Genomic DNA, 114,270 nt, shown 5'->3' on the forward strand with positions numbered 1-114,270 from the left:
CCAACATCTCCGCTCGACTTGCATGTATTAGGCACGCCGCCAGCGTTCGTCCTGAGCCAGGATCAAACTCTCCATTATAGAGTAGTATTGATTGCTCAATAGTTGCTGGCGTATCGCCGTCCGAAGACGCGCGATTCGCTTTGATCTGCCGAAGCTGATCAGTAAGTTTGCCGCGATCACTCGCGGCTGTATTGTTGACGTTTTGCTGTTCAGTTTTCAAGGTTCATGTTGTGCGCCTTGTTTTGGCGACTTGATTACTATATCCTGTTTAAAACTCGATGTCAATACTATTTCGAAATATTTTTATCCGCTTGTTTCGAGGACATTTATTACTATATACCGGGCGCTTGAAAAAATCAAGCGCTTTTTCGAAAAAAGATTTTTCTAATTCTTTTATAATCAGTAACAAAAAATAACAACCCTGCAATCACAATGCTTCCACCAATAATTTGTGATTTACTAACGAGTTCTCCAAGTATAAAATATGCCAAAATTGCTGCACCAACTGGCTCAAATAGAATAGCAATGGAAATTACATTCGTGCTTACCCACTTCACTGCCCAATTAAATAACGTATGTCCAAGAAGATTAGGAATAAGAGCTAATAGAAGGAACCACATCCATTCTTCTTTAGGATAAGGTCCAAACGACTCTCCTTTTGCAATGATATAGAAAAATAGCGTTATAGTACTGAAACTATACACAATGAATGTATATGTTACTAAAGATAATCGCTTACGCACATCTTGACCGAATAATAAATATGCAGTAATCAGCGCACAAGCAATTAGCGCGAGAATGTCACCGAACAACGCACTTCCGCTTACTTGAAAGTCACCGTAAGCAATAACAACGCTCCCTGTTATCGCGACTACTCCAGATATTAAAGTTTTTGCAGAAAGGCGCTCCTTAAAAAAGAAGTATGTTCCTGCAAATGCAAAAAGAGGCTGTAATGTTACCAATACAGTGGAACTCGCTACAGATGTATAGTTGAGTGATTCAAACCAAAGAATAAAATGGAAAGCTAAAAAAATGCCAGCGATCGCTGAAAATACCCAATCCCTTCTATTTAGTTTCTTTATTTCGGGTAAATAGCTGTAAAGGAATACTGGGGACATTAATAGAATAGAAAATAACATCCGGTAAAAAGCTGTGACGCCAGCATCAGCTGAAGTCATCTTTACGAAGATTGCAGACATCGCTACAGAGATAACTCCGATAAGAATGGGTATATAAGGATGAATCATAGGTTTTTCCATTAAGCACCTCATGCTGCATTAATTTTAACATCACTTTACAGTTTGCCATTTGCAGGCTCTATATTCAACCGCGAAGTGAAATGGAGGTTGTGATCTTGGAATTTTTCAGCGCACTTGAAATCTCCTCATTCGAAACATTCATGAAATTATTGATCGCTGCCGTTTTAAGTTTAGTGATAGGGTTAGAAAGGGAATTAAAAAGGAAGCCTGTGGGGTTGAAGACAAGTATGGTCATTGCCACATTCAGTTGTTTATTGACCATTATTTCAATAGAATCGGCTTATATCGCAGAAGCCAGCAGCAACGATGGTGTAAATATTACAATGGATCCGCTCCGGCTTGCAGCACAAATTGTTTCAGGAATTGGATTTCTAGGCGCGGGAGTTATCTTGAAGCGCGGAAATGACTCCATTTCGGGATTAACGACGGCAGCGATGATTTGGGGATCAGGCGGAATCGGGATCGCAGTCGCCGCTGGCTTTTACATCGAAGCATTGACCGCGGTCTTGCTAGTTCTGATCGGGATTGAAGTGATTCCCCCTCTTCTTTTCCGTTTCGGTCCTAAACGTTTGAGACAAACAGAAGCGAGACTCACCGTATATGTTACCGGGGAGGATGCTATCAGTGAAGTTTTAGAAGAGCTTAAGCACAGTGGCATGACTATTGAAGACTTGTCCATTCTTCACCCTAAGCAGGAAAATGGAAATTTGCACCACAAACTTTCGATTCGCTTGTCTTACGCACAAGAAAAAGAAACCATCGAACTGTATAGCGAGATTTCTTCTATTAATTGCGTGAAGCAAGTGGATATCGAAATGATTAATTGAAGGAGGAATTTATTTGGGCGAATTTTTCGGATTGTTAAAGGGAGGAAATAAACCATCTCTTTATGCTGCATTAATCAATACGTTTATCGCAATTATGAAAGGCGTCGCCTTCACTTTTACCGGAAATGTCGCCATGTTTGCCGAAACGATGCACTCGATCGGGGATGCGGCGAACCAATACTTTGTTTTCATCGGCTCTGCCTTATCAAAAAAAGCTCCTACTAAACGTTTTCCTAATGGTTTTGGCCGTCTGCTGAATTTAGTATTGCTTGCAGCAGTTTTGATAGTTGGAATCATGGCTTACGAAACCATTCGTGAAGGCTGGCATCAGATGACCCATCCGATCGAAGCAGAAGGTTTTATAATCAGTGTTGTCGTACTGTCAATTGCCATTTTACTTGAGTTATTTGTTCTCTATAAAGCCGGTAAAGAAGTTCTACATGAAGCTGGCGTGAAAGGCGGCGCCCTTGCTCCCCTTACTACAAGTTTTACTCATTTAAACCGTGCAAAACCAGCTACAAAACTGGTGTTCTTAGAAGACTTAGTTGCAACTTCTGGCGGTGTCCTTGCATTAGTTGCTGTTTTGATTGCCCATTACACTGGATTCCTTCAAATTGAAGGCGCGGCATCGATCGCTATTGGTTTGATGATGTTCTACGTCGTTACCAAAATCTTTTTAGATAATGCACGTGGGGTCATCGGAGAAACTGATGAACAGATGGTCAACCATATTGCACATCTTCTTTCTGAGCGGCCTTCTGTCAAAGATATCCGTGAACTGGAAGTAGTCAAAGAGGGTGAATTTCTTCATGTTGAAACCTTGGTGGAGGTAGATCCTAACTTAACCGTCAAAGAAGCGGACGAGTTGCAGAACCGTTTGGCTGAACTTATTTTGAGCCAGCCTAGCGTGGACGATGTAATCGTATCACTCGATGCAGATGATGGCGAAAAACATTGGGTACATGTTAGTAAGCGCCCTGATTCATTGAAGAAACCCGAATAAAAAAACCCCGATGCATGATGCATCGGGGTTTTTTTATGTTATAGCGAAGCTTGTAGGATTTTCTCTACATCTTCCCCGTTCAATTTATTGAAGTTGCCGAATTCCCCGTAAACGAGTGTCTTGTCAACGATGTCCGAGAAACGGGAATCGTCGATATCGTAATCTTTCAGGCTGCTTGGAGCTCCAATTGATGTCCAGAATTCAACGAGACGGTCGATTCCTTCGTTTGCGATCTGTTCTTCGGATTTGTTTGATGGGTCGACGCCGAATACGCGAACAGCCATTTGCGCGAATCTTGACGGGTTGACCGGAACGTTATGGCGCATCCACTGAGGGAATAGGATCGCTAGGCCTCCTGCATGTGGAATATCATAAATCGCTGAGACCGCATGCTCAATATTGTGGGATGCCCAGTCTCCGTTGTAACCCATCTGCAAGAAGTTGTTGAGTCCCATAGTGCCGGCGAATAGAATGGTTTCACGGTGCTCGTAGCTTTCAAGGTCTTCCATTAGCTTTGGCGCTGTATCAATGACCGCACGCAATACGCCTTCGATCATTTGATCCTGCACTGGCGTGTTCGTTGCGTTGTGGTAATACTGCTCGAACATGTGCGACATCATGTCGACTACGCCATAAACTGTATGGTCTCGCGGTACCGATTTCGTGTACGTTGGGTCCAAAATGGAGAATTTCGGGAATGTCAACGGGCTGCCCCAGCCGTATTTTTCTTCTGTTTCTTCATTCGTGATGACAGAACCGGCGTTCATTTCAGAGCCCGTTGCCGCTAATGTTAATACTGTTCCGAATGGCAATACTTCTTCAGGCGCGGCTTTGCGTGTGACGAAATCCCATGCGTCGCCATCGTATTTTGCTCCGGCTGCGATGAGTTTTGTGCAATCGATGACAGAACCACCGCCAACTGCTAGCAACATATCGATGTTCTCCTGCTTGCAGATCTCAATCCCGCGTTTTGCTGTCGAAAGGCGCGGGTTTGGCTCTACGCCAGAAAGTTCATGGATTTCGACGCCCATTTCATTTAGCGTGGCCATAACTTCGTCGTAAAGGCCGTTTTTCTTGATGCTTCCTCCGCCGTAAACGACCAATACTTTTTTGCCATAGTTTGGAACCTCATTTTTTAATGCTTCCAATTGCCCTTTGCCAAAAATCAATTTGACTGGGTTATAAAATGAAAATGCGTTCATCTAATCTCCTCCTCCGAAATACGTTCAGTTTTCATTATGAATTTTCACTTCTCAAAAAGCAAAACATTGAGCACAAGAAAACCGCTCGGCCTCAGCCGAGCGGTTGGTTCTTATACCCATCCACGGAAGCGCGAGGCTTCTGCAGTTCTTCTTGCTCCGACCATATATGCAGCAAGGCGCATGTCGATATTCCGGTTCGTTGCTACATTGTATACGTTCTCAAAAGCTTCCACCAATTTCTTCTCGAGCTTCTCGTCGACTTCTTCCTGTGTCCAGTAATAACCTTGGTTATTCTGCACCCATTCGAAGTAAGACACTGTTACGCCACCAGAACTTGCGAGTACGTCAGGCACGAGCAAAATTCCGCGATCCGTCAGAATCTTCGTAGCCTCAGCTGTAGTTGGCCCATTTGCAGCTTCCACTACAATAGAAGCTTTAATATCATAGGCGTTTTCTTCTGTGATTTGGTTGGCGATTGCTGCTGGCACCAGGATATCACAGTCGATTTCGAACAATTCTTTATTGGTAATCGTATTATCGAAAAGTGTTGTGACTGTCCCGAAGCTGTCGCGACGGTCAAGAAGATAATCGATATCCAAGCCTTCTGGATCATGCAGAGCTCCATACGCATCCGAAATACCGACGACTTTTGCTCCTGCATCATGAAGGAATTTCGCCAAGAAACTTCCCGCGTTGCCGAATCCTTGAATTACGACGCGTGCACCTTTCATGTCAAGTCCGCGTTTTTTCGCCGCTTCATTAATCACGATCGTGACGCCTTGTGCAGTTGCTTTGTCGCGGCCTTGCGAGCCGCCAAGCACAATCGGCTTACCTGTAATGAATCCTGGTGAGTTGAATTCGTCAATCTTGCTGTATTCGTCGAACATCCAGGCCATGATTTGCGAGTTAGTAAATACATCCGGCGCAGGGATGTCCTTGTTCGGCCCGACAATCTGGCTGATGGCACGTACATAGCCACGGCTCAGCTTTTCGATTTCGTGCATGGACATTTCGCGCGGGTCGCAAATGATGCCGCCTTTACCGCCGCCATATGGCAAGTCTACGATTCCGCATTTCAATGTCATCCACATGGAAAGCGCGATAACCTCGTCGCGGTTCACATCAGGGTGAAAGCGAACTCCGCCCTTAGTTGGACCGACAGCATCGTTATGCTGCGCACGGAATCCCGTGAACACTTTGGTTTTCCCATCGTCCATTCGGATCGGGATACGCACTTCCAAGATCCGCATCGGTTCTTTCAGAAGTTCATACATCGAATCTTCGTATCCAAGTTTATCCAATGCAATTTTAATGACATCCTGCGTTGACGTCAACAAGTTCAAGTTTTCAGCCATTGTTTAGTTTCGCCTCTTTGTATTTTAGTAATTACTCGCATCTAGTGTAACATGGCATACTTCCATTTGCCACACCGATTGTTATTTTGTGAACACTTGGTGAATGCGCTCTAGTGCCCAATCTAGCTCTTCTTTCGTGATGATCAATGGCGGTGCAAAACGGATGACTGTGTCATGCGTTTCTTTGCACAAAAGCCCGAGTTCCTTCAGCTGTTCGCAGTAAGGACGCGCAGCTTCAGTCAATTCCATTCCGATAAACAAGCCGCGTCCACGGACTTCTTTGATTACAGGATGGTCGAGTTTTTTCAGTTCATCCATGAAGTAAGTGCCGAGTTCTTGCGAGCGTTCCGTGAGGTTTTCATCTTGGATGACTTGCATGGAAGCAATGGATACGGCGCACGCTAGCGGGTTGCCGCCGAAAGTGGAGCCGTGGGAACCTGGATTGAACACGCCGAGTACTTCATTATCTGCAACGACGCAAGAGATCGGGAATACTCCGCCGCCAAGTGCTTTGCCCAGAATGTACATATCCGGGTCTACGCCTTCCCATTCGCAAGCGAACATTTTGCCGGTACGTGCAAGGCCGCATTGGATTTCGTCAGCGATGAACAAAACGTTGTTTTCGCGGCAAAGTTCGCGCGCTGCTTTCAAGAAACCTTCTGGCGGCATGATAATGCCAGCTTCGCCTTGGATCGGTTCGATGAGGAAGGCTGCAGTGTTTGGCGTAATGGCATTTTTCAATGCGTCTAAATCGCCAAACGGTACGATGTTGATGCCAGGAAGCATCGGGCCGAAGCCTCTGCGGTATTCAGGGTCTGATGAAAGCGACACAGCTGTCATCGTCCGGCCATGGAAGTTGCCTTCGCAAGCAATGATTTCCGCTTTGTTCTCTTCGACGCCTTTTACGTCGTATGCCCAGCGGCGAGCGGCTTTGATAGCTGTTTCTACAGCTTCTGCTCCCGTGTTCATCGGCAAGGCCATTTCTTTGCCTGAAATTTTGCAGATCATTTCGTACCACGGCGCCAATTGGTCGTTATGGAAAGCTCGCGACGTGAGAGTCACGCGGTCGGCCTGGTCTTTCAACGCCTGGATGATTTTCGGATGGCGGTGGCCTTGGTTCACTGCGGAATAGGCAGAGAGCATGTCCATGAATTTGTTGCCTTCCGGATCTGTTACCCATACCCCTTCCGCTTTCGAGATGACGATTGGCAGTGGATGGTAGTTCTTTGCCCCGTACTGTTCTGTTTTTTCAATGATTGACTGTGTTTGTGTCATTCCAAATTCCTCCTTAAATTAAGGCGAGACCCGCTGAGCCTTAGAGACTAATGAAGTATCCCATCTAGCTGAATGCGCTTAACGGTACCTTTTTTAAAAAAAGGCAGACACGGAGTCTGCCTTTTGTGCATCATTATACCATTAAATGAATAATTAAAACATCTCAGAAGTTGTTTGTGCTTGCATGTGAAGAACCAAGTAGTCCGGCCCGCCTGCTTTTGAATCTGTACCGGACATGTTGAATCCGCCGAATGACTGATAACCTACGATTGCGCCTGTGCAGCCACGGTTGAAGTACAAGTTTCCGACGTGGAATTCGTCACGTGCATACTCGAGGTGCTCGCGGTTGTTGGTGATGACGCCACCAGTCAAGCCATATTCTGTGTTGTTGGCGATGTCAATCGCCTCTTTGAAGTCTTTTGCTTTCATCAAGCCGACAACCGGGCCGAAGATCTCTTCCTGCATGATGCGGGCTTGTGGATCCAAGTCAGCGAAAACCGTTGGGTTCACGAAGAATCCTGTTGAATCGTCGCCGTCTCCACCTGCAACTAGGCGGCCTTCGCCTTTGCCGATTTCGATGTAATCCATGATTTTCTTGAAGGAGTTTCCATCGATGACAGGGCCCATGAAGTTCGACTGGTCAACCGTGTTGCCGATCGTCAGTTCATTTGTCAATTCCACAACACGCTCAAGTACTTCGTCGTAGACATCTTCGACGATGACCGCACGTGATCCTGCAGAACATTTCTGGCCGCTGAAGCCGAAAGCAGATTTGACGATGGATTGTGCAGCAAGCTCGAGGTCTGCATTGTTGTCGACAACCATCGTGTTCTTCCCGCCCATTTCAGCGATCAAGCGTTTCATCCAGATTTGGCCTTCGTTTACTTTAGAAGAACGTTCTGCGATGCGCAAGCCGACTTCTTTTGAACCTGTAAATGAAATGAAGCGCGTGTTCGGGTGGTCGACCAAGTAGTCGCCGACTTCAGATCCCGGTCCTGGAATATAGTTGACGACGCCTTTAGGCATGCCCGCCTCTTCCAATACTTCGATGAATTTATAAGCGACAACTGGAGTTGTTGAAGCTGGCTTCAAGAGTACCGTGTTGCCTGCTACCATCGCTGCAACTGTCGTGCCCGCCATGATCGCGAATGCAAAGTTCCACGGAGAGATGACAACGCCGACGCCGAGCGGAATATAGTCGTAGCGGTTGTATTCGCCAGGGCGGCTTTCCATTGGCATGCCGTCTTTTAGGCGCAGCATTTGGCGGCCGTAGTATTCTAGGAAATCGATTGCTTCTGCAGTATCTGCATCTGCTTCATTCCATGGCTTGCCAGCTTCTTTTGTGAGTAGTGCCGAGAATTCGTGCTTGCGGCGGCGAATGATCGCTGCTGCTCTGAACAAGACATCAGCACGCACTTCAGGTTTCACTTTTTTCCATGTTTTGAATGCAGCGTCCGCTTCTTGCATGGCTTTTTCTGCGAGCTCTTTATTTGATTTGGAGACGCGCCCAACGATTTCTTCTTTATCCGCCGGATTGAATGAAACGATTTTGTCTTCAGTCGTTACGCGTTCTCCGCCGATGATCAACGGGTAATCCTGGCCGAGGTATCCTTCAACCGTTTTCAGGCCTTCCAAGTATGCATTGCGATTCTCCTCGATCGAGAAATCTGTGAATGGTTCATGTTTGTAGGGAATCATTGGGAATCCTCCTTATAATTGAGCGAGCGCAAAAAAAATTTGCACTCTTAATCTGTTTCCACTTATAATAATGCAAAAGATTATTGCGTTTTTCAAGTATTTTAATCTAAAAAGTCAAAATAATTTTGAGGTGATGGCCATGAACGATGCGCAAATAGACTTGGCCCCTTTTTACAAATTCGCTGGAGATCATGTGGCTGTAGGGATACACGCCATCGACAGCAAAGGGAAAACCATTTTATACAATCGCAAGATGCGGGAAATCGAAGGCTTCGATTTCCAGGAATTAACCGACCGGTCGCTTTTGGAGATGTTCCGTTTTGACCAAACACAGAGCACCTTGCTGCAAGTTCTGACGAGCGGCACGCCGATATTGAACATCAAGCAAACGTACTGGAACCGGAAAGGGCAAGAGATAACTACCATCAATGATAGTTATCCGGTTTTCGAAAAAGGTGTGCTAATCGGGGCAATCGAGCTCGCGCGGGATGTGACGACCTTGGAGCGGGTCATTTACCAACCATTGAAAAAGTACGAGGAACCGATTACGTTCGCGAGCTTGACCGCCGTATCCGCGAGCATGAAAAATATCATTGCCCGTGCAGAAAAAGCCGCAGCCGCGAAACTGCCGGTGTTATTGGTTGGTGAATCCGGTACCGGAAAAGAGCTGCTTGCAGAAGCCATCCATTCCGCCCATGCTTCCGAGCTTCCGATGCATATTTTGTATTGCCACGGCACCGATAGCCGTTTGATTGATGAATTGGATAAGGAAATCGAACGCATGCAGCACGGCACGATTTATTGTGAGCGCATCGACCTGTTGCCGCGCGCCTTGCAGATCCAATTGCTTGAAGTCGTCGAACGGCATGCGGCAGGCGATTGTTATTTTGTGGCAAGCGTCGGGGATGATCCGGTCGAATTGATTTCATCCAATACATTGGTGAAAGACTTGTATTATTTTTTCTCGGCGATGACCATCATAGTCGAGCCGCTGCGCCGCAGGAAAGAAGACATTCTGCCGTTTGTCGACGATTATTTCTCCCGTCACCGGATGAACGTCGGATCGGTCATTCGCTCCTTGTCGGATGAAGTGGAGAAGTTATTCCTCAGCTACGACTGGCCGGGGAACTTGAAAGAACTCGAATTGCTATTGGATGAAATCACATCACTCGTCACGACACAGGAAGTGGTGACGGCTTCTATGCTGCCGCATCATTTCAAGTTGAAAACGCAAAGCGGCTCATTGCAACCTGAAGATTTCCTGGTCCGCTCCGACAAGGATCTACTGCCGCTGGAAGAGTACTTGCAAGAAGCGGAAATGTATTATTTGGAAAAGGCGATGGACCTTTTTGGGGGTAATGTGACAAAAGCCGCCCAGGCACTCGGCATGAGCCGCCAGAACCTTCAATACCGGCTGCGGAAAATCAAAAAAAACGCCCAATCGACGTAATGTCGATTGGGCGTTTTACTGCTGTCTTATTGGCCAGAACGTTTGATCCATTCCTGCATTTTGTCTTTCAATGTGTTAAAGCCTTCAGAGTCGCTCTCGTTTACATGAGACTGAAGAGATTGACGCGGCTTTTCACTTTTTTGAGCTGCCGGCGGCTGTTCTTGCAAGGCACGGATCGACAAGCTGATTTTTTTCGATTTATCATCGACGTCCAATACTTTCACGTCTACTTCCTGTCCAACAGACAAGTATTCGCTGACTTCTTTCACATAACCGTGCGTGATTTCTGAAATGTGGACAAGTCCTTGTGTTTGGTCGTCGAGTGCAACGAATGCACCGTATGGCTGGATTCCTGTTACTTTGCCGGAGACTTTATCCCCTGCTTGATACGTTTTTGTCATAGTTAACCGCTCCTAGTCTTTATCTAAATTACTGTACACCTATTGGCATCTGTATATTATAGCACAGGTTGCGTATAAGAGTAAAATCAGTAACTAGGATACAACTCGAATCGCCAGCCATCGGGTGTTAAAGTCATCTCCAATTGCTCGTACCAGGATTCAGTCCCGTCTGTTTCATAACCGATTTGCAAATTGGCGTCCACTTGGCCGAAGATGTTCAAATCCGTCGCTGCAAACATCATGCTGGTCAAGTTTTCAAATCCAGCCGCTTGGTGGCTACCGGCAAAATTGCGCCAAAAATCCCTGTCCCTCTCTTCAATGCCGGGTTGGAGCAACTCATTGGCGACCGTTGTGTTTTCATTGTCGATTGCGTGCAGCAATGCATGAGCAACGACAAGCGGTGAGGTATCCGCAGGCAGTTTTTCATTGTTCGCGAGTGATTCATAAGCCTCAAAGCCCTCTTGCTGCAGCTCCGGGTTTGGGCCCTGCGAAAATTCCTGCTGCTCATATTGGACCAGCCATGTCTGGTCACGTTCAGTCACCAATGCCGGCTGAAGCGGATTGGACCGGTGGAATCCGATATCCTGCTCTTCATATGCCACTGCCGGCTGGATCATCAATTTTTTGGAGATGCGCTGCGTCATTTCTTGCTGGATTTCAACCCATAGTGCATTCTCCGACAGTTCAGGAATCTGCTCCCAATCAGCCATATACTGTTCCAGGCTTGGCTTGAGTTCGCTGTCCGCTAACAGATGATACATCGTTTCCGGATCTTTTTCGTGATTGGCGTAAAAATAAAGGAAGTAGATGTCCAAGGGCTGCACGCCGGCGAGCAATTTCATGTCATAGGATTGTTTGAAGTGCGCATACAGTTGCTTGACGCGATCGTAATCAAAATCCGCCAAGTCCACCAATTCCGATTCCACTTGAAAATCGCCGTTTGGCAAGGTTTCACTTAACGCTCCTTGCTGTGCCAACTTGAGAATCGCCAGGCTGTCTCCGTATTCCAAATTGTCCAGGGAATCGGATTGCTGCCAGCCGCTATCCTCCATTTCATCAATCACCGGCAGCAGGATCGCCGCTAGTGGATCGAAGGTGGTCAGCATTTTCCAAAGTTTGCGAATTTCAGGTTTGACCACACCGTCTGTATAAATTTCCTGTTCTGCACCTTTGGTGATCTGCCAGACGGTCTGCTCATACATGACTTCGATATCGGCTTTAAGTCCGCTTTCAGTCGGTTCTTCGACCAATAGGTAGATCATTTTGTAGAATTCTTGAGAGAGTTGGACTGGCTCCACCAGCCAGCCCTGCTCATCAAAATAGGGATAAAATGTAAAGAGTTCAATATACATACCCGCAAACGGATGCGTCTGGAATTGAGGAAGCCGCTGCAATGATTCGGTATCCTTGACCAATAAATGCATCCTGTCAGGATCCGCCAGACGGAAGCGCAGCCCGTATTCCCTCCAGGCGGCTAACAATTGTTCCAGTTCAGCTGATGCGCCCGGGATCTCTTCTATTAAAAGCTGCGGCTCGCCGTAATGAGCGGATGCCGCGGGCAATTGATCTTCGTTATTTTTTAAAATGTTTTCTGCAAAGGCCTGCAGTTCGTTTGTTTTCGCGAAATACAACACCATAAACCGGTCCATTTCATCGATTGGCATATGGCCCGATTTTGCCAAGGATTCGGCCATTCCTTTTGGCGTTTCAATCATCCAGATCAACTGTTCCATCTGTTGAGCGAAAAGTTCCGCATCGTCTTTGTGCTGCTGCAGATGGCTGCGGCTGAACAGCTTGTCTTTTGCTTGGTCCGCATCAGCGACGTAGGCAAACTCGGCAAATTCCCCTTCTTCCAACCCGAGGCGTTGTTTCGCATTTTCTCTCACCTCCGCATATTGCTGCTCCGTTTCATCTGCCATTTCCTGTGTCAGCTGACCTTCTGATGCTTCCGATGCAGCAGGCAGACGGAAGCTATCGAAGAAAAAAGAGCTTCCGACTACTCCTGCCAGCAAGGCAATCGATGCCGCGACAAGCCAAATGGCCGGCTTTTTCACTTTCTGGACTGGCTCTTTTTGCCGTTCGTCAGCTGATGCATTTTCTTCAATCGGCGCTTCCCTATCCGGAAGCTTGATCCGCTTAATGGATTTCTCCAGGAATTGCAGTCGCTGCGTTAGTTCTTGAGGGTCCTCTATGGATAATTTTTCTGCTAATTTATGCTTTGCGCTGTCTATTAGTTCCATTAGCTCCCGTTCATCAATGTGAAGCACCTGTGCCGCAAACGATAATTCATAGCCGTTGACCAAATACAGGACGACAGCCATTCGCTCACTAAGCGGTAACGATTGCAGCGCCAAGTGGCTTTCCCGGTCTTCCTGAAAACCAATTGCGCTTCCGTCGTTATGCAGAGCGGGATTCCGCGCCAATTCCGATGCAGCGGCGCGGTAAAGTCTCAACTCTCGATTGCCGCTTTTCCCTTCACTGTCGGCATGATCCTGGACACGCTTGAAAAACGAATTCGTTTTGTCAGCCGCCATGCCGTTCTGGTAGGCAAATCGCCTGAGTTCCTCCGCCAGCTGATTCATTTCCCGGTCTTCGTTTCGAATATTCCCGCTTACTGGATTGCTGTTTTTATCCATCTCCCCATCAGCTCTCTTTCTGGTGAATTTCCTTTTATTTCTATTATACAGAAGAAATTCAATGCATTTTTAAATAATTCTATTTTTTTCTGGAGGGCTCGTGTAAAATAGTGAAATCTAATCGATTTAGGAGGAACCAATTATGAAAGCACGTGAACAATGGACGTCCAAGATCGGTTTCATACTCGCAGCAGCCGGCAGTGCAATCGGCCTCGGGGCGATCTGGAAGTTCCCATACGAAACCGGCGCGAACGGGGGCAGCGTTTTTATTTTGCTGTTCATCTTGAGCACTGTCTTGATCGGTCTGCCGATTCTGCTTGCTGAATTCGTCATTGGGCGCCGCGGACAGGCAGATGCCGTTAGCGGACTCAAAAAACAAGCACCCGGAAAGCCGTGGTATATGATTGGCTGGTCCGGATTTATCTTTTCTTTCTTGATCCTTTCCTTCTACAGCGTAGTCGGCGGCTGGGTGCTATCGTATTTAGTGCGTGCCGTCACTTTGCAGTTGTCGGGACTGGGTGATGCGGATTTCGCCGAGTTGTTCGGCGGCATCATCGGCAATCCATGGGAAGTGCTGATCGCGCAAGCGGCATTCATGGGATTGACCATTTGGATCGTCCAAGGCGGCATTAAGGCCGGTATTGAACGCGCCAGCAAAATCATGATGCCGGCCTTGCTCATCTTCTTCGTCATCTTGATGATTCGTTCATTGACACTCGACGGGGCGATGGAAGGCGTCCGCTTTATGTTCGTGCCTGACTGGTCGTTCTTCAATTTCGAAACGGCACTTGTCGCTCTCGGCCAAGCGTTCTTCTCCTTGAGCGTCGGCGTCGCCGGAATGATCACTTATGCGTCTTATCTGAAGAAATCCGAGAATTTGACGCGTTCTGCAGTCAGTGTTGTGTCGTTGAACATTGTTATTTCCATCATGGCCGGGCTGATCATCTTCCCTGCAGTGTTCGCACTTGATTACTTGCCGGATCAGGGGCCAGGGCTTGTCTTCATCATCTTGCCGGCCATTTTCGACCAATTGTTCATGGGGCAATTCCTGATTATCATTTTCTTCATCCTCTTATTGTTCGCGACCTTGACTTCATCCATCTCGATGCTTGAGATCACCGTCTCGATCGCAGTGAAAAACAAATACGACCGCCGCCCCCGCCTGGCATTCATCATCGGCCTCGCGATCTTTGTTGTCGGCATACCAAGTGCTCTATCGTTCGGCGTCATGAGCAATCCGGTATTCTTCGGTTATACGTTCTTCGACTTTGTCGACATCTTGACGAGCCGCATCGGCTTGCCGCTCGGCGCTTTGTTCATCTCGCTATTTGCTGGATATGTTTTGACCAATAAAAATGCGCACGATGAATTGACGCAGCAACAGGCATGGGTAGAAGTATGGCGCGTGCTTGTGCGCTATGTGGCGCCAATCGCGATTATCGTCGTTTTCATCAACGGCATCATTGACATTTTCTCTTAAGCCCGTTGTTCGAAAAATGCCACAACTCTTTATGCAAGAAAACACTCCCGCGTGGTATGATAGAGCTAGAAGGAAGTCTTTATGAAAAGGAGTGTATGGCTTTGAAAAAAGATTTGCACACCCAATTGAAAATGCTGCGGGAAGAACGCAACCTGTCGCTCGATGACTTGTCTTTAAAGACACGCATCGGCACAGCACGTCTGGAATCCTATGAAAGCGGCGAAGAAGTTCCCTCCGTCCAAACGATCCTTGTGCTTTCGAATGCACTCGAAGTTCCTGCTTCCAACTTGCTTGACGGACTGGAAACAACTAAATAAAAAAGCTTCGGCAATTTGCCGGAGCTTTTTTATTTTCGCTTTTTTCAAATGATGTGTTTCGCTTCATACTTTACGGCGAGCAGCTTATAGGAAACTTCTACGCATTTCTCCAGCGGGATCCATCGCTTGAACGAGGATTCGTATATTCCTTGGATCGCTTTTGCTAAATCTGACGGATGGTCGATATCGTGCAACTTGCCGATGACATCAACCGCTTCTGCTTTGTATTGGCCCATGCCGATCGAGAACGGATCCCAGCCCTCCAGTATCCTTAGCGCTCTTTTATCCATGTCCACCGTATCCATTCGTTTTCACCTATCATTCCTATATCGTTAAAAGCTATAATATCATAGAAACCCAAAAGAAATGAGGAGATTGTTTTGAATTTGTTCGAACAAGTGCATGACCGCAGTAACAGCCGTTCCGTTAAATGGGGGCGGATGGAGTCAGTCTACGGAATCCAGGATGCATCTGGCATTTTGCCGATGTGGGTCGCGGATATGGATTTTCCTGCGCCGCCTCCAGTGACTGACGCTTTGCGCGAACGATTGGAACATCCGATTTTCGGTTACTCCTATATATGCGAGGAATGCAAAACGGCAGCTGCGAACTGGTTGGCTAAGCGCCACAGCTTAATTGTTGAAACGGATTGGATGCTGTTTCATCAAGGCGTCATTCCCGCCATGGCAAGCATCATCGATGTCTTCACCGGCGCCGGGGATCACGTGCTGGTCACGCCGCCTGTTTACCCACCTTTTTTCTCCATCCCTAAAAATTTAGGGCGTGAAGTACTGTATTCCCGACTGATCGAACAAGATGGCGATTATTCGATTGATTGGGCTGATTTCGAAGCCAAGCTCGAAAAAGCCCGTTTGTTCATTTTGTGCAATCCGCATAATCCTGGCGGCAAGTTATGGACTGTGGATGAATTGAAGAAAGTCGTCCAGTTATGCGCACGACATGATGTCTTGGTCCTCTCGGATGAAATCCATAGCGATTTGACCTATACAGGCGAAACCCATACCCCGCTCCTGTCAGTTGCGGGCAGTGAACGAAACCGCATTTTCACGTGTATCGCCCCGACGAAAACTTTCAACTTGGCCGGCATTCAAGCGGCCATGATTGTCGCTGCAGATCCAAAAAAGCGCATGCTTTTGGAACAGCATATGCAAGCACACGGCTCTGGCTCTTTGAATGCTTTTGCGCCTGTTGCATGGAAAGCCGCATATGAACATGGTGAGCCGTGGCTGAACGAATTGCTCGGAGTATTAGCGCACCATATCGATTATGCGGTGGATCGGCTCGAACGGGAAGTCCCCGGCTTGAAGATCCGCAAGCCGCAATCGACTTACTTATTATGGATCGATTACCGGGCGCTCGGCTTCACTGAAGACGAAGTGATGAAACGCTTGCTTGAAAAGGGCAAAGTGGCGCTCGAACCGGGATCGAAATACAGTGAAGCCGGCCGCGGTTTCCTGCGCATGAATATCGCGTGTCCGAGACAGACCTTGGAAGATGGCGTCAGCCGGGTCATCCGCGCACTCCGTTGATGATTTACGATAAACAGACAAAAGCTATCGCTCGAGGCGATAGCTTTTGTCTTATTGCTCAATGATTTCAATCGATTCGATGACGATGTCTTCAAGCGGTTTGTCTTGCGCCCCTTTTTCGACTGAAGCGATTTTGTCGACGACGTCCATCCCTTCATCGACCTGCCCAAAGACGGTATGCATCCCATCCAGCCAAGGCGTCCCGCCCATTTCTTCGTATGCGGAAGTGATTTCCTCTGGATAATCGGAGGCGCTGCCTTCTTTTATTTCTTTTGCCTGTACAATAAAGAATTGGCTGCCGTTCGTTCCCGGCCCGGCATTTGCCATTGACAAAGCGCCCCGGAAATTGAATAGCTGATCGCTGAATTCATCTTCGAACGGCTCGCCGTAAATGCTTTCGCCACCGCTTCCTGTGCCGGTCGGGTCACCGCCCTGCAACATGAAGCCTTCAATGACGCGGTGGAAAATGACGCCGTCGTAATAACCGGATTCCGCATGCCCGAGGAAATTCTCTACCGCTTTTGGTGCGATTTCCGGGAATAGCCGGATGCGGATCGTGCCTTCTGATGTATTCATATCCACAATCGTTTCTTCCGTTATGCCTGGTTCAAGCTGCGGATAGCCTTGCACTTCTTCTGTTGGAGCAGGCTCCGTGCCGCCTGTCTCTTGTTGTTCTCCCGAGCTTCCGCAAGCTGTTAGCGCAATTGCAGAGACCATGAGCATTGCTGACCATAAACTTTTTTTCATTTCGTTTCACCCCGCTTTATTCTAGCATAGAATAATTCAGAATACAGCGGTAATTTATTCTGCTTTTTTCGGGTAACGAACTATAATATAATATAGGAAGAGTTTTGGTTTTCAGAAAGAAGGGGTTCCAACTGGATACTCAAAAAAGAAATTTCTACATCATCATGTTCACCAATTTCCTGGTCGCCGGCAGCACGACGATGATTATGCCGTTTTTGTCGCTGTACATCGAATCACTCGGCAATTTTTCCGATGAATATGTCCAGCGCTGGTCGGGGCTGGTATTTGGCGTGACCTTCGTCGCCGCGTTGTTCATGTCGCCGGTGTGGGGGCGCATTGCAGACAAATACGGCTTCAAGCCGATCTTGATCATCAACGGCTTCGGGATTGCCACCAGCATCTTTTTGATGGGGACGGCTGACTCCGTTCTTGGCTTGTTTATGATCCGCCTATTCATGGGCATCGTCACGGGCTTTATCCCGACCTCGCTCGCATTCGTCAGTTCCCAGACATCCAAGGAGACGGCCGGCAAAACGCTGGGCACGCTTCAAATGGGAAGCGTGTCGGGCACTTTGTTCGGGCCGGTGCTCGGCGGCTTGATGGCCGATGCGTTCGGCTTTACTTACACGTTCCTCATCACCGCTACGATTATCGGCATCGCCGCATTGTTTGTCGTCTTCGGGCTCCAAGAAATCCGCAAGCCGAAACGAAAAGATGCCCATGTCTATGCGCGCAGCACAGTCATCCAGGGCATCCTGCACCACCGCTTGCTGCTGAATGTCATGATCATCACGGCATTGATCCAAATCGGCAATTTCAGCATCCAGCCCTTATTGTCTTTGTATGTGGCGGAATTGACTGAAGGCACCGCGCAAGTGGCCTTTCTCGCAGGGGTCACCTTCAGCGCGACGGGCGTCGGCAATTTGCTGTTCGCTAGGCTCTGGGGGCGGCTCGGGGACTCGGTCGGTTACGAAAAGATTCTCGGCTTGCTGTTGCTGCTCGCGTTCTTGTTCATCATTCCGCAAGCTTTCGTCACCGAACTGTGGCAGCTCATCATCCTGCGCTTGTTCTTCGGGGTAGCGGTCGGCGGCATGATTCCGACAACGACTGCCTTGATGCGCCGCGAAGCACCGATTGACATCCAAGGGGAAGTGATAGGCTATAACACGAGCTTCCGCTTTCTCGGCAATATCGTCGGCCCGATGTTCGGCGGCATTGTCAGCGGGTTTATCGGAATTTCTTCCGTCTTTATCGTTACGGGATCATTATTCGTTTTCGCTTTCGTGTTCCTCTGGTATACGAAAAAACAGCCGGAACAGGATTTCGAAGATGTGCTCTTGGAACAGGAATTGAAACATTCCTAAATGCTGTAAAAAAAGAATCGGCTGAGAGAAGAACGCTTTCCTCAGCCGCTTCTTTTTTATGCCCTTTTTAAATTCGCAATAGTCAGATTACCGAGTTTCTTCCTATTACAAAATGCAAGAAATCTTCATGCTCCTCCTGTTCGCCGCGAGGGTGTGCGGTGCAAAACCGCTCCCAATGCGTTATACTTTTTAATTAGAAACTCATCACGTACCACTTTGGAAGGAGGATTCATTTGTCTCTTGTATTTCTGATTTTCATACCGATCCTTGCAGCGCTGTTTATTCCGCTGCTATTCAAACGACTCGGCCAGATCCATACAGGCTGGTTCGTTTTGCTGGTTCCGGCAGCGCTGTTCTTATACTACGCCACCCGCCTTCCCTCAGTTATGGAAGGTGGCACTTACGTATCTGAACTTTCCTGGATCCCTTCCCTCGATATTGCCTTTGTCGCATACCTCGATGGGTTGAGTTTATTGTTCACCTTGCTGATCACCGGAATCGGCGCGCTTGTCGTGCTTTACTCGATTTTCTATTTGGACAAGCACCGCGAACAACTACATAATTTCTATGTATATCTATTGATCTTCATGAGCGCCATGCTTGGTGTCGTGCAATCGGATCATCTGATTACGCTGTACTTGTTCTGGGAATTGACGTCGATCTCCTCATTCCTGTTGATCGCCTATTGGTATACGCGTGACCGCTCCAGATTCGGCGCATTGAAGTCGATGATGATCACCGTCTTCGGCGGTTTGATGATGCTTGGGGGATTTGTGTTGCTCAGCATCATGGGCGGCACGTATTCGATCCGCGAGTTGATCGCCCAGGCACCGGAACTCGCTCAGCACGACTTCTTCATCTGGGCATTGGTCCTCGTGCTGCTCGGCGCCTTTACGAAATCAGCACAGTTTCCGTTCTACATCTGGCTGCCGGATGCGATGGAAGCGCCGACGCCTGTCAGCGCCTATCTCCACTCCGCAACGATGGTCAAGGCCGGCATTTATTTGGTCGCCCGCTTGACTCCTGTTTTCGCCCTGTCTGAAGTGTGGATGTGGCTAGTCGCCGGGGTCGGATTGTTCACGATGGTGTGGGCGTCGTTCTTCGCCTTGAAGCAAAAAGACCTGAAGGGGATCCTGGCTTTCTCGACCGTCTCCCAGCTTGGGCTGATCATGTCCTTGCTCGGTGTCGCCGCAGCCGCCTATCACGTAGAAGGCGCTGCCGATACTTATCTCAAATACGCAGCGTTCGCGGCGGTTTTCCATTTGATTAACCACGCGACCTTCAAAGGAAGCCTGTTCATGATCGCGGGCATCGTCGACCATGAAACCGGGACGCGCGATATCCGCAAACTCGGCGGTTTGATGAGTTTGATGCCGGTCAGTTTTACCGTCGCGTTGATCGGCTCCTTGTCGATGGCGGGCCTTCCGCCTTTCAACGGATTCCTCAGTAAAGAAATGTTCTTGACGGCGATGCTGTCGCTGCAGGAATTCAATCTGTTCTCAATGGACGTCTGGTGGGTCTTGTTCCCGATTATCGCTTGGGTCGGCTCGGTCTTCACGTTCATTTATAGCTTGTATTTCGTATTCCATACCTTTGCGGGCAAACATCAGCCGGATCAATTGCCGAAACAAGCGCATGAAGCGCCGATCGGCATGCTTATTTCACCGGTCTTCCTTGCCGCATTGGTCGTAATCATTTTCTTCATCCCGAACTTGATCGGGGATTGGCTTGTGAAACCGGCCGTGGCCGCCATCCAGCCGTTCCTTTATGATTCCCCGCAGAATGTGGACATCCACGTTTCGGCTTGGCACGGATTCAATACAGAGTTGTTCATGACGCTCGGTATTTTTGCGATCGGCGGTTTGATGTTCTGGACGCTGCGCAAATGGCAGCATCTCTACGACCTGTATCCTGATGCCATTTCATTGAATCGCCTTTATGATGAAATGATGCTGCTCAGCGACGGAGGGGCCAACCGCTTTTCTAAATTGTATATGACAGGCTTCATCCGCACCTACCTGGTGTATATGTTCAGCTTTATGACGTTTATCGTTTTATTGACTTTGTTCCTGAATGAAGCATTCCAGGTTAATTTCAATAATCTGGCGCCTATCGGCATCTACGAAATTGTCATCCTGTTGGCATTGGTCGGCGCAACTTTGACTATACTTGGCTCCAAATCACGCTTGACCGCCATTATCGCGCTTGGTGCTGTCGGTTATTCTGTAGCTTTGCTGTTCGTCATTTTCCGCGCCCCTGACTTGGCATTGACGCAACTCGTCATCGAAACCATCTCGGTCGCTTTGTTCTTGCTGGCGTTTTACCATTTGCCACAGATCAGCCGCAAGGAAGAGCGCATGAAATTCCGTTTCGGCAATGCACTCGTCGCACTTGGCGTCGGCGTCACGATGACCTTGGTCGCCTTGTCGGCCCATTCACAGAAAGCTATGCCTTCGATTTCCGAGTTTTATAAGGAAACCGTATATAAAGAAGCTGGCGGCGGGAATATCGTCAACGTCATTCTCGTCGATTACCGCGGCTTCGATACTTTGTTCGAGATCGCAGTGCTCGGCATTGCGGGCATCGGAATTATTACGATGATCCGCCTTCGACTCACGAAAAAGGAGGGTCAGCATGAGAACAAATGATGTCATGCTTCAAACCGCCACGAAAGTGGTGACCTTCATCATCCTGATGTTTGCTGTCCATATTTTCTTCGCAGGGCATTATACCCCCGGCGGAGGCTTTGTAGGAGGGCTGCTGACGACAAGCGCAATAGTCTTACTGATGCTGGCATTCGATATCCCTACCGTGAATAAGGTCTTGCCAATCAATTACGTTGTCTTGACTGCTTTCGGGTTATTGATTGCGATTGCGACAGCAGCTGCTTCCATCTTTTTTGATGTACCATTCTTTACCCATGCCTATGATTATTTCGATTTGCCGCTGTTCGGCGAAACGTCCCTGCACTCGGCATTGTTGTTCGATATAGGCGTCTATTTGGTTGTTGTAGGAGTAACGATGACCATTATTCAAACGATTGGAGAGGATGAATAATGGAAATAGTCATGTCGGTTGCCATCGGCTTATTGTTCATGGCGGCTGTATATTTAATGCTATCGAAAAGTTTGATCCGTATTATCATAGGCACAGGCCTCTTGAGCCACGGCGCCCACTTGCTGCTGTTGACCATGGGCGGGCTCGGTGGATCAGCTCCCCCGGTCGTGGCTGACGGCGTCACTGCAGCTGATTATGCCGACCCACTGCCGCAAGCGCTGATTTTGACAGCAATCGTCATTTCCTTCGCTGTCACATCGTTCTTTCTTGTCCTGGCCTACCGCGCCTATCAGGAACTTGGGACAGACAATATGGAGCTATTGAGAGGTACAGAAGATTATGAGTAACTTAGCGCTATTCCCTATTGTTGTCCCTTTGATTTTTGCGACTATTTTAATGCTCTTCCCGAAAAGGTTGCATCTGCAACGCTTGGTCTCAATCATCGGTGTTTTTGCGACACTCGCTGTCACCATCTGGCTCATGGCCAAAGTTTCATCCGATGGGGTCCAAGCAGTTACACTCGGGAGCTGGCCGGCACCGTTTGGCATTTCGATGGTTTCGGACATGCTATCCGTACTGTTGGTGTTGAGCTCTACAATTGTTACATTGTTTGTGCTTTTCTTCAGCATTCCAACTATCGGAGTGAAACGCGAAGTTTCGTTTTACTACCCTGCCGTGCTGTTTTTGATGACTGGAGTCAACGGTGCCTTTACGACAGGCGATATTTTTAATTTATTCGTCTTTATCGAAGTGCTCTTGATGGCCTCGTATGCGTTGATCGTCCACGGCGGAGAAAAACCGCAGCTGCGCGAATCAATCAAATATTTGCTGGTGAATATCATTTCATCCGCCCTGTTCGTCTCAGCAGTAGCTTATTTGTATTCGGTCACAGGAACGCTCAATATGGCTGATTTGGCTGTCAAGATTCCTGAAATCGAAGCTGTCGGCATCTTGACGGTCATTGCCGTCCTGTTCCTGGTCGTCTTTGGTTTTAAAGCGGCGATTTTCCCGCTTTACTTCTGGCTGCCAGGTTCCTATTTCGCACCGCCCATGGCGATTCTCGCCTTGTTCGGCGCCTTGCTGACGAAAGTCGGCGTCTACGCCATCATGAGGACATACACGCTGTTCTTCACGATGAATACCGGATTTACGCACGAATTACTGGCGATTATCGCAATTTTGACGATCCTTGCAGGCTGTGTCGGTGCCCTGGCGTATTTTGATGTGAAAAAGATCATCATCTACAACATCATCATCGCAGTCGGCGTCATCTTGTTCGGTATCTCGCAAATGAACGCAGCGGGTGTCGAAGGTTCCATTTTCTATCTGGTGCACGATATGCTCATCAAAGCGGCGCTGTTCCTTCTGGTCGGCATCTTGACCGTCATTTTCGGAACCAGTGATTTGCGCAAGATGGGCGGTTTGATCAAGAGCTACCCGCTCTTTGGCTGGACCTTCCTCGTTGCGGCATTCGGCCTCGCCGGAATCCCCCCGCTCAGCGGCTTCCCCGGCAAATTGCTGATCGTCCAAGGCGGCTTTGAAGGCACCCATTTCTGGGGCAGCCTCGTAATACTTGCGACCAGTTTGCTCGTGTTGCTCAGCGTCGTGCGGATTTTCATTTACGCATTCTGGGGAGAACCTGCCAAGATTGTTACAATCGATCGAAAACATTATCTGTCGATGTTTGTCCCGACAGCTATACTCGTCGCCTTGACTGTATTCCTTGGCGCCGGTGCGGAACTCTTCATGCCGTTCATTTCGGACGCAGGTGAAGTGCTGCTGAATCCATCGCTCTATATTGATGCGGTATTAAAGGAGTAGGTCACTATGTCTTTACAAGTTCTATTGAATTTCTTTTTGGCGCTCGTCTGGATGTTCATGACCGTGTCGTTCACTCCTTCCGGATTCGTCATCGGCTTCTTGGTCGGCCTCGGTGTCATTATCCTGATGCGCCGTTTTTTCTCAAAACGCTTGTATATTCTTCGCGTATGGGCGTTGATCTCTTTGTTCCTATTGTTCCTTCGTGAACTGTTCATGTCGAGCATCCAGGTTCTTTCCATCGTCATCCGCCCGAACATGAACATCAAACCAGCCATTTTTGAAATGGAAACGGAACTCAGCAACGACTGGCAAGTAACTTTGCTGTCCGCGCTGATTACGTTAACGCCCGGCACCTTGGTCATCGGCATTTCCGAAGACCAGAAACGCCTGTACATCCATGCCTTGGATTTCCAAGACATCGATTCGGCCGTGTCATCCATCAAGAATACATTTGAACGGGCAATACTGGAGGTGAGCCGGTCATGATACTGTTTTATTGGATCGCTTTGATGATCGTCAGTTTTTCTTTCGCTGGCCTTCTATTCCGCCTCGTTAAGGGCCCGACAGTTGCAGACCGCGTCGTCGCACTCGATGCAATCGGCGTGACACTCGTGTCGATCGTCGCTTTGTTATCCTTGATCATTGAGACGGAATTTTTCCTGGAGGTCATTTTGCTGATGAGCATCCTGTCCTTTATCGGAACGGCCGCCTTTGCGAAATTCCTGGAGAGAGGGGAGATTTTCGATCGAGATCCTCGTTGATATCCTAATCATCCTTTTAATCGGCACTGGCGTCCTGTTTAGCGCCGTCACCGCCCTCGGGCTCATCAGGCTCCCGGATGTCTACACACGGACACACGCAGCCTCTAAGAGCTCGACACTCGGTGTATTATCGATCCTGCTCGGCACCTTCGTCCATTTTTGGTTTAATGAAGGCATATTCAATACGCAGATGGTCATTGCCATCGCGTTCTTGTTCATCACGCAGCCCGTCGCTGGTCATTTGATCGGCCGTGCCGCTTATATGACGGGCATCAAAGTCGCGGAAGAAACTGTACGCGACGATATGGGCCCAGCAATTGAAAAACGCAAAAACAACCAGCAGGAAGAATTGGAAAACGAATAAAAAAACTGCAGCCGATTTGGCTGCAGTTTTTTTATTCCTTATTGCCCAACTTCTCCACAAATAACGCAAGTGTTCGCACCATGGCGCCCGTACCTCCTGCAGGGCCCAAATCATGCGCCGCATCCGCGTGTGAAGTTCCGGCGATATCCAGATGGATCCACGGCGTGTCGCCGACAAACTCGCCGACAAAGCCTCCGCCGAAAATCATATGGCCGTCGCGTCCGGGTGAATTGTTCAAGTCGGCGACATCGCTTTTGCGCAGCCGCTTTTTGTCGTTTTCAGTGAGCGGCAATTGCCAGATGAACTCGCTCGTTTTTTTCGAGACGTCCAGCAGTTTTCCGTAAAACGCGTCATCGTTCGTCAACGCGCCCGTTTTGTCTTTGCCGAGTGCGACAATGACACCGCCTGTCAACGTCGCCACATCCACCACTTGGCTTGCACCGAGCTGTTTCGCATATGTCACGGCATCCGCCAATACCAAACGCCCTTCTGCGTCGGTATTGAGGATTTCAATGGTCTTGCCGCTCATCGACGTGATGACATCATCCGGCTTGAAGGCATTGCCTGACACCATGTTGTCTGTGGATGCAATGACAGCGACCACGTCTTTAGCCGGCTTCAACTCTCCGATGATACGCATTGCGCCGAGCACAGTCGCAGCTCCGCCCATATCGCCTTTCATGCCGACGATGCCGTCTTTTGGCTTGAGGGAATAACCACCCGTGTCGAAGGTGATGCCTTTACCGACGAGTGCAAGCGGTGCTTCGAAAGTGTCGGTCGCTTTGTATTTCATGACGATCAAACGTGGTTCTTCAACAGATCCTTGGTTGACCGCAAGCAGCGCGCCCATGCCGAGCTCTTCGATTTCACTGCGCCCAAGGATATCCGTTTCAAACCCGTAAGCTTCGCTAAGCTCTTGTGCGTATTCCGCCATCGCTGTCGCTGTCAGGACATTCGCTGGCATATTGACGAGCGTTCTTGCTTCGTTGACTGCCTCCGCATGGACTGTGCCGACGAATGCGGCATGGCGGATGGCATCTGCCGGCTGGCCGGTCAAAAAGCTCAGCGATTCCAGACGGTGATCCACTTCATTCGAACCGGTTTTGTAATCGGCGAAGCGGTAAGCGCCCATCTGGATGCCTTCTGCCGCCACATGCGCGACTTGCTCGCCACTTACTTCCTCATTTTCGAAAGAGGCTGTGTAGATAGCGGCATGGCGGATTTTTTCCTTGACCAATTGTTTACCGGCTATGCCGAATAGAGCGCGCAAATCTTCTTCCGTCAGTTTTTTGCGGTCGCCGATCCCGACGAATAAAACACGCGGGATATCGCCTTTTAAGGTAGGATAAATGCTCAGCGATTTCGAATCGAATGACAAACCGCTTTTGATCCAGCCGGAAAGGCGCCCATCAAAGCGCTTCTCCAACGCTTCCCATCCTTCCGCGTTCTCAGGGTGGCGGCTCAAGCCGACGATTAGAATTTCTGCTTCGTTCTGTTCTGTAGGTTTCAAGACATTGATTTCCATACGTATCCTCCTTTTAACTGCATATCCAGTGTAACATTACTTCGGCTTCCGTAATAGCAGGATGAAGCGCGTGCTGCCAGAGCCATATGGTATACTTTCTGTACGGAATTTAAGTGGAAGGGGCTGCTTGCCAAATGGAACTCTTATCCAATACGCCATTGATGATTGCGTTGTTTGCGATTTTTTTCGCCCAATTTGTTAAAATTCCCATTCAATACGCGGTTACCCGGGAATTGAGTTGGGGACTTTTCACCTCAACTGGCGGAATGCCGAGTTCTCATTCTGCCGCAGTGACATCACTGACAACCGCGGTCGCTTATGAGGCAGGCATTTCATCCACGGTATTCGCGGTGTCCGCCTTGTTTGCGGTGATCACCATGTATGATGCAACCGGTGTCCGGTTCCAGGCAGGCCAACAAGCATTGACGATCAACCGCTTGCGCCAGGATTTAAATAATTTCATGGAAGAAACCCGTAAATGGCCCACGAAAAAAGAAGAAGAGAAAATCGAGGAACTCAAGACACTGCTCGGCCATAAACCGAGTGAAGTATTCATGGGGGCATTAACAGGAATCGCGCTGTCCGTCGTTTTCTACAGCATGCTCTAGAAAAAAGCCGGTCCGCAATTGCGGACCGGCTTCTTTACAAGCGGAATCAAAACATTTGATACCCCATCTTGCGCAATATTTTCATGACGATTCCAGAAGTGACTGCCCCGAGAAAACCGGCTGTCAGGACCGCAATGTCACTGCCCGTCAACGAACGGACCGTTTCCCCGAGCATCGCAAAAGACTCGCCTGGGGCCGTAAAATAATCGAATACGCCGACATCGTCAATGACGAGCAGGATGACAACCGGATATACGACCGCCATCAGCCACGTCATGCGCAGCAGCATGTTCAGCAAAAAGCCGATGCCGAAAAACATCACATAAAAAAGCAAGATGGAAATGATCAATTGGACAATGGTAAATGAACTGTTCATGGACTCTAACCTCCGTTATTCCTTTCCTCAGTTTACCCGAAAGCCAAAGCCCTTTCAATGTGGAGGAACAGTATTCATGACTTTGTCACAGAAGCCCCGGCCATATAAAAAAGAGCAGCTATCGCAGCTGCTCTTTCGTATTTTTACAGTTTATTTGTTTTTACCGGACCCTGAACAGCAGGAGCACGTTTCGGAGCCGCCCAACCGTAATTGGAAATATCCTTGGCCCGCGCAGTATGGGCAATGGTTGCCAGTTGTTCTTTTCTTGAAGACTGTCATTCGAAACACCTCCTCTGTTGTTTTTAATATTCTGATAATTGGTAATATATCACGTATCGCTGAACGCTGCAAATAAAAAAGGGCGATTGTAAACGGATACAAACGCCTTTATCTTCATTATTCTCTTTTATTCTCAATCATCCTTACTTTTTCGAAATAATCTGTTTATTAATATCGATTTTTTTACTTATGCCGGAAAAACAATTTGTAATCGGTGTAGCCAAAAATATGGCCAGGGTCGACGTCTTCGATTGGCTCGAATCCTTCCTCTACTATGTACGAAGCCATTTCATGGAGCATAACCGAGGCATCTTCATCTTCCGACAAGTCTTCAGGAGAGCGCCAGGCGGCTTCGTAGAGCTCTTCTTGCTGGGCCAGGATAACTTGCTCATCTTCAAGCGGGCGCAGCAAGAATACCGCCATATTGTCGCTAATCCTTCCCTTGATGACCCCGGAGCGGAAACCGATCATGCCAAGCAAGACGCAGTCGATCCCCGTTTCCTCTTTCACTTCCCTCAACGCCGCTTGGTCGATCGTTTCGTCTTTTTCAACAAACCCTGCAGGCAGCGACCATTTTCCGTGCAACCCGCCGTATCGCTTCTTGACGACGAGCCATTCGTTTCGTTGGTTTACGACCAGCCCGGCAGCGCCGAGCCAGACATCTCCCCTTTTGTTTCTTGACATGGCTGCCACTCCCTTCACTATGTGAAAAAAAGCCCCCCGCACTGGGAGGCTTTCATTTTTATAGTACGTTGAATTTACCTTTTTTCAAGACAAGGCCAGGCCCGCCGATCATGTACAAAGCACGGTTGTCGATCATTTTCTTCATGAACGATGCGCGTTTGCCTGTCACTTTCTTGCCGAAGACAACGCCGATCGCATCTTCATCGCCAAGAGAGCAGACGGTTCCTTTCAAGTCAGGAACGAATTCTTCTGTCGAGCCGTCACCTGCAAGCGCTTTGATGTTCTTGGCAATGCGCTCGCCTTGCTGCATCGCAATCTGTGCAGTTGGCGGGTATGGGCGGTTCGTTTCTTCGTTGATCATCAATGCGCAGTCGCCAACGATGAATACATCAGAATAGCCTGGTGCACGCATGTCTTTTTCGACTTTAATACGCGCGCGCATGCTTTCGATCGATGTTTCTTCAATCAAGCGGTTGCCGCGGACACCAGCTGCCCAAACGACTGTGCCGGCATGGATGAATTCGAACTCATCATCGTTCTTCTTGATCTTCACGCCTTCAGGAGTCGCTTCGACGACAGGCGTGCCGATGGAGAATTCAATGCCTTTCGCTTGAAGATGGCCGACTGCATAGTCTACCAATTCAGGATCGAATCCTGGCAAGACCATCGGTGCAGCTTCTACACAGATAACGCGGACTTTTTCACGCGGCACATCGAACTCTTTGCAAAGTTCCGGCACGCGATTTGCAAGTTCCCCTAGGAATTCAATTCCTGTAAAGCCAGCTCCGCCGACAACAATCGTCAAGCGGCTGTCGTTCTTCACTTCTTCCGTGGACCATGTCGCAAATTGGAATTCGATATGCTCGCGGATATAACGCGCAGCTTTTACATTGGCGATCGACAACGCATATGTGTCGAGTCCTTCGATTCCAAAAGTTTCCCCTTCAAAGCCAAGGCCGATGACAAGGTAATCGTATGTGAATTCCCCATTGTCAGTCGAAACTTTCTTGCTGTCTACGTCGATGCCTTCGACAGTGGCTTGAACAAAGTTCACTTTGCCAGTATCGATGACGTCTGTGATGTCGTAGCGCACTTGTTCCGGAAGCAATGTTCCTGCTGCTGCTTCATGAAGCCAAGTGCTTTCGTAATGATATTCGTTTTTGTTGATGAGCGTAATGTCCGCAGCGTCTGTCCCAAATTCTTTTTGCAGATTCACTACAGTGGTCAATCCACCATAGCCTGCACCTAATACTAATATTGACGGTCTTTTCAACACAATCGCAACCACCTTCAAGTCATTTTATGTACCGGAAATAATGAAACAGATTCCAGTAAACACCTATCCTCTATATTAGCCCTTTTGCAAATGCTTTTCAACAGTTGAATGCCCTTACACGAGATGCGTAACAAAAGCGAAAATTAAAAAAACCCGCTTTTGTCACAAAGCGGGTTTTTGCATCAGCAGTTTTCAGGCGTTCCGGCTTTTTTCGCAGTGCGGAAACTCGTACCGCAGCCGCATGAGGCAATAGCGTTCGGGTTATCGATGGTGAATCCGCCGCCCATCAAGGATTGCTTATAATCCACTATGGTGCCTTGTAAGATCGGCGCATCTTCTTTATTGATCAAGATGCGGATGCCGTGCTGTTCGTATTGATCGTCCGTTTCTGCCGCTTCCGGCTCGAAACCCATGCCATATGTCAGGCCGCTGCAACCGCCGCCTTTTACAGCCACGCGCAGGTAAGAACCTTCCTCTTCATTATGGCGCATCATTTCCTTCACTTGGAAAGAAGCGGCTTCTGTAATTTCTACAACTTGTGTCATCTACGTTCACCCTTTCTTTTCCATTTTGCCGCCCGTATGGCGGACATAAAAAGGGACCTGCAAAAGGCCCCTGGATATTAAAAGACTTGTTCTACTTCAACGACTCCAGGAACTTCCTCGACAAGCGCGCGTTCGATGCCCGCTTTCAACGTGATTGTTGAACTTGGGCAGCTGCCGCAAGCACCGAGTAAGCGGAGCTTCACGATACCGTCCTCTACATCCACCAATTCACAGTCTCCCCCGTCGCGCAAAAGGAATGGCCGCAATTTATCTAAGACTTCCATTACTTGATCTTCCATCATAGCTTCAGTCATTTCTATCGACTCCTTTCATTACAATCATTATAATGTGAATAAGCACAAAAAGCCAATAATGAATTTCCAGGAGGCCAATATCCATGACAAAAATTCCGAACATCGAGGTTTACGGTACCGACCAGATCTGCGCCAGCTGTGTAAATGCCCCATCATCCAAGGATACTTACGAATGGCTTGAAGCGGCCATCTCACGAAAATACAAAGACCAGCCATTTTCAATAAGCTATATCGATATTGAGAAACCGCTGCAAGATGCAAAGCAGCAAGAGTACGCGGAGCGTATCTTGGAAGATGAATTTTTCTACCCGCTCGTCCTCGTCGAAGGAGAAGTGGTCGGTGAAGGCTATATTCAATTAAAGCCTGTCTACCAAGAGCTCGAGAAACACGGTTTTATGGCTGCTGAATAAATAAAAAAAGCGCTCCGGGGAGCTTTTTTTTCAGGCTGTTGAGAAACCTCGGCAGCTTTTTTGCGTTTCGCTCCAGCCGGACGCTTTCCGCGGGCACGGCCTCAGCCGCTTCGTCGCTCGCGCTCCTGCAGGGTCTTCGGCTCGCGGTGTCCCCGCAGGAGTCGCCGGCTTCCGCTTCACTGATATCGAGTCATTTTCCTCAAAAAGATTTACGAATAATACTATATGTTTAATTTACAAAAAAATCCTGTGTTTAAAAATGAAACTGATATCTTCGTACTAAAAAAGCGCTCAGGGGAGCGCTTTTTTCTTTACCCATTATGCCATTTGTACATCCACAAGACGCCCGATTTCATCAAACGAGCAATGCGCCCGGTGACGGTGCGGTCTGCGAGGTAGGCAAAACCTTGTTTTTTCCCGAGCGAGCCGAGGAAGCCTTTTAGCTTGATCTCCGGCATCGTCTCAGGCAAGGCCTCGCCTTTCCATTTCATGCGCAACACTTTGACGATCTGTTCGGCTTGTTCTTCCGCCAGCTGTGCAGAAGGCGCCATCGGAAGTGCCGCACAGTCGCCAACAACATAGACATTCTCGTCGTTCGGCAATTGGTGGTATTGATTGATGATGACGCGCCCGCTGCTGTCGCTTTCCAGATTCAAGTCGCGCACCGGCTTGACTGGCTGGATGCCTGCCGTCCAGACGACTGCATCAACCGGAATGGTCTCCTCGTGGTTGTAGAGCAAGTTCGGCTCCACTTTGGTGATATTGGAGTTGGATACAACATCGACATTGTTATTATCGAACCATTTCTTGACGAAGTTGCTGAGGCGCTCCGGGAAGTCACGCAAGATCCGCGGGCTGCGGTCAAACAGCTTGATCTGTAAATCGCTCCGGCTTTCGCGCAATTCGCTGGCGAGTTCGATGCCGCTAAGCCCTGCACCGACAACACCTACAGTAGCGCCTGATTTTAACCCAAGCAAGGCTTCATAAGTTTTCCGCGAATTGCCGATCGTCTGGATGCTGTACGTGAATTCATCCGCGCCTGGAACTCCGTGGTATTTGTCGATGCAGCCGAGCCCGATGACCAATTCATCGTAAGCGATGCGCTGGCCGTCTTCCAGGAAGATGCATTTTTCCTCCAGGCCGATTTCCCGTATTTCGCCATTGACGATTTTCAGGCGTTCGTGCTCAGGGAACGGAACGCGTACCTCGTGGTCGGATTCGGTGCCTGCAGCGAGTGCGTAAAATTCAGTTTTCATGCTGTGAAAAGGCGTACGATCGATGAGAATAATTTCCATATCCTGCGGGAAATTATTCGGCAAGAGCCGAAGCAAAACCCGCATATTGCCATAGCCGCCACCTAGTAAGACTAATTTCTTCATATAATTCTCCTTTAGCCCGTCATTCTGCTCTTGATTCCAAATATGAGTATAGCTGATTGTGATAACTTTCACAATCCTTTCCGGGCAAAATCAATTAATTGACGGTTGCACGGAAACACGGTAGGATTTCCTAGTAGTGAGGTGAGCTGGAATGAACCCGATTATTGAATTTTGCATGAGCAATCTCGCCAATGGTTCGGAAGAGTCTTTTGCAAAACTGGAGCAGGACCCGAACCTGGACGTACTCGAATATGGTTGCTTGAGCTACTGCAGCCAATGTGCTGAATCCCTCTTTGCACTCGTGAACGGCGAAATTGTAGAAGCCGACACCCCTGAAGAGTTGACCAAGAAAATATACGCATTCATAGAAGAAAACCCGTTGTTTTAAGCCGCCTTTTGGACGGCTTTTTTTAATGCTTCCAAAAACTGAGATTTTCCAGCATATGTGTTGCCGGATGGTCTTTTTCCATAACAGCATCCATCGGGGTCACGCCGGTATTAACATGGACCGTGTCGATTCCAAAGCGGATCCCTGCCTGTATATCGGTTTCGTAATTATCCCCGATCATCACCATGTCTTCTTTTTCGAATCCCCATTCATGCTGAATCGTTTCGAGCATATGGATTTCCGGTTTCCCAATGAATACCGGATCGACATCTGCCGCTTTTGACACCACGGCTGTTATGGCCCCATTGCCTGGGAGAAACCCTTCTTCCGAGGGAAATGCCAAGTCCTGGTTAGTCGACAAGAACACCGCCCCTCTTTGCACCTCGAGGCAAGCGCGCGAAAGCTTCGCATAAGTGATCTGTGGATCGAGCCCCATTAGAACAATGTCCGCTTGCTTTTCGACGCATTCGATTCCTTCCATATCGAGTGCTTCCTGGAGGCCTTCCGAACCGATCAGATAAACTGTGCGCCCCGGATACCAGCGCTTGATGTATTTCGCTGCCGCGACCGCTGAGGACATGATGCGGGATTTGTCAGCATCGACACCGACTCTTTTCAGCTTTTCATACAATTGCCCCTGCGTTTTCGAAGCATTGTTCGTAACATAAAAAGCTTCGATGCCTTCGTCTTGCAAGCGGCTGACAAATTCGGCAGCTGCTTGGACCGGCTGCTCTCCCCGGTAGACTGTGCCATCCAAATCCAGGCAATAAGCTTTGTAGCGCTTAATTTTTCCCATTCTCGTGCTCCGGAATGAACGCAGAGACCGGTCCAAGTTCGTGTTCAAGATAATGGGCCACTTTAGGGCCAAATTGTTTCAGGCTATCCAAATGCGCATCCATTACGCGTTTAATTTCTGCATGGTCGACCGCAAAGAATTCACGCACAAGCATCTTGCGCAGGCCAACCAACTCTTTCAAAGGCTCGTCCATTTCATCTGTGATCACTTTCTCATCCACCAGTATATCGATGATATCTTCGTAACTACCCGGATCGCGCATAATAAAACCATCGATCATGGAATTCCCAACGTCGATCACCGCCTCAATCGCCCCGAGTGCAAGACGCTCCAAAGCCAATTGGTCTTTTAATGAATTCCACTCGCCGTTCTCTTCATACAAAGCGATGAGCGCCTCCATATAGGTGATGGCTTCCTTAATTTTTCCGCGGTCGATAAAATACATAATGAGTCCCTCCATTTAGCTGTTGCTCGCTGTTTCGTTTCTTCTCCATCATATCATATGGGCTCAAAAAAACCCCCGGCGGCTCATTCAGCCTCGAGGGGTTCCGGTTGTTCCTGCACTTCTGGTTCCGGCGCTTTCCCGGCCTTTTTCAAGACGAAATAAGAACAGCCGAAATTGCAGTATTCGTATAAATAATCCTGGAGCGTGCTGATTTTCGTATCATAGCTTGCCTTGTTATTGCTATCATCAAAAAAGCCTTTTAGGCGAAGCTGCCCATATCCCCAGTCGCCCAGGATATAATCGTATTTGGCCAAAATATCGCTGTATCTGTTCTGGAACGCTTCTTCTTGAAACCCTTCACGATGATCCTCGATCACCTCGTAGTTCCATTTTTCAATTGTGATCAATATCCTCACCATCCATACCTAGTAATGACAAAAGCCTGGGCTTGCATCATCCTGCTTTACCTGCTCGAATCCTGCTTCAAATGTATCACACCAGGGCTATGTGGACAAGCTGTGCCGTTAGCAGCTGCCCATACAAAAAACCTCCGGCATAATGTTGGCCGGAGGTTTCCTATTTTATCCTAAATCTTCTGCCTTATTTGCTTTACTCGATCTCACAGCGTGGAAAATACTTGCTGCAAGCCCTCCCCAGAGAAGGATCATACCGATGATCATGACGACAATTGCGCTAACTGACATGTCATTCCCTCCTTATTTTTTTTCTCTCGCCGGATGCTCGGAATGCTCATCGTAATAGCGGTAGTTTTTATGCCATTTGCCGAGTGAGAACAAGATGCCAAAGAGCAAGGCTCCTGCTGCGACAGCCACACCGCCCGTCAACGTGAACATATTGGAATATCCTTCATAGTTTCCTGTGTCCGTATCGAATTGCTGGAAAATGTTCAAGCGCAGCAAGCCGAACATCATATAGCCGAGAACGATCGGCGTGATGACGCCCAAGCTGAATTTCCACCAGCCGCCAAGATGGATGTCCGAGATCTCATTTGCGTGGTTCTGAAGATCGCCCGCTTTGCGCAAGATCCAGACCACCATGACAACTTCTACAAGGCCAACTGCCGCAACACCGAATTGGTTGATGTAGTAATCGGCGATATCCAAGAAGAACAATCCGCCTTGAGTTGCAAACAGGATGGAAATCAAGGCAGCCAGTCCGCCACCGAACGCGACCGCTTTGCGGCGTGAGATACCGAATTTTTCGCTAAACCCGGCTACATAGGTTTCAGTGATCGACATGAGTGAAGTGAGTCCCGCAAGCGTCAATGACAGGAAGAATAAGAAGCCGAAGAGGCCGTTCAATCCTGGGAATTCATTGATGATCGCCGGGAATACAACGAATGCCAGCCCAACGCCTGCAGATGCTACATCCGCTACTTCTACGCCTGATTGTGTCGCCATGAATCCAAGTACCGCAAACACCCCGATACCGGCAAGCAGTTCAAAGCTTGAGTTCGCAAATCCGGTAATGAACGCGTTGTTTGTGATATCCGATTTTTTCGGCAGATAACTGGAGTATGTGATCATGATCGCAAAGGCGACCGACAAACTGAAGAAGATATGCCCATAGGCCGCAACCCAGACGGTTGGATCCATTATGGCATCGAAATTCGGCCTGAAGAATGCTTCCAAGCCCAGCGATGCCCCATCAAGCGTTACTGCACGAATAACGATGATGATAAAGATAAGCACCAAAGTCGGAATGAAAATACGGTTCGCCATTTCGATTCCTTTTTTGACGCCGGCAAGCAAGATGCCGAGCGTGATGACCCAGACAATTGCCAAGGGAACGAAAATGCCCCAGACGATTCCCCCCGTCTCGCCCGGATTCACTGTCAATTGAAGGAAATCATTGAATAAGAATCCTTCTGTATCCTCGCCCCATGCTTGATTGAATGAGAATAATGTATAACGCATCGCCCAAGCGATGATGACCGCGTAATACACCGAGATGACAAACGATACGAACATCGCCCACCAACCGAGCCATTCTGCTTTCTTGCCGCTCATCCTAAAGAATGAAAGTGGTGCGGATCCGCGATAACGATGGCCGATGGTGAACTCCAGTATAAGAATTGGAATCCCGGCCGTTAAAAGAGCAAACAAATACGGTATAAAAAATGCGCCCCCACCATTCTCATATGCTACATACGGGAATCGCCAAATATTCCCTAGTCCTATTGCTGAACCGACCGCCGCCATGATAAAACCGGCTCTTGTTCCCCACGTAGAACGTTCCATTTCTCTTCCCCCTTTGTTGTAAACTTCCAATTTTTTAACAGAAAAATAGGAAGTTTGTTTATATTCAGATTATTTTGGAATCTAAATTTAGTATAACTAGGACCTTATTCAAAGTAAAGATAATTTCTGAAAGTTTTTCAAAAAAACTATTACTTCAATAATAAAAAGGCGGAGATAGAATATCTCCGCCTTTCAAATATTAGTTCTGTCCGTGCTTTTCCATTAAGGTTGTACGTTTAGACCAAAAAACGAATAGTATTGCCAAGACAATAGCCACCACTCCGAGAGCCAAAGGCAAGGAGCCGGTGAAGCCTATGACGATATACCCTATCGAGGCAATCGCTGCAGAAGTCAATGCATAAGGAAGTTGCGTGACCACATGGTCCATATGATTGCTTCCTGCGCCTGTCGACGACAGGATTGTCGTATCCGAGATTGGCGAGCAATGATCTCCGAATACAGCCCCCGCCAGTACAGCCGACAACGACGCCAGCAAGAGGTCAGGTTCCGCCTGGATCATGATTGTTCCGGCAATCGGCAGCAGGATCCCGAAAGAGCCCCACGAAGTGCCCGTCGAAAACGCCATAACGCCAGCCAGCAAGAACAATAGGACAGGCAAGACGCTGGTTGGCACATTGCCGCGAGCAACAGCGTCAGCAAGATAGGTACCGGTTTCCAAAGCGCCGATCAAATAGGTCAGGGACCAAGCGAAGATCAAAATGAAGACCGCTCCTGCCATCGACTGGATCCCGGCCCAAATGCCTCTGGCGATCCAATGCGCTTCCGCCGCTTCGTTGCGCTTGATTTGCAGTGCATACAGGATAATCGCTGCAAGTGCGCCGATGATGCCTCCGGTGATCAGTGACAGTGGAACATCGGTGTTTTCAAAAATGAGCCAAATGTCGAACACTTCTCCGGCATTTACATAACCGGTCCACATCATCGCTGCGACCGTTCCGACGATCAATAACAAGATCGGCAATAGCAAGTCGCGGACGCGGCCGTGCGAATGGTTAGGGAAATCTTCTTTCATTTCCCCAGGAATCACTTTGTCGGGATTGAAGAGCTGGCCTTCGGTAATTGCCAAGCGTTCATGCTTTTTCATTTCCCCGAAGTCCACATCGCGTATTGCGACGAAGAACACGATGGCAAGCGCCGCAATGACATAGAAGTTCATCGGTGCCATCCACAGGAACGCTTCAAGTGCCGAATATTCCAGGAAAGTCTGTCCAGCCAGAATCGTTCCGATGATGCCGATGATCGCAGCTCCCCAACTTGAGACGGGTGATACGACACAAATCGGCGCCGCAGTGGAATCGATGAAATAAGCCAATTTAGCACGCGATACTTTATAGCGGTCTGTAATCGGCCGTGCGACTTGCCCGACGGCCAGGGCATTGAAGTAATCGTCGATGAAAATCAAGATGCCAAGAAACACGGTGACCAATTTAGCGCCGCGGCGTGTTTTCACGCGTGCAGATGCCCAATCGGCAAACGCATGGCTGCCTCCTGACAAGCTGACGAATGCCGTAATGACCCCTAGCAGCAATAAGAACAAAATGATGAAGACATTGTAAGCGTTAAAGCCTTCGTCCCAAAAGATCACCGCAAACGAAGTGAACAATTCGTTCAAAGCTTCAACTGGCGCAAATGATGTCAGGATCAGCGCAGCCGCCACGATGCCGACGCCGAGCGACAGCAACACACGACGCGTCAACAGCACCATCGCAATCGCAATAATCGGCGGCAGGATTGAAAAGATTGTGTTTTCCATAATTAGATTTCCTCCTATTCGTTTTGATGGTAAGGCTTAGACCAAAAAAGCCGGCTTATCCCATGGATAAACCGGCTTCCTACAATTCGTCTGTGTGCACAAGCATCAAACAACCCTGTAGCTCTCCATCTGCAACTTGCTGCAAATGACAGTAGCATCCCTGTTCGAAATGCCCCCAATCGCCGCCCCTTGACCCGGAGACGGTAATTTCGGCAAGCTTCCCTTTCGAATGCGGTCTACGCGGTCAAACTCGCACATTCTACTGATGAAGGCTGCAGCCTCTACCCATCGATATCTAATTCATAAAAAGCATAGCCCAAAAAGCACGTGAAATCAACTAACAGTCCATTTCGAATGTTCCTTCTATTTAACGGTTTTCATGCGGAAATAATCACCGAAGACGTCACGCAGGAACTCCGGCATGAAATAGCTCTTCGGTGCACGTTTCAGCGCAGGGAAAAAATAGCCGAATGTGAACAGGTCAAGTGTCGCGAGCCGATAGATACGGTCCGGATCGGCAGGCTTGCCCCCAACCATCAATTGATGGTTGCGCATGTCCATACCGCTATGGATCATGCGGCCGAACACCGCACCCCGAAAGCCCATGCCCTTTAACTCCAGTTGCGGCCAGTCTTCATTCAGAGACTGCAGGTAAATTTCCTTAAGCTCCGCGCCGCTGAGATCAATGACGCACGGATTGATCGGATGCGGCAGCATGCGATGGAAATCGTAGCGTGTCATTTCCCCTTCAGGCATATCCTCCATGAAAATGCCGGCATTGAACAGTCCGCAATCCGCCGAAGCGAACGAAACCAGCGCCTCACCAAACAGCTCAGCCATGGGAGATGGCTTGAACCATTCAGCTTTCAAATGCCGGTCATTGTAGAAAACCGTCTCAGCCATTTGCTGCTTGCCGACGCCGACCAAGTATTCATTGAATCCTCCATCGGCTTCCGGCAAACGGTCGGTCTCGATCACTTCCGCTGACATCTTGCCTGTCTCTATATCGATTTCAATATGGCCGACATAATAGCCGAACTTGCCGGCGGCGCCGAGCAAGGTCCCGCCGATTTCTTTTCCTTGATGGAATAGATGATGGGTATGTGCGCCCAAGATAATGTCGAGTTCCGGGCACTCCGCTGCCAAAAGTTCATCTTCCCTGATGCCAAGATGGGACATGCAAATAAGAAAATCGACCGATTTGTGGATTTCCGCCGCTTCCCGCTTGATCGCTTCCCTGCCGCTTGTCACTTGCCAGCCGAGACGGCGGTAAAACGGGGTGAACTCTGCGGTTGCAGCGATGAGCCCGATTTTTATGCCGTCTTTCGTTTCGATGATCTGGTTCGGAAGCGCCCATTCCGGCTGCTTGCCGTCCATGTCCACCAAATTAGCGACCACCACGGAAAAATCAGCTTGGACATACAATTCATCCAGTTCCGCTTTCGACAATGTGATCCCTTCGTTATTGCCGATGGTCACTGCATCGTATCCTGCTTCATTGAGCAGCTGGACATTGCCTTTTCCGGCCGTCCCTTCCGTAAAAGGATGCGAGCGGTCTGCGTGATCCCCGATGTCGAGCACCAAACACACATCTCCCGCCTCCTCGTGCCACTGCCTGCGCTCCATCAGCAAGGATTTGATACGCGGCCAATGCACAAAATGGCTATGCAAATCGTTTGTATGATAAATATGGATGGTTTCACTCATGTCAAACACCTCATTATGAACTGAAAATTCCTTCGTAAATCGAGCGGAGGCCGAGTAATAATAACGCGAGTCGCAGCACCACGACCAGCGTTTCGGATTTGATGCTGCGGTTCAGCGTCGCCCCTATTTTCGCCCCGATATAAGCAGATGGGATGATGGCTATCGTATAAATCCACGGTACATTGCCGAGGGAGATATGCGTGATGGAATTGACGATGGCAGACAAAAAGACCATCAGCATCGAAGTTCCAACAGCTACGTGAGGCGGGAATAAAAACAACAAGATCATGGCAGGCACGAGAATCGAACCACCGCCGATGCCGAATAGTCCGGAGGCAAAGCCGATGAAGAAGGTCAATAAGAGCGCAAACCATACCGGATAGCCGTAGACATATTCCTGATCGGCTTTGCGGTCATAAAAGCTTTGCTTCTTCCCGTTATCGACAAACCAGCTCACCGCCTTCAAGCGATCCCGCAGTAACAGGAGCAGTGATAAGAACACCAATAGCAAGCCGAAGTATAATTGAAAAGATGGAATATCCAGACTGCGGTTGACGAAGGCGCCCAAAACCGTACCCGGCGCGCTGCCAAGAAAGAAAATAAAGCCGCTGCGGTAATCGACGGTGCCAACCTTCATATAGGCAATTGTCGACGACAAACCGGTGAAAATCATCATGATGACCGAGAGCCCGACAATCTGTTGTGGGGACAAGTCCGGAAATAAACTGACCGAAGAGCTGAGAAACAGCAGCGCCGGCACCAAGATGACGCCTCCCCCGAGCCCAATGAGCGCGCCGACAATCCCTGAAGCAAGCCCGACCAGCAGAAGGATGATGAATACCATCAGAACCCGCCTTCGAACAGGTCGAGCTGCTTCGGGGACAATCCCTCGAAATGCAAACCGTTCAATTCCTGGAACTGTTTCGCATCGCCCGCTGCATGCCCGCCTGAATTATTATTGAAGATTACATATACCTGCTCGGCCTGCTGTTCAAGACGTTTCACTGCCTGGCTGATCTCTTCTAGTTCCTGGCGGTTATAATCATAAAGATAACGCACTTCCCGCCATTTTTCGGCATTGCCAGGGTTTAGCCAGCCGTGAACATTGCGCCCGTGCAAACGCATCAGCACTTTATCTTTGCGGCTTGACTCCGGCACTAGCGGAATCGATCCATCCCCCGCCTGCGGTTCATCGCAGACCGAATGGATCAACCCGTATTCGCGGAGAAATTCCAGCGTCTTTTCTTTCATGCCGTCTGCATACCAGGATTGATGGCGGAATTCAATCGCCAAGTCGAATTCCTGCAGCTCGGCGATGATCGTGCGGATTTCATCGACATGGCCTTTCTGGCAATCGAACCACGGTGGAAACTGCAACAGCACCATCGCCAGCTTACCCGCTTCTTTAAGCGGCCTGACAGACAATCTGTAAGCTTCAAACATCTCCTCGCGGGTTGCAAACGGGTTGTCGCCACGCTGATGCCCCGTCATGCCTTGATATGCTTTTACGACGAATTGAAAGTTGTCCGGTGTCTCGCGGATCCATTTGCTGATATTGCGCTCAGGCTGGACGGCGTAAAATGAAGAATCCAGTTCCACAATCGGAAAATGCGCACTGTAATCGACCAATTTATCTTTTTGTTTCGACCCGGGGCTATAAACATCTGGATGATCTCCCCAGCCCGTCAATCCAACATAAATCATCGCCATGCCTCCATTTTCGTTATTATTTTATGATAGCATAGAACAAAACAGGCGTCCTTTTTGAGATTCTCATAATAGGGTCTGCACCGATGAAGTTTTCCTGTTTTTGTACTTTCATCGTCGGTGTATTGACTTTCTAATTCAGGAGGTTTTGGCAATGAAAAAACCATGGGACACAGATGCGCTTATCGCACGGTTTGAGGAACATCGCAACCCGGGGCTGGCCGCTCCGATGGCCGCTTATATGAAACAAAACTTCCCATTTTTAGGAATCCAGAAACCCCTGCGCACCGTGTTGATGAAAGAGCAGCTATCTAAATATCTCCTCCCCGAAAAAGAACATTTGAAATCCATTGTCCGAGCATTATACGAAATGCCCGAACGCGAATACCATTATGCTGCCATTGAACTGCTAGAACAGGCCAAAGAGGAATTGGCCCCGGACGACTTGCCGTTTCTGCGCCTGCTGATCGAATCTAATTCCTGGTGGGACAGTGTTGATATCATTGCCCCGAAACTCGTCGGGCATATCGTCTTGCGCGACCGAAAAACCACTTCCCCGATCATGCGGGAGTGGGCACAAGCAGAAAATCTATGGACCAACCGAGCAGCCATCCTGCACCAACTAAAATTCAAGCAACAAACCGACACGGAAATCCTCGGCGCTATCCTCTTGCTGCATGCCGGGTCCCGTGACTTCTTCATTCAAAAATCCATCGGCTGGGCATTGCGGGAATACGCAAAAACCGACCCCGTTTGGGTTTTGGACTTTGTAAAGGCATATACGCTTCAGCCATTGAGCAGGCGTGAAGCTTTAAAGAACATGAAAAAATAAGCTTTGGCAGCCGTTAAGGTTTGCCAAAGCTTATTTTTTCAATAGGTTTCAGGCTCTTAGAATAATCCTCCGAGCCCTCCGCCGCCAATTTTTGATTTTGCAAGATCAATCAATTCGTTCTTTTCATTCTCATCAATCTTGCCGTCGTCATATGCTTGCTTGACTTCAGTGATGATTTCTTTCACTTCACTCATATCGGCATTGCTGATTTTCTCTTTTAAGGAATTAAAAACCTGACTCATCAAAAAACCTCCTTGAATATTGTCTTCCTTATGTCTTTACCCTTGCATTGTGCATTCAAACGAGCTTTCACGATGCAGCAAAAACAAAAAAAACTTGCCGCGGCCAAGGCCGCGACAAGCTATGAATGTGATTAACCGATTGAACCTTCCATCTCGAACTTGATAAGACGGTTCATTTCGACTGCGTATTCCATCGGCAATTCTTTTGTGAATGGCTCGATGAAGCCCATGACGATCATTTCCGTCGCTTCTTGCTCAGAAACGCCGCGGCTCATCAGATAGAACAATTGCTCTTCAGAGACTTTCGATACTTTCGCTTCGTGTTCAAGCGAAACGTTATCGTTCATGATCTCGTTGTAAGGAATTGTATCGGATGTCGACTGGTTGTCCATGATCAAGGTATCGCATTCGATGTTCGAACGTGCGCCGTCCGCTTTGCGGCCGAAATGCACGATTCCGCGGTAGGAAACTTTCCCGCCTTGTTTCGAAATCGATTTGGAGACGATCGATGAAGAGGTGTTCGGCGCCAAGTGGATCATTTTCGCGCCTGCATCCTGGTGCTGGCCTTTGCCGGCGATCGCAATCGACAATGTCATGCCGCGTGCGCCTTCGCCTTTAAGGAAGACTGCAGGATATTTCATCGTCAATTTCGAACCAATGTTGCCATCGATCCATTCCATCGTGCCGTTCGCATCAACGAAAGCACGTTTCGTTACCAAGTTGTATACGTTGTTCGCCCAGTTCTGGATCGTCGTATAGCGGCAATAAGCATCTTTTTTCACGATGATTTCAACTACTGCAGAGTGCAATGAGTTCGTCGTGTAAACCGGTGCTGTACAGCCTTCTACGTAGTGGACGCTTGCGCCTTCGTCGACGATGATCATCGTACGCTCGAATTGGCCCATGTTTTCTGAGTTGATGCGGAAATAGGCTTGCAGCGGCGATTCCACTTTGATGCCTGGCGGTACGTAGATGAAAGAACCACCCGACCAAACAGCCGTGTTCAAGGCAGCAAATTTATTGTCCGCTGCTGGAATGACTGTCTGGAAGTTTTCTCTGAAGAGGTCTTCGTTTTCACGAAGCGCTGCATCTGTATCTTTAAAGACGATGCCCATTTCTTCCAAGTCTTCTTTCATGTTGTGGTAAACCACTTCGGATTCATACTGTGCAGAGACACCCGCAAGGTATTTCTGCTCGGCTTCAGGAATGCCCAGTTTATCAAACGTACGCTTGATCTCTTCAGGGACTTCATCCCACGAAGTCTGGCTCGCTTCTGATGGCTTGACGTAATACGTGATTTCGTCAAAATCCAATGAATTCAAATCTCCGCCCCATTGCGGCATTGGCATAAAATAGAATAGTTTCAACGCTTTCAGGCGCGATTCGAGCATCCATTCCGGTTCTTCTTTAATCTTCGAAATTTCTCTGACAATGTCTTCCGTCAGACCGCGTTTGGATCTGAAGATGGAGACATCCTTGTCATGGAACCCATATTTATAATCTCCGATTTCCGGCATTTTTTTCGCCATCGTCGTTCCTCCGTTCTCTGTTACGATTTTTCTTCCTCGTGCACACCTTTTTCCATGGCTTTCCACGCTAAGGTCGCGCATTTGATACGCGCCGGGAATTTGGAAACACCTTGCAATGCTTCAATATCCCCAAGGTCCACTGAATCGTCGTACTCTTTCCCAAGCATCATGTTAGAAAAAATTTGGGATAGTTTCAATGCCGTGTCTACGTCTTTGCCTTTGACGGCTTGCGTCATCATGGAAGCAGATGCCATGGAAATCGAGCAGCCCTCCCCGTCGAACTTGGCGTCTTTGACGATGCCATCTTCCACTTGCAGCGTCAATTGAATGCGGTCGCCGCAAGTCGGGTTGTTCATTTCGATATTGACACTGTCCTGTTCAAGCGCACCCTTGTTGCGGGGCGTTTTGTAATGGTCCATGATGACTTGTCGGTATAATTGATCTAAATTATTAAAAGACATCGCTAAAATACTCCTTTGCAGAACGCAAGCCTTCCACTAGGCGATCGATATCCGATTCGTCATTATAAAGATAGAAGCTTGCGCGTGCTGTCGCTGTCACATCGAGCCATTTCATCAATGGCTGTGCGCAGTGATGGCCTGCGCGGACAGCGATGCCGCTCATATCGAGCACAGTCGCTACGTCATGGGGATGGACTTCTTTCAAATTGAAAGTGACGATCCCTGCACGTTTCGCCGGGTCTTTCGGGCCGTAAATCTCAAGCCCTTCAATCGCCGACATCTTGTCCATCGCGATGGCTGCCATATGGTGTTCATGTTTTTCGATTTCATCCAACCCGATATCCTGCAGGAAGTCGATGGCCGCAGCCAGGCCGACTGCCCCGGCAATGATCGGTGTGCCGCCTTCGAATTTCCAAGGCAACTCTTTCCATGTCGAATCGTATAATCCGACAAAGTCGATCATCTCACCGCCGAACTCGACAGGCTCCATGGCTTCAAGCAAATGCTTTTTGCCATACAACACGCCGATGCCGGTCGGTCCGACCATTTTGTGGCCGGAAAATGCGAAGAAGTCGCAATCCAAGTCCTGGACATCGATTTTCAAGTGAGGCGCAGCTTGTGCTCCGTCCACCATCATGACAGCGCCATGTTCGTGGGCGATTTTCGCCACTTCCTTCACCGGGTTCATCGTGCCAAGCACATTGGATACGTAGACCATCGACACGATTTTGGTCCGGTCGGTAATGGCTGCACGGACATTTTCAAATGAGATGGTGCCGTCTTCTTCAAGCTCGATGTATTTCAAGACAGCGCCGCGTTCTTTTGCCAGCTGCTGCCATGGAATGATGTTCGAGTGATGCTCCATATACGTGATGACGATTTCGTCGCCCTCTTCGACATTGGCACGGCCATAGCTTTGCGCGACCAAGTTGATCGCGGTCGTCGTGCCACGAAGAAAGACGATTTCCTGCGTCGAACTTGCATTGATGAATTGTTGCACTTTCTCGCGGGCGCCTTCGTATTTCTCTGTCGCCCGGTTGCCGAGCGTATGGACGCCGCGGTGGACATTGGAATTATCAAATTCGTAATATTCTTTCAGCGCTTCGATGACTGGCGTCGGCTTCTGGGAAGTCGCCGCGCTGTCTAAATAGACGAGCGGATGTCCATTGATTTCCTGGTTGAGTATCGGAAAATAGCTCTTGATCTCTGGATTCATTAGCGGACTTTCCTTTCGATAACCTCCGTCAATTGCTTTTTGACGCCTTCGATTGGCAACACGTTTACTACCGGTGCCAGGAAGCCGTGAATAACAAGACGTTCAGCTTCTTGTTTTGTAATGCCGCGGCTCATCAAATAATACAATTGAATCGGGTCGACACGGCCGACAGATGCTGCGTGGCCTGCCGTTACGTCATCTTCATCGATCAACAGGATCGGGTTCGCATCGCCGCGTGCTTTCGGGCTCAGCATCAGAACGCGTGATTCTTGTTCTGCGTTTGCTTTCGTTGCACCGTGCTCGATTTTGCCAATGCCGTTAAAGATGGAAGATGCGGCATCCTTCATGACGCCGTGCTTCAAAATTTGGCCGTCGGAGTTTTTGCCCCAATGGATAACTTGTGTGGTGAAGTTCTGCTTTTGCGTGCCTCTTCCGACTACCACTGTTTTCGTGTCGCCGACTGAATTATCGCCGAACAAGAAGGTCGTGTTATCGGAAATGGTATCGCTGTCGTTCATCATGCCGAGCGCCCATTCGATGCGCGCATCGCGCTGTGCAACGCCGCGGCGGTTGACATAAGTCGTGAACCCTTCCGCAAGAACATCCACCGCGCCGTAAGTGACAGAAGCGTTGTCTTCCGCAAATACTTCCGAAACGATATTCGCAAGGCCTTTTGCTTTCGGCACTGTGGAAATATAGTTCTCCACGTAAGTGACAGAGCTGCTCTTATCCGCTACGATCAGCGCATGGTTGAACAAGGAAGCTTCTTCGTTGTCGTGAAGGAAAACCGCTTGGACCGGTTTCTCGATCACAACGTTTTTCGGGACATAGAGGAAAACACCGCCGTTCAATAACGCTGCATGAAGGGCAGTCAGTTTATGCTCTTCCGCTTTGACCGCTTCAGTCATGAAGTATTTAGCGACTAAATCACTGTGCTCGCGGATTGCTGTTTGGATATCCGTTAAAATGACGCCTTGTTTTTTCAGGTTTTCATCCAAAGAACTGAAAGCCGGCGTATTGTTGTGCTGGATATACAAATTTTTCTGTCCCAAATCGACAATGGATTTCACTTGTTCCGGTAGTTCATCAAGTGATGCATAAGTGGAGCTTTCCACTGTATGGACCGGAAAGTCGGTGAAGTTCCAATTGATGATTTTCGTTTTATCGGGTTTTGGGAGCGGCAATGCTTCAGCAGCGGCCAAAGCTTGCACGCGCAAGTTCGTAAATTCTTCTGGTTCTGAGTGCGAAGCCGAGAAGGAGCGTACATCCTGCTCGGTCATCGTTAGTTTAGTTTCAACCGTCACGTTAGTCTCTCCTTCCAATTATGCTTCTTGTCCGACAGTCTCGTCTTCGATGCCGAGCTCTGCCTTGATCCAATCGTAGCCTTCCGCTTCCAGTTTGTGAGCAAGTTCAGGTCCGCCGGATTTCACGACGCGCCCTTGCATCATGACATGGACGTGGTCTGGCGTGATGTAGTTCAAGAGGCGCTGGTAGTGAGTGATGATCAAGCAGCCGAAGTTCTCGCCTTTCATTTGGTTAATGCCTTCTGAAACGACTTTCAATGCATCGATATCAAGACCGGAGTCAATTTCATCGAGTACGGCGAATGTCGGTTTGATCATCATCATTTGAAGGATTTCGTTGCGTTTTTTCTCGCCGCCGGAGAATCCTTCGTTCAAGTAACGCTGGGCCATATCCTGGTCCATTGCAAGAGTTTCCATTTTGCTGTCGAGTTCACGGATGAATTTCATCAATGAAACTTCATTGCCTTCTTCGCGGCGCGCGTTCATCGCAGAGCGCATGAAGTCAGCATTGGTGACGCCAGAGATTTCGCTCGGGTACTGCATAGCCAGGAAAAGTCCTGCACGGGCGCGTTCGTCAACTTCCATCGCCAATACGTCTTCTCCGTCCAATTCGATTGTGCCTTGTGTTACTTCATATTTAGGATGCCCCATGATCGCTGATGCCAAGGTGGATTTCCCTGTACCGTTCGGCCCCATGATGGCATGGATTTCGCTTGTATTAATAGTTAAATTTACACCCTTTAAAATCTCTTTTCCTTCGATTTCAACGTGTAGATCTTTAATGACCAAAGTTGACATGTAAATACCTCCATAATGTTATTGAAGAATGCCTTGCACTCTTAATTAGTATCATTCTAATCTTAACTTATATTCACTTCAGTAGCAAATGTTATAATCCGCTCCGAATTGTTGACAAAAACCATTTTGAAATCCGGATTTTTTGCTGTCGGCAAGCGATTTCCAGGAAGCCTTGCCGATTTCCTGCATTTTCAATAAAGTTAGGCTAAATGAGAATTCATTTCAATAAACTTTGTATAAGGGAGGGGATTTCGCATGCTTGGGCATAAAAAAACCGGACAGGGTGAATACCCTGTCCGGCTGCTTCATTTTAATGATTGAATGTATGTGGATCGTGTATCAATTGCTATTCGCGGTGCGCTTGGCGCTCGATCTGTGCCGCAACCGACTGGCCTTGGCGATAATCCTGCTCACGGCGCTGTTCAACTTCAAGGATTTTCTGCGGGTCATTTTGGTATTCGTTCAGTCCGTACCCGTGTACGTCTCTGAATGCTTGTTCCATTTTTTCCGTCTTTTCAATACCTTGAGAATCGATAATAAACCATCCCTTTCGAGTTTTCATATTTTACTTTTACAAGTATACCCGACTCGACTAAGATTAAACAAGTTAAATAATCTAATTTATCTGAAAATAGACCTATCGTCATAGTTAATGGAAATAAATAGAAAAAGCTATCCATTTTACGGACAGCTTTCACAAATTATTGGCTTACTTCGTTGTATAGGTTCGAGGAAACCAAGCCGTTTTCTTCCAGTATTTCATTGAAAACAGCGTCCGCTTCGGCAAATTTATCCGCAGCCGCTTGGAAATCAGGTGTTTCTGTTCCAAGTTCTTCGATTTTCATCTCGTAGGATGCAGCAATCGAAGCCAAAGCCCCATCGATTTCTTCCTGATGGCCGCTTAGCGATTCCGGCACTTCGATCGATTCCACTGCTTGCTTCGCTTGTTCAGCAGATGTCGAAGCTGCCTCTTTCATCTCCGAAAGTTCCGCGCCGCTTGGCAGTGCAGCTTCAGCTTGGGCGATTTCAAAATCGTTCAGTTGCGTGTCTTCTTTATTTATATCCTTCGAAACGGTCATATAAAATTGCATCAATTGGCTTTTGATGCTTTCTTTGCCGGATTCCATCGTGGCAGATCCCGAAGCCGTTTCAGTTGTGTCAGTGGATTGTTCGGTTCCGCATGCCGCGAGCAACAAGGCCGCAGATAAGCCGAGGATTGTCATCTTTTTCATGTTCGTGCCTCCTGAATTTCATATCCAGCATATGATAGCACAGCCTTTTTTATCCGTATAGAGAGCAGAAAAAAGCCGGAATTCATTGAATTCCGGCATAATTCATGCTTTTTGTGATGGCGTGAAACGATCGACGATATTCGCTAAGGCGCCGTCTCCCGTTACATTGGCTGCAGTCCCGAAACTGTCCTGAGCCATGTACAGAGCGATCATCAACGCGACCATCGTCTCGTCGAAGCCAAGCATTACTTCCAGCAATCCGATGGCTGCCATAACCGCGCCGCCCGGAACGCCGGGAGCTGCGATCATCGTTACGCCGAGCATCAAGATGAACGGGAAGAAACTGCCGAATGACGGCGATTGACCTGTCAATAAAATGACCCCGATCGCACAAGTGACGAGCGTGATCGTGCTGCCCGACAAATGGATCGTTGCAAACAATGGAACCGTAAAGTCAGCCACGCGCTCTTTCACGCCTGTTTTTCGTGCTTGGCGCAATGTGACAGGGATTGTAGCAGCCGAAGACTGGGTACCGAGTGCCGTGAAATAGGCGGGCAGCATGGTCCGGATCAAACCGAAGGGGTTTTTCTTTCTTAATGCACCAGCTGCTGTGTACTGGCCTGTGAGCATGGTCCAGTGCAACGCAATGATCAGGATGAATACCACCGCAAAGAGCGATAGGATTTCCATCACCGCACCGCCGTATGCCATATTCGCGAAAATACCGAAGATATGAAATGGCAAAAGCGGGATTATGATGTATGAAATAACTTTTTCGATGATTTCCTGGAACTCTTCAAAAAATGCGGCCATCGTTTTGCTTCCAGTGGACGCCATCCCAATACCTAAGAGGAATGCCAAGATCAAAGCGCTCATAACACCGAATAATTGAGGGATTTCCAATTCGATGAAACTCGAAGCAAGTGCATTTGCCGGATCGTCCAGGTTATTGAGCGAACCGCCTTGCATCAGATTCGGTAAAATGGAGGATGCCACGGTGAACGCCAAGACGCCTGCCACGACGGTGGATAAATACGCGACTGCTGTCGCAAGGCCCAATAATTTTCCAGAGCCTGTACCAAGTTTCGCAATACCTGGTGCAATAAAACCGAGAATGATCAACGGCACGATAAAGTTCAAGAACCCGCCAAAAATTCCTGTGAATGTAGCAAATACACGAACGAGCGCTTCTGGCGCCACAGAGCCGATGAGTACGCCCAGCACAATGGCCAGCACAATCCGCGGCAGTAAACCGAATTGAATTTTCATGATCTTGTCCTCCCTGTGTAAACAGATGTTTATTGTTTATTATGTGAAATTACCATAGTTTTCGAAAAGCTAACAGCTTTTTACTAAATCACGTAATATTTTTATTATTTCGAAAAAATAATAAATATCTTCAAATAAGCCTGAAAGTCAATCCTGTCACACACTTCACGGCTATCGATTGTTTTCAGACATAAAAAAACCGATGCACTCCATTATGGAATGCATCGGTTGCAATGATTTATTGTTCCACAGGGATGACAGCGCCGTCCCATTCTTCAAGGATGAAGTCTTGGATTTCTTGTGAAGTCAAGACTTCTACTAGTGCTTGGATGTCTTCGTTTTCTTCATCACCGGATTGAACGACGATCAAGTTGGCATATGGAGAATCCGAACCTTCAAGTGCGATGGAATCTTCCATTGGCTTCAGGCCTGCATCGATCGCATAGTTGGCGTTGATGAAGACAGCATCGCCTTCACCAGCTTCGTACATTTGAACGAGCAATGCCGGCTCATAGTCTGTTTCAAACTGGATATTTTTCTCGTTTTCAACGATGTCGCTAACTTCAGCAGTCGTTTTTTCAACTTCTTCATCCAGCTTGATCAATCCTTCTGCTTCAAGAATTGACAGCATACGACCGTGCTCCGCTACTGAGTTGCTCATCAGGATCGTACCATCTTGTGGAATCTCATCAAGTGAAGCAATGTCTTTGGAGTAAATGCCCATTGGCTCGATGTGGATCGCACCAGCGTTGGCGAAGTCATATCCATGATCAGCAATCTGTGCTTCCAAATAAGGAATGTGTTGATAGTAATTGGCGTCCAAATCACCTGATTCCAGATCTTGGTTCGGAAGAATATAGTCTTGGTATGTTTCGATTTCAAGCTCAATTCCTTGTTCTGCAAGGATTGGTTTTGCCTGCTCCAGGATTTCACCGTGTGGCACGTTCGAAGCACCGACTGTCAAAGTGCTTGTTTCGCCTTCTGAACCGCCACCGTTGCTGCTTTCTTCAGCGCCACATGCTGATAATGCCAGCACTGCCGCAAATGAACCGAATACTAATTTTTTCATTACAAAATTCCCCTTTTCTTCTATTAAATGTAGTTTTATATAATGACAGGCAATGACGCCCATTTTTAATCAGTCAAACTGGCAAAGACGAACTAACGTTTATCGGATCTGCTGGTTAAGAAATCACCGACAAATTGGACGGCGAAGACGATGACTAAAATTAAGATCGTCGAGACGAGAGTTACGTCTTCACGACTTCTTTGGAATCCATCCAAGAACGCAAGCGTCCCGAGCCCTCCAGCGCCGATGATGCCCGCCATAGCTGTATATCCAACCAAGGCGATAGCGGTTACGGTGATTCCGGAGATCAAAGCGGGTTTGGATTCAGGAAGCAGTACCTTGCGGATGATTGTCCACGTTGTCGCTCCCATCGAGCGCGCAGCTTCAATGACGCCTTTGTCGATTTCTTTCAAGGCAATCAGCACCATGCGAGCATAGAACGGAGCAGCCCCGATGATCAATGCCGGGAGCGCAGCGTTCGGCCCGCGGATGCTGCCGATCAAGAATTTTGTGAACGGGATAAGCAAAATGATCAAGATGATGAAAGGGATCGAGCGGAATATATTGACGAAGGCACCGGTCAGCCAGTTGACCACTTTATTTGCCCATAATTGGTTGGGTGCAGTCAAAAACAGGACCACGCCCAGCACTAGTCCGATGATAAACGTGAACAAAGTAGACACAGCCGTCATGTAAATCGTTTCGAGTGTCGCTTCCCACATAGCGGTCCAATCAACGTTCGGGAACAAAGTCTCAAGCATTGCCCATCACCTCCGTTTGTACATCATGTGCACCGAGGAAGGCAAGTGCCTTTGCGATTTCATCTGCTGTCCCCTTCAGTTGAAGGATCAATGTGCCATAAGCTCCGCGCTGCGTGTGGGAGATATTGCCGTGGACGATATTGACTTCCACTTGGTATTCCCGGATTAACCGTGTCAGGATCGGTTGCTCCGCCTGGTCCCCGACGAAGATCAATTTGACCAATTGCCCTTCCGGATACTGCTCGCGCAAGTGGCGCACGGTCTCTGCGGAATCTTCCGTCTCGGTCACCTGGGCGACAAAACGCTTCGTAATGTCTTCTTTCGGATGCTGGAAAACATGCAGCACTTCGCCAAGTTCAACGACGCGTCCGCCTTCCATGACTGCCACCCGGTGGCAGATCTTCCGGATGACGTGCATTTCGTGTGTGATCAAGACGATCGTCAAGCCAAGGCGCTTGTTGATGTCGACCAATAAATCCAAAATCGCATCGGTCGTCTGCGGATCGAGTGCCGAAGTTGCCTCGTCACATAACAAGACTTCCGGATCATTGGCCAGGGCACGGGCGATGCCGACGCGCTGTTTTTGCCCGCCGGAAAGCTGGGCTGGATAGGCACTTTCGCGACCTTCTAGGCCCACCAGTTCGATCAGTTCTGCAGAACGTTTGCGCCGTTCCTCTTTCCCCACTCCTGCAATTTCGAGCGGGAACTCAATGTTCTCGCGGACGGTCCGCGACCACAGTAAATTGAAATGCTGGAAGATCATGCTGACCTTTTGGCGGGCTTTGCGGAGTTTCGGCCCCGAAATCGCCGTGATGTTCTGTCCGTTGATCTCCACGGAACCTTCGCTCGGTTTTTCCAAGCCGTTCAGCAGGCGAATCAAGGTACTTTTCCCTGCCCCGCTATAGCCGATGATGCCAAAAATCTCGCCAGCCGGCACCGTTAAGTCGACGTGGTCGACAGCCGTCAAGCGCGCTTTGCCAGTATCGAATATTTTTGTCAATCCTTTTAACTCAATCATGATTGGGCACTCTCCTAAATCTTTTGCTAATAAAAAAAGCCTTCCTGCTCAGATAAGCAGAAAGGCGCATGTGTAAACACAATAAACCGTTCTCTCATCTTTCAAAGTCTGCACTTTGAGTGACTTGGCACCATTTCATCTTCATGACGGTTGCCGGGCTTCATCGGGCACTTCCCTCCACCTCTCTTTATAAGAGTTACGCTATTAAGTTAATTTCAGAAATTAAATTTATCATGCTTGGCTCTATTCGTCAACCGATTTCAACTTCTCATATAAATACGGCACCGATTGGAAGGCATAGACCTTATCCGTCACTTTGCCGTCCTGTGAAATCAATAGGCAAGGCACGCTTTCCACTTCATAGAGTTCTGCCACTTCCTGTACATAATTCAAATTGGCTTTGCCCATCGGAAGGTCTGGCAAAAGTTCTGCCACCACGCCGAGCATCTTGCTGGCCACTTGGCACGTGCCGCACATCGGCGTATACAAATAATATGCTGAAACAGGCTGCATGTTTTTTTCCTTCAGCCATTCTTTATGTGTCCATTCGTTCATGTTAGTCATTCCCTGCAACTGGATTTAAGACCCGTACATCTGCTGCGATCAGCACGTCAAGGAGCTTCCGCAGCGGTGTCGTCGCCACTTCTTTATAGCTTCGGTCGATATGGAAATGGCGGGCTTCCGGAAACTCGCGTTTGATGAGCTTGCGCAATTTGTCGCCGGAAGAATCCGCATCGACCAGGATGATGATGTCCTGCCCTTCAAAAGGCAGCAGCATTTCCTCGAGTCTTGTAGCACTTACTGTACCATTTGTGCAGAGAATCGTCACGGGTTCTGCAATCAACGGCGCTATCCGGGTTTTGTCGCTGATTCCTTCCACCACTATCACTTTCTCCATACGTATCCCCCCAGAAACAAGATATGAAAAAAAGCGCCAAAAAGAGGCGCTTTCAGAACTTACTCGTTTGTCATTTCTTTGTATTCGTCAGCTGACATCAATGCATTGACCTCATCTTCGGAAGGGGCTTCCACAACGACCATCCATGCTTTCTCATAAGGTGATTCGTTGACGAATTCCGGGCTGTCTTCAAGCTCGGAATTGACTTCGACGATTTTCCCGCTGATCGGCGCATACAATTCCGACACTGTTTTGACGGATTCGACGCTGCCGAACGGCTCGTCTTTTTTAAGCTCGTCGCCGACTTGCGGAAGCTCGACAAATACGATGTCTCCAAGTTCATCTTGCGCGAAATGAGTGATGCCGATACGTGCTTTGCCGTCTTCGACTTTGACCCATTCGTGTTCTTTTGAATAGCGAAGCTCTTGCGGTGTGCTCATCCAAACCCCTCCAAATATGTAATTGACTCAATTTCAGTTTGCCACAACCAAAGATGAAAAACAAGATGACAAACTTGTCAGCTCCATGTATTTGCGTATGCTTCTTCCTTGAAGCCGAGTGTCGCTTGCGATCCGTCCCAAGCGAGAGGGCGTTTGATGAGCATGCCGTCCGATGCAAGCAATTCGTATTGCTCATCTTCGGACATTTCCGGCAACTTTTCCTTCAATTCGAGCTCGCGGTATTTCTTGCCGCTCGTATTGAAAAACTTCTTCAGCTCGATGCCGCTCGTTTCGTGGATTTCTTTCAGTTGCGCTGCGGATGGCGGGGTTTGCGAGATATCGATATAGTCGAACTCCGCACCGTTCGCCTCGAGCCATTTCTTGCCTTTTTGGCAAGTCGAGCATTTTGGGTAAGCATAATACTGGATCATCAAATCTCCTCCTGTCTTGTAAATCAAGCATATCAAAATGCCCCGGAGCAGTCGACTCGTGAGAGGTTGGTATTTATCCCAATAAAGAACGGAAAGAAGTCGTATTTTCCGAAGCTTATCGCTCGCTTTCCGTGGGCTCGCGTCCAAGCCTCCTCAGTCGCTTTGCGCCTTGCGGGGTCTCGGTCGTCTCGCTGATCCACTGGAGTCGAGCGAACGCTTCTTCAAATACTTAGAGAGATCATTGATTGTTGAATGTAGAAAAAGGTGGCCTTACTCACAATTAATAGCGAACCATAAAATTATTCAACACTATAGAAAAACAGGAAGGGGAAACCCTTCCTGTTTTGTGCAATCTATTAGACGACGTATTTTTCTACATTGATCAATTTTTCGGATGCTTCGCGTTTTTTCGCGATCAAGTTATACGGCGTTGAACGCGTCAACTTGCGGAGTGCGGACAGCATCATGCGCTGGTTGTCGCCATCGATTGCTGCGATCAAGGTTTCTTTCGCATCTTTTTCGATTTCTTCCAAAGCTTCCTGGCAGAAGATCTGCGTGTAGAGAAGTTTCTGCTTCGCTTTTTCTTCGCCGCTTGCCGCGATGGCTTTTTCTGTGCGCAAGACGACTGATTCCATCGCGAAGACATTGCTGACGATATCCGCGATGTTCACGAGCACTTCCTGCTCCGCTTCGAGTTTCTTGCCGTAAGTCTGTGCGGCAAGTCCGGCAGCGAGGATGGCGATTTTCTTGGCGTTCTTCACCAATACTTTTTCCTGCGCCAAGGCTTCCGTTCCAACTTCTTCCGGCATCATCATCAACAGTTCTTCCTGCAAAGCTTGCGCATGTTGCAATAGCGGCAATTCGCCTTTCATCGCTTTTCGGAGCAGCGTGCCCGGTACGAGCAGGCGGTTGATTTCGTTTGTTCCTTCGAAGATCCGGTTGATGCGGGAATCACGGTAGATGCGCTCGATTTCATATTCCTGCATAAAGCCGTAGCCGCCGTGAAGCTGGACCCCTTCATCGACAATATAATCCAAAGTTTCCGTTCCGAAGAATTTATTCAATGAACATTCAATGGCAAATTCCGCGATGGAATCCGCAACCAGTTTGCCGTCCGCCTGCTGCTCATCCGTGAATCCGCTCATGCGGTCTTCAAACAATCCTACTGTGCGGTACACTGAACTTTCAACGGCATACAATTTGGATGCCATTGTCGCCAATTTCTCTTTTGTTAAGTTGAAAGAAGAGATCGGCGTCTTGAATTGCTGGCGCTGGTTCGTGTAAGGAATCGTCAATTCCATAGCGCGTTTGGATGCGCCGATTGTGCCGACGCCGAGTTTGTAGCGCCCGATGTTCAGGATGTTGAAGGCGATGATGTGTCCGCGCCCTGCTTCGCCGAGAAGGTTTTCCACAGGCACTTCCGCATCTTCCAAGATCAATGTACGCGTAGAAGACGATTTGATGCCCATTTTCTTTTCTTCCGGCCCGACCGATACGCCCCCGAAATCGCGCTCGACGATAAAGGCAGAGAACTGTTCGCCATCGATTTTCGCATAGACAACGAAGACGTCCGCGAACCCTGCGTTCGTGATCCATTGTTTTTCGCCGTTCAAGATGTAATGCGTACCCGCTTCGTTCAGTTTCGCCACGGTTTTCGCGCCCAAAGCATCCGACCCGGAGCTCGGCTCAGTCAATGCGTAAGCGGCGATTTTCTCGCCTGTCGCAAGGACCGGCAAGTATTTCTTTTTCTGTTCTTCGTTACCGAACAAGACGATCGGCAGCGATCCGATTCCGACGTGCGCGCCGTGCGTGATGGAGAAGCCGCCCGCTTTGGACATTTTCTCCGCAATCAAAGCCGAGGCGATTTTGTCGAGCCCGAGCCCGTCATATTGTTCAGGGACGTCTGCACCGAGGAGGCCAAGTTCGCCCGCTTTTTTCAAGAGCTTGACGGAATGCTCGAATTCGTGGTTCTCCAGGTTTTCGACCAAAGGCATGACTTCCGTGTTGACATAATCCTCAGTCGTCTTGGCGATCATTTTATGCTCTTCCGTGAAATCTTCCGGCGTGAACACGCGCGATAGGTCTGCATCTTCGATCAAGAAGCTTCCGCCTTTGATCAATGTTTTTTCTTGTTCCATTTTCCATTCCTCCCAATTTATCGTTTGATTGAATCCTTTGAGAAAGCTCTAACTATAGAGAGATTTGTAATACCTATAGTTTTCCGAAGCTTACCGCTCGCTTTCCGTGGGCTCGCGGCCAAGCCTCCTCAGTCGCTTCGCGCCTTGCGGGGTCTCGGCCGTCTCGCTTGTCCACAGGAGTCGAGCGGACTCTTCTCCAAACTACTAGATAGCTCTCCTTTTATGCATTGAATATTAAGTTGTTGTGACTAAAAAAGTTTTTATTACTTTCACACTCTGTGAAGTTCTCTTTACAACATTTCGAAGACGCCGGCTGCGCCCATTCCGCCGCCAATGCACATCGTGACGACGCCGAATTGTTTGTTCTGGCGCTTCAATTCGCTGAGCATGCGCAAAGTCAAAATCGAGCCTGTCGCGCCGAGCGGATGGCCGAGTGCGATGGCGCCGCCGTTCAAATTGATCTTGTCCATGTCCAAGCCAAGCTCGCGGATAACGCCGAGCGACTGGGAAGCGAAGGCTTCGTTCAGTTCCCAGACGTCGATATCGTCTTTCGTCAAGCCGGCAAGTTTCAAGGCTTTCGGAATCGCGACGACCGGGCCGATGCCCATGACTTCCGGCGGAACGCCGCCTGTTGCGAATGAACGGAATTTCGCGATCGGCTTGAGGCCTAGCGCTTCCGCTTTTTCACGGTCCATGACGAGCACTGAACCTGCGCCGTCAGAAGTTTGGGAAGAGTTGCCCGCTGTGACCGTGCCGCGCGCCGAGAATGCGGCGCGCAATTTATTGAGTGTCTGGATGGATGTGCCGTGGCGCACCCCTTCATCCATTTCAAACATGAACGATTTTTCCTGGTATTTATTCTGGCTATCGACATAGCGCTGGATCACTTCGACCGGGACGATTTCATCGACGAAGTGGCCTTTTTCGATAGCCTTAGCTGCATTTTCGTGGGACCGGACCGCAAATGCATCCTGGTCTTCGCGGCTGACGCCGTATTGCGTCGCTACTTGTTCTGCCGTATGGCCCATGCTCATGTAATATTGCGGAGCGGTTTCCGCGATTTTGGCGTTCGGACGCAGCACATTGCCCATCATTGGCACCATGCTCATCGATTCAACGCCGCCGGCAACGATCGCTTCAGCGTGGCCGACCATGATGCGTTCAGCGGCATAAGCGATCGACTGCAAGCCTGATGAACAAAAGCGGTTGACGGTAACGGCCGGCGTCGTATCCGGTAGCCCTGCAAGTGCCCCGATATTGCGGGCAATGTTCATGCCTTGCTCTGCTTCTGGCATGGCGCACCCCATAATCAAATCGTCAATAGGGCCGTCGTATCCAGCCCGCTTCAATGTTTCCCGTACGACGAGTGCCCCGAAATCATCCGGGCGCACCGAGGCAAGAGAACCTTTTTTCGCTTTTCCGACCGGTGTTCTGGCTCCGGCCACAATTACTGCTTCGCGCATATCATTTCCTCCTCTATCTAATCGGCAATCAATTGCGTAATGGCTTCCCTTTGACAAGCATATGCTGCATGCGCTGCTGTGATTTCGGTTCAGCAACCAGGCTCAGGAAGGCTTCGCGTTCCAAATCGAGCAAATACTGCTCATCGACTTTCGTGCCGTACGGTAGCTTGCCGCCTGATAATACATAAGCCAGTTTTTTTGCGATTTTCATATCGTGTTCGCTGATATAGCCCGACAATAGCATGCCTTCCGCCCCGAGCAGCATCGCCGCATAACCCGCTTCCCCTGCGACCGGCACTTCTTCCCTTCTCGGTGCCTGGTAGCCATTATCATGGAGCGACAATGCCAATTGCTTCGCATCGTAGATCAGGTGGTCGCTATTGACGCTGATGCCATCAACAAAGTTCAGGAAATTGTTTTCGCGTGCTTCGTCTGCCGATGTCGATACTTTGGCGGTCGCGATCGATTCGAATACGCCCGCTGCCAAGTTGACATAGTCAGCCGTGACATGATTCGGCAAGCCTTTCAATTGTTTCATATACAATTCCTTGTTTCCGCCGCCGCCTGGAATGAGCCCGACGCCTGCTTCAACCAAGCCCATATACGTTTCCATGGATGCCTGTACGCGTGCTGCCGGCAGGATGACTTCTGCCCCGCCGCCGAGCGTCATGCCGAATGGTGCCGCAACGACCGGCTTCGAGCTGTATTTCAATTTCAGCATGGCGTTCTGGAAGGTGCGGATCGTCAAATCCAGTTCAAAGATATTATCGTCTTGCGCTTCCATCAAAATCATGCCAAGGTTGGCGCCGACACAGAAGTTCTTGCCTTGGTTGCCGATGACGAGCCCTTTGTAGTTTTTCTCAACTTCGTCTACCGAGAAATTGATCATCTGCATAATATCGAGCCCGATCGCATTCGAACGTGAATGGAATTCGAGTAATGCGATGCCGTCTCCAAGATCGATCAAGCTTGCGCCGGAATTCGATTTGATGACGCCGTGCTTTTTCTTGTAGCGCTTCAAATCGATCACTTTTTCATTGACCGGAACGGGCTGATAATCTGTCCCGTCGAAATAGTACAGGTCGCCGTTCTCTTCTTTATAGAAGGAATCAAAACCTTTGTCCAATAGCGCTTGTGCAAATGCCGGCACTTCCAAGCCTTGTGCGGCCATTTTTTCTGTCGACTGCTTGACGCCGATTGCGTCCCATACTTCAAACGGCCCCTGTTCCCAGCCGAAGCCCCATTTCATGGCATTGTCGATGGCGACGATGTCGTCTGCAATCTCGCCGTGCAATTGTGCAGAGTAGACGAGTGTCGGAGCGAGAATGCTCCACAGCAATTCGCCTGTGCGGTCATCTGCGTAAACGAGCGTCTTCATTTTTGAGGACAAGCCTTTTTGCTGCTTGGCCATCTCCTGTGAAGGCGTTTTCAATTTTTGCGATGGGCGGTATTCCATCGTTTCGGGGTCGAGTTCGAGGATTTCCTTGTCTTTTTTCTGGAAAAAGCCTTGCTTCGCTTTGGCACCGATCCAGCCGTTTTCGACCATCTTCTTCATAAACTCAGGCGTATCGAACACTTGCTGCTCTTCGCCTTCTGTTTGGTCGTAGACATTTTTCGAGACATGCATGAATGTATCAAGCCCAACTACATCCAAAGTGCGGAAGGTAGCGGATTTCGGGCGGCCGATCAATGGGCCCGTAACGGAATCCACTTCGCCGACTGAATAGCCGCGGTTTTGCATTTCGCGCACTGTGACGAGCAAGCCGTATGTGCCGATGCGGTTGGCGATGAAGTTCGGTGTGTCTTTTGCCAGGACGACGCCTTTGCCCAGGCGGTCTTCGCCGAATTGCTGCATGAATTCAACGACTTCCGGAGCTGTCGCATCTGCCGGGATGACTTCAAGCAATTTCAAGTAGCGTGGCGGGTTGAAGAAATGGGTGCCGAGGAAGTGCTTTTGGAAATCTTCCGAGCGCCCTTCTGACATCGCGTTGATGCTGATGCCGGATGTATTGGAGGAAATGATCGTGCCAGGTTTCCTGACAGCATCCACCTTTTCATAAAGTGATTTCTTGATATCCAGGTTTTCCACAATGACTTCGATGATCCAATCCACTTCGGATAGTTTCTCGAGATCGTCTTCCAAATTGCCTGGCGTGATCAGCTGCAAGTTTTTCTTTTGCGTCAGCGGAGCAGGCTTTTGCTTCAATAGTTTTTGAGTGGCAGTCGCTGCGATCCGGTTGCGGACAGCTTTGTCTTCAAGCGTCAGCCCTTTCGCTTGTTCTTCTTGCGTCGCTTCTTTCGGGACGATGTCGAGCAGCATGACCGGAATTCCGATATTGGCTAAATGAGCTGCGATTCCAGATCCCATGACGCCCGATCCGAGCACGGCCGCTTTTTTGATTTTGTATGACACGAGCAAACCCTCCTATTTTTGAATGAACACTCATTCATTTTCTGGGTAAAAAAAAGAAATACTTTCCTTCTCGTTCTTAGTGTAAATTATTTTTCCTATTTTCGCAATATTTAATCGGAAGATTTTTCTGCCGCATTTATCCAAGTGCTTGGAGACAAAGCAAAAAAAGGGTAAAATTAAAAAGACTATTAAAGGAGGCAATTCAATGAAATCCCTAAAAACTACTGAACAGTTCAACGATACAATCCAAAACGGCGAACCGGTCATCGTGAAATTCCAGGCCGGCTGGTGCCCTGACTGCACGCGCATGGACATGTTCATCGACCCGATCATCGAACAATACGACAATTACCAATGGTTTGACGTCAACCGCGACGAACTGCCGGAAATCGCAGAGCAACATGAAGTGATGGGCATCCCGAGCCTATTGATCTTCAAGGACGGCGTAAAACAAGCGCATCTCCATAGTGCCAACGCCAAGACCCCCGCTTCTGTCATCCACTTCCTGGAAGAACAAAAAGCTTAAAGGCGAAAACCCGAAACATTCACTAATACTATAAAGCAGAGGTGCCGAAATGGATTCACAACAAGAAATCAAGGAATTGCAGGAACTTGTGGCGTATTACCAAGACGTCATTTACAATATGTCGGCACCGATCATCCCATCGATTGTCCCGAATACCATTCTCGTGCCGATTGCCGGATACATCTTCCGCGACCGTTTCGAAACAATCCGGACGAAAGTCCTCGATTACGCCGATAGCCACCGCGATACAGAACAAGTGGTCTTCGACTTCACTGGCGTGACGATGCAAGACGTCCAGTCATTTGATTTCAATGAGCTTGCACTCGAACTGACTCAATTGAACAGTGCCCTGAAATTGATGGGCTTGCGCGGCATTTATGTCGGCTTCAACCCGCGTTTTGTCAGGGAAATTGTCCACGCAGGCATTCAGGTCGAATTGGAAGTCTACACGACATTCCGCAGCGCTTTGCAAACTTTGCTCGATGAACGAGAAGCCAAACTGCGCTGAAGTTTTTTTAGGAGGATGGATCATGAAAGTGCTGCTCCCTTTTCAAGCTATGAGCCAATACGCTGAACATGTACCGGCAGCCTACCGTGCTTCTGCATGCGGGCCGGTCACTGCTGCCTCCATCCTCCGCTACCACGAAGGCACTGCACCGGGGGTCGGGCTGCTTTATAAAAAGCTCGGAACGACGCCGATCGGCTTGAGTGCCTTTTGCCTAATCCGGCGATTGAAAAAACTTACCGGGCCGCGCTATGACATCAAGCGGGTTCGCTCGATCGAGCAGATCAAACAGCAATTGGATGCAGGCTATCCGCTCGCTGTGAAATTCGACCGTTACTTTTCATTACGCTGGCGCCAGAAAACCACTTTCGCTTATCACTGGGTCCCGCTCATCGGCTATGAAGAAACGGCGGGTGATTTGTTGCTGTATATTCACGACAACGGACAAAAAAACCGCCCGAGCAAGTTGCGGGCGGTGTCGTTCCGTGAAAACCGGGGCGTGTTGAGTTTCATCCGGATTTCACCGGTGGCAAAAGTTAAATGAATGATTTTTCCAAGAGCCTTGCGAGCAGGCGAAATTCGCGCTCGTCGCATACCTTTACCAAATCAGAAGAATAATCAGGCACTGCGATTTCCTCGAGTGCCACATCGAGCTGGAGGTCGTCTTTGATGACTGCCAGCTTTTTCGATAGCGCGAGCATATCCTGATGCTCTTCAATTTTCTTTTTTTGTGCCGGCTTCAGTTCCTCGAGATGTTCCAGGACGCCTTCGACCGAACCAAAGCGCTGGATCAATTGGAGCGCCGTCTTCGGCCCGATGCCTTTGACGCCCGGATAGCCATCGCTCGGGTCGCCCATGAATGCTTTCACATCGGCGAACTGGCCTGGCAAGATATCATACTCATCCCGGAAGCGCGCATCGGTGTAAAGATCGTAGATATGGAAGCCTTTTTTCATAAAGGCGATCTTGACCGATGGATTCAATAGCTGAAGCATATCCTTATCGCCAGTGATGATTGTATAATCCGCTTCGTCCGGCCATTTTTTCGTAAACGACCCGATAAAATCATCCGCTTCGATGCCTTTCTCCCCGTAGTTTTTCCAGCCGAGAAGCTCGGACACTTCCCGTGCCTGATCGAATTGATGCACCATATCTTCAGGCGGCGCCGGTCGGTTCGCTTTATAGCCATCGAATAAGTCCGTACGGAACGTATGCGCCCCCATATCCCAGCAAACGGCGATATGGGTCGGCTTCATCAATGACTTAGCGGTGAGCACGTGGCGCGCGAATCCTTGTACCCCGTTAGTGGCGAGCCCGCTTTCTGTACGGAAGAACTGTCCGACACCCGCTGTTGCAAAATACGAACGGAACAATACCGCCATCCCGTCGACTAGCATAATATGTGGTTTCTCCAAAAAATACTCCTCCATTCAACACGATTTCCATTATCCATTATACGCGACTTTCCATAGAAAAAGGGTGCCGGACTTCCGGCACCCTTTTCGTTCTGTGTTTTCCGAAGCTATTTGCTTGCTTTCCGTGGGGCGGGAATCGAGCCTCCTCAACCGCTTCGAAATCTTCGTGCTCTCACATCTGCATGGCAGATGCGTCGCAAATGATTAGACTCAGCGATGCTTCGCTCATTCATTGCCTGCGGGGTCTCTCAAACCCGTCGCTTCGCTGCTCCCACAGGAAAGATAAGGTCGAACTACGTGAGAACTTATCTTTGCGAAGTAATGCGCAGCATTATTGAGCAGAAGGTTTTACAAGCAAACGCTTCTCCAAACACTTAGACAGTTCACTGAATTTTTTATACAGGATAAGCCTTTGCTCACTTTTACAAATAGAAAGCTATCCTCTAGTTCAGCATCTTTTAATAGCTTATCGTTTGCGCTTGATTGCTTTGTATTCGAGGTTCAAGGCTTTATAGAACGACGCCATCATCAATAGCATGATGAACGAGAACGGGAAGGCGGCGATGATCAATGCCGTCTGCAAGGACCCGAGCCCCCCTGCGAAGAGCAGGATGACCGCGATGGTCGATTGCGCAATCCCCCATGTCAGTTTCACGGCATTCGCTGGGTCCAGCGATCCGTTTGAAGTTTGCATGCCGAGAACGAATGTTGCTGAGTCGGCGGATGTGATGAAGAATGTTGAAATGAGCAGTACCGCGACAATGGACATCAACATGCCCAGCGGCAATTCATTGAACACCGCAAACAAAGTTTCTTCTGTCAACAATCCTGTCAAATCAACACCGCTGCTTTGCACATCGATTGCCGTCGTGCCAAATGCCGCGAACCAGATAAAGCTGATGAACGTCGGAATGAGCAAGACGCCAAACAGGAATTCGCGGATGGTCCGGCCTTTGGATACGCGGGCGATGAAAATCCCGACAAACGGCGACCAAGAAATCCACCAAGCCCAATAGAAGATCGTCCAGCCATCAATCCATGACCGGTTTTCCCCATTGATTGGGGCAGAACGGAAACTCATATTGATCAAGTTCTGGAAATAGCTTCCGATTGAATCAGTGAACATATTGAAAATCAATAAGGTAGGCCCAAGAACGATGACCAGTATCAGCAAGGTGATCGCAAGCACCATATTTGTATTCGACAAGTACTTGATTCCTTTGCTGATGCCTGACCAAGACGATACCATGAACAGCACGGTCACGACTGCAATGATGATGATTTGCGTGACCAAGCTATCTCCTGGAATGCCGTCAAACAAATAAGCGAGCCCTCCGTTGATTTGAATAGCACCGAAGCCAAGCGTCGTCGCTACGCCGACCGCTGTTGCGAATACGGCGATAACATCGACAAGAACACCCCAAGGGCCTTTCATGCGGTCGCCAAACAAGGGGCGAAGCGTTGAGGAAATGAGCCCCGGTTCACCTTTACGGAATTGGAAGTATGCCAGCGATAACGCCACTACTGCGTAAATCGACCAAGCATGGATGCCCCAGTGGAAAAATGTAAAACGCATGGATTCCCGGAACGCTTCCTGAGATCCCGGCTCAGCTGTCGCCGGGTCGATCGCGAAATGCGAAAGCGGCTCTGCCGCACCCCAGAATACGAGCCCGATACCCATGCCCGCTGAAAACAGCATCGCAATCCAAGTTGCAAATGAATACTCCGGCTTGTCCGTGTCTTTCCCTAAGCGAATCTGCCCCATTGGGCTGACAAGGAAGTATAGGCAAAACAGAACCATTACTGAAACGATCAATAAATAATACCAACCGAACGAAGTCGTCAGGAATGATTCCATATTGCCGGTAACTTCCGCAAAATGTTCTGGAGCAAGCGCACCGTAGCCAACTGCCAAAGCAATTAGAACAATCGCGATCCAAAACACGTTTGTTACTTTCTTCATATAGTCTCCTCCTTTGAATTTCTTCACAAGATATAACGCTACGGAACATTGGCGCGCTTGTCAACTGTCTGAATTATGTATCAACTAAAGCGCTTAGGTTCAATATCAAATACCCATCGCCCTATGGAATGAAACAATGGAAAATAAGACCAACTGCCCATGGAAATCGTTGGAATGCCCATGGATGACATTATGTCTCAATCACTAAAATTCCCCCATCCCTTTTCAAGCCATTTGGTCACATCCCGTTAGCCGAAACGGCTGGAGACGTAGCATGCAATATTGCATGAGCAGCGTTTGTTTAGACAAGCCATTATTGCGGGTAAGGAGATAAGATGTCTTTATTTCAGGACATTTTTGCTATCACTTACAAACAGAACTGGAGCTGAATAGATATGACACAGAAAAATACCGCAATCATCACCGGGGCAAGCAGTGGTATCGGTCAAGCTACTGCAAAGGAACTGGCAGCAAAAGGCTACCACGTCATGCTCGCTGCACGGCGCGAAGAGCGTCTGGTGGAACTAAAAAAAGAAATCGAAGCTGAAGGCGGAAGCGCCGATTACAAAGTGACAGACGTGACTTCAGCAGATGAAATGAAATCACTAGCACAAGCGACACTTGAGAAAACCGGCCGCATTGATGTACTGGTCAATAATGCGGGACTCATGCCGCTATCCTTTATGAATAAGCTGAAAATCGATGAATGGGACAAGATGGTCGATGTCAACATCAAAGGGGTTCTTTACGGAATCGCGGCTGTTCTCCCGATCATGGAAGAGCAAAAATCCGGCCATATCATCAATGTATCCTCAGTAGCAGGTCATCAAGTGATGAAAGGCAGCGCCGTATACAGCGGAACGAAATATGCGGTACGCGCCATTTCCGACGGATTGCGCCAGGAAATCGACCCAGCGCACGAAATCCGCGTGACCATCGTGTCGCCGGGTGCAGTCGCAACCGAATTGACGAATACCATCACCGATGATGATGTACTCGACAACTTCAAGAGCATGTCCATGGAGCCGCTGCAAGCCCGGGATATCGCGAATGCCATTGCCTATGCCGTCGAGCAGCCATCACACGTCGACGTCAACGAAATCCTGATCCGCCCGAGACAACAGCCTTAAGAAAATGAATGGAGACGATTTAAATGAAAACCGATTTTTCCAAGATTTTTATAAACGGCGAATGGACTTCCGGGTCCAGCGACAGCCTAATGAAAAACACCAACCCCTTCACCGGCGAGGAATTGGTCACGACACAAGCCGCCGATAAGAATGATCTGGATGCTGCCTATAAAGCGGCCGAAACCGCACAACTCGAATGGGCAAAGGAATTGCCGCAGGCGAAACAAGCGGTCATGGAAAAAGCCATCGAAGTGATGAAGGAAAATAAAGAATTGATCATCGACTGGCTCATCAAAGAAGCCGGCAGCACGAAGATCAAAGCGACGGTCGAATTCGGTGCCTCGATGAACATCTTAAAAGAAGCAGCGACCTTCCCGTTCCGCATGGAAGGAAAAATTATGCCTTCCCAGCAACCGGGCAAAGAAAACCGTGTCTACCGTAACCCGCTTGGCGTCATCGGCATCATCAGCCCGTGGAACTTCCCGTTCCATTTGGCGATCCGCTCGATCGCGCCGGCACTCGCCACTGGCAATGCCGTCGTCATCAAACCCGCAACCGATACGCCGGTTACCGGCGGGCTATTGTTCGCGAGCCTGTTTGAAGCAGCCGGGCTGCCTAAAGGCTTGCTCAACGTCGTGGTCGGCAGAGGGTCTGAAATCGGCGATGACATCGTCACCCACCCGACGCCTCGCCTTATTTCATTTACCGGCTCGACGCCTGTCGGGAAACACATCGGTGAACTTGCAGGCGGCGCATTGAAAAAAACCGCCCTGGAACTCGGCGGCAATAACAATTTCATCGTGCTGAATGATGCCGATATCGACCAGGCAGTGGACTCTGCCCTATTCGGGAAGTTCTATCACCAAGGCCAGATTTGCATGTCCGTCAACCGCATTTTTGTGCACCAGGATATCTACGACCAATTTGCTGAGCAGTTCATCGAACGTGCCGGCAAGTTGAAATACGGCAACCCTGCCGAAGAGGATACGCAAGTCGGGCCGCTCATCAACCGCGACCAAGTCGACCGTATCCTAAAAGACATCGACGCCACGGTTGAACAAGGCGCGAAGATTCGCCTCGGCGGCAAAGCAGACGGCAATGTCCTCCAGCCGACAGTCTTGACCGGCGTCACGAATGACATGCCGCTCGCGGAAAACGAAATCTTCGGCCCTGTCGCGATCCTCATTCCGTTTAATAGCGACGAGGAAGTGATCGAACAGGCCAATGAATACCCGTTCGGTTTGAGCGGTGCCGTGCATTCCGCGAATATCGAACACGCAACGAACATCGCCCACCAGATCCACACGGGCATGATCCACGTCAACGACCAACCGGTCAACGACGAAGCGCATATGCCATTCGGCGGCGAGAAAGACTCCGGCCTCGGCCGCTTTAACGGCGAATGGGTTCTTGAGGAATTCACTACCTTGAAATGGTTGTCCGTGCAGCATCAGCGCAGACAGTACGGGGCATTTGTGGATAATACGAAGAAATAGAATAGCAACGGAAACCCGGCAGCTCCTGGAATGGGGGCTGCCGGGTTTTTTAATAATGACTCAGAACGCTTAATCATTATATTAAAAGAGTTTTAATATGGACATATTATGCGCATTATGCGATAGCGATAGTGCTTATATTATTTTTTTCACAAAACAAAAAACGCCAAAATCCTATCAAAGGATTTTGGCGTTTCGTATACTCCATAAAGTTCTATGGAGACGGCGGGAGTCGAACCCGCGTCCAGAGACTCCGTTACTTGAGCATCTACGCGTGTAGCTTATCTATTGGAGTTTCGCCGCTCAATCTGCCGACAAGCAGGCGTCATGAGGGCTAGTTCGAGAATCTCTTGCAGTCAGCTCAAACGGCACTGACTGCCGTATCCCACTAAAAGTGAGCTCTATGCAGCCACATGGGCGATGGTTACATAAAGCAGATCCGAGCTTACGCTGCGAATGCTAGGTTGTTGTTAGTTTTGCCAGTTGTTATAAGTTACGTTGATGACGGAGCCGATCCTCCGACGCGCAACCCAAGCTCGAACCATCCCTGTCGAATCCGTAACGTCCCCTCATTAAAAGAGAACACGGAAGTGGTTTAGCTTCGGTGTACTGTTACCAGTATAGGACAAAACAGGTCAGAGTTCAAGTTTAACGGCTTCTCTCTTTCATCGCGCGGTCGATTGCCCGCTTCGCGTCTTTTTTCTTCAAGTCTTCGCGCTTGTCGTATTTCTTCTTCCCTTTACCGACGCCGAGCAGGACTTTGGCATAACCATCCTTCAAATACATCTTGAGCGGGATAATTGCCGCCCCTTCGACTTTCGATTTGCCGACAAGTTCGTTGATCTGCTTTTTGTGGAGCAAGAGCTTGCGAGAGCGCAGCGGGTCGTGGTTAAACTGGTTGCCTTGCTCATACGGCGAGATGTGCATATTGGAAATCCAGGCTTCCCCGTTCCGGATGCGGACAAATGCATCTTTGATCTGTACTTTCCCGCTTCTTGCGGATTTGATCTCCGTACCGAGCAGGACAATCCCCGCTTCGATCGTTTCTTCAATCGCGAAATCGAATCCCGCTTTTTTATTCTGGGCAATTACTTTGCCTTCTCCTTTGGCCATTTCTGTTCACCTCAAACTGTTGGAAAAAGCGGCACGCGGCCGCTTTTTTTATTTCTTCTTGCGGCGCTGCTGTTTTTTCGCAGCCCCTTCATAAAACTTTTTCTTTTCATTTTTCGGTTTGCGTGTCGGCCCGCCCTCTCCGCGCTTCTTGCCATCTTTCGGCTTATCGCCGTTTCGGCCGGTGCGGATCACTTTCGGGCTGTCCTTGCGTGAACTGCGGCGCGTATTTTGAGCCATGCCGACAATTTCGAAATCGATGGACGATTCTTCCGGTTTAACCCCGATCACGCGCACTTCGACTTCATCCCCGATGCGGAACTGGCGTTTTGTGCGTTCGCCGATCATCATCATCTGTCGGTCGTCGAACTGGTAGTAATCGTCTGTCAGGTTGGATACGTGCACGAGTCCTTCAATGGTGTTCGGAAGCTCGACAAACATGCCGAAATTCGTCACAGACGACACGATGCCTGTGAATTCCTCGCCGACTTTATCGGCCATGTACTGTGTTTTCTTCAATGCATCCGTATCGCGCTCCGCTTCGACTGCACGTCTTTCGCGGTCGGACGTGTGCTGTGCGATATCATCCATTTCCGCTTCCCAGTGGCGAATCGTCTTTCTCGACAAATCTTTTTCGATCAAATACGTGCGGATCAAGCGGTGAATGATCAAATCCGGATAGCGGCGGATCGGCGACGTGAAATGCGTATAAAATTCCGTCGACAAACCAAAATGGCCAAGGCTCTCGGATGAGTATTTCGCCTGTTGCATCGACCGCAGCATCATCGTCGAGACGACCGGCTCTTCCGGTGTGCCAGCGATAGAATCAACGATTTCCTGCAAAGCTTTCGGGTGGATTTCATTGCCGGAGCCTTTGACGACGATCCCGAAATTCGTGATGAACTCGAAAAAGCGCTGCAGTTTCTCCGGTTTCGGGTCTTCGTGAATCCGGTATAATGACGGGACATTCATATGGTGGAAATGCTCAGCGACCGTCTCGTTCGCAGCAAGCATAAACTCTTCGATCAAGCGTTCTGCCACTGTGCGTTCACGGACGACGATATCGACCGGATAGCCTTCTTCGTCAACGATCACTTTGGATTCCTTGAAATCGAAATCGATCGCCCCGCGGGTCATGCGGCGCTGGCGCAAAATGGCTGCCAAGTCTTTCATCAGCTCGAACATCGGCACGAGTTCTTTGTATTGTTCTTTCAATTCCTGGTTGTCTTTTTCCAGGATTTCATACACTTCTGTATAGGTCATGCGGGCCGACGTGTTGATGACGCTCTGGAAAATATCGTGTGACAGCACTTCGCCTTTATCGTTGAAAATCATTTCACAAGACAAAGTCAGGCGGTCGACTTGCGGGTTGAGCGAGCAAATCCCGTTCGACAGGCGGTGCGGGATCATCGGGATAACGCGGTCGGTCAAGTAAATGCTCGTCGCACGGTCGTATGCTTCCCGGTCGATCGGCGAGCCTTCCGTGACGTAATGGCTGACATCCGCAATATGGACGCCCAGTTTATACGTGCCGTCTTCTAATTTCTTCACTTGTACAGCGTCATCCAAGTCTTTGGCATCCGCCCCGTCGATCGTGACGATCTGTTCATCCCGCAAATCGCGGCGTCCGTTCAAGTCTTCAGGATCGATTTGCTCTGGCACGGCATTCGCCTGATCCAGCACATCCTGCGGGAATTCCACTTCAATTCCATATTTATGGATAATCGATAAAATATCAACGCCTGGGTCGTTTTTGTGCCCGAGCACTTGTGTAACCATGCCCGTTGCAGACAAACGCCCTTCCGGCCAGCCGGTGATTTCGACGACGACTTTATGGCCGTCGACGGCACCGAGCGTATCGTCTTTGGCAATAAAGATATCCATGTTCATTTTCTTGTCATCCGTGACGACAAAGCCGAAGCCTTTGTTCGCCTGGAACGTGCCGACGACTTTCGTGGTGCCGCGTTCTAGGATGCGAATGACCGATCCTTCGCGGCGGTCCCCTGATGAACCATCCGAGACGCGGATGATCACGGTATCGCCATTTACCGCCCCGTTCACTTCATTCGGCGGGATGAAGACATCATCGAGGCCTGCTTCTTCAGGCGCAAAAAAGCCGAAGCCTTTGGCATGGCCGATAAATTTGCCGCGCATCAAGTTCATGCGTTCTGGCACACCGTAGCGGTTTGACCGTGAGCGCACCAATTCGCCTTTTTCTTCAAGCTTGACGAGTGTCTTCACCAATTCCTTAAATTCGTCGGCGTCTTCAAAGCCGAACTGTTCTTCTATTTCTGTAACCGTTAACGGCTTATATGCTTCTTCGCGCATAAAGGCCAATAACCGTTGATCCAATGACTGTTCATTCTTGCCCAATCCTAACTCCTCCTTTTGAGACCGTCTCACACGCTCCAGTCGAGCGATTCGAGAAACTCGTATATATCTTCATGTAATTGCTTTTTCTCCTGATCCAGCGTAATGACATGGCCCGATTTCTCGTACCATTTGATGCGCTTGTCAGTTGACTCCGCTTCGTCGTGGATGATGTTCGCAGATTCTGTATTGATGACTTTGTCCAGTGAACCTTGGACGACGAAAAGCGGTGCATAGACATGATCGACGTTGTTCCGTACTTCACCGATCAACTCACGCAAATCTTTGAGTGTATCCATCGGCTTTTCCTCGAACTTCTTCATCTCTTCTTCGATAAGCTTATCATCTTTTCCTTCATATTTCTTGTATTCGCGGGCATACTCCAAAACGCCCTGGTACATCAGGTCGGTGGATTTCATGTACATCGGCGCGCACATCGTCACAATGCCCTTGATAGGCTTTGTATACCCCAGTTTCAAACTGAATACGCCGCCGAGCGACAAGCCGGCCACCGCAATCTCCTGGTATCCCTTGTCGACAAGAGTTTGATACGCTTGTTCGACGTCTTTCCACCAATCCACAGGGCCGGTCTCCACTAGCTTCTCCGGCGCCACACCGTGCCCTGCATAATGCGGCGCGATGCTTGTATAGCCTTTCGTTTCCAAAAATCTTCCGAGCATCCGGACGTCTGCAGAATTGCCGGTAAACCCGTGCAATAACAATACCGCACGCGGCCCTTGCTCAAAGAAGAATGGTTTCGGTTGTGAAATGCGCATAAACGTTACCTCCAACTAAATTTACTTTCTATTATATAGGCCTGCGCCCAATTTCCCCTAAAAGAAAACGCCCAACCACTAAATGGTCAGGCGATGTGCTCTACATTATACTTTCGTTACGGCGATAGCCAGAATAAAGAATAAGGCAGCAAGGACGATCGTCACCCGGTGTAGGACAAGATCCAACCCACGGGCTTTTTGCTTGCCGAAAAGTTGCTCTGCTCCACCGGAGATGGCTCCTGAAAGGCCTGCACTTTTCCCTGATTGCAATAGAACGACAACAATCAAAGCGATCGAGACGATAAGAAGTAATGTCATTAACAATGTATGCATAAATACCACCTCCTGAAAAGAACCTTCACAACAAACTCTAGTTTACCAAAAATTGAAACCTCTAGCAATAGAGCCCCTAAAAAATACAAATGATTAAGACCATTTCATCTTTTTCTGTTCATTCTTTTTTGAATCTGTTGGTGAGGAACATTTGCTTTATCTAGTAGAGCGGAAAGTAAGATTGCATTTAAACTTCACTCCGCAAAATAGCTGCGCTTGCCGCGGGCGAGCGCTGAGCCGCTTCCCTCGCTTTGCTCAGTCCAGGGTCTCATCTGTCTCGCTTTCCCGCAGGCGTCTGCGCTATTTTGCTCCGTTCTGATTAACACTCGATATTTATTAGAAAGTCTATGAGCAAAGCCCAGTTTTTATAGAAATTTTTCAAAGCTGAAGCGCAAGGGGCTGACGCCGGAGGGACTACGCGGGACAGGCGAGACCTATATGGCGCAGCCATAAGGGCTCGACGCCCGCCCCATACCCGGGCAGCTGAAAACGCGACGTCCTGTCGCATCAGCTGCATGACTCGCATCCTGCGAGCCCCAAGCATGCCCCTGAAGCGTAAGCTTTTTACAATGATTTATAAATCAGCTTCAGACAACTCACACTAAGCCAGCTCTTCTTCCTCACACATTCTAACAGAAAAGCTGCCGGAAAAAATCTCCGGCAGCTTCTCCTCACTTATTCGCTCTTATTTCTTCAAGTTATAGAAAGTTTTTACGCCCAAGTATTTCGCAGTATCGTGCAATTGGTCTTCAATGCGAAGCAATTGGTTGTATTTCGCGACGCGGTCCGTACGTGACGGCGCGCCTGTTTTGATTTGACCCGCATTTGTCGCGACTGCGATGTCTGCAATCGTCACATCTTCCGACTCGCCTGAACGGTGGGAGATGACCGCTGTGTAGCCAGCCCGTTTCGCCATTTCGATCGCATCGAATGTTTCTGTCAATGTACCGATTTGGTTTACTTTGATCAGGATCGAGTTGCCGATGCCTTGCTCGATGCCTTGCGCCAATTTCTTCGTGTTGGTGACGAACAAGTCATCGCCGACTAGCTGTACTTTATCGCCAATACGGTCTGTCAATAGTTTGAAGCCATCCCAGTCGTTCTCGTCCAATCCGTCTTCAATGGAAACGATCGGGTATTTATTCGCCAATTCTTCGTACCAGTCGACCATTTCAGCAGAAGTCTTGACCGTGTTGTCACCAGCCAATGTGTAGACGCCTTTTTCTTTGTCGTAGATTTCAGACGCGGCTACGTCCATTGCGAGCAAGACGTCTTGGCCTGGCTTGAAGCCGGCTTTCTCGATCGCAACCATGATCGTCTCAAGCGCTTCTTCGTTCGAGCCAAGGTTCGGCGCGAATCCGCCTTCGTCGCCTACAGATGTGTTATAGCCTTTGTCTTTCAGTACAGTTTTCAAATTGTGGAAGATTTCTGCACCCATGCGAAGCGCATGGCGGAAAGATTCAGCGCCTACTGGCATAACCATGAATTCCTGGATGTCGACATTGTTATCCGCGTGCTCACCGCCGTTAAGGATGTTCATCATCGGTACCGGCAATTGCTTGGCGTTGAAGCCGCCGAGGTATTGATAAAGAGGCAAGTCCAAATAGTTTGCTGCTGCATGGGCAACAGCCATGGAAACGCCAAGAATCGCGTTTGCGCCGAGACGGCCTTTGTTTTCAGTTCCGTCAAGTTCGATCAACGCCTGGTCAATGGATACTTGATCCAGTACTGAATAGTTTTCTTCGAGCTCATCAGCGATTTCGTTGTTTACGTGATCCACCGCTTTGAGGACGCCTTTTCCAAGGTAACGGCTCTTATCGCCATCGCGAAGTTCAACCGCTTCGTGTTCTCCAGTAGATGCGCCAGATGGCACGATCGCGCGGCCGAATGCGCCGCTTTCTGTGAATACCTCAACTTCAACAGTCGGGTTCCCTCTAGAATCGAGTACTTCGCGTGCTTGGATGTGTGTAATAATTGGCAATGTCAACAGCTCCCTTTTCAAATGGTTTGTTCAATTTCGTTTATAAGTTATTCAAAATGCAAAGATTTTCAATTAAATAAGTTGGAAAAGATAACTTTGAAATCGTTCCAGGCGGACGCTTTCGGGCCCACAGGATGTGGGTCATGCAGCTGGCGCGACAGGACGTTGCGGTGCCAGCTGCCAGGGCATGGCTTCAGCCGCTTCCTTCACTTGCGCTCAGTCCAAGGTCTTCAGCTCATGTCGCTCCGTCGCGCTGCTCCATCACTGCTCCCGCAGGAAGCGAATCTTGCTTAGCAAGATTCGTTTGCGACGCAGCAGCGCAGCAATGCAGGAGCACGTCTTTGCCCTTCGCCACCTTTCACTCTTTTATCTTTCCTGATCTGCAAAGAATTCTAAATTTCAACAAATTAATTCAACTTATACAGCTCTTGAATACTTTTTAATACAACGGTTTTCCAGTCATCTCTTTTGGCTGCTCAACATCGAGCAGTTTGAGGATGGTCGGTGCGAGATCCGCTAGAATGCCGCCGCTGCGCAAGACTTCGCCGTGCTTGGTCAAAATGACCGGCACTTTGTTAGTCGTATGCGCCGTCATCGGCAAGCCGTCTTCTGTCAGCACTTCGTCCGCGTTGCCGTGGTCGGCTGTGATGAGCGCCGATCCGCCTTGGCGGTGGAGGGCTTCCACAATGCGCCCGAGGCACTCGTCCACGACTTCGACTGCCTTGATCGTCGGCTCGAGCATGCCGCTATGGCCGACCATATCCGGGTTCGCGAAGTTCAAAATGATTGCATCGTGTGCGCCTGCATCGATTTGTTCGACAAGTCGGTCGGTCACTTCATAGGCGCTCATTTCAGGCTGCAAATCGTAAGTCGCCACTTTCGGCGACGAGACGAGAATGCGGTCTTCCCCCGGGAACACTTCTTCCCGCCCGCCGCTCATGAAAAAGGTGACGTGTGGGTATTTTTCCGTCTCGGCGATGCGCAATTGCGTCATGCCGTTCGCGGATAATACTTCCCCGATGGTATTCACCAAATTAACGTTGCCGTAAGCAATCATGGTCTTCAATTCTTCACTGTAAGTCGTGAAGCTGATAAATGCCAGATCTTTCGGATGGTGAATGCTCAGCGGGAAATGCGCGAAATCTGGACGCGTCAGTACAGTCGTCAATTGGATGGCTCGGTCCGGACGGAAATTGAAGAAGATGACGGAATCGCCTGAGTTGATGACTGCAGGTTCTTCCCCTTCTTTCACGACCGTAAACGGCAGGACAAATTCATCGACAATTCCTTCCGCGTAAGACGCTTCCACACCCACAGCTGCGGAACTGGCGCTTGGCCCGATTCCGTCGACCATCGCACGGTAAGCAAGTTCAACGCGTTCCCAGCGCTTGTCACGGTCCATTGCATAATAACGTCCGCTGATGGAAGCGAAACGCCCAATGCCGATTTGCTGCATTTGTTTTTCAGTTTCTTCTATATAATGGAGCGCGGTTTTTGGCCCGACATCGCGGCCGTCCAAAAATCCGTGTACATACACTTCGTTCAAGCCTTGCTGTTTCGCGAGGCGCAATAAAGCGAACAGGTGCTCATAATGGCTATGGACGCCCCCGTCGCTGAGCAAGCCCATAACATGCAAAGCTTTGCTGTTTTCTTTGGCGTTCATGACGGCATCCAAAAATGCGGGGTTTTTATAGAAATCGCCGTCTTTGATCGATTTATGAATGCGTGTCAGGTTTTGGTAAACAATGCGTCCTGCGCCGATATTCAAATGGCCGACTTCGGAATTGCCCATTTGCCCATCCGGCAAACCGACCGCTTCCCCTGAAGCCGTCAGCAGTTCATGGGGATATTCGTTCCACAGCCTGTCGAAATTCGGTTTATGCGCTTGTGCAACTGCATTTCCAGCGGTTTCTTCGCGGCAGCCGAAGCCATCCAAGATGATTAACGCTGCCGGATGTGCCGTTTTACGCATTCGAACCCGCCTCCAACAGCTTGACGAACGAGTCCGTTTCCAAGCTCGCGCCGCCGACTAATGCACCGTCGATATGCTCCATCGAGAGCAATTCCTGGATGTTGGCAGGTTTCACGCTTCCGCCGTATTGGATACGGACTTTTTCAGCCGTTTCATCGCTGTAAAGTGAAGCGATTTTCTTGCGCACGATGCCGCAAGCTTCGTTGGCGTCTTCAGCTGTTGCTGTTTTGCCTGTTCCGATTGCCCAGATTGGCTCATAAGCGATGACCAGTTCTGCGATTTGTGCATCGGTCAATCCCTCTACGGCCTTTTCGACTTGCGATTCCACGATGCTTTCCATTTGGCCCGCTTCGCGCTGTTCGTCGGTTTCACCGACGCATAGGATTGGCGTTAGTTGATGCGAAAATGCCGATTTCACTTTTGCATTGACTGTTTCATCGGTTTCATTGAAATACTGGCGGCGCTCGGAATGCCCGATAATGACGTAGTCGACGCCGATATCCGCCAATTGGACAGGGCTGATTTCACCAGTGAATGCCCCTTCGCCTTTGTCGTGCATCGTCTGTGCGCCAATTTTCAATGGGCTGTTGCCTGCAGCATCCACTAATTGCGTCAAGTATAGGGCAGGGGCACAAATGACAGAATCAAGCTTTTCCGCATCCGGCACCAAGCCGTTTACTTTTTCTACAAATTCCTTTGCTTGCGATGCTGTTTTATACATTTTCCAGTTTCCTGCAATGATCGGTTTTCTCACAAAAACACTCCCTTTATTTATCGGTTAATGCGGTGACGCCTGGCAAATCCTTGCCTTCCATGAACTCCAGGGAAGCTCCGCCGCCTGTTGAAATATGATCCATTTTATCTGCTACATGGAATTTCTCGACTGCTGCTGCGGAATCACCGCCGCCGATGATTGTATAGCCTTTCGTTTCTGCCATCGCTTGGGCGACAGCTTTCGTGCCGTTTGCAAAAGCTTCCATTTCGAACACGCCCATCGGCCCGTTCCAGATAATGAGTTTCGACTGGTTGATGACCTCGGCATACAATTTCGCTGTTTCCGGCCCGATATCCAGCCCCATCCAATCGGATGGAATTTCTTCGATTTTCACCGTTTTGGTCTCTGCGTCTTTCGAGAACTCGTTCGCAACTGTCGCATCGACTGGCAAATAAAACTTCACGCCTTTTTCCTTCGCTTTGTCGATAAACGATTTGGCAAGATCGAGTTTGTCTTCTTCGACCAGTGAATTGCCGATTTCATATCCTTGCGCCTTGATGAAGGTATAGGACAAACCGCCGCCGATAATCAAGTTGTCGACTTTGTCCAGCAAATGATCGATGACGCCAATTTTGTCTTTTACTTTCGCCCCGCCGATGATGGCGGTAAACGGGCGGTCCGGTTCTGACAAAGCTTTGCCGAGCACATCCAGCTCTTTCTCAAGCAACAGGCCGGATACCGCCGGCAAGTGTTCGGCGATCCCTGCAGTGGAAGCATGCGCTCTGTGCGCAGCGCCGAATGCGTCATTGACAAAGACGTCGGCGAGTGCCGCAAATTGTTTTGCGAGTTCCGGGTCGTTCTTTTCTTCGCCCGCATGGAAACGGACGTTTTCAAGCAACAGAATTCCGCCGGACTCAAGGGAAGCGATTTCCTGCTCTACTGTTTCCCCCACGGATTCCTTCAGGCATTTCACGTCTTTGCCGAGCAACTCGGCCAATCGTGCGCCTGCCGCAGCAAGTCTCATGTCTTCGTTAACTTGGCCTTTCGGGCGCCCGAGATGGCTGGCCAAGATGACTTTGGCGCCTTGTTCGGCCAAATACTCGATCGTCGGTATCGCCGCGCGGATGCGCGTGTCGTCGGTCACTTTCCCGTCTTCCATCGGTACGTTGAAATCTACACGGCAAAATACGCGTTTCCCTTTCAACTCCAAGTCTTTCATGGTCATTTTCTGCAGCATGAAAATACCTCCTAATTATATTCAAAAAAATAAGGGGTGGGGTAAATTCCCCACCCCTTTTACCCTCTTTATTATAGAGGTTCATTGGTAATTAAGCTATGATTTTCAGGTTACAGCCCTTTTTTGTACATGTGTACCGCCAAGTCTACACAGCGTGCAGAATAGCCGGATTCATTGTCGTACCAAGCAAGGACTTTGACCATGTTTCCGCCTAGAGCCATTGTAGATTGAGCATCTACTGTAGCGGAAGCTGTATTGCCGTTATAGTCGCGTGAGACAAGCGGAAGCTCGCTGTATTGCAAATAGCCTTTCAGCTCGTTTTCAGTCGCTTCTTTCAGCACTTGGTTCACTTCTTCAACAGACGCATCCGTTTCAAGTTCAGCGACAAGGTCGATCAATGAAACGTTCGGTGTTGGAACGCGGATCGCCATGCCATCGATTTTGCCTTCAAGTTCCGGCAATACTTTTGCAACGGATTTCGCTGCGCCAGTTGTTGTCGGGATCATCGACTCAGCTGCTGCACGCGCACGGCGGTAGTCAGAATGAGGCGCATCAAGCAATGCTTGGTCGTTTGTGTAAGAGTGGATTGTTGTCATCATGGCTTTCTTGATGCCGAACTTGTCGTTCAACACTTTCGAGATGCCGGACAAGCCGTTTGTCGTACAAGAAGCATTCGAAACGACGTGGTGCTCTTGTGGGTTGTAAGTTTCTTCGTTAACGCCCATAACCAACATCTTCATGCCGTTTTTGCCAGGAGCTGAAAGGATGACTTTCTTAGCGCCGGCTTCGATGTGTTTAGAAGCTTTTTCTTCTGTTGTGAAGATACCTGTCGATTCCAAAACGATGTCGATTTGATGCTCTTTCCACGGCAATTGCGCTGGGTCTTTTTCAGCGAATACTTTGATTTCCTTGCCGTCGACGAAAATTGAATTGCCTTCTGCTGTAACTTCAGCGTCCAACGTGCCGTGAACTGAATCGTATTTCAAAAGGTGTGCCAGCATAGCTGCATCTGTAAGGTCATTGACTGCTACTACTTCCACTTCACTGTTTTGCATTGCTTCACGGAATACGACACGGCCGATACGGCCAAAACCATTGATTGCCATTTTTAAAGTCATTTATAATTCCTCCAGTTTTGTTGTTGGGTTGAGTATCGCTCTTGCTGCCCCTTCATCCGTAATCAGGATGGTGCGTTCAGGCGCGGCCTGGAAATAAGATTCGATGGCTCGCGCTTTTGTGCGTCCTCCGGCGACCGCCATGATGGCCGGTGCTTTTTGGACCTGCTCTAATTGAATCCCCGCTGTCGGGATGCGGTAAACTATTTTTCCGGTTTTGTCGAAATAATAACCGAAGGCTTCGCTAACAGCTCCGCCTGTCTTGATCCTTTCGACTTCTGTAACAGAAGAGCGGCGCCTGATGGCCATCTCTTCTGCATCCCCGATTCCGTGGATGACAAAATCCGTCTGGTCATAGAGCTCCATCATTTCTTTGATGATCGGTTCTTTCATCATCATTTCGAGCGCTTCCGCACTCATATGCTCAGGCAGATAGAGCGTGCGGACAGCTCCGCCTGTCTTTTCGGCAAAGGATGAAGCGATGGTGTTCGCCTGGTGAAGCATTTCCTCCCCCAGGCCGCCTCGCGCAGCGATAAACTGCATGGCGGGATTTTTCTTCGCAGTCCGGATTTCAGCTGCCACGGCCGCCATTGTACTGCCGCCAGTGACAGCGATCGTCCGGTAGCGTTCGAACACTTCTTCCGCCATGCGGGCGGCTTGCCTTCCGATTGCGGCTTTGACCGAGCTTAGCCGGTCGCTGTCTCCCGGAAGGACGATTGCTTGCTTGATGCCGAGCTTCGCTTGCAGGCCGGCTTCGAGCTCAGCTGTCCCAGCCAATTCCTTGACCAGCTCACGAAGCTGGTCGAGAACATCAGCCCCAGTTTTCGTCAGGCTCATGCCGTTCTTGCTCATTTCGATCAAGGCTTGGTCCCTCAATAAGTCGGTCTCTTTGCGGATTTCCCTTTCAGCTGCGCCTGTCATCTCACTGATTGTACGCCTGCCTACGGGCTGTTCGGTTTGAATCAGCTCGAGTATGCTATAACGTTTTTTCAGCAAGTTTGGCAGTTCAGGCAATAAATGCACTTGCGCTTGCAGAACTGGATCCATCGCCCCACCCCTTTGTTGGACGTTTTTTGTCCCACTAAATATAATTACGTCCCACTAAAATCATTGTAGCCGAGCTATTGGATTTATGCAAATAAAAAGAAGCGTTAAAGAATTAACGCTTCCAGAAGTTCACCATAGCCGAAATTTCCGTAGAGCAGCACCTTTTCCTGTTGTGCGAGCACCGGAATCATCAGCATATATTGTTCGTGCAATTGTTCATCTTCTTCAATATTGATTTCCCGGAAATCGATCGGGTAATCTTCCTGCAGCAGCCGCAGTGCAGACTTCGCCTCATCGCAAAGCCCGCAGTTCGGCCGTGTGTAGAGCGTATACATATTATTCCTCCTCATCAGAAGCCTCGTCCGGCTCCACCGCCTCCTGAAGAACCGCCCCCGCCGCCGCGGAATCCTCCGCCGCCGGAACCGCCTCCGAAGCCGCCGCCAAAACTGCCGGGGCCAAAAAATCCGCCGCGCCTCATGGTTCTGCCCCGGCCGCGCCGCCCACGGCCGCCGCCTCCTCCTGTAAACAGGAACAATAAAACGAGTACGATCAGAAAGGTCACGATCGGCTGCATGATGCCCCCATCGCCTTCCCCGCTGCCTGGCGTTACTTCGTTAAGCGGCTGCGGGCTGACGGCTTCCCCGTCCCAGCCGTATTCTGCAGAAACTTCATTATAGAGCGCTTGATACGTATTGAGAATCGCTTCGTCCGGCTGGTCTTCACGTAAATACGGCACGGCGTAGTCATCCAGGATGCGCCCAACCTTGCCGTCAGGCAGCGCGCCTTCAAGGCCGTAGCCGATTTCGATATAAATTTCGCGGTCCGCCATCGACAGCACGACCAATACGCCGTTGTTCTCTTCTGCAGATCCTATGCCATAATGGCGCAAGGCTTCATTGGCGTAGCTTTCAATCGGCTCGCCTTCCAAAGAATCAATTACCATGACGGCAATCTGTGCAGTCGTCGCGTCTTCGAGGCCAGCACCCAGGCTCTTGATCTCGGCTTCTTGCTCTTCGCTCAAGACGCCGGCGATATCCTGAATGTAAATATCGTCAGTCAACTCCGGAAATTCCGCCGCTTGGGCGGTCCCCGCGATCATCAGCACAAGCAAGAGCAGGAACGGAATCTTTTTCATCATTCTTCGTCAGTCCCGAAATCCACATCCGGTGCATCTTCCGCTCCAGCATCTGCTTCGAAATACTCTTTCTCATCAAAGCCGAAAATACCCGCTACCGTATTGCCTGGGAAACTGCGGACTTCCCGGTTGAATTCCGTCACCGAGCCATTATAATCCTGGCGGGCAACGGCGATCCGGTTTTCCGTCCCGGCCAGTTCATCCGACAATTGCTGGAAATTTTCGCTCGAACGAATTTCCGGATAGTTCTCGACGACAACCAACAAGCGGCTGAGCGCACCGCTTAGTTCCGCGTCTGCTTCGGCCTGTTCTTCAACAGATCCAGCATTCGCCATGCTTGAACGGGCTTCCGTAACGCTGTCGATGACTTCTTGTTCCTGGTCGGCAAAGCCTTTCACCGTCTCGACCAGGTTCGGGATCAAATCAAGCCTGCGCTGCAATTGGCTTTCGAGTTGCGCGTACGATTGATTGACGTCTTCTTCCAATTGAACGAAATTATTATAGCTTGAACTGAATACGGCAATGGCAATGCCAATCAGCCCCACCACTACCAGCAATGGAATAAGTAATTTTTTCATTTTCCCGTCTCCTTTTCTTTTACAATAATATTTTTTGTTTTCCCGGCTTGTCTGACCCTTGAAACCCATTACATATGTTTCTACGTTTCAGCCGCTAAAAAGATTCAATAAAAAACCGCACAGCCTTTGGCAGGCTGTGCGGTTTTTCATTTTTACACCCTCGGAGGGAATCGAACCCCCATCTCAAGAACCGGAATCTTACGTGTTATCCTTTACACTACGAGGGCAAATGTAGTTTGCGACTTTTCTATTATACAAAAGCTTTACCTTTATTTCAAGCGCCTATTTTCAATTCGTTAGATTTGACCTTCATTGACCATGATGTGTATGATGAATGTACGGCTGAACGGTGTTTCAGCAGCCCTTACATTTACCCGAAGGAGGAAATTATTCATGAATTTAATCCCTACAGTAATCGAACAGACAAGCAGAGGCGAACGCGCATACGATATTTACTCCCGCTTATTGAAAGACCGCGTCATCATGCTCGGCAGCGGGATCGATGACAATGTCGCGAACTCCATCGTCGCGCAATTGCTATTCCTTGAAGCTGAAGATCCGGAGAAGGACATCTCGATCTACATCAATAGCCCGGGCGGCAGCATCACAGCCGGCATGGCGATCTATGATGTCATGCAATTCATCAAACCGGATGTCCAGACTGTCTGCATCGGCATGGCAGCATCCATGGGCGCTTTCCTTCTGGCAGCCGGCACAAAAGGCAAACGCTATGCGTTGCCGAATGCCGAAGTCATGATTCACCAACCACTTGGCGGCGCCCAAGGCCAAGCGACAGAAATTGAAATCGCCGCAAAACGCATCCTGTTCTTGCGCGAGAAGCTGAACCAAATTCTATCTGAACGCACTGGCCAGCCGCTTGAAGTGATTTCACGCGATACAGACCGCGATAACTTCATGACTGCAGAACGTGCACTGGAATACGGTCTTATCGACCAAATCATCACGCGCAACAAATTGCCGGAAAACCACGTTAAAGAAGATTAAGTTACACAAAAAGAGCTGTCCCCTTATGCGGGACAGCTCCTTTTTTATGCCTAAGGCACTCAGCTTTAAGCTTCTTTATCTATCAATTGCGCCAGCGCATCGACCGCTGATTCTTCGTCAGCTCCGTCGGCTGAAATCGTGACGTTCGTGCCTTTGCTGACAGCGAGGCTCATGATGCCCATGATGCTTTTGGCATTGACTTTCTTGTCGCCTTTTTCCAAATACACATCCGAACTATAGCGGTTGGCTTCCTGCACGAACAATGCTGCCTGCCTCGCTTGTAATCCTGATTTCAATTGCACTTCCACTTGTTTTTCTACCATGCATATCCTCCTCCGAAAACTTGACTCTCACGCAATCTATAGAAAAGAGCAGCCCTGTTACCGGCTGATCGTTTCGCCTTTTCTCAACGACTCGGCAATCTCATCGATTTTCCGGAGCCTGTGGTTGACGCCTGACTTGCTCACTTTTCCTGTCGATACCATCTCGCCCAGTTCTTTCAGTGTGACATCCTGGTACTCGACACGCAAGCGGGCTATCTCTTTTAGACGGTCCGGCAACTGATCGATTCCGATCACTTGGTCGATAAAGCGGATGTTTTCGATCTGCCGCAGCGCCGCATCGATCGTCTTATTCAAATTGGCCGTTTCGCAATTGACTAAGCGATTGACACTATTGCGCATATCGCGGAGGATCCGCACATCCTCGAATTTTAATAGCGCCGAATGGGCGCCAGTTAAGCTGAGGAAATCGGAAATTTTCTCCGCTTCCTTCAAATAGGTCACAAATCCTTTTTTCCGCTCGATCATTTTTGCGTTCAACTGGAAATGGTTCATCAGGATGACCAGCGCTTCTGCATGGTCTTTATAGGAAGAATACACTTCCAAATGATAGGAGGACGTTTCGGGGTTGTTGACCGACCCTCCGGCCAAAAAAGCACCGCGTAAATAAGAACGCTTGCAGCATGTCGTCGAGATCAGCTCAGGCGAGATATCCTGTTGGAACTGAAAGCCTTCCGACAAGATCAATAAATCCTCGAGCACAAGCTTGGCGCCTTCCCGCAAGCGGCATATATAGACATTATTCTTTTTCAAACGCATTTTTTTACGGACCAAGAGTTCCACTGGATACGCTTTGTAGAAGCGCTTCAGCAATGTGTAGATCCTTCTCGCGATGGCGGCGTTTTCCGTTTGGATATCCAGGCTCAGCTGGCGGTTGGAAAATGACAGCGTGCCGTTCATGCGGATCATCGCCGAAAGCTCTGCCTTGCCGCAGCAATCATCCACTTCAATCTGGGTCATTTCTTTTTTTGTTTCCGATGCAAAAGACAATTATGCCCCCCCTTTCAAGCTTTAAGAGTACCGTTGCCGCGATTCTTCCTTGGATTCGCTGCTGGTATATTCAAAAAGCCATTTCGCCACTTTCATCGGTTCATGCCGGACGGCTTCCCCGAAAATATTTGCAATGTCATGGCGATATACTTCGAGCCCAAGTTTTTTTAGGCGTTCTTCATCGTATTCCACCGGCCACGCTTTTTCTTTTTTGTATCGTTCAGCAATTCCTTGAGGCATTTGGACTTTGTCGATCAAGATGGCATCAAGAAAATCCATGCCTACATGGTCGTAAAGGGCTTTGACATGATCCGAAGCGGAATACCCGTACGTTTCCCCTGCTTGGGTCATCAGGTTGCAAATGTATATTTTTCTCGCCTTTGCCTCGAGCAGCGCTTTCTTGATGTCTTTCACGAGCAAATTCGGCAAGATGCTGGTGTACAGCGACCCCGGCCCGATGACGATGACATCCGCCGATTGGATTGCCTGTATCGTATCGGGCAATGTCTTGACGCCGGCCGGTTCTAGGAAGACGCGCTTGATCGGCTGCAAATAGGCGGGAATTTTGGATTCGCCTTTGATGATGGTGCCATCTTCAAGCTCCGCATTCAAGGTGACCAATTGATTGGCGGCGGGCAGGACGGTGCCATTGACGTTCAAGACGCGGCTCATCTCCCGGACGGCGTGCGAAAAATCGCCCGTCAAATCGGTCAATGCCGCAAGCATCAAGTTCCCCAGTGAATGCCCTTCCAAATCCAGCGAATGCTTGAAGCGGTATTGGAACATTTCAGCCACTAATGGTTCGGCATCCGACAATGCAGCCATGACGTTGCGGATGTCTCCGGGCGGTGGGATGTCCAAGTCATCGCGCAAACGCCCGGAACTCCCGCCGTCATCTGCCACGGTGACGATTGCCGTCAAGTCGAGCGGAAAAGTTTTTAAGCCCCTCAGCAAAGTGGACAGACCGGTCCCGCCCCCGATGATTACGACTCGTTTTTGCTGGAGACTTTTTTCCATATGCTCAACCCTTTCTGATTTTCACGTCTCTATGCGTAATGCTGACTTTGTTGTTTTTCGAGAGGTATTTTCCGAAATACTCAGCAAGCGTCACGGATCGATGCTGGCCGCCTGTGCAGCCAAAAGCGATGACCAATTGCGCTTTGCCTTCCTGCTTGTACTGGGGAATCATGAAATCGAATAAATCCTCCAACTTTTTCACCAACGTCTGCGTTTCCTGCCATTTCAATACATAATCGGAAACCGGCTGGTCCAAGCCCGATTGCGGATTCAACTCTTCTATATAATAGGGGTTCGGCAAAAAGCGCACATCGAACACGAGGTCGGCGTCGATCGGCATGCCGTGCTTAAAGCCGAAAGACATCAAATTGACCGTAAAGACATTGCTCGTCTTCGAAGCGAAATCCGACCTGATTTTCTCTTTCAGCTGGCGCGGGCTCATTTCTGACGTGTTATACATATAATGGGCCCGTCCTTGCAAATCTTTCAGCATATCCCGTTCTTTTTTGATGCCGCCCAGCACAAGCCCGCCCGGCGACAGCGGATGGGAACGGCGTGTTTCTTTGTAGCGGCTCACGAGCGTCTGGTTTTCCGCATCGAGGAACAGGATGGTGATCGCCACTTCCGGTTCTTTCGATAGATCATCGATTGCATCGACAAGGCTGGCGAAAAAATCACCGCCGCGAAGGTCCATGACCGCTGCGACGCGCTTCATCGATTTGCCCGAGTCCCGCATCAATTTGATGAATGTCGGGAGAAGCGCTGGGGGAAGATTATCGATCGTAAAAAAACCCAGGTCTTCAAAACTTTGGATCGCCACTGTCTTCCCTGCCCCGGACATGCCGGTGATGATGATCAATTCGGTTTCTTCATTATGCTTATCCATGCTGGCGGTTCACCTCTTCGGTCGATGATTGGATGTTCTCTTCTAACAGTTCAAACTCGGGCGTGTAATAGAAGGTCCCGTACTGGACGCCTTCCTGATAAGCCGCAAACAATAGGTTCGTCCGGTCCCCTTCCGCCATCGGAAGGGTATGCAAACTTTCTACTGGGTGCCATTCGAGAATGCCTTCGCGCGTTTCCTCGAATGGCGTTCCCCGGAGCTGTGTCGCCCGGAACGTGAACAGCATCCACTCATCCACTGTCTGTCCGCCTTCTTGGATCATCATGGTGTAGACGCCTTTTAAATGGACGCCCAGCGGTTCTGCATCCGTTTCTTCCCTAAACTCCCGGATGGCCGCTTCATAAATCGATTCGCCGCTTTCCATTTTGCCGCCAGGGGCTACGTACCAATCCCTGCGCGGCTTTTTCATCAATAATACTTGGCCATTCTCTATTAGCAATAAATTCGCGATTCGCTGCACATTTGCCACTCCGCATCTAATATAAACTATTTCCATTATACATCTATCCTGGCGTGTCATGCAAAAGAATGCAAAAAAAGAGGCCACTCCCCGGACAATCCGGAAAGCAGCCTGTCAAAAATAACTATATAAAAAGGGGGTTGATTTACACTACTTACTATACCTCTTTTGCATGACAATGCTGTTACAATGCGATTAAGAAAGCGTTAAGCTTGCGCTTTTGAAGCGACCTTTTCTGCAAGCTCCTCCACGTAATGCTGAACGCTCTGCGCGGCGATGCTGCCGTCGCCTGTCGCTGTGACAACTTGGCGCAAAGTTTTGTCCCGCACATCGCCTGCCGCGAAGATTCCCGGCACCGAAGTTTCCATTTCTTCATTTGTTTCGATATAGCCTAGGTCATTCAAGATGCCCAGTGATTCGAATGGTTTTGTCAACGGCAGCATGCCGATGTAGATGAACACGCCGTCCGCTTCGAATTCCCGTTCGGAATCGTCTTTTGTCGATACCAAGGTAACGCTTCCGACCTTGCCGTCTTTTTCATGAATTTCTTTCACTGTCGTATCCCAGACAAAGTCGATCTTGTCGTTTGCGAATGCGCGGTCCTGCAAGATTTTCTGTGCGCGCAATTCGTCTCTGCGGTGGACGATTGTCACTTTGTCCGCAAAGCGCGTCAAGTAGACGCCTTCTTCGACGGCAGAGTCTCCGCCACCGACGACAACTAATTCCTTGCCTTTAAAGAAAGCGCCGTCGCATACTGCGCAATAGCTGACGCCGCGCCCGCCAAGTTCGGTTTCGCCCGGAATGCCCATTTTCTTATACTCGGCTCCAGTCGTCAAAATGATGGCACGGGCTTTGTATTCTTTCGAGCCGGCTTTGACGGTTTTGAATTCATCGCCGTCAATAATTTCAGTTACGTCGCCATATGCATATTCGGCACCGAATTTTTTCGCGTGTTCAAACATTTTAGTGGATAGGTCAGGGCCGAGAATATGATCAAACCCCGGATAGTTTTCAATCTCTTCGGTGTTGGCCATCTGCCCGCCCGGAATCCCGCGCTCCAGCATGAGCGTCGAAAGATTGGCGCGGGAGGTATAGACCGCTGCTGTCATGCCGGCCGGCCCTGCACCGATAATCAATACGTCATAAATATTAGTTGTTTCTGTCATCATAGGCCCTCCTTGTTATCACTAGCTAAATCGTAAAGCAATCAACTGCCGCCTTCAACTTTTATGCCTAGCTATCGAAATTCGGCAAAAACCCGCTTAACTCATCGGCATATTTGGACAAAGTGGCAATAGATGTCCCAAATTTCTTGGCGACGGCTTTCTTTGTCGTTTCCCGTTTTTCCGCCGATTCAACCATATAGCTGACGGCAGCTGCTAGAGCGGCAGGGTTGCGGAACGCATACTGCGCATCAAAAGCTTGCTCTGCCAGCATAAACCACAATTGGAAAATGCCGTCATTCTCTTGATCGACCATCCCTTTTTGATAATACAAACGCTCCGCTGTTTCCATCGCGCGCAAAAAGGCTTTCTCTTCCTTGACCGATTCGCGGAAAGGGTGGCCGAGCGCATAGCCGAGCATATACGTCTCCAAGACGGAAGGCTGCTCGGATTTCAGCCAATTCGGATGCGAGATGATTTCCTGCTTATGGGAAGATTTCCCGAGCAGGAACAAGCCGTAAATTCGTTCACTTAAATGAGGATGGTCGAGTTTGCGGATCAAAAAATCACGGTCATGTTCGAGCGCATCGACATGCGGCATCACCGCCTGCTCCCCCCATGGCTCATATCCTTCTTTCGCGGGGTCCATGCGTTTCAATTGCTCCCACGCGTGCTTGGCGGTTTCCTCATGCCCTGAATGATACGCGGCGTGCGACAGCCAGAAATAAAATGCCGGGTCTCCGTCAAACCCGCGCTTTTGGAGGCTTTTCAGCCACCGGTACGCTTCTTTATATTTTCCAACCAAAGCGAAGGTCGCGCCCAATTTATAACGGTGCTCAAAGACATACGGCTGGATCTTTTTCAGTAAGCCGAGGATATCATCCAATTCATCGTTTTTCTCATAGTAATGGAAGACCGCTAAATTGCATAAGGCATGCAAGTTGCCGGTGTTTCTGCGGAGCACTTCGTGAAGCAGCGATTTCGCCATTTCCGTTTCCCCGATATAAAAATACGCAAGCGCCAAATTATTATAGGCTCCCCAGAAATCCGGCTTTTCCTCGATTACTTCTTCCAATAACTCGATCGCTTCCGGAAACTTGCCTTGTTCCATCAAGCGGCGCGCTTTTTCCTGCAAATAATAATACTCGCTATTATGGGCTTCGCCTTCGTTATCGAACAGCTGCCAGTCTTCCTGCTCGGCAAAATCGATGATTTCCATCGCTTCCGCCGCGTAGCTCCCGCGGGTATCCTTTGCGAGATAATCCTTTGCATATTTCCGGGCATCAAAAAACAGGCCGAGATGTGCATGGACTTCAGCCAAAAAGAATAAAATATTCGGTTCGTCCGGATCGAGCTTATGCGCATTGCGCAATTCATCCATCGCCTGCTCGAATTCCTGCCGCTCCATCAGCACCACACCGTAATGCATCAAGATGAGCGGGTCATCCGGAGTCAATTCTTTCGCGCGCTGCAAATACTTATACGCTTTATCGTATTGTTCACGCTGCAATTCCTTGAGCGCTTTTTGATAGTAAAATTCCCCAGTCGGAATGAAGGATACGACATTATCGAAATTTTTTCTTTTGTTTTTCTCCAAAATATGCCTCCGTAACAGGAAAAGGAACGATCGAAATCGTCCCTATCCCTAAATGTGCTGTTATTATAGCATATTTCCCTGTTATTTACTTGTCCTTTTTCGCGGCGTGGCGTTCTTCGAGCACGCCTGTCACTTCTTTGAAATCGACTTTCTGTTCTTGGAGAAGCACGAGGAGATGGTATAGCAAATCTGCGCTTTCCGTTGCCAGTTCACGCGCATCGCGGTTTTTTGCTGCGATGATGACTTCTGCTGCTTCTTCCCCGACTTTCTTGCAGATTTTATCAACGCCTTCTTCAAACAGGTAAGTCGTATAGGCGCCTTCCGGCATATCGCTTTCGCGTTGTTTGATCAAAGCGCTAAGTTCTGTGATCATGTCTGATGCTGAAGCGGCGCGTTCTCCCGCCAAAGTTTCATGGAAGCAGCTCGTCTCCCCTGTATGACAGGCGGGGCCGTTCGGGATCACTTCATAGATTAAGGAATCGCCGTCGCAATCGATCTGCACGGACTGGACGCGCTGCGTATTGCCGCTTGTCGCGCCTTTGTTCCAAAGTTCTTTGCGGCTTCTTGAGTACAGCCAGGTTTCTTTTGTATCGATTGTGCGCTTGACCGCTTCCTCGTTGGCATAGGCCAGAGTCAGCACTTGTTTTGTAGATGCATCTTGCAATATGACGGGCACTAACCCGTTCTCATCGTATTTCACATTCGTCACCGGACATTCACTCCTTCTCGCTGCAGATACTGCTTCACTTCTCTGACGCTTGTTTCTTTATAATGGAAGATCGATGCCGCAAGCGCTGCATCCGCATCTGCCTGTTCAAAAACTTCCTTGAAGTGCTCTCGGTTGCCTGCCCCGCCGCTTGCAATGACGGGCACTTCGACCGCATCACGCACCGCCTTGGTGAGCGCGACATCGAATCCGTCTTTTTGGCCGTCGCTGTCCATGCTGGTCAAAAGCAATTCCCCAGCCCCTAAAGCGACCGCTTTTTTCGCCCATTCGACAGCATCCCATTCGGTCCGGTTGCGGCCTCCATGCGTATAGACGTCCCAGCTGTCGCCATTTCTTTTCGCGTCGATGGCGACGACGATGCATTGCGACCCGAAGAAATCCGCGCCTTCTTTAATCAGTTCCGGCCGGTCGAGCGCTGCCGTATTCAGTGAAACTTTATCCGCGCCTGCGCGCAGCATGCGTTTCATATCATCCAGCGTGCGGATGCCCCCGCCTACTGTAAAGGGAATCGATAGTTCTGTCGCCACAATGCGCACCACTTCAACCATCGTTTCTTTGCCTTCGTGGGAAGCGGAAATGTCCAAAAAGACCAATTCATCTGCGCCTTGTTCGTCGTAGAATTTAGCGAGTTCCACAGGATCCCCCGCATCCCGAAGTTCCACAAAGCTCACGCCTTTGACGACGCGCCCTTCTTTGACATCGAGGCACGGAATGATGCGTTTTGTCAGCATGACAGCGCCTCCTCAAGCGTGAAGCGGTTTTCATACAAAGCTTTGCCGATGATGAGTCCGGCAATCGGGCTGTCGGCTGCCGCTTGCTTGACTTTTTTCACATCGTCAAGCGTGCCGATCCCGCCGGAGACGATGACTTGAGAAGCGTCATCTGCGACGAGCTTGCGGTTGGCGTCAATATTCGGGCCGGCAAGCGTGCCGTCCGTCGAAATGTCGGTATAGATGAAGTGCTTCGCCCCTTTTGATGCAAAATAAGCGGCCACTTCAGATGCCGGCTTATGGGACGTTTCGACCCATCCTTCTGTCGCTGCCATGCCGTCTTTTGCATCGATGCCGATGACGATCCGCTCTGCGCCGAACTCCTCGATAAATGACGCAACGAGTTCCGGCTCTCTTACAGCCAAACTGCCAATAATAACACGGGCAACCCCGTTCGATAAATAATGATTGATGTCTTCACGGCTGCGGATGCCGCCGCCCACTTGGATGTTGGCATCGAGTTTCGCTGCTTCGATGACCACTTGATCGTTGATGCGGCTGCCATCTTTCGCGCCGTCCAAATCGACCATGTGAATCCACTTGGCTCCGGCCTCTACAAAACTTTTCGCCATTTCGACAGGCGAATCCGCATAGACCGTCTCCTGGCCGTAATCTCCTTGAAATAAACGGACGCATTTGCCGCCCCTCAAGTCGATCGCCGGATAAATTTGAAATTCACTCATGGAAATCCCCCCTGACATTTGCAATCCACTGCGCCAATAAATAATGGCCAAATTCTCCCGATTTTTCCGGATGGAATTGCATTCCGGTAATCAATCCGCTGCCGACAACCCCTGGCACTTCAAGCCCTCCGTATTCGGCCGTCGCAAAGACTTCTGTGCGAGCCGTCTCAGTCGCCAAAAACGAGTGGACGAAATAGACATGTGTATCTTCAAGAATATCTTCGAGCCAATACGGCTGTTGCATGAAGGTCAGACGGTTCCAGCCCATATGCGGGATGCGGTGTGCGCCTTTCGGGAAACGCCGGATATGGCCCTTCAGTAAACCAAGCCCATTGACCGCCCGGCCTTCTTCACTGTCTTCATACAATAATTGCATGCCGAGGCAAATCCCGAGCAATGGAATCTCCCGCTCCGGAAGCGAACGGATGAATTCGGCCAAGCCTTTTTCATCCAAGCGCTTCATGGCATCCGGAAAGGCGCCGACGCCCGGCAGCAAGATCGCATCCGCTTCTGCCAACACTTCCGCATCGTCTGAGGTGATGACGGTGCATTCCAGTTTTTTCAAAGCCTGTTCGACGCTGAATAAATTGCCCATGCCGTAATCGATGATGCCGACGATCATGTTAAAAGCCCCTTTGTCGACGGGACGCCTTCCACGCGCGGATCGATCATCGTTGCCTCGTCAAGCGCGCGGGCAAGCGCCTTGAGGACCGCTTCGATAATGTGGTGCGTATTGCGCCCATAATGGACGATGACATGGACGTTCATGCGCGATTCCAGCGCGAACTTCCACAGAAATTCATGGACCAGTTCCGTATCGAATGCGCCGACTTTGGCATTCGGGATGTCTCCGCGGAATTCCAGGTGAGGGCGGTTCGAACAGTCGATGACCACTTGCGCGAGCGCATCATCCATCGGCACGAATGCATTGCCGTAGCGGCGCAAGCCTTTTTTATCGCCAAGTGCCTCAAGCACTGCCTGCCCAAGGACAATGCCGATGTCTTCTGTCGTGTGGTGATCGTCGATATGGGTATCGCCGTTTGCGTGGATGCGGCCGTCAAACTGGCCATGCTTGATGAAAAGATCCAGCATATGGTCCATGAACGGCACTCCTGTATTGATATCCGCCTGCCCTTTTCCATCAAGTGAGAAGCTGACGGCAATTTCCGTTTCATTGGTTTTTCGCGTAATATCCGATTTCCTCATGATTGACTCTCCTTTTTCCAAGCGCGCGATTCGACTGCGCGTGCGTGTGCTTCGAGGCCTTCCAGCCTTGCGAGCCTTGCAATTTTTTCTTGGTTTTCACGCCATGCCTGCTCGCTGTAATAGACGATGCTCGTCCGTTTAACAAAATCATAGACAGACAAGGCACTTGAAAAGCGTGCCGTGCTATTGGTCGGCAGCACGTGATTCGTGCCGGCAAAATAATCCCCGACCGGTTCCGATGAATAACGGCCGATAAAAATCGCGCCGGCGTGATCAATTTGTTCCGCTACTGCTTCCGCATCTTCTGTCATGATTTCCAAATGCTCCGGAGCCAATTGATTGGCAGCTTTGATCAAGTCAGCACGGCTGTCCGCCAGATAAATGGCGCCGTGGTCACGGATTGACGCCGCAGCAATCGCTGCGCGCGGCAAAGTTGCCAATTGGCTTGTCACTTGCTCAACAACTTGTTCAGCTAGCGCACGGCTCTCTGTTAATAATACAGCACTTGCGAGTGGATCGTGCTCTGCTTGTGACAATAAATCTGCCGCCACTTCGTCTGCGTGCGCACTGTCATCGGCGATGATGGCGATTTCGCTCGGACCTGCGATCATATCAATCGCCACATCCCCGTTCACTTCGCGTTTTGCGAGCGCTACGAAAATATTGCCTGGCCCTGTAATTTTATCGACCGGCTGGATCGATTCCGTTCCATAAGCGAGTGCCGCGACCGCTTGTGCCCCGCCTGTTTTATATAGTTCCTCAATCCCGAGGATATGTGCCGCAACGAGCACGCCGTCCGATAACTTCCCTTCACTATCAGGAGGTGAGACTACGACGATGCGCCCGACTCCGGCCACTTGTGCCGGAATGACATTCATCAAGACGGACGATGGATAGGCCGCCGTGCCGCCGGGAACATACAAGCCAGCAGATTCGATCGCCGTGACGCGCTGCGCGACATACGATCCGTCTGCACGGTCGTGGCGGTAGCCTTGTTGCTGTTGGCCTTCATGATAGCGGCGGATATTGTCCGCCGCTTCTGTCAGGTCAGCGAGCAATTGGGGATCGAAACGCTCCGCTGCCTGTTGGATTTCTTCTTGTGTCACCTTTAATGCGGACAACTCGGCTTTGTCCCATTTTTTTGCAAAGCGCAACAAGGCTGCATCGCCTTCTGTACGCACCGCTTGAATGATTTCTTTCACCGCTTGCAATTGCTGCTCTGTACCGTCGGCTAATTGGCGCCGAATCGACAACTCATCTGTCAGGCGCTGGATGTTCATCGTCCCACCTGCTCCCGCAGTTTGTCGACCAATTCTGTAATGCGCTGTTGCTTCAAGCGGTAGCTTACCGGGTTTGCGATGAGGCGCGATGTGATGTCCGCGATTTTCTCGTATTCCACCAGGCCGTTATCTTTCAAGGTGCGCCCGGTCGACACGATGTCCACAATTCGGTCGGACAAGCCGATCAGCGGCGCCAATTCGATCGAACCGTTCAATTCGATGATCTCGACTTGTTCGCCTTTGCTGCGGTAATAATGCGAAGCCACCGCTGGATATTTCGTCGCAATCCGCGGCGTCACTTCATCCATTTCCGTATCCGGCAAGCCGGCTGTCGCGATATAGCATTCACTGATGCCGAGATCCAGTAACTCGTGTACGTCGCGGTCGTGCTCAAGCAAGACGTCTTTTCCGGCAATTCCGATATCCGCTACACCGTGCTCGACATAAGTCGGCACATCCATCGGCTTCGCGAGAATAAAGCGGAATTTTTCATTCGGCGCTTCGACGATGAGCTTGCGCGAGTCGTCGAGCTCTTTCGGCAGGTCATAACCCGCCCCGACCAATAGCTCGTATGCTTCTTCAAAGATCCTGCCCTTCGGCATGGCAATTGTCAATTCATCCATTTCGCAGCTCCTCCCCTCTGATGACTTCGGTGAACAAGGCAGTGAATGGCGCAAGCGCTTTAACGGCCGGCGCATACTGCAAGGTCACCCGCTTTCCTGAAATTCTTAATTGTTGTGCTTTATCGAATGCATTTTGCTCGCTTTGTTCATCGAATAAGATCAACGTGTGCGGTTGCTCGGCTTTCTTAGCAGTCACCGATTCCAGTAAACGGTCGACCCGCAACCCGAATCCCGTCGCGCCGACCTGTAAGCCGAATTGCTCCATCAAGCCGTCATAGCGCCCACCGCTGCCTAGTGGAAATCCGCTGCCAGCTCCGTAGAATTCGAACACCAATCCGGTGTAATAAGTCATGTGGCTGCTGAAGGAAATATCAAACGTAATCGCATCGCCGAGGCCGTTGCGTCCGAGCAGCCCTTCAAGACGCTCCATGTCGCGGTAAAGCTCGCGTTGCTCTTCATTTTCTTCATTGATCCATCGTTTCCAATCGGCTACTGTGGTTGCCTGCATCAATTTCAGGAACGATGCCAGTTTGCCTTCAGGGATCGGCAGCTCTTGTGCCAATTGTTCGACCCCCACGCCGTTCTTCGCCACAAACAGTTCGCGCACTTTGCCGCTTTCTTCCGCATCCAGACCGAAATCCGCCAATATCAGTTCAAGCAGCCGCGTGTGGCCGATGACGATGCGGGCAGAACCGACACCCAATTCCTTCAGGATATCCCAAGCCAGGCTGATCACTTCGGCATCCGCATAAAGGGAATCGTCGCCGATCAACTCGACGCCCATCTGCTCGAATTCTGCAGGGCGCCCACCTTCGCGCTTTTGCGCACGGAACACATTGGAGTAATAGCCGAGCCGGATCGGCATTTTTTCGCGCAATAACTTCGATGCCGCCACCCGTGCGATCGGGGATGTCATGTCCGGCCGCAAGACAAGCGTCTTTCCTTGGCTGTCGAGCAGCTTGAATAACGCGTCATCTGAAATGGCAGAGATCTTCCCGATCGTTTCGTAATATTCCAAAGTCGGCGTCTGCAAGAGTTCGTATCCTGCGCGTTCAATCAAGTTGGTGCCTTGTTTTCTCAAATTCGCTTTCTGTTTTGCAATTAAAGGAAAATCGTCACGCATGCCTAATGGTTTTTCAAACATTTCGATGGTCATCGTTGAACACTTCCTATTTGTAGGTTATTTCACTTTAGTTCGCTAGAGTGATGAATCGTTAAAGTGATTCTTATTTTAGCGCAAGCCGCTTCGGCCCGTCAAGCAAGGAGGATATAAAAAATCCTGAAAGCGCTGAGCTTTCAGGATTTTGCTTGTCGATCGGCCATTTCTTCGGCTGTATAGATGATTTTCATCGGATTGCCGCCGACAAAAGCTCCAGCCGGTACATCTTTATGGACGAGCGTGGCAGCGGAGACGATGGCGCCGTCCCCAATCTTGATGCCGGGCAAAATCGTACTGTTTGCTCCGATCATGACACGGTCGCCGATCAAGACGTCGCCGAGCCGGTATTCTTCAATTAAGTATTCATGCGCGAGAATGGTCGTATTATAGCCAATGACGGTATTGTCCCCGACCTGTATGCGTTCGGGGAACATGAGGTCTGGCATGACCATGAGCGCAAACGAGGTTTCCCGGCCGACTTTCATGCCAAGAAATTTCCGGTAAAGCCAGTTTTTCAATGGCAAGAACGGCGTGTAGCGAGCGGTCTGGATGACCAGGAAATTCTTCGCGACTTTCCAGAACGGCACGGTTTTGTAGATATGCCAAAGCGAATTCGCCCCTTCGACCGGGTAGCGCTCGGTGCGTCTCATTTCACGCCCGCTTTCGTCAATTCCAATAGATCGGAAATATGCTGCAGCATGAAATCCGGTTCAAAGCTCGCTAAAAACTCTTCCCCTTTAGCAGCCCATGCGACGCCCGCGGTGCGGACGCCGGCATTTTTCCCGCCTTCGATATCGTGTGAATTATCCCCGATCATCAAGGCTTCTTGCTGATCCGCTTCCAATAGCCGCAACGCCAGCTCGAGCGGCTCTGGATGAGGCTTCGGGTTCTGCACATGATCCAATGCCACCAAGGCATCAAATACATCGTGCACGCCCATCAGCTTCAAGCCGTGCAAGATCGTTTCTTCGCGCTTGGTGGAAACGATCGCCATCTTCAAGCCTCTCGACTTCAAAGTCCGCAAAGTTTCCGCCACGCCGTCATATTCCGCCACCAGTTCGTCATGGAGCGTCCGGTTCAAACGGCGATATTGATCGCTCAGCTCGCTGACTTTGCCCGGTGCGATTTCCGTAAATGTCTGCTCCAATGAAGGCCCGATAAAATGCAGGACATCTTCCCGGCCGTATTCGCCTGGGAAATGTTCGCCGAGTACCGACAGGAATGTCTGGACGATCAATTCATTCGTATCCAGCAATGTCCCGTCAAAATCAAACAATAAAGTCGTTATATCCTTGTTCATGTAGAGAGCACTTCCTTCCGATTGTCTTCAGCCCGCCGCCATAGATAAGAGATGAATATCGTCAAGGCGAGGGCGGTGATAACCCGAATCAACAGCAATGGCCAGATCGGGATGCCGAGCGGGATGAAAATCAGCGTATCCTCGACGATTGCGTGGCACGCTACCAGGAAAATAAAGGCGAGTGTCGCATCTTTGCGGCTGACACCGTCTTCCTGGACTGCTTGAATCATCACGCCCGCGCCCATCGCCAAGCCAAAAATCAATCCGGAGGCCAGCGTCAATGAAGTGTTCTTCTCGACGCCGATCAGCCGTGTGAGCGGCCCCATCATATTTGAGATTTTTTGCAAATAATGGCGGTCTTTCAATATTTGGATCATCAGCATGAGCGGGATGACGATCATCGCCAGCTGAAGCACGCCGAAACTCGCTTTCTCCAAGCCCAGCAAGAAAATGCCGAGCCATGTTTCCGGAGCAGCAGCAACTTCAGGCGCAAAGCCGTATTGCGCAATCTCTCCGCCGCCCGACCAGAACAGATTGATCAAAATGCCGGACAAAGCCGCAAGCCCGAAACGCACCACCAAGACGACCCATAAACGGACGCCGACTTTCAAAGCGACGCCGGTTTCGATAAAGATGTTATGGGAGAACGATAACATAACCGCCAGGATGAATACTTCTTTGACGGTCAGTTCAAGCGATAAAATCCCGGCAATCCCGGCATACAGATTGAGCGCGTTGCCGAGCACGAGCGGAACGGCCGCCTCGCCGCTGAGGCCGAAAATTCCCATGATTGGCGCCACCAAATCGATGACAAACGGCAATACCGGCGTGAATTGCAGCATCGTAACGAGTAAAGTGATCGGGAAAATGATTTTCCCGAGTGACCACGTAGTCTTTAATCCGGCTTTCAAGCCATTTTTCACTGTCGACATTCAATCTCTTCTTTCCTAGTTATTTATCCAAATAGCGCGGCGGGTTTTTGATGGCCACGCGCCGGTAGATGATAAACGCAAGCCCAATGACGACCGCGATGACCGACACAAGCTGTGCAGCGCGCAATTCGCCGATGACATACAAGCTGTCGGTGCGCATTCCTTCAATGAAGAAACGGCCGACCGAATACCAGATTATATAAAAGAAGAACATTTCCCCGCGCACCAAATTGACTTTCCGCAGCAGCAGCAAAATGATGATCCCCACCAGGCTCCACATCGATTCATAGAGGAAGGTCGGGTGATAATAAGCACCATCTATGTACATATGATTGATGATCCAATCGGGAATGAACAGACTTTCAAGAAATTGGCGCGATACTTCCCCGCCGTGCGCTTCCTGGTTGATGAAATTGCCCCAGCGCCCGATGGCCTGGCCGATCAAAATACTCGGCGCCAAGATGTCCGCAACTTTCAAAAATGGCGTATTGCGGCGTTTCGTGAATACGTAGGCAACAATGACGGAAGCGATCAACGCCCCGTGTATTGCAATCCCGCCATTCCAAATGGCAATAATTTGAGCGGGTTGGTCTCGATAATTTTCCCATTCGAACATTACGTAATAGATACGGGCGCCGACAATCGCCAGCGGCACCGCCCAGATCAATAGATCGGTCAAGTAATCCGGGTGCAAGCCGCGCTTGACCATTTCTTTCTGCCCTACAAGAAATGCGATAACGATGCCGGTGGCAATGATGACGCCATACCAACGGACATCGATCGGCCCGAGGGAAAATGCCACCGGATCGATCGCTGCTAAAACTGAATACATATAATGCACCTTCCCATTCGCTTAATTTGTATCCTGCGCGATGACATCATCAAGCCGCTTGGAGAATTCCTCAGCAGCGTTGACCCCCATCCGTTTCAGGCGGTAGTTCATCGCGGCTACTTCGATAATGACAGAAAGGTTGCGTCCTGGACGTACAGGAATCGTCAGCTTCGTCAATTCGGTATCGATGATTTTCATCGTCTCTTCCTCTAAGCCGAGACGGTCGTAAGTTTTGTCTGGATCCCATAGCTCGAGATCGATGACGAGAGAAATGCGCTTGAAATTACGCACGGCACTTGCCCCAAACAGGGTCATGATATCAATGATGCCGACACCCCGGATTTCGAGCAGATACTCAATCAGTTTCGGCGGGTGCCCGACAAGCGTGCTTTCGCCTTCTTGGCGGATCTCCACGCAATCATCCGCTACGAGGCGATGGCCTTTCTTGACGAGTTCCAATGCGGTTTCACTTTTCCCGACACCGCTTTTACCGGTAATGAGCACGCCGATGCCGTAAATATCGACCAGCACACCGTGTACAGCGGTCGTCGGAGCGAGACGGCTTTCCAGAAAGTTCGTCAGCAAACTCGAGAAGCGGGTGGTGGTCATATTCGTCCCGAGCACCGGCACGTGTTTTTCGGAAGAGGCGATGACCAATTCCTCCGGCACTTCAACGCCATGGGAAACGATGATGGCTGGCGTATCCTCTGCACACAATCTCATCATCCGGTCAAGCCGTTCCTCGGGTTTGAGCATCGCGAAAAACGACAGTTCCGTTTTTCCGAGCAATTGCATGCGGTTTGCTGGATAATGGGTGAAATAGCCGGCCATTTCCAGTCCCGGCCTTGAAATATCACTGATGGCGATACGCCGCCCGATGCCTTCCTGGCCACTGATCAATTTCAGCCCGAACGTATCCATCACTTGTTTTACTGTTACTTGTCCCATAGTTTTCCCTCATTCCCCCGGCTGCACAAATTGAATTTCCCAAATAATTCCTTCACTCTGTGGTCGGTTTGCTTTTATTTTAACATGGAAAAAAAGAAATTGAAGAATTTCGTCCCCTTTCTCGCCCTTTCCTTCTATATAAGGAATGAAGGGGGAATGTTACATGAAGATTATCATTGATGCAGGACACGGGCCAGGAACGATCGGCAAGCGGACACCCGACGGCAGGATGCGCGAATTCCATTTCAACAATGCGGTCGCAGAAGAAGTGAAAAATCGCTTAGCGGCAGATGGTTATACGGTGTTGTTCAGCCACCAGCACGACCGTGATGTGCCCTTGAAAGAAAGAGTGGGCTTTGCCAACCGGTCCGGTGCAGAACTGTTGGTATCGATCCATGCAAATGCGGCAGGAAATAATTACAGCCCCGCACAAGGCATCGAAAGCTTTATTTACCCGGCAGCGCCGGCACGCACACGGAAATTCGGCCAGTTGCTCCAGGATTCGCTGATTATGTCGACCCAGCGCAAAGACCGCGGGTTGAAAACAGCGGATTTTGCCATGCTGCGGGATACTGTCATGCCCGCTGTTCTTGTCGAATGCGGATTCATGACTCACCGGCACGAAGCAGCCTTGCTGCAATCCGATGAATACCGCAAGCGCTGTGCCCGCGCCATCAGCTTCGCCATTACTTGTATGGAAAATTAACGCTAAAAAGCCCCGTGGAGAAAATTCTCCACGGGGCTTTTTTCGCTTTGTTCAGTCGATTGTCAAATAACGCACGAGAATCGAACCGGTTTTGGTTTCGCCATACACGAGCAATGGCCCGCCTGCAGACTCCACGTCCCTACTTTTCGAGAAATGCATTTTCTTTTGCATAAACTGGCCTTGTTCGTGGCTGCTATTGATATCCGGCAGCATGACGTCCATGCGCCCAAGATTTGAAGATACTTCCCCTCTGATCGCCAAATGCTGCGGGATGTAAATCTCCACATTGCCCGCCAAGGTTTTCGCTTCGAGTTTCTTCGCTTCTTTGCTGCGTGTCGTCGCGACGACATTGCCATTCAAGGACTTCGCGTCGATGTCTTCGATCTCCCCATCGATATAAATGCGCCCATTCAAAGTTTCCGCTTCGACTTCACGGCCTTTCACTTCCATCATCTGGATTGGGCCATTGGCTGTCTCAAGCTCGGCTTCCTCGAATTGGATCGTTTTAAGGTCGATTTTGCCGTTTGCGGTTTTGACTTTGATCAAAGCGGCATCGAGGCGTTTCATCGTGAACCCGCCATTGAATAAGCGGACGACGATTTGTTCGAACGCCGCTGCCGGCACGTACAAGACGATATTCACTTGCGTCGTTTTCATATCGCTGATGATCCGCAATTTGCGGTCGTCTGCAATGAATACGAATTTCTCAAGAAAATCTTGTTTTGCCTGTTCCGGAGATTCTGCGCGGAATGCTTTGACGCTGCATTCTGCCCGGATTGAACCGTCTTGTGAAGGGAAAACTTCCAATTGCCCATTAGCGATATCGGCAATGATCGTGTGGAGTTCCGCACCCTCTTCCGTAAAGGTATGTTCAAAACGCGTTGCTTCGCCAAATGGCGAATCGAATTCCATCGTTTTCAACTTGTCGGCGGACGTCTGCATGAAATGCATCATCCGGTCTCCCAGTTGATTGAAATCCTTGGACATGTTCTTGGAAAAATCCTTCGAAAAGTCTTTCGAGAACTTTTTGAACATGTCTTCGGGACGGAAGAAACCACGCTTGCCGCGTGAACTGCGATAAGTTTCACGCCCATACTCTTTTGAAGCATTGCCCGTTTCCCCGCCGTCGATCGCTTTCAATAGCTCAACCGCTTCGCGTGCCGAGATCGTGCCATTTTCAACCATGTCCAAAATGCGTTCTTTTTCACTTTGCATATCGTTTGGCCTCCTCTTCGGAATTTTGCCTTCGCAGAAATTCCTGTTCTACTTTAATGATACGTTTGGAGCGAAGGAAAGTTTCACTTTGCTTTTCTTTTCTTGGCGCTTGCCTTGCCGACCAGTTCTTTCATGCGCGCGCGGTCCCGCTCAAGAATCGGTTTTAAGTACATGCCTGTATAGGAACCTTCCACTTTAGCGATATCTTCCGGCGTACCAGTTGCCAAGATCGTGCCGCCTTTGTCCCCGCCTTCCGGTCCGAGGTCAATCAAGTAATCGGCCGTTTTGATGACATCGAGATTGTGCTCGATCGTCAACACGGTATCGCCATTGTCCACTAGCCTTTGCAGCACTTTCAGCAAGCGAGAAATATCATCGGCATGGAGTCCGGTCGTCGGTTCGTCCAAAATATAGAACGACTTGCCATTGGAGCGTTTATGCAACTCAGAAGCCAATTTGACACGCTGCGCTTCGCCACCGGACAGTGTAGTCGCCGGCTGACCGAGCGTCACATAGCCAAGGCCGACATCGACAATGGTTTTTAATTTACGGTTGATTTTCGGGATGTTCTCGAAGAATCCGTACGCGTCTTCTACCGTCATTTCCAACACGTCTGCAATGTTTTTATCTTTATATTTCACTTCCAGCGTTTCGCGGTTATAGCGCTTGCCGTGGCAGATTTCACAGGGCACATATACATCCGGCAGGAAATGCATTTCGATTTTGATGATGCCGTCGCCACGGCAGGCTTCACAGCGCCCGCCTTTGACGTTGAAGCTGAAACGCCCTTTTTTATAGCCGCGCACTTTCGCTTCATTGGTCGTCGCGTACACATCCCGGATATCATCGAACACGCCTGTATAAGTGGCCGGGTTGGAACGCGGCGTGCGCCCGATCGGCGACTGGTCGATGTCGATGACTTTTTCCAGTTCGTCGATGCCTTCAACCGATTTGTGCTGCCCCGGCTTGACCCGCGCCCGGTTCAGTTTATGGGCTAGTGACTTGTAGAGAATCTCATTGATCAATGTACTTTTTCCAGAACCTGAAACTCCGGTTACCGCTGTGAACAAGCCGATCGGAATGTCGACATCGACATTTTTCAAGTTATTTGCAGAGGCTCCGCGGATTGAAATCTTGCGGTCATTCGGCTGCCTGCGTTCAGCCGGCAACGGAATGAACTTCTTGCCGCTCAAATACTGGCCGGTCAGCGACTTCTTGTTTTTCATCACTTTTTCGGGTGCCCCGGCTGCAATAATCTCGCCGCCGTGAACGCCCGCTCCCGGGCCCACATCAATCAGGTAATCCGCCGCCATCATTGTATCTTCGTCGTGTTCCACGACAATCAGCGTATTGCCGATATCGCGCATATTTTTCAATGTGCTGATCAACCGGTCGTTGTCGCGTTGATGAAGCCCGATTGAAGGTTCATCGAGAATATAAAGAACGCCGGTCAACCGCGAGCCGATTTGTGTTGCGAGGCGGATCCGTTGGGCTTCGCCGCCTGACAAAGTGCCCGATGCACGGTTCAATGTCAAATAGTCGAGCCCTACATTGATCAAGAAACCAACACGCTCTTGAATTTCGCGGAGGATCATGTTCGCGATCTGGCGGTCTTTCTCCGACAGCGTCAAACTGTCAAAAAACGTTTGCGCTTCCGTAATCGAATATTCAACGACTTGCCCGATGTGCAGGTCATTGACTTTGACTGCCAATGACTCCGGTTTCAACCGATAGCCTGAACATGTCGGGCACGGCTGCTGGCCCATGAATTTCTCCATCATGTCCCGGATGTAATCGGAACTGGTCTCCCGGTAACGCCGGTCGACATTCGCGAGCACGCCTTCAAAGAAAATATGGCTGTCGCGGATTTTGCCGTAGTCATTTTCATAGCGGAAACGGATTTTTTCGTTATCGGAACCATACAGGATGATGTTCACCTGATCTTCAGGCAATTCTTTCATCGGCACGTCCATTTCAATCCCGAAATGTTTGCACACCGCCTGAAGCAATTGAGGGTAGTATTGGGAACTGGTCGGGCGCCAAGGGGCGATGGCATGGTCCGCGAGGCTGACCTCCCAATCCGGAATGACCAGTTCAGGGTCGACTTCCAGTTTCATGCCAAGCCCGTCGCATTCAGGGCATGCCCCGAATGGCGAGTTGAATGAAAACATGCGCGGCTCCAATTCACCGATGGAAAATCCGCAAATCGGGCAGGCATGATGTTCGCTGAACAGCAACTCCTCTTCGTCCATGACATCCACCAGCACGCGCCCTTCCCCGAGACGCAAGGCCGACTCCAGCGAGTCGCTCAAGCGCGGGGCGATTCCGTCTTTCATGATGACGCGGTCTATGACCACTTCAATGGAATGCTTTTTGTTTTTATCAAGCGAAATATTGTCATCCAGATCGATGAGTTCGCCGTTGATGCGGACCCGTACGTATCCTTGTTTTTTAATGTCCTCGAGCAATTTCACATGGGTGCCCTTTCGTCCGGATATGAGAGGCGCCAGCACTTGCATGCGCGTCCGCTCAGGGTATTCAACTAAACGGTCGACCATCTGTTCGACTGTTTGGGAAGAAATCTCGATGCCATGGTTCGGGCAGATCGGCTTGCCGATCCGCGCATACATCAACCGAATATAATCGTAGATTTCCGTAACGGTCGCAACCGTCGATCTCGGGTTTTTGCTAGTGGTCTTCTGATCGATCGAAATCGCCGGAGACAAGCCTTCAATCAAATCGACATCAGGCTTGTCCATCTGGCCGAGAAACTGCCGTGCATAAGACGACAAGGATTCGACGTAGCGGCGCTGGCCTTCTGCGTAGATCGTATCGAACGCCAAAGAGGATTTCCCGGATCCGGACAAGCCGGTCATGACGACCAGTTTGTCGCGGGGGATTTTCACATCGATGTTTTTTAAGTTATGGGCACGCGCGCCTTGTATGCGTATCTCTTGGTTTTTCAAGTCCTATCATCCTTCCGCTTTCAATTCCAGCACTGTATCACGCAGCTCTGCGGCACGTTCGAAATCGAGCGCTTTTGCCGCTTCTTTCATTTCCTTCTCGAGCAAGGTGACGAGCTTCATGCGATCCTCTTTGTTGAGTTTCTTGCCCTCGACCGCTTTGCTGACATACTCTTCCGCTTCTTCCGCTGCTTCTGTCGCACGGATAACGTCGCGGATTTCTTTCTTTATGGTCACTGGCGTAATGCCGTGTTTTTCGTTATAAGCCGCCTGGATGGTGCGGCGACGGGTCGTCTCGTCCATCGCTTTCTGCATCGAATCCGTGATCCGGTCCGCATACATAATGACATGGCCGTTCTCGTTTCGCGCGGCACGTCCCATCGTCTGGATCAGTGAACGTTCCGAACGCAAGAAGCCTTCCTTATCGGCATCAAGAATTGTCACCAATGAAACTTCCGGGATGTCCAAGCCTTCACGCAGCAAGTTGATGCCGACCAGCACGTCGTAGACACCCATCCGCAATTCGCGGATAATCTCGATGCGCTCGAGCGTCTTGATCTCGGAATGCAGGTAATTGACTTTGACGCCCGCTTCTTTCAAGTAATTGGTCAAATCCTCCGACATCTTCTTCGTCAAGGTCGTGACCAATACACGTTCCCCGCGTTCTTTGCGCTGCTGGATTTCGTCCATAAGATCATCGATTTGCCCTTCGATCGGGCGCACCTCGATTTCTGGGTCGAGCAAGCCAGTAGGGCGGATAATCTGTTCCACCATTTCAGGGGTGTGTTCGAGTTCGTATGGCCCCGGCGTCGCTGACACGAATACCGCCTGGTCGATATGCTCTTCGAACTCGTCAAAAGTCAGCGGGCGGTTGTCCATGGCGGACGGCAGTCGGAAACCGTGGTCAACGAGCACTTTTTTGCGCGCCTGGTCACCGTTGAACATGCCCCGGACTTGCGGCAAAGTAACGTGGCTTTCGTCGACGACCAGCAGGAAATCATCCGGAAAGTAATCGATCAATGTATAGGGCTGTGCGCCTGCCGGACGCAGCGTCAGGTGGCGCGAATAGTTTTCGATGCCTGAGCAGAAGCCCATCTCGCGCATCATTTCCAAATCATAGCGGGTACGCTGTTCGAGCCGCTGCGCTTCGAGCAATTTATCTTCCGCGCGCATTTCCTTCAACCGTTCTTCCAGCTCCGCTTCGATGTTCTCGATGGCCTGGACCATCTTTTCTTCGCGCGTAACAAAGTGGGACGCCGGGAAGATGGCTACATGTTCACGGTCGCCGATGATTTCCCCTGTCAGGGCATCGACTTCCCGGATGCGGTCGATTTCATCACCGAAAAATTCCACACGCAAGCAGCGCTCATCGCGCGACGCCGGGAAGATTTCGACCACATCGCCGCGCACGCGGAACGTCCCGCGGATGAAATTGATGTCGTTGCGCTCGTATTGCACGTCGACCAATTTTCGGAGCAGCTGGTTGCGTTCGATTTCCATCCCTTTGCGCAGCGAAACGACGAGTTCCCGGTATTCTTTCGGGGAACCGAGGCCGTAAATGCAGGAAACGGAGGCGATGACGATAACATCGTCGCGTTCGAACAAGGAACTGGTCGCTGAGTGGCGCAATTTATCGATTTCATCGTTGATGCTTGCATCTTTTTCTATAAATGTATCCGACTGCGGCACATATGCCTCAGGCTGGTAATAATCGTAATAGCTGACGAAGTATTCTACGGCATTGTCAGGGAAAAATTCCTTGAACTCGCTGTAAAGCTGGCCTGCCAAAGTTTTGTTGTGCGCCATGACCAATGTCGGCTTTTTCACTTGTTGAATGACATTCGACATTGTATAGGTTTTCCCCGTACCTGTCGCACCGAGCAAGGTCTGGAACCTTTTTCCGTCGAGGATGCCTTTGGTTAATTGGGCGATGGCTTCCGGTTGGTCGCCCGCCGGTTCATAAGGAGCTTGCAGGTTAAATTCCTTTTTCATGGATATGTCCTCCCGTATTTTTCACTACTTCTACTTTAACATATGCCCTAAAATTCCCCTAACAAAAAGCGAACGTATGTTTTTTCCGAAGTATATTCAACTTATCCCCGATCTGGAAGCGGAGTTTGCGTTCTGTTGGAAGTGCAAGTAGCGGCTACAAAGCGCAAAAAAAAACCGCCCGGAGTTTCTCCGGACGGTCCTGTTATTCTTCTTCCCGCTTCAGCTCTTGCAGCTGTGCAGTATATGTGGCGAAAGATTTGCGGTCGTTATGATCCAGGGCTTCGTCGATAAGGGCAAGCAATTGTGTTTCTTGCTGTTCGCGGTGAACATGCTTCAAGAACAGATCCAAATAGATCTCATTCAGCAGCTTTTCCGCTTCCGTGATCTTTTTCGTTTGAGCCATCGCTTTCATGAAGTCAGCATAAGAATAATAGTTTTCCATTCTTCTTCACCCCGAATGCTTTTCATTAGTATACACGAAAGCGCAAGAAAGAAGCAAGAGTTTTTTGAAAATTACAACGAGATTGAAAAAATAATTTTTTCGAAAAATAATTATTGTGTATTTTCCATTTTTTATTATAATGAGGTATGTAAAGTAAATTTAGGGGGTAAATGTTCATGGGTAAGAAGAATCAATATCCCGTTTCCTATACAATTTGCAGTAATACGTATGCGCTGCTTCCGTATATGGACGGCCACCGGCTCTTGACAAGGGTCATCGAAGACCGCAGCGAATTCCTGGTGGAGGAATCGGTTTATAAAATCGTGGCGAAGTCGTGTTCTTTCTATCGGGGCTCTCTTGCCAGCGCCACGCTCTATGCGCAAAAAGCTATTGGCGTAAAGCATAAGCCGCCGATCATCGTCGGCGAGTATTATGGGAACCCATTGATTTTCTTTCCTACGCACTCTCCGAAAAACAAGGATTCCATCTGGTTCAATTTCGATGCCATCGATTTGATTGCTGCAGATGACAGCGGACGGGGCAGTTTGGTATCGCTCAGCAATGGCGTCGTCGTCCCTGCGGACATCTCTCCCATCGCGCTTCGGAACCAGCACTCCTTCACCGGGTCTTTGCGCCGCTATTTCAAGAAAGCACAGCGCGTCCATAACCACCGGATGAATTATGTGACGAAGCGGGCATTTCCGCCCCGCAGCCAGCAGCCACTGGATTAAATTGATTTAGCGGCTGCGGACAGATAAAACCTCAATAACTCTTCAACGGCATTTTTCAAACGAATATTCAAATAGCGGCGGTGGTCTTCATAACCGCCATGGCAAAATACATATTCCGAGAAATTGTCGTCTTTACTTCCCCGCCTGACCTTCATGCCATCGGCCCGCATCAATGCGATGGTTTCGGCCAAGTCCTCCCTTGCCCGCTCGATCGCCCGGTCCAGCAATTCCACATAAGGAGCTTTCAGTTTGAAAGGGCTTTTTCTGATCCACTCGCGATCCCGCTCCAGAATGAGGAGCACCATCGGCAATTGCACCCGCTTCTCAAACACGGCTATTTCCGCCCTTGAAATCAGGGGCATTTCCTCACCCCCCAGCTAATAGGAACAAGTGTTCTTATTTTAATTTTAACCGGGAATCCGGAAATTGCAAGAGCCGCCAGTTAAAAAAGGACGATTTCAATGGGTTTTTTGCTATGCCGGAAGAACCGGGCAGAATTCATCTATCATATAGAAAAATCGCCTTACCGGCATGCAGGCCCAACACCTGCATTTCGATAGGGCGATTTTCTATTTAACGGATGGCGCGGAACGCCCACAGGGAGCCGACGAAAAACACCGACGAAACCCATAGGAACGGTTCGTGCCAGAACCAGACGGATAATGAAATCCCGGAAAACGATAATAGCGAGAAGATGCCGGCGAACATCCGGCTTTGCAGATTGCGCTGATGCTCCCGCTCGCGTCCCTCTTTGTTCTCCAGGTAATGGCGGATGCGTTCTGGTTCGTCTAGGAAATTGATGAGCTTTTTCGGGAATGCGCGCGCCGGTCCTGTTGAATTGAGAATCCAACGGAAGACGTCTTCCTTGCCGAAGATCCCTTTTCCTTCCCGCTTGGTCGAAGCCCATTCCAGTACGCGCGGACGCGCAAGGGCAAAGAGGTCGACATTCGGATCCAATACATGCAGAACGCCGACGAAAATCGATGTCGCACGGCCGAAAAAGGCAAATTCCGCTGGCAGCTGCACCGGTTGCGTGCGGACAATGTCTTGCATGTCTTTCAAGAGCCGTTCGACCACAAAGCTGTCCATTTGCATCAATTCATTCGATTCGTAAGCCGCGACGAGCCGCTCAACAGCATCCGCTAGTAAGTCGCGGTCTGCATTCGGCAGCAGGAAGCGCAAAGCCTCCAAACCGTCGAGCACCTGTTCATAATTCTTAAACAAGATGCCTTCCGCAATCAACAGGATTGCCTGCGAATCACGCTCGGAAATCGTGCCGATCATGCCGAAATCGATCAACACGATAGTGCCGTCCGGCTTCAACAGGATATTGCCGCCGTGCGGGTCAGCATGGAACTGGCCGCCATACAGCACTTGCTCCAAGAACAGGATGAACAATCGCTCGGAAATTTCGTGACGGTTGAGCCCATGCTCTTCGATAAAACTGATGTCGGTTATTCTTGCGCCTTCAATCCATTCCATCACCAATACGCGGCGCGTCGTGTATTCATCGTAATAAAGCGGAATGTGGACGCCGGCCATTTCTGCGAAGCGGTCCGCGAAAGCCCGCCCGTTCTGGAGTTCACGGACGAAGTTCAGTTCAGCGCCGATCGTCTCGGTCATCTCGACATATAATTGGTCAAAATCGACTTGCTTCGTGAACGGGGTGAATTTCTTTGCGAGCCAAATGACGATGCGCATCGCCTGGAAATCGGCACGAATGATGCGGTCGGTTCCCGGGCGCTGGACTTTGACAGCGACTTCGGTGCCGTTTTTCAAGCGGCCTTTGAACACTTCGCCGATGGATGCGGAAGCGATCGCCTGATCCGACAATTCATCCAGATAATTGCCGTGCTCGACATTCCATTCCTGCTCGAGCACTTCGATGATGTCTTTTCGCGGAACGGACGGTACGCGGTCCGTCAATCCTTCAAGTTCCGCCAAGAAGCTCGGCGGCATGATGTCCGCCCGGGTCGACAGGAATTGGCCCAATTTAATCATCAAGCCGCCCAGCTTGAGCGCCAATTCCTTGTATTCTTTTGCCTGGCGGGTGACGAGCTCATTCCAGCGCTGTTCGACGACTGGTGTCCACTTGCCCCTATTGCGCCTTTGGAAAAGCGCCACTTGCAAATAAAATCGGATCGCCATGGAAACGATGCGGTATATACGGAGATATGTAACCTGATTCATGAATGAGCTCCCCCCTGTTGTTCCCATTATAGAGTTTGGTGACAGATTAGTCCAAAAAGTGGTATGTTTTTAACGGATGGATTATCAAAGGGGGATGGATATGGAAACAATTCATTATGAACAAAAAGGAAATTTGGCGTTCATTACATTGAACCGGCCGGATGCGATGAATGCATTCAATTACGATATGCTCGCTGAACTTGGCCAAGTGGCAGAAGCGATCCGCATCAATCCGGATATCCGGGTCGTCGTCTTCACCGGGGCCGGCGACAAGGCTTTCAGTGTCGGGGCCGACTTGAAAGAACGCAAGACCTTGACGCAAGACCAGGTCAAGCGCAATATATATAAAATCGGTGAAGTGTTCACGACCATCGAAAACTTGCCGCAGCCGACGATTGCCATGATTAATGGCTATGCGTTCGGCGGCGGCATGGAGCTCGCCTTGGCGTGTGACTTCCGCATCGCTGCGGACGATACATTGCTCGGGTTGACCGAAACGAGCCTTGCGATCATCCCGGGCGCCGGCGGCACGCAGCGTCTGCCAAGATTGATCGGTGAAGCGAAAGCGATGGAACTGATCTTGACCGCGCGCCGCTTGAAATCTTCGGAGGCGCTTGAGTACGGCCTCGTCACCCGCCTCGCTGCGGGCGACGATTTGGCGCAAGTGACAGGCGAATTTGCGGATTCGATCCTAGCAAACGGGCCGATCGCATTGCAACAGGCCAAATTTGCCATCAAAAACGGCATGAACGCCGATATGCAGACAGGGCTTCAAATCGAACGGAAAGCATACGAGATCACGATCCCAACAGAAGACCGCGTCGAGGCACTGCTCGCGTTCGGCGAGAAACGCAAACCGGAATTCAAAGGGCGCTAACCAAAAAAGCCAGGCGGAGAAAACTCTCCGCCTGGCTTTTCTTCTATAATTAGAGCCGCTCCATCCAGCCGACAATTTCCTGCAACCTGGCAAAACGCAAATTCGGTTTGCCGGTGCGCGATAAATTATGGTCAGCTTCCGGGAAACGGACAAATTCAGTTTCCTTGTGCATGCTCTTCAGCGTGATGAATAATTGCTCCGCTTGCTCGATCGGGCAGCGGTGGTCGTTCTCCGAATGCAAGATGAGCAGCGGCGTGTTGATGTCTTTCGTGTATTTCAGCGGGGAATGCTCCCATAGCTTATCGACATTGTCCATAGCGGCTCCGTGCTGCCATTCGCTGAAATAATAGCCGATGTCTGAAACCCCGAAAAAGGAAATCCAGTTGCAGATCGAACGCTGGGTTACAGCCGCTTTAAAGCGATCGTCATGCGAGACGATCCAGTTGGTCATGAAGCCGCCGTAGCTGCCCCCGGTCACGCCAAGGCGCTCCGTATCCACCCAGTCGTTTTCTGCAAGAACATTGTCGAGCGCCCCTAAGATGTCCCGGTAATCCCCTCCGCCGTAATCGCCACGCACCGCATCGACAAAACTTTGGCCGTAGCCGTGGCTGCCGCGCGGATTGACATACAAGACGCCATAGCCGTTTGCTGCAAGCACTTGCATTTCATGGACGAATGTGTTGGCGTACATGGCATGCGGGCCGCCGTGGATATTGACGACCAGCGGATGTTTTTTGCCTGCTTCGAATCCACGGGGCTTCATAAGCCAGCCATGTACGTCAAAGCCGTCTTCTGTTGTGTGCGAAACGATTTCCGCTGCAATCAACTCTGTTTGTTCAAGATACTTTGCATTGCAGGAAGTCAGTGCTTTGCGCTCACCGGTCGAAATGGCGAGTTTGAAAAGTTCTCCAGGAGACACCGGAGTGCTGATGGTAGCAAGCGCAAAGCTGCCGTCTCTTGCGATATCATAACCGTAGACATGCTCATCTTCCGGAGATGCCGGGTACACCGCACCATCAAGTGAAGCGAAATACAGGCGCACATCGCCTTCCGTAGACACCTGGAAGTACAAATGGTCATCCTGCGTCCAGACGACGCCCGGAGCCTGCGCACCTTGCTGATGGTCCGCGACGACATAATCGCCGATTGGGGCATCGATGCCTTCTGTCAGGCATTGCGCCGTCTCATTTGTTGTTTCATACACATACAAGTCGGCTTGCGTGGCATTTTCGTAAGCGCGTGAATGGCCGACAAACGCCAAGCGTTCATCATCGAAGGAAAACGCAGCGTTCCCGTAATATCCATCTTGTTCGATGATGGACGTCTCTTCCCCGGTTTCCAAATCGCGCATGTAGAGCGACTGGCGGAAAATGAAATCCTGATTTTCTTCTTTGGCCGATCCGTACACCAACTTCGTGCCGTCATGGGAAATGGCTTCCAAGCCGAAATGATAAGGCCCTTCCGTCAACTGCTCCACTGTTCCTGTTTCCAGGTCCACAGATCCGATTTGACGGTGATAGTCCTGCTCGATTAGCCCGGTGCCGTCCATTTTGTATTTCATGCCCGTGGTGCGGTACGGTTCAGGCTTTTTCTTGTCGTCCTCTTGTTCCGCTTCTTGATCCGTGAAGGTTTTGCCGTCCTGCACCAGCGCATTGACCCAGATTTTCTTATTGCAAGGCGACCAGCGGAAACTGCTCACCCCTTTTTCAAAATCTGTCAAAGCGCGTGCTTCCCCGCCACTTGCCGACAGGAGGTACACTTGATTCTTATCGTTGCGGTCGGATAGAAAAGCGATGTGGCGGCCATCTGCTGACCAAGCGGGTTGGCTGTTGCGGTTTTTCCCGTAAGTCCAGGGGACCGATTCGCCGGTTTCCAGCGAGATGTGGTGCACATGCGAATGGTATGTATTTTCTTCTTCGTCCATCTTTGTTTGGACAAATACCGCACGTTTCCCGTCGGGTGAAATCTTCGGGTCGGTCACGGATATTAATTCGAGTAAATCTTCTATTTCAACAGCTTTTTTCGACACACGCTCAGCCTCCCGGATAATTATTTCGTTTATCGTAACAGTTGCCTTTTCACTATATCGGTAATTGTCTGTCTTTTCAATAAAAGCTTGCTGAAATCGCCGGCACCCGGTTTTCCAATATAAACAAAAACCGCTTCCCGCCGAAAGCGGAAAGCGGTGCATGGTTATTTTTTTACGGCCTGGTCTTTCAGTGAACGGCGCAGGATTTTGCCGGTCGTGTTTTTCGGCAATTCATCCAGGATCTCCATATGGCGAGGCACTTTATATTTCGCTAAATGCTCTGCGCAATATGCCTGCAGTTCTTCAATCGAAACCGCATCGTCTTTCAAGACGACATAAGCGTTCACCGACTCGCCGAAATCAGCGTCCGGCAAGCCGACTACGGCCGCTTCGACAATCGCCGGATGGGCGAATAGCACTTCTTCCACTTCGCGCGGATAGACATTATAGCCGCCGACGATGATCATGTCTTTTTTGCGGTCAACAATGTAGAAATAGCCTTCTTCATCGACTTTCGCCAGATCCCCTGTGTAAAGCCAGCCGTCTTTGATCGCTGCCTGGGTTTCCTCCGGCATCTTGTAATAGCCTTTCATGACGTTCGGTCCACGGACAATCAACTCGCCCACTTCCCCGACCGGCACGTCCTCACCAAGTTCATTGACGACTTTGTTTTCGACATTGATGATCGATGTGCCGATCGATCCGGCTTTTCGTTCGCGGTCAATCGGATTGAAGCACGTGACCGGCGAAGCTTCGGACAAGCCGTAGCCTTCGGAGATCCGCACATTGAACTTATCTTCGAAGTTATGAAGCAACGCGACTGGCATCGCAGATCCCCCGGAAATCGCCAAACGTACAGAAGCGAAATCGGCTGGGTCCACATCCGGCAATTGGTACATGAAATTGAACATCGTCGGCACTCCCGCAAAGACCGTCGCTTTCGTCGCTTTCGTCGCAGCGAATACCTCCTGCGGCGTAAAACGCGGAACGAGGACAATTGTCGCGCCTTGCATAAGCGGCGCATTGACGACGACCGTTAGTGCGAATACATGGAACACCGGCAGCGTCGCCACCACGCGGTCATCCGGCGTGATCTGGAGATATTCCGCGACATCCCGCGCGTTGGAATAGAGATTTCCATGCGTCAGCATCGCGCCTTTTGGCTTTCCGGTCGTCCCGGACGTATAGAGAATGACGGCATTGTCATCCTGTGAAATATCTGCAGTCCC

General features: G+C 49.7%; 115 protein-coding genes, 1 tRNA gene, 1 rRNA gene, 1 other RNA gene and 2 riboswitches (1 of these 120 only partly in view). Of the genes, 27 read left to right on the forward strand and 91 right to left on the reverse strand.

Annotated elements, in window-relative coordinates; all coding sequences use genetic code 11:
- Together AB9R92_RS02905 and AB9R92_RS02910 are read right to left on the reverse strand one after the other, a co-directional pair.
- Positions 1-78 (reverse strand): 16S ribosomal RNA (locus AB9R92_RS02905); the annotation flags it as partial.
- A 278-nt stretch (positions 79-356) separates the two neighbouring features.
- A complete protein-coding gene (locus AB9R92_RS02910; RefSeq protein ID WP_370668028.1) occupies positions 357-1,259 on the reverse strand; it encodes a DMT family transporter in 903 nt (300 codons plus the stop codon).
- Positions 1,260-1,354: 95 nt separating this feature from the next.
- Here AB9R92_RS02910 and AB9R92_RS02915 point away from each other — a divergent pair, with 95 nt between their 5' ends.
- The gene (locus AB9R92_RS02915; RefSeq protein ID WP_370668029.1) at positions 1,355-2,086 is read left to right on the forward strand and encodes an MgtC/SapB family protein; all 732 of its coding nucleotides are present in this window, start codon (positions 1,355-1,357) and stop codon (positions 2,084-2,086) included.
- Between the two features lie 13 nt (positions 2,087-2,099).
- A complete protein-coding gene (locus AB9R92_RS02920; protein ID WP_370668030.1) occupies positions 2,100-3,089 on the forward strand; it encodes a cation diffusion facilitator family transporter in 990 nt (329 codons plus the stop codon).
- 38 nt (positions 3,090-3,127) lie between these two features.
- Here AB9R92_RS02920 and AB9R92_RS02925 read toward each other — a convergent pair whose 3' ends face one another.
- The 4 genes from AB9R92_RS02925 to pruA form a co-directional block, all read right to left on the reverse strand.
- Positions 3,128-4,291, reverse strand: coding sequence for an iron-containing alcohol dehydrogenase (locus AB9R92_RS02925; RefSeq protein ID WP_370668031.1), 1,164 nt, complete (start codon positions 4,289-4,291; stop codon positions 3,128-3,130).
- A gap of 110 nt (positions 4,292-4,401) precedes the next feature.
- Entirely contained in the window at positions 4,402-5,646 is a 1,245-nt protein-coding gene (locus AB9R92_RS02930) for a Glu/Leu/Phe/Val family dehydrogenase (protein WP_370668032.1), read from the reverse strand.
- Positions 5,647-5,727: 81 nt separating this feature from the next.
- Positions 5,728-6,921 carry an ornithine--oxo-acid transaminase gene (locus AB9R92_RS02935; protein ID WP_370668033.1) on the reverse strand — a complete coding sequence of 398 codons (1,194 nt, stop codon included), beginning with the start codon at positions 6,919-6,921 and terminating at the stop codon, positions 5,728-5,730.
- 153 nt (positions 6,922-7,074) lie between these two features.
- Entirely contained in the window at positions 7,075-8,619 is a 1,545-nt protein-coding gene (gene pruA, locus AB9R92_RS02940; RefSeq protein WP_370668034.1) for an L-glutamate gamma-semialdehyde dehydrogenase, read from the reverse strand.
- Between the two features lie 139 nt (positions 8,620-8,758).
- Here pruA and AB9R92_RS02945 point away from each other — a divergent pair, with 139 nt between their 5' ends.
- Positions 8,759-10,069 carry a sigma 54-interacting transcriptional regulator gene (locus AB9R92_RS02945; RefSeq protein ID WP_370668035.1) on the forward strand — a complete coding sequence of 437 codons (1,311 nt, stop codon included), beginning with the start codon at positions 8,759-8,761 and terminating at the stop codon, positions 10,067-10,069.
- A 26-nt stretch (positions 10,070-10,095) separates the two neighbouring features.
- Here the strand turns inward: AB9R92_RS02945 and yugI are convergent, their stop codons facing one another.
- Positions 10,096-10,470, reverse strand: a complete 375-nt coding sequence (gene yugI, locus AB9R92_RS02950; RefSeq protein WP_112233499.1) for a S1 domain-containing post-transcriptional regulator GSP13 — start codon at positions 10,468-10,470, stop codon at positions 10,096-10,098.
- An 86-nt stretch (positions 10,471-10,556) separates the two neighbouring features.
- A complete protein-coding gene (locus AB9R92_RS02955; protein ID WP_370668036.1) occupies positions 10,557-13,052 on the reverse strand; it encodes a hypothetical protein in 2,496 nt (831 codons plus the stop codon).
- 196 nt (positions 13,053-13,248) lie between these two features.
- On the opposite strand from AB9R92_RS02955, the gene AB9R92_RS02960 reads away from it, so the two are divergent.
- A complete protein-coding gene (locus AB9R92_RS02960; RefSeq protein ID WP_370668037.1) occupies positions 13,249-14,586 on the forward strand; it encodes a sodium-dependent transporter in 1,338 nt (445 codons plus the stop codon).
- Between the two features lie 101 nt (positions 14,587-14,687).
- Positions 14,688-14,903, forward strand: coding sequence for a helix-turn-helix domain-containing protein (locus AB9R92_RS02965; RefSeq protein WP_171900955.1), 216 nt, complete (start codon positions 14,688-14,690; stop codon positions 14,901-14,903).
- A gap of 44 nt (positions 14,904-14,947) precedes the next feature.
- Here the strand turns inward: AB9R92_RS02965 and AB9R92_RS02970 are convergent, their stop codons facing one another.
- Positions 14,948-15,208, reverse strand: coding sequence for a DUF1871 family protein (locus tag AB9R92_RS02970; protein WP_370668038.1), 261 nt, complete (start codon positions 15,206-15,208; stop codon positions 14,948-14,950).
- Between the two features lie 75 nt (positions 15,209-15,283).
- Between AB9R92_RS02970 and AB9R92_RS02975 the strand changes: the two genes are divergently transcribed.
- Entirely contained in the window at positions 15,284-16,453 is a 1,170-nt protein-coding gene (locus tag AB9R92_RS02975) for a MalY/PatB family protein (RefSeq protein ID WP_370668039.1), read from the forward strand.
- A 51-nt stretch (positions 16,454-16,504) separates the two neighbouring features.
- Here the strand turns inward: AB9R92_RS02975 and AB9R92_RS02980 are convergent, their stop codons facing one another.
- Positions 16,505-17,200: a peptidylprolyl isomerase gene (locus AB9R92_RS02980; RefSeq protein WP_370668040.1), complete on the reverse strand. Its 696-nt coding sequence runs from the start codon at positions 17,198-17,200 to the stop codon at positions 16,505-16,507.
- 131 nt (positions 17,201-17,331) lie between these two features.
- On the opposite strand from AB9R92_RS02980, the gene AB9R92_RS02985 reads away from it, so the two are divergent.
- The 8 genes from AB9R92_RS02985 to mnhG all read left to right on the forward strand — a co-directional run bounded on the left by AB9R92_RS02985 (position 17,332) and on the right by mnhG (position 24,567).
- Positions 17,332-18,564: an MFS transporter gene (locus AB9R92_RS02985; RefSeq protein WP_370668181.1), complete on the forward strand. Its 1,233-nt coding sequence runs from the start codon at positions 17,332-17,334 to the stop codon at positions 18,562-18,564.
- 233 nt (positions 18,565-18,797) lie between these two features.
- Complete coding sequence (locus AB9R92_RS02990; RefSeq protein WP_370668041.1) at positions 18,798-21,212, forward strand: Na+/H+ antiporter subunit A; 2,415 nt, start codon at positions 18,798-18,800, stop codon at positions 21,210-21,212.
- Positions 21,199-21,621 carry a Na(+)/H(+) antiporter subunit B gene (locus AB9R92_RS02995; protein WP_370668042.1) on the forward strand — a complete coding sequence of 141 codons (423 nt, stop codon included), beginning with the start codon at positions 21,199-21,201 and terminating at the stop codon, positions 21,619-21,621. The genes AB9R92_RS02990 and AB9R92_RS02995 overlap by 14 nt, the downstream gene beginning before the upstream one ends.
- Positions 21,621-21,968, forward strand: a complete 348-nt coding sequence (locus tag AB9R92_RS03000) for a Na(+)/H(+) antiporter subunit C (protein WP_370668043.1) — start codon at positions 21,621-21,623, stop codon at positions 21,966-21,968. Before AB9R92_RS02995 ends, AB9R92_RS03000 begins: the two co-directional genes overlap by 1 nt.
- Complete coding sequence (locus AB9R92_RS03005) at positions 21,961-23,442, forward strand: Na+/H+ antiporter subunit D (RefSeq protein WP_370668044.1); 1,482 nt, start codon at positions 21,961-21,963, stop codon at positions 23,440-23,442. Before AB9R92_RS03000 ends, AB9R92_RS03005 begins: the two co-directional genes overlap by 8 nt.
- A gap of 6 nt (positions 23,443-23,448) precedes the next feature.
- Positions 23,449-23,928, forward strand: a complete 480-nt coding sequence (locus AB9R92_RS03010) for a Na+/H+ antiporter subunit E (protein ID WP_370668045.1) — start codon at positions 23,449-23,451, stop codon at positions 23,926-23,928.
- Positions 23,925-24,203 carry a Na(+)/H(+) antiporter subunit F1 gene (locus tag AB9R92_RS03015; protein ID WP_370668046.1) on the forward strand — a complete coding sequence of 93 codons (279 nt, stop codon included), beginning with the start codon at positions 23,925-23,927 and terminating at the stop codon, positions 24,201-24,203. The genes AB9R92_RS03010 and AB9R92_RS03015 overlap by 4 nt, the downstream gene beginning before the upstream one ends.
- Positions 24,154-24,567 (forward strand): monovalent cation/H(+) antiporter subunit G, encoded by a 414-nt coding sequence (gene mnhG / locus AB9R92_RS03020; RefSeq protein ID WP_237150705.1) that lies wholly within the window; start codon positions 24,154-24,156, stop codon positions 24,565-24,567. The genes AB9R92_RS03015 and mnhG overlap by 50 nt, the downstream gene beginning before the upstream one ends.
- A gap of 31 nt (positions 24,568-24,598) precedes the next feature.
- Here mnhG and AB9R92_RS03025 read toward each other — a convergent pair whose 3' ends face one another.
- On the reverse strand, positions 24,599-26,092 hold the full coding sequence (locus AB9R92_RS03025; protein WP_370668047.1) for a leucyl aminopeptidase: 1,494 nt from the start codon (positions 26,090-26,092) through the stop codon (positions 24,599-24,601).
- Between the two features lie 134 nt (positions 26,093-26,226).
- On the opposite strand from AB9R92_RS03025, the gene AB9R92_RS03030 reads away from it, so the two are divergent.
- The gene (locus tag AB9R92_RS03030) at positions 26,227-26,700 is read left to right on the forward strand and encodes a divergent PAP2 family protein (RefSeq protein WP_370668048.1); all 474 of its coding nucleotides are present in this window, start codon (positions 26,227-26,229) and stop codon (positions 26,698-26,700) included.
- Positions 26,701-26,746: 46 nt separating this feature from the next.
- Here AB9R92_RS03030 and AB9R92_RS03035 read toward each other — a convergent pair whose 3' ends face one another.
- From AB9R92_RS03035 to AB9R92_RS03060, 6 genes are all read right to left on the reverse strand, one after another.
- Positions 26,747-27,076 (reverse strand): YuiB family protein, encoded by a 330-nt coding sequence (locus AB9R92_RS03035; protein ID WP_370668049.1) that lies wholly within the window; start codon positions 27,074-27,076, stop codon positions 26,747-26,749.
- A gap of 150 nt (positions 27,077-27,226) precedes the next feature.
- Positions 27,227-27,355 (reverse strand): YuiA family protein, encoded by a 129-nt coding sequence (locus tag AB9R92_RS03040; protein WP_370668050.1) that lies wholly within the window; start codon positions 27,353-27,355, stop codon positions 27,227-27,229.
- 183 nt (positions 27,356-27,538) lie between these two features.
- The gene (locus AB9R92_RS03045) at positions 27,539-28,039 is read right to left on the reverse strand and encodes an NUDIX domain-containing protein (RefSeq protein ID WP_370668051.1); all 501 of its coding nucleotides are present in this window, start codon (positions 28,037-28,039) and stop codon (positions 27,539-27,541) included.
- A gap of 58 nt (positions 28,040-28,097) precedes the next feature.
- Entirely contained in the window at positions 28,098-29,312 is a 1,215-nt protein-coding gene (locus tag AB9R92_RS03050) for an NAD(P)/FAD-dependent oxidoreductase (RefSeq protein WP_370668182.1), read from the reverse strand.
- A 185-nt stretch (positions 29,313-29,497) separates the two neighbouring features.
- The gene (locus AB9R92_RS03055) at positions 29,498-29,860 is read right to left on the reverse strand and encodes a HesB/IscA family protein (RefSeq protein WP_274841767.1); all 363 of its coding nucleotides are present in this window, start codon (positions 29,858-29,860) and stop codon (positions 29,498-29,500) included.
- Between the two features lie 77 nt (positions 29,861-29,937).
- A complete protein-coding gene (locus AB9R92_RS03060; protein ID WP_058381195.1) occupies positions 29,938-30,174 on the reverse strand; it encodes a NifU family protein in 237 nt (78 codons plus the stop codon).
- A gap of 83 nt (positions 30,175-30,257) precedes the next feature.
- On the opposite strand from AB9R92_RS03060, the gene AB9R92_RS03065 reads away from it, so the two are divergent.
- On the forward strand, positions 30,258-30,584 hold the full coding sequence (locus AB9R92_RS03065) for a YuzD family protein (RefSeq protein WP_370668052.1): 327 nt from the start codon (positions 30,258-30,260) through the stop codon (positions 30,582-30,584).
- 311 nt (positions 30,585-30,895) lie between these two features.
- Here the strand turns inward: AB9R92_RS03065 and AB9R92_RS03070 are convergent, their stop codons facing one another.
- Positions 30,896-31,963 carry an NAD(P)/FAD-dependent oxidoreductase gene (locus AB9R92_RS03070; RefSeq protein WP_370668053.1) on the reverse strand — a complete coding sequence of 356 codons (1,068 nt, stop codon included), beginning with the start codon at positions 31,961-31,963 and terminating at the stop codon, positions 30,896-30,898.
- Positions 31,964-32,114: 151 nt separating this feature from the next.
- Between AB9R92_RS03070 and AB9R92_RS03075 the strand changes: the two genes are divergently transcribed.
- Entirely contained in the window at positions 32,115-32,351 is a 237-nt protein-coding gene (locus AB9R92_RS03075; protein ID WP_370668054.1) for a YuzB family protein, read from the forward strand.
- A 22-nt stretch (positions 32,352-32,373) separates the two neighbouring features.
- Here AB9R92_RS03075 and AB9R92_RS03080 read toward each other — a convergent pair whose 3' ends face one another.
- From AB9R92_RS03080 to AB9R92_RS03120, 9 genes are all read right to left on the reverse strand, one after another.
- Positions 32,374-33,147 carry a TIGR01457 family HAD-type hydrolase gene (locus tag AB9R92_RS03080; protein WP_370668055.1) on the reverse strand — a complete coding sequence of 258 codons (774 nt, stop codon included), beginning with the start codon at positions 33,145-33,147 and terminating at the stop codon, positions 32,374-32,376.
- Positions 33,134-33,592, reverse strand: coding sequence for a type VII toxin-antitoxin system HepT family RNase toxin (gene hepT, locus AB9R92_RS03085; protein WP_370668056.1), 459 nt, complete (start codon positions 33,590-33,592; stop codon positions 33,134-33,136). Before hepT ends, AB9R92_RS03080 begins: the two co-directional genes overlap by 14 nt.
- 83 nt (positions 33,593-33,675) lie before the next feature.
- Complete coding sequence (locus tag AB9R92_RS03090) at positions 33,676-33,999, reverse strand: YutD family protein (protein WP_370668057.1); 324 nt, start codon at positions 33,997-33,999, stop codon at positions 33,676-33,678.
- A 174-nt stretch (positions 34,000-34,173) separates the two neighbouring features.
- On the reverse strand, positions 34,174-34,296 hold the full coding sequence (locus tag AB9R92_RS03095; protein WP_145990591.1) for a methionine/alanine import family NSS transporter small subunit: 123 nt from the start codon (positions 34,294-34,296) through the stop codon (positions 34,174-34,176).
- A 12-nt stretch (positions 34,297-34,308) separates the two neighbouring features.
- Entirely contained in the window at positions 34,309-35,853 is a 1,545-nt protein-coding gene (locus tag AB9R92_RS03100; protein WP_370668058.1) for a sodium-dependent transporter, read from the reverse strand.
- A gap of 199 nt (positions 35,854-36,052) precedes the next feature.
- Positions 36,053-37,627 (reverse strand): Na+/H+ antiporter NhaC family protein, encoded by a 1,575-nt coding sequence (locus tag AB9R92_RS03105; protein WP_370668059.1) that lies wholly within the window; start codon positions 37,625-37,627, stop codon positions 36,053-36,055.
- 110 nt (positions 37,628-37,737) lie between these two features.
- Positions 37,738-37,919: riboswitch (Lysine riboswitch) on the reverse strand.
- Between the two features lie 71 nt (positions 37,920-37,990).
- Positions 37,991-39,334 (reverse strand): bifunctional metallophosphatase/5'-nucleotidase, encoded by a 1,344-nt coding sequence (locus AB9R92_RS03110; RefSeq protein WP_370668060.1) that lies wholly within the window; start codon positions 39,332-39,334, stop codon positions 37,991-37,993.
- A 13-nt stretch (positions 39,335-39,347) separates the two neighbouring features.
- Positions 39,348-40,178 carry a sulfite exporter TauE/SafE family protein gene (locus AB9R92_RS03115; protein WP_370668061.1) on the reverse strand — a complete coding sequence of 277 codons (831 nt, stop codon included), beginning with the start codon at positions 40,176-40,178 and terminating at the stop codon, positions 39,348-39,350.
- Positions 40,178-41,038: a DUF72 domain-containing protein gene (locus AB9R92_RS03120; RefSeq protein ID WP_370668062.1), complete on the reverse strand. Its 861-nt coding sequence runs from the start codon at positions 41,036-41,038 to the stop codon at positions 40,178-40,180. The genes AB9R92_RS03115 and AB9R92_RS03120 overlap by 1 nt, the downstream gene beginning before the upstream one ends.
- A 157-nt stretch (positions 41,039-41,195) precedes the next feature.
- Here AB9R92_RS03120 and AB9R92_RS03125 point away from each other — a divergent pair, with 157 nt between their 5' ends.
- Positions 41,196-41,873 carry a DNA alkylation repair protein gene (locus tag AB9R92_RS03125; RefSeq protein ID WP_370668063.1) on the forward strand — a complete coding sequence of 226 codons (678 nt, stop codon included), beginning with the start codon at positions 41,196-41,198 and terminating at the stop codon, positions 41,871-41,873.
- Between the two features lie 56 nt (positions 41,874-41,929).
- Here AB9R92_RS03125 and AB9R92_RS03130 read toward each other — a convergent pair whose 3' ends face one another.
- The 19 genes from AB9R92_RS03130 to AB9R92_RS03220 form a co-directional block, all read right to left on the reverse strand.
- Positions 41,930-42,115 (reverse strand): hypothetical protein, encoded by a 186-nt coding sequence (locus AB9R92_RS03130; protein WP_370668064.1) that lies wholly within the window; start codon positions 42,113-42,115, stop codon positions 41,930-41,932.
- A 131-nt stretch (positions 42,116-42,246) separates the two neighbouring features.
- A complete protein-coding gene (gene sufB, locus AB9R92_RS03135) occupies positions 42,247-43,644 on the reverse strand; it encodes a Fe-S cluster assembly protein SufB (RefSeq protein WP_370668065.1) in 1,398 nt (465 codons plus the stop codon).
- 20 nt (positions 43,645-43,664) lie between these two features.
- Positions 43,665-44,105 (reverse strand): Fe-S cluster assembly sulfur transfer protein SufU, encoded by a 441-nt coding sequence (gene sufU / locus AB9R92_RS03140; protein ID WP_370668066.1) that lies wholly within the window; start codon positions 44,103-44,105, stop codon positions 43,665-43,667.
- Complete coding sequence (locus AB9R92_RS03145) at positions 44,095-45,321, reverse strand: cysteine desulfurase (protein WP_370668067.1); 1,227 nt, start codon at positions 45,319-45,321, stop codon at positions 44,095-44,097. Before AB9R92_RS03145 ends, sufU begins: the two co-directional genes overlap by 11 nt.
- Complete coding sequence (gene sufD / locus AB9R92_RS03150; protein ID WP_370668068.1) at positions 45,321-46,625, reverse strand: Fe-S cluster assembly protein SufD; 1,305 nt, start codon at positions 46,623-46,625, stop codon at positions 45,321-45,323. The genes AB9R92_RS03145 and sufD overlap by 1 nt, the downstream gene beginning before the upstream one ends.
- An 18-nt stretch (positions 46,626-46,643) precedes the next feature.
- Positions 46,644-47,423, reverse strand: a complete 780-nt coding sequence (gene sufC, locus AB9R92_RS03155; RefSeq protein ID WP_370668069.1) for a Fe-S cluster assembly ATPase SufC — start codon at positions 47,421-47,423, stop codon at positions 46,644-46,646.
- Between the two features lie 346 nt (positions 47,424-47,769).
- A complete protein-coding gene (locus AB9R92_RS03160) occupies positions 47,770-47,925 on the reverse strand; it encodes a YuzK family famiily protein (protein ID WP_167399234.1) in 156 nt (51 codons plus the stop codon).
- A gap of 199 nt (positions 47,926-48,124) precedes the next feature.
- Entirely contained in the window at positions 48,125-48,655 is a 531-nt protein-coding gene (locus tag AB9R92_RS03165; protein ID WP_370668070.1) for a hypothetical protein, read from the reverse strand.
- Between the two features lie 102 nt (positions 48,656-48,757).
- The gene (locus AB9R92_RS03170; RefSeq protein WP_370668071.1) at positions 48,758-49,924 is read right to left on the reverse strand and encodes a dicarboxylate/amino acid:cation symporter; all 1,167 of its coding nucleotides are present in this window, start codon (positions 49,922-49,924) and stop codon (positions 48,758-48,760) included.
- A gap of 238 nt (positions 49,925-50,162) precedes the next feature.
- Positions 50,163-50,993, reverse strand: a complete 831-nt coding sequence (locus AB9R92_RS03175) for a MetQ/NlpA family ABC transporter substrate-binding protein (RefSeq protein WP_370668072.1) — start codon at positions 50,991-50,993, stop codon at positions 50,163-50,165.
- A gap of 92 nt (positions 50,994-51,085) precedes the next feature.
- Positions 51,086-51,754: a methionine ABC transporter permease gene (locus AB9R92_RS03180; protein ID WP_370668073.1), complete on the reverse strand. Its 669-nt coding sequence runs from the start codon at positions 51,752-51,754 to the stop codon at positions 51,086-51,088.
- Entirely contained in the window at positions 51,747-52,772 is a 1,026-nt protein-coding gene (locus tag AB9R92_RS03185) for a methionine ABC transporter ATP-binding protein (RefSeq protein ID WP_370668074.1), read from the reverse strand. The genes AB9R92_RS03180 and AB9R92_RS03185 overlap by 8 nt, the downstream gene beginning before the upstream one ends.
- A 91-nt stretch (positions 52,773-52,863) precedes the next feature.
- Positions 52,864-52,968: riboswitch (SAM riboswitch) on the reverse strand.
- A gap of 47 nt (positions 52,969-53,015) precedes the next feature.
- Positions 53,016-53,327 carry a thioredoxin family protein gene (locus tag AB9R92_RS03190; protein ID WP_370668075.1) on the reverse strand — a complete coding sequence of 104 codons (312 nt, stop codon included), beginning with the start codon at positions 53,325-53,327 and terminating at the stop codon, positions 53,016-53,018.
- 1 nt (position 53,328) lies between these two features.
- The gene (locus AB9R92_RS03195; protein WP_370668076.1) at positions 53,329-53,670 is read right to left on the reverse strand and encodes a toprim domain-containing protein; all 342 of its coding nucleotides are present in this window, start codon (positions 53,668-53,670) and stop codon (positions 53,329-53,331) included.
- A 59-nt stretch (positions 53,671-53,729) separates the two neighbouring features.
- Positions 53,730-54,110 (reverse strand): glycine cleavage system protein GcvH, encoded by a 381-nt coding sequence (gene gcvH / locus AB9R92_RS03200; RefSeq protein ID WP_058381220.1) that lies wholly within the window; start codon positions 54,108-54,110, stop codon positions 53,730-53,732.
- A gap of 77 nt (positions 54,111-54,187) precedes the next feature.
- A complete protein-coding gene (locus AB9R92_RS03205) occupies positions 54,188-54,544 on the reverse strand; it encodes an arsenate reductase family protein (protein ID WP_370668077.1) in 357 nt (118 codons plus the stop codon).
- A gap of 353 nt (positions 54,545-54,897) precedes the next feature.
- Positions 54,898-56,679 carry an acyl-CoA dehydrogenase family protein gene (locus tag AB9R92_RS03210; protein WP_370668078.1) on the reverse strand — a complete coding sequence of 594 codons (1,782 nt, stop codon included), beginning with the start codon at positions 56,677-56,679 and terminating at the stop codon, positions 54,898-54,900.
- A 290-nt stretch (positions 56,680-56,969) separates the two neighbouring features.
- Complete coding sequence (locus tag AB9R92_RS03215; protein ID WP_370668079.1) at positions 56,970-58,142, reverse strand: acetyl-CoA C-acetyltransferase; 1,173 nt, start codon at positions 58,140-58,142, stop codon at positions 56,970-56,972.
- A gap of 28 nt (positions 58,143-58,170) precedes the next feature.
- Complete coding sequence (locus tag AB9R92_RS03220) at positions 58,171-60,555, reverse strand: 3-hydroxyacyl-CoA dehydrogenase/enoyl-CoA hydratase family protein (RefSeq protein WP_370668080.1); 2,385 nt, start codon at positions 60,553-60,555, stop codon at positions 58,171-58,173.
- A gap of 205 nt (positions 60,556-60,760) precedes the next feature.
- Here AB9R92_RS03220 and AB9R92_RS03225 point away from each other — a divergent pair, with 205 nt between their 5' ends.
- From AB9R92_RS03225 to AB9R92_RS03235, 3 genes are read left to right on the forward strand one after another with little or no spacing between them, the layout of a single operon-like run.
- Positions 60,761-61,081 (forward strand): thioredoxin family protein, encoded by a 321-nt coding sequence (locus tag AB9R92_RS03225; RefSeq protein WP_370668081.1) that lies wholly within the window; start codon positions 60,761-60,763, stop codon positions 61,079-61,081.
- A 49-nt stretch (positions 61,082-61,130) separates the two neighbouring features.
- Positions 61,131-61,589, forward strand: coding sequence for an STAS domain-containing protein (locus tag AB9R92_RS03230; protein ID WP_370668082.1), 459 nt, complete (start codon positions 61,131-61,133; stop codon positions 61,587-61,589).
- Positions 61,590-61,611: 22 nt separating this feature from the next.
- Positions 61,612-62,130, forward strand: coding sequence for a C39 family peptidase (locus AB9R92_RS03235; protein WP_370668083.1), 519 nt, complete (start codon positions 61,612-61,614; stop codon positions 62,128-62,130).
- Here AB9R92_RS03235 and AB9R92_RS03240 read toward each other — a convergent pair.
- Both AB9R92_RS03240 and AB9R92_RS03245 read right to left on the reverse strand, forming a co-directional pair.
- Positions 62,123-63,001, reverse strand: a complete 879-nt coding sequence (locus tag AB9R92_RS03240; protein ID WP_370668084.1) for a 5'-3' exonuclease — start codon at positions 62,999-63,001, stop codon at positions 62,123-62,125. The genes AB9R92_RS03235 and AB9R92_RS03240 overlap by 8 nt on opposite strands.
- Positions 63,002-63,467: 466 nt before the next feature.
- Positions 63,468-64,964, reverse strand: a complete 1,497-nt coding sequence (locus tag AB9R92_RS03245; protein WP_370668085.1) for a glycine betaine uptake BCCT transporter — start codon at positions 64,962-64,964, stop codon at positions 63,468-63,470.
- Between the two features lie 395 nt (positions 64,965-65,359).
- On the opposite strand from AB9R92_RS03245, the gene AB9R92_RS03250 reads away from it, so the two are divergent.
- Both AB9R92_RS03250 and AB9R92_RS03255 read left to right on the forward strand, forming a co-directional pair.
- Positions 65,360-66,094 carry an SDR family oxidoreductase gene (locus AB9R92_RS03250; protein ID WP_370668086.1) on the forward strand — a complete coding sequence of 245 codons (735 nt, stop codon included), beginning with the start codon at positions 65,360-65,362 and terminating at the stop codon, positions 66,092-66,094.
- Positions 66,095-66,117: 23 nt separating this feature from the next.
- Positions 66,118-67,590, forward strand: coding sequence for an aldehyde dehydrogenase family protein (locus AB9R92_RS03255; RefSeq protein WP_370668087.1), 1,473 nt, complete (start codon positions 66,118-66,120; stop codon positions 67,588-67,590).
- A 214-nt stretch (positions 67,591-67,804) separates the two neighbouring features.
- On the opposite strand, the gene ssrA is transcribed toward AB9R92_RS03255, so the two are convergent.
- From ssrA to AB9R92_RS03330, 15 genes are all read right to left on the reverse strand, one after another.
- Positions 67,805-68,159: a transfer-messenger RNA gene (ssrA, locus tag AB9R92_RS03260) on the reverse strand.
- A gap of 79 nt (positions 68,160-68,238) precedes the next feature.
- Positions 68,239-68,703 (reverse strand): SsrA-binding protein SmpB, encoded by a 465-nt coding sequence (gene smpB / locus AB9R92_RS03265; protein ID WP_370668088.1) that lies wholly within the window; start codon positions 68,701-68,703, stop codon positions 68,239-68,241.
- A gap of 48 nt (positions 68,704-68,751) precedes the next feature.
- Positions 68,752-71,028, reverse strand: coding sequence for a ribonuclease R (gene rnr / locus AB9R92_RS03270; RefSeq protein WP_370668183.1), 2,277 nt, complete (start codon positions 71,026-71,028; stop codon positions 68,752-68,754).
- A 71-nt stretch (positions 71,029-71,099) separates the two neighbouring features.
- On the reverse strand, positions 71,100-71,846 hold the full coding sequence (locus tag AB9R92_RS03275; protein WP_370668089.1) for an alpha/beta hydrolase: 747 nt from the start codon (positions 71,844-71,846) through the stop codon (positions 71,100-71,102).
- Positions 71,847-71,951: 105 nt separating this feature from the next.
- Positions 71,952-72,179 carry a preprotein translocase subunit SecG gene (gene secG / locus AB9R92_RS03280; RefSeq protein ID WP_058381240.1) on the reverse strand — a complete coding sequence of 76 codons (228 nt, stop codon included), beginning with the start codon at positions 72,177-72,179 and terminating at the stop codon, positions 71,952-71,954.
- 685 nt (positions 72,180-72,864) lie between these two features.
- Entirely contained in the window at positions 72,865-74,160 is a 1,296-nt protein-coding gene (gene eno, locus AB9R92_RS03285; RefSeq protein ID WP_370668090.1) for a phosphopyruvate hydratase, read from the reverse strand.
- Positions 74,161-74,599: 439 nt separating this feature from the next.
- On the reverse strand, positions 74,600-76,132 hold the full coding sequence (gene gpmI / locus AB9R92_RS03290; protein ID WP_370668091.1) for a 2,3-bisphosphoglycerate-independent phosphoglycerate mutase: 1,533 nt from the start codon (positions 76,130-76,132) through the stop codon (positions 74,600-74,602).
- Positions 76,125-76,886 carry a triose-phosphate isomerase gene (gene tpiA / locus AB9R92_RS03295; protein WP_370668092.1) on the reverse strand — a complete coding sequence of 254 codons (762 nt, stop codon included), beginning with the start codon at positions 76,884-76,886 and terminating at the stop codon, positions 76,125-76,127. The genes gpmI and tpiA overlap by 8 nt, the downstream gene beginning before the upstream one ends.
- A gap of 13 nt (positions 76,887-76,899) precedes the next feature.
- Complete coding sequence (locus AB9R92_RS03300; RefSeq protein WP_370668093.1) at positions 76,900-78,084, reverse strand: phosphoglycerate kinase; 1,185 nt, start codon at positions 78,082-78,084, stop codon at positions 76,900-76,902.
- 110 nt (positions 78,085-78,194) lie between these two features.
- Entirely contained in the window at positions 78,195-79,202 is a 1,008-nt protein-coding gene (gene gap, locus AB9R92_RS03305; protein ID WP_370668094.1) for a type I glyceraldehyde-3-phosphate dehydrogenase, read from the reverse strand.
- On the reverse strand, positions 79,203-80,246 hold the full coding sequence (locus tag AB9R92_RS03310; RefSeq protein ID WP_370668095.1) for a sugar-binding transcriptional regulator: 1,044 nt from the start codon (positions 80,244-80,246) through the stop codon (positions 79,203-79,205).
- A 104-nt stretch (positions 80,247-80,350) separates the two neighbouring features.
- On the reverse strand, positions 80,351-80,581 hold the full coding sequence (locus AB9R92_RS03315; RefSeq protein ID WP_370668096.1) for a glutaredoxin family protein: 231 nt from the start codon (positions 80,579-80,581) through the stop codon (positions 80,351-80,353).
- A 14-nt stretch (positions 80,582-80,595) separates the two neighbouring features.
- Positions 80,596-81,384 carry a TPM domain-containing protein gene (locus AB9R92_RS03320; RefSeq protein ID WP_370668097.1) on the reverse strand — a complete coding sequence of 263 codons (789 nt, stop codon included), beginning with the start codon at positions 81,382-81,384 and terminating at the stop codon, positions 80,596-80,598.
- On the reverse strand, positions 81,381-81,959 hold the full coding sequence (locus tag AB9R92_RS03325) for a LemA family protein (protein WP_370668098.1): 579 nt from the start codon (positions 81,957-81,959) through the stop codon (positions 81,381-81,383). The genes AB9R92_RS03320 and AB9R92_RS03325 overlap by 4 nt, the downstream gene beginning before the upstream one ends.
- Positions 81,960-82,114: 155 nt before the next feature.
- A tRNA-Arg gene (locus tag AB9R92_RS03330) sits at positions 82,115-82,186 on the reverse strand.
- 166 nt (positions 82,187-82,352) lie between these two features.
- Here AB9R92_RS03330 and clpP point away from each other — a divergent pair.
- Entirely contained in the window at positions 82,353-82,964 is a 612-nt protein-coding gene (gene clpP / locus AB9R92_RS03335) for an ATP-dependent Clp endopeptidase proteolytic subunit ClpP (RefSeq protein ID WP_370668099.1), read from the forward strand.
- 65 nt (positions 82,965-83,029) lie between these two features.
- Here clpP and AB9R92_RS03340 read toward each other — a convergent pair whose 3' ends face one another.
- The 20 genes from AB9R92_RS03340 to hprK form a co-directional block, all read right to left on the reverse strand.
- Complete coding sequence (locus tag AB9R92_RS03340) at positions 83,030-83,287, reverse strand: HPr family phosphocarrier protein (RefSeq protein ID WP_058381251.1); 258 nt, start codon at positions 83,285-83,287, stop codon at positions 83,030-83,032.
- A 57-nt stretch (positions 83,288-83,344) separates the two neighbouring features.
- Positions 83,345-84,295: a DNA-binding protein WhiA gene (whiA, locus tag AB9R92_RS03345; RefSeq protein WP_370668100.1), complete on the reverse strand. Its 951-nt coding sequence runs from the start codon at positions 84,293-84,295 to the stop codon at positions 83,345-83,347.
- A gap of 21 nt (positions 84,296-84,316) precedes the next feature.
- On the reverse strand, positions 84,317-85,312 hold the full coding sequence (locus AB9R92_RS03350) for a gluconeogenesis factor YvcK family protein (protein WP_370668101.1): 996 nt from the start codon (positions 85,310-85,312) through the stop codon (positions 84,317-84,319).
- Between the two features lie 4 nt (positions 85,313-85,316).
- Positions 85,317-86,198: an RNase adapter RapZ gene (gene rapZ / locus AB9R92_RS03355; protein ID WP_370668102.1), complete on the reverse strand. Its 882-nt coding sequence runs from the start codon at positions 86,196-86,198 to the stop codon at positions 85,317-85,319.
- Positions 86,191-86,676 carry an NUDIX domain-containing protein gene (locus AB9R92_RS03360; RefSeq protein ID WP_370668184.1) on the reverse strand — a complete coding sequence of 162 codons (486 nt, stop codon included), beginning with the start codon at positions 86,674-86,676 and terminating at the stop codon, positions 86,191-86,193. The genes rapZ and AB9R92_RS03360 overlap by 8 nt, the downstream gene beginning before the upstream one ends.
- A 206-nt stretch (positions 86,677-86,882) precedes the next feature.
- The gene (trxB, locus tag AB9R92_RS03365; protein ID WP_370668103.1) at positions 86,883-87,842 is read right to left on the reverse strand and encodes a thioredoxin-disulfide reductase; all 960 of its coding nucleotides are present in this window, start codon (positions 87,840-87,842) and stop codon (positions 86,883-86,885) included.
- Positions 87,843-87,909: 67 nt separating this feature from the next.
- A complete protein-coding gene (locus AB9R92_RS03370) occupies positions 87,910-89,436 on the reverse strand; it encodes a tetratricopeptide repeat protein (RefSeq protein ID WP_370668104.1) in 1,527 nt (508 codons plus the stop codon).
- Positions 89,437-89,521: 85 nt separating this feature from the next.
- Complete coding sequence (hisIE, locus tag AB9R92_RS03375; protein ID WP_370668105.1) at positions 89,522-90,145, reverse strand: bifunctional phosphoribosyl-AMP cyclohydrolase/phosphoribosyl-ATP diphosphatase HisIE; 624 nt, start codon at positions 90,143-90,145, stop codon at positions 89,522-89,524.
- Positions 90,142-90,894 (reverse strand): imidazole glycerol phosphate synthase subunit HisF, encoded by a 753-nt coding sequence (gene hisF, locus AB9R92_RS03380; RefSeq protein WP_370668106.1) that lies wholly within the window; start codon positions 90,892-90,894, stop codon positions 90,142-90,144. The genes hisIE and hisF overlap by 4 nt, the downstream gene beginning before the upstream one ends.
- Complete coding sequence (gene hisA / locus AB9R92_RS03385) at positions 90,888-91,616, reverse strand: 1-(5-phosphoribosyl)-5-[(5-phosphoribosylamino)methylideneamino]imidazole-4-carboxamide isomerase (RefSeq protein ID WP_370668107.1); 729 nt, start codon at positions 91,614-91,616, stop codon at positions 90,888-90,890. Before hisA ends, hisF begins: the two co-directional genes overlap by 7 nt.
- The gene (hisH, locus tag AB9R92_RS03390) at positions 91,609-92,238 is read right to left on the reverse strand and encodes an imidazole glycerol phosphate synthase subunit HisH (RefSeq protein WP_370668108.1); all 630 of its coding nucleotides are present in this window, start codon (positions 92,236-92,238) and stop codon (positions 91,609-91,611) included. Before hisH ends, hisA begins: the two co-directional genes overlap by 8 nt.
- Positions 92,235-92,822: an imidazoleglycerol-phosphate dehydratase HisB gene (gene hisB, locus AB9R92_RS03395; RefSeq protein WP_370668109.1), complete on the reverse strand. Its 588-nt coding sequence runs from the start codon at positions 92,820-92,822 to the stop codon at positions 92,235-92,237. The genes hisH and hisB overlap by 4 nt, the downstream gene beginning before the upstream one ends.
- Positions 92,819-94,102, reverse strand: a complete 1,284-nt coding sequence (hisD, locus tag AB9R92_RS03400; RefSeq protein WP_370668110.1) for a histidinol dehydrogenase — start codon at positions 94,100-94,102, stop codon at positions 92,819-92,821. The genes hisB and hisD overlap by 4 nt, the downstream gene beginning before the upstream one ends.
- The gene (hisG, locus tag AB9R92_RS03405; RefSeq protein WP_370668111.1) at positions 94,099-94,725 is read right to left on the reverse strand and encodes an ATP phosphoribosyltransferase; all 627 of its coding nucleotides are present in this window, start codon (positions 94,723-94,725) and stop codon (positions 94,099-94,101) included. The genes hisD and hisG overlap by 4 nt, the downstream gene beginning before the upstream one ends.
- Positions 94,718-95,881, reverse strand: a complete 1,164-nt coding sequence (gene hisZ / locus AB9R92_RS03410; RefSeq protein ID WP_370668112.1) for an ATP phosphoribosyltransferase regulatory subunit — start codon at positions 95,879-95,881, stop codon at positions 94,718-94,720. The genes hisG and hisZ overlap by 8 nt, the downstream gene beginning before the upstream one ends.
- A gap of 140 nt (positions 95,882-96,021) precedes the next feature.
- Complete coding sequence (locus tag AB9R92_RS03415) at positions 96,022-96,534, reverse strand: acyltransferase (protein WP_370668113.1); 513 nt, start codon at positions 96,532-96,534, stop codon at positions 96,022-96,024.
- Entirely contained in the window at positions 96,531-97,184 is a 654-nt protein-coding gene (gene ppaX, locus AB9R92_RS03420) for a pyrophosphatase PpaX (RefSeq protein ID WP_370668114.1), read from the reverse strand. Before ppaX ends, AB9R92_RS03415 begins: the two co-directional genes overlap by 4 nt.
- Complete coding sequence (locus AB9R92_RS03425; protein ID WP_370668115.1) at positions 97,181-98,116, reverse strand: nucleoside recognition domain-containing protein; 936 nt, start codon at positions 98,114-98,116, stop codon at positions 97,181-97,183. Before AB9R92_RS03425 ends, ppaX begins: the two co-directional genes overlap by 4 nt.
- A gap of 19 nt (positions 98,117-98,135) precedes the next feature.
- Positions 98,136-98,948, reverse strand: a complete 813-nt coding sequence (gene lgt / locus AB9R92_RS03430) for a prolipoprotein diacylglyceryl transferase (protein ID WP_370668116.1) — start codon at positions 98,946-98,948, stop codon at positions 98,136-98,138.
- 21 nt (positions 98,949-98,969) lie between these two features.
- The gene (gene hprK / locus AB9R92_RS03435; RefSeq protein WP_370668117.1) at positions 98,970-99,896 is read right to left on the reverse strand and encodes an HPr(Ser) kinase/phosphatase; all 927 of its coding nucleotides are present in this window, start codon (positions 99,894-99,896) and stop codon (positions 98,970-98,972) included.
- Between the two features lie 163 nt (positions 99,897-100,059).
- On the opposite strand from hprK, the gene AB9R92_RS03440 reads away from it, so the two are divergent.
- Positions 100,060-100,602 (forward strand): N-acetylmuramoyl-L-alanine amidase family protein, encoded by a 543-nt coding sequence (locus AB9R92_RS03440; protein WP_370668118.1) that lies wholly within the window; start codon positions 100,060-100,062, stop codon positions 100,600-100,602.
- 51 nt (positions 100,603-100,653) lie between these two features.
- Here AB9R92_RS03440 and AB9R92_RS03445 read toward each other — a convergent pair whose 3' ends face one another.
- The 4 genes from AB9R92_RS03445 to AB9R92_RS03460 all read right to left on the reverse strand — a co-directional run bounded on the left by AB9R92_RS03445 (position 100,654) and on the right by AB9R92_RS03460 (position 107,214).
- The gene (locus AB9R92_RS03445; protein WP_370668119.1) at positions 100,654-101,817 is read right to left on the reverse strand and encodes a DUF4097 family beta strand repeat-containing protein; all 1,164 of its coding nucleotides are present in this window, start codon (positions 101,815-101,817) and stop codon (positions 100,654-100,656) included.
- Between the two features lie 83 nt (positions 101,818-101,900).
- Positions 101,901-104,783: an excinuclease ABC subunit UvrA gene (gene uvrA / locus AB9R92_RS03450; RefSeq protein ID WP_370668120.1), complete on the reverse strand. Its 2,883-nt coding sequence runs from the start codon at positions 104,781-104,783 to the stop codon at positions 101,901-101,903.
- A gap of 6 nt (positions 104,784-104,789) precedes the next feature.
- Positions 104,790-106,772, reverse strand: coding sequence for an excinuclease ABC subunit UvrB (uvrB, locus tag AB9R92_RS03455; protein ID WP_370668121.1), 1,983 nt, complete (start codon positions 106,770-106,772; stop codon positions 104,790-104,792).
- A 202-nt stretch (positions 106,773-106,974) separates the two neighbouring features.
- Positions 106,975-107,214 carry an IDEAL domain-containing protein gene (locus tag AB9R92_RS03460; protein ID WP_370668122.1) on the reverse strand — a complete coding sequence of 80 codons (240 nt, stop codon included), beginning with the start codon at positions 107,212-107,214 and terminating at the stop codon, positions 106,975-106,977.
- A gap of 176 nt (positions 107,215-107,390) precedes the next feature.
- On the opposite strand from AB9R92_RS03460, the gene AB9R92_RS03465 reads away from it, so the two are divergent.
- A complete protein-coding gene (locus AB9R92_RS03465) occupies positions 107,391-107,945 on the forward strand; it encodes a competence protein ComK (protein WP_058381275.1) in 555 nt (184 codons plus the stop codon).
- Here the strand turns inward: AB9R92_RS03465 and AB9R92_RS03470 are convergent.
- Together AB9R92_RS03470 and AB9R92_RS03475 are read right to left on the reverse strand one after the other, a co-directional pair.
- Positions 107,942-108,307 (reverse strand): YhjD family protein, encoded by a 366-nt coding sequence (locus AB9R92_RS03470; protein ID WP_370668123.1) that lies wholly within the window; start codon positions 108,305-108,307, stop codon positions 107,942-107,944. The two genes, AB9R92_RS03465 and AB9R92_RS03470, sit on opposite strands and share 4 nt — an antisense overlap.
- A 211-nt stretch (positions 108,308-108,518) precedes the next feature.
- Positions 108,519-110,135: an ABC1 kinase family protein gene (locus AB9R92_RS03475; protein WP_370668124.1), complete on the reverse strand. Its 1,617-nt coding sequence runs from the start codon at positions 110,133-110,135 to the stop codon at positions 108,519-108,521.
- A gap of 100 nt (positions 110,136-110,235) precedes the next feature.
- On the opposite strand from AB9R92_RS03475, the gene AB9R92_RS03480 reads away from it, so the two are divergent.
- Positions 110,236-111,012, forward strand: a complete 777-nt coding sequence (locus AB9R92_RS03480) for an enoyl-CoA hydratase-related protein (protein ID WP_370668125.1) — start codon at positions 110,236-110,238, stop codon at positions 111,010-111,012.
- 49 nt (positions 111,013-111,061) lie between these two features.
- Here the strand turns inward: AB9R92_RS03480 and AB9R92_RS03485 are convergent, their stop codons facing one another.
- Together AB9R92_RS03485 and AB9R92_RS03490 are read right to left on the reverse strand one after the other, a co-directional pair.
- Positions 111,062-113,041: a S9 family peptidase gene (locus AB9R92_RS03485; protein WP_370668126.1), complete on the reverse strand. Its 1,980-nt coding sequence runs from the start codon at positions 113,039-113,041 to the stop codon at positions 111,062-111,064.
- A 164-nt stretch (positions 113,042-113,205) separates the two neighbouring features.
- Positions 113,206-114,270: the 3' portion of a fatty acid--CoA ligase family protein gene (locus AB9R92_RS03490; RefSeq protein ID WP_370668127.1), read on the reverse strand. Its footprint extends 489 nt past the window's final position; the window shows 1,065 of its 1,554 coding nt (coding positions 490-1,554); its start codon lies beyond the right edge, outside the window — the gene reads right to left on this strand; the stop codon is at positions 113,206-113,208.

It is taken from the genome of Planococcus sp. SSTMD024, assembly GCF_041320495.1.
GTDB lineage: Bacteria > Bacillota > Bacilli > Bacillales_A > Planococcaceae > Planococcus.

Excerpts from the sequence above, each read along its gene's own strand:
- AB9R92_RS02910 (WP_370668028.1), bottom strand. The coding sequence starts at position 1,259 with ATGGAAAAACCTATGATTCATCCTTATATACCCATTCTTATCGGAGTT.
- AB9R92_RS02925 (WP_370668031.1), bottom strand. The coding sequence starts at position 4,291 with ATGAACGCATTTTCATTTTATAACCCAGTCAAATTGATTTTTGGCAAA.
- AB9R92_RS02930 (WP_370668032.1), bottom strand. The coding sequence starts at position 5,646 with ATGGCTGAAAACTTGAACTTGTTGACGTCAACGCAGGATGTCATTAAA.
- AB9R92_RS02935 (WP_370668033.1), bottom strand. The coding sequence starts at position 6,921 with ATGACACAAACACAGTCAATCATTGAAAAAACAGAACAGTACGGGGCA.
- pruA (WP_370668034.1), bottom strand. The coding sequence starts at position 8,619 with ATGATTCCCTACAAACATGAACCATTCACAGATTTCTCGATCGAGGAG.
- AB9R92_RS02945 (WP_370668035.1), top strand. The coding sequence starts at position 8,759 with ATGAACGATGCGCAAATAGACTTGGCCCCTTTTTACAAATTCGCTGGA.
- yugI (WP_112233499.1), bottom strand. The coding sequence starts at position 10,470 with ATGACAAAAACGTATCAAGCAGGGGATAAAGTCTCCGGCAAAGTAACA.
- AB9R92_RS02955 (WP_370668036.1), bottom strand. The coding sequence starts at position 13,052 with ATGAATCAGCTGGCGGAGGAACTCAGGCGATTTGCCTACCAGAACGGC.
- AB9R92_RS02960 (WP_370668037.1), top strand. The coding sequence starts at position 13,249 with ATGAAAGCACGTGAACAATGGACGTCCAAGATCGGTTTCATACTCGCA.
- AB9R92_RS02970 (WP_370668038.1), bottom strand. The coding sequence starts at position 15,208 with ATGGATACGGTGGACATGGATAAAAGAGCGCTAAGGATACTGGAGGGC.
- AB9R92_RS02980 (WP_370668040.1), bottom strand. The coding sequence starts at position 17,200 with ATGAAAAAAAGTTTATGGTCAGCAATGCTCATGGTCTCTGCAATTGCG.
- AB9R92_RS02995 (WP_370668042.1), top strand. The coding sequence starts at position 21,199 with ATGAGAACAAATGATGTCATGCTTCAAACCGCCACGAAAGTGGTGACC.
- AB9R92_RS03000 (WP_370668043.1), top strand. The coding sequence starts at position 21,621 with ATGGAAATAGTCATGTCGGTTGCCATCGGCTTATTGTTCATGGCGGCT.
- AB9R92_RS03005 (WP_370668044.1), top strand. The coding sequence starts at position 21,961 with ATGAGTAACTTAGCGCTATTCCCTATTGTTGTCCCTTTGATTTTTGCG.
- AB9R92_RS03010 (WP_370668045.1), top strand. The coding sequence starts at position 23,449 with ATGTCTTTACAAGTTCTATTGAATTTCTTTTTGGCGCTCGTCTGGATG.
- AB9R92_RS03015 (WP_370668046.1), top strand. The coding sequence starts at position 23,925 with ATGATACTGTTTTATTGGATCGCTTTGATGATCGTCAGTTTTTCTTTC.
- AB9R92_RS03025 (WP_370668047.1), bottom strand. The coding sequence starts at position 26,092 with ATGGAAATCAATGTCTTGAAACCTACAGAACAGAACGAAGCAGAAATT.
- AB9R92_RS03030 (WP_370668048.1), top strand. The coding sequence starts at position 26,227 with ATGGAACTCTTATCCAATACGCCATTGATGATTGCGTTGTTTGCGATT.
- AB9R92_RS03035 (WP_370668049.1), bottom strand. The coding sequence starts at position 27,076 with ATGAACAGTTCATTTACCATTGTCCAATTGATCATTTCCATCTTGCTT.
- AB9R92_RS03040 (WP_370668050.1), bottom strand. The coding sequence starts at position 27,355 with ATGACAGTCTTCAAGAAAAGAACAACTGGCAACCATTGCCCATACTGC.
- AB9R92_RS03045 (WP_370668051.1), bottom strand. The coding sequence starts at position 28,039 with ATGTCAAGAAACAAAAGGGGAGATGTCTGGCTCGGCGCTGCCGGGCTG.
- AB9R92_RS03055 (WP_274841767.1), bottom strand. The coding sequence starts at position 29,860 with ATGACACAAGTTGTAGAAATTACAGAAGCCGCTTCTTTCCAAGTGAAG.
- AB9R92_RS03060 (WP_058381195.1), bottom strand. The coding sequence starts at position 30,174 with ATGACTGAAGCTATGATGGAAGATCAAGTAATGGAAGTCTTAGATAAA.
- AB9R92_RS03065 (WP_370668052.1), top strand. The coding sequence starts at position 30,258 with ATGACAAAAATTCCGAACATCGAGGTTTACGGTACCGACCAGATCTGC.
- AB9R92_RS03070 (WP_370668053.1), bottom strand. The coding sequence starts at position 31,963 with ATGAAGAAATTAGTCTTACTAGGTGGCGGCTATGGCAATATGCGGGTT.
- AB9R92_RS03075 (WP_370668054.1), top strand. The coding sequence starts at position 32,115 with ATGAACCCGATTATTGAATTTTGCATGAGCAATCTCGCCAATGGTTCG.
- AB9R92_RS03080 (WP_370668055.1), bottom strand. The coding sequence starts at position 33,147 with ATGGGAAAAATTAAGCGCTACAAAGCTTATTGCCTGGATTTGGATGGC.
- hepT (WP_370668056.1), bottom strand. The coding sequence starts at position 33,592 with ATGTATTTTATCGACCGCGGAAAAATTAAGGAAGCCATCACCTATATG.
- AB9R92_RS03095 (WP_145990591.1), bottom strand. The coding sequence starts at position 34,296 with ATGTCAGTTAGCGCAATTGTCGTCATGATCATCGGTATGATCCTTCTC.
- AB9R92_RS03100 (WP_370668058.1), bottom strand. The coding sequence starts at position 35,853 with ATGGAACGTTCTACGTGGGGAACAAGAGCCGGTTTTATCATGGCGGCG.
- AB9R92_RS03105 (WP_370668059.1), bottom strand. The coding sequence starts at position 37,627 with ATGGAAAACACAATCTTTTCAATCCTGCCGCCGATTATTGCGATTGCG.
- AB9R92_RS03110 (WP_370668060.1), bottom strand. The coding sequence starts at position 39,334 with ATGAGTGAAACCATCCATATTTATCATACAAACGATTTGCATAGCCAT.
- AB9R92_RS03115 (WP_370668061.1), bottom strand. The coding sequence starts at position 40,178 with ATGGTATTCATCATCCTTCTGCTGGTCGGGCTTGCTTCAGGGATTGTC.
- AB9R92_RS03120 (WP_370668062.1), bottom strand. The coding sequence starts at position 41,038 with ATGATTTATGTTGGATTGACGGGCTGGGGAGATCATCCAGATGTTTAT.
- AB9R92_RS03125 (WP_370668063.1), top strand. The coding sequence starts at position 41,196 with ATGAAAAAACCATGGGACACAGATGCGCTTATCGCACGGTTTGAGGAA.
- AB9R92_RS03130 (WP_370668064.1), bottom strand. The coding sequence starts at position 42,115 with ATGAGTCAGGTTTTTAATTCCTTAAAAGAGAAAATCAGCAATGCCGAT.
- sufB (WP_370668065.1), bottom strand. The coding sequence starts at position 43,644 with ATGGCGAAAAAAATGCCGGAAATCGGAGATTATAAATATGGGTTCCAT.
- sufU (WP_370668066.1), bottom strand. The coding sequence starts at position 44,105 with ATGTCTTTTAATAATTTAGATCAATTATACCGACAAGTCATCATGGAC.
- AB9R92_RS03145 (WP_370668067.1), bottom strand. The coding sequence starts at position 45,321 with ATGAATCCAGAGATCAAGAGCTATTTTCCGATACTCAACCAGGAAATC.
- sufC (WP_370668069.1), bottom strand. The coding sequence starts at position 47,423 with ATGTCAACTTTGGTCATTAAAGATCTACACGTTGAAATCGAAGGAAAA.
- AB9R92_RS03160 (WP_167399234.1), bottom strand. The coding sequence starts at position 47,925 with ATGGAACAAGCATTCAGAGACGTACACGGGTACGGACTGAACGAATAC.
- AB9R92_RS03165 (WP_370668070.1), bottom strand. The coding sequence starts at position 48,655 with ATGAAAAAGATGACAATCCTCGGCTTATCTGCGGCCTTGTTGCTCGCG.
- AB9R92_RS03170 (WP_370668071.1), bottom strand. The coding sequence starts at position 49,924 with ATGAAAATTCAATTCGGTTTACTGCCGCGGATTGTGCTGGCCATTGTG.
- AB9R92_RS03175 (WP_370668072.1), bottom strand. The coding sequence starts at position 50,993 with ATGAAAAAATTAGTATTCGGTTCATTTGCGGCAGTGCTGGCATTATCA.
- AB9R92_RS03180 (WP_370668073.1), bottom strand. The coding sequence starts at position 51,754 with ATGCTTGAGACTTTGTTCCCGAACGTTGATTGGACCGCTATGTGGGAA.
- AB9R92_RS03185 (WP_370668074.1), bottom strand. The coding sequence starts at position 52,772 with ATGATTGAGTTAAAAGGATTGACAAAAATATTCGATACTGGCAAAGCG.
- AB9R92_RS03190 (WP_370668075.1), bottom strand. The coding sequence starts at position 53,327 with ATGAACGAATGGACACATAAAGAATGGCTGAAGGAAAAAAACATGCAG.
- AB9R92_RS03195 (WP_370668076.1), bottom strand. The coding sequence starts at position 53,670 with ATGGAGAAAGTGATAGTGGTGGAAGGAATCAGCGACAAAACCCGGATA.
- gcvH (WP_058381220.1), bottom strand. The coding sequence starts at position 54,110 with ATGAGCACACCGCAAGAGCTTCGCTATTCAAAAGAACACGAATGGGTC.
- AB9R92_RS03210 (WP_370668078.1), bottom strand. The coding sequence starts at position 56,679 with ATGGAACAAGAAAAAACATTGATCAAAGGCGGAAGCTTCTTGATCGAA.
- AB9R92_RS03215 (WP_370668079.1), bottom strand. The coding sequence starts at position 58,142 with ATGCGCGAAGCAGTAATTGTGGCCGGAGCCAGAACACCGGTCGGAAAA.
- AB9R92_RS03225 (WP_370668081.1), top strand. The coding sequence starts at position 60,761 with ATGAAATCCCTAAAAACTACTGAACAGTTCAACGATACAATCCAAAAC.
- AB9R92_RS03230 (WP_370668082.1), top strand. The coding sequence starts at position 61,131 with ATGGATTCACAACAAGAAATCAAGGAATTGCAGGAACTTGTGGCGTAT.
- AB9R92_RS03235 (WP_370668083.1), top strand. The coding sequence starts at position 61,612 with ATGAAAGTGCTGCTCCCTTTTCAAGCTATGAGCCAATACGCTGAACAT.
- AB9R92_RS03245 (WP_370668085.1), bottom strand. The coding sequence starts at position 64,964 with ATGAAGAAAGTAACAAACGTGTTTTGGATCGCGATTGTTCTAATTGCT.
- AB9R92_RS03250 (WP_370668086.1), top strand. The coding sequence starts at position 65,360 with ATGACACAGAAAAATACCGCAATCATCACCGGGGCAAGCAGTGGTATC.
- AB9R92_RS03255 (WP_370668087.1), top strand. The coding sequence starts at position 66,118 with ATGAAAACCGATTTTTCCAAGATTTTTATAAACGGCGAATGGACTTCC.
- smpB (WP_370668088.1), bottom strand. The coding sequence starts at position 68,703 with ATGGCCAAAGGAGAAGGCAAAGTAATTGCCCAGAATAAAAAAGCGGGA.
- rnr (WP_370668183.1), bottom strand. The coding sequence starts at position 71,028 with ATGCGCGAAGAAGCATATAAGCCGTTAACGGTTACAGAAATAGAAGAA.
- AB9R92_RS03275 (WP_370668089.1), bottom strand. The coding sequence starts at position 71,846 with ATGCGCATTTCACAACCGAAACCATTCTTCTTTGAGCAAGGGCCGCGT.
- secG (WP_058381240.1), bottom strand. The coding sequence starts at position 72,179 with ATGCATACATTGTTAATGACATTACTTCTTATCGTCTCGATCGCTTTG.
- gpmI (WP_370668091.1), bottom strand. The coding sequence starts at position 76,132 with ATGCGTAAAACGGCACATCCGGCAGCGTTAATCATCTTGGATGGCTTC.
- AB9R92_RS03300 (WP_370668093.1), bottom strand. The coding sequence starts at position 78,084 with ATGCTGCAGAAAATGACCATGAAAGACTTGGAGTTGAAAGGGAAACGC.
- gap (WP_370668094.1), bottom strand. The coding sequence starts at position 79,202 with ATGACTTTAAAAATGGCAATCAATGGTTTTGGCCGTATCGGCCGTGTC.
- AB9R92_RS03310 (WP_370668095.1), bottom strand. The coding sequence starts at position 80,246 with ATGGATCCAGTTCTGCAAGCGCAAGTGCATTTATTGCCTGAACTGCCA.
- AB9R92_RS03315 (WP_370668096.1), bottom strand. The coding sequence starts at position 80,581 with ATGTATACGCTCTACACACGGCCGAACTGCGGGCTTTGCGATGAGGCG.
- AB9R92_RS03320 (WP_370668097.1), bottom strand. The coding sequence starts at position 81,384 with ATGATGAAAAAGATTCCGTTCCTGCTCTTGCTTGTGCTGATGATCGCG.
- AB9R92_RS03325 (WP_370668098.1), bottom strand. The coding sequence starts at position 81,959 with ATGAAAAAATTACTTATTCCATTGCTGGTAGTGGTGGGGCTGATTGGC.
- clpP (WP_370668099.1), top strand. The coding sequence starts at position 82,353 with ATGAATTTAATCCCTACAGTAATCGAACAGACAAGCAGAGGCGAACGC.
- AB9R92_RS03340 (WP_058381251.1), bottom strand. The coding sequence starts at position 83,287 with ATGGTAGAAAAACAAGTGGAAGTGCAATTGAAATCAGGATTACAAGCG.
- AB9R92_RS03350 (WP_370668101.1), bottom strand. The coding sequence starts at position 85,312 with ATGGAAAAAAGTCTCCAGCAAAAACGAGTCGTAATCATCGGGGGCGGG.
- rapZ (WP_370668102.1), bottom strand. The coding sequence starts at position 86,198 with ATGGATAAGCATAATGAAGAAACCGAATTGATCATCATCACCGGCATG.
- trxB (WP_370668103.1), bottom strand. The coding sequence starts at position 87,842 with ATGACAGAAACAACTAATATTTATGACGTATTGATTATCGGTGCAGGG.
- hisF (WP_370668106.1), bottom strand. The coding sequence starts at position 90,894 with ATGCTGACAAAACGCATCATTCCGTGCCTCGATGTCAAAGAAGGGCGC.
- hisA (WP_370668107.1), bottom strand. The coding sequence starts at position 91,616 with ATGAGTGAATTTCAAATTTATCCGGCGATCGACTTGAGGGGCGGCAAA.
- hisH (WP_370668108.1), bottom strand. The coding sequence starts at position 92,238 with ATGATCGTCGGCATCATCGATTACGGCATGGGCAATTTATTCAGCGTC.
- hisB (WP_370668109.1), bottom strand. The coding sequence starts at position 92,822 with ATGAGGAAATCGGATATTACGCGAAAAACCAATGAAACGGAAATTGCC.
- hisD (WP_370668110.1), bottom strand. The coding sequence starts at position 94,102 with ATGAACATCCAGCGCCTGACAGATGAGTTGTCGATTCGGCGCCAATTA.
- hisG (WP_370668111.1), bottom strand. The coding sequence starts at position 94,725 with ATGGATGAATTGACAATTGCCATGCCGAAGGGCAGGATCTTTGAAGAA.
- hisZ (WP_370668112.1), bottom strand. The coding sequence starts at position 95,881 with ATGACCATCGAAATGTTTGAAAAACCATTAGGCATGCGTGACGATTTT.
- AB9R92_RS03415 (WP_370668113.1), bottom strand. The coding sequence starts at position 96,534 with ATGAGACGCACCGAGCGCTACCCGGTCGAAGGGGCGAATTCGCTTTGG.
- ppaX (WP_370668114.1), bottom strand. The coding sequence starts at position 97,184 with ATGAACAAGGATATAACGACTTTATTGTTTGATTTTGACGGGACATTG.
- AB9R92_RS03425 (WP_370668115.1), bottom strand. The coding sequence starts at position 98,116 with ATGTCGACAGTGAAAAATGGCTTGAAAGCCGGATTAAAGACTACGTGG.
- lgt (WP_370668116.1), bottom strand. The coding sequence starts at position 98,948 with ATGTATTCAGTTTTAGCAGCGATCGATCCGGTGGCATTTTCCCTCGGG.
- hprK (WP_370668117.1), bottom strand. The coding sequence starts at position 99,896 with ATGGGACAAGTAACAGTAAAACAAGTGATGGATACGTTCGGGCTGAAA.
- AB9R92_RS03440 (WP_370668118.1), top strand. The coding sequence starts at position 100,060 with ATGAAGATTATCATTGATGCAGGACACGGGCCAGGAACGATCGGCAAG.
- AB9R92_RS03445 (WP_370668119.1), bottom strand. The coding sequence starts at position 101,817 with ATGCAAAGTGAAAAAGAACGCATTTTGGACATGGTTGAAAATGGCACG.
- uvrB (WP_370668121.1), bottom strand. The coding sequence starts at position 106,772 with ATGAAAAAGGAATTTAACCTGCAAGCTCCTTATGAACCGGCGGGCGAC.
- AB9R92_RS03460 (WP_370668122.1), bottom strand. The coding sequence starts at position 107,214 with ATGGAAAACTATTATTCTTATGCTGACTTCATGAAAGCGATGGCTCAA.
- AB9R92_RS03465 (WP_058381275.1), top strand. The coding sequence starts at position 107,391 with ATGGGTAAGAAGAATCAATATCCCGTTTCCTATACAATTTGCAGTAAT.
- AB9R92_RS03470 (WP_370668123.1), bottom strand. The coding sequence starts at position 108,307 with ATGCCCCTGATTTCAAGGGCGGAAATAGCCGTGTTTGAGAAGCGGGTG.
- AB9R92_RS03475 (WP_370668124.1), bottom strand. The coding sequence starts at position 110,135 with ATGAATCAGGTTACATATCTCCGTATATACCGCATCGTTTCCATGGCG.
- AB9R92_RS03480 (WP_370668125.1), top strand. The coding sequence starts at position 110,236 with ATGGAAACAATTCATTATGAACAAAAAGGAAATTTGGCGTTCATTACA.